General features: G+C 70.0%; 99 protein-coding genes, 11 tRNA genes, 1 other RNA gene and 1 pseudogene (2 of these 112 running past the window's edge). 75 read left to right on the top strand and 37 right to left on the bottom strand.

Features of this window, described 5'->3' with window-relative positions; all coding sequences use genetic code 11:
* From NKJ47_RS16855 to prpE, 6 genes are all read left to right on the top strand, one after another.
* Positions 1-135: the 3' portion of a LysR family transcriptional regulator gene (locus tag NKJ47_RS16855; protein ID WP_254458949.1), read on the top strand. 744 nt of this gene lie to the left of the window's left edge; only the last 135 of its 879 coding nucleotides appear in the window; its start codon lies off the left edge, out of view; the stop codon is at positions 133-135.
* A gap of 79 nt (positions 136-214) precedes the next feature.
* Positions 215-835: a glutathione transferase GstA gene (gene gstA, locus NKJ47_RS16850; RefSeq protein ID WP_254458948.1), complete on the top strand. Its 621-nt coding sequence runs from the start codon at positions 215-217 to the stop codon at positions 833-835.
* 98 nt (positions 836-933) lie between these two features.
* Positions 934-3444 carry a S9 family peptidase gene (locus NKJ47_RS16845; RefSeq protein ID WP_254458947.1) on the top strand — a complete coding sequence of 837 codons (2511 nt, stop codon included), beginning with the start codon at positions 934-936 and terminating at the stop codon, positions 3442-3444.
* A 22-nt stretch (positions 3445-3466) separates the two neighbouring features.
* Positions 3467-3775: a hypothetical protein gene (locus tag NKJ47_RS16840; protein WP_254458946.1), complete on the top strand. Its 309-nt coding sequence runs from the start codon at positions 3467-3469 to the stop codon at positions 3773-3775.
* A 193-nt stretch (positions 3776-3968) separates the two neighbouring features.
* Positions 3969-4505, top strand: coding sequence for a hypothetical protein (locus tag NKJ47_RS16835; protein WP_254458945.1), 537 nt, complete (start codon positions 3969-3971; stop codon positions 4503-4505).
* 146 nt (positions 4506-4651) lie between these two features.
* Positions 4652-6523, top strand: coding sequence for a propionate--CoA ligase (gene prpE / locus NKJ47_RS16830; RefSeq protein ID WP_254458944.1), 1872 nt, complete (start codon positions 4652-4654; stop codon positions 6521-6523).
* A gap of 48 nt (positions 6524-6571) precedes the next feature.
* On the opposite strand, the gene NKJ47_RS16825 is transcribed toward prpE, so the two are convergent.
* The 6 genes from NKJ47_RS16825 to NKJ47_RS16800 form a co-directional block, all read right to left on the bottom strand.
* The gene (locus NKJ47_RS16825; RefSeq protein WP_254458943.1) at positions 6572-7180 is read right to left on the bottom strand and encodes a glutathione S-transferase N-terminal domain-containing protein; all 609 of its coding nucleotides are present in this window, start codon (positions 7178-7180) and stop codon (positions 6572-6574) included.
* A 120-nt stretch (positions 7181-7300) separates the two neighbouring features.
* Positions 7301-7762 carry a cell wall hydrolase gene (locus NKJ47_RS16820; protein WP_019797714.1) on the bottom strand — a complete coding sequence of 154 codons (462 nt, stop codon included), beginning with the start codon at positions 7760-7762 and terminating at the stop codon, positions 7301-7303.
* Positions 7763-8060: 298 nt separating this feature from the next.
* Positions 8061-9551: a hypothetical protein gene (locus tag NKJ47_RS16815; RefSeq protein WP_254458942.1), complete on the bottom strand. Its 1491-nt coding sequence runs from the start codon at positions 9549-9551 to the stop codon at positions 8061-8063.
* 91 nt (positions 9552-9642) lie between these two features.
* Positions 9643-10797: a glycerophosphodiester phosphodiesterase family protein gene (locus NKJ47_RS16810; RefSeq protein ID WP_254458941.1), complete on the bottom strand. Its 1155-nt coding sequence runs from the start codon at positions 10795-10797 to the stop codon at positions 9643-9645.
* Between the two features lie 210 nt (positions 10798-11007).
* Positions 11008-11919, bottom strand: a complete 912-nt coding sequence (locus NKJ47_RS16805) for a glycerophosphodiester phosphodiesterase family protein (RefSeq protein ID WP_254458940.1) — start codon at positions 11917-11919, stop codon at positions 11008-11010.
* A gap of 2 nt (positions 11920-11921) precedes the next feature.
* On the bottom strand, positions 11922-14417 hold the full coding sequence (locus NKJ47_RS16800; RefSeq protein ID WP_254458939.1) for a TonB-dependent receptor: 2496 nt from the start codon (positions 14415-14417) through the stop codon (positions 11922-11924).
* 116 nt (positions 14418-14533) lie between these two features.
* Between NKJ47_RS16800 and NKJ47_RS16795 the strand changes: the two genes are divergently transcribed.
* On the top strand, positions 14534-15655 hold the full coding sequence (locus tag NKJ47_RS16795; protein ID WP_254458938.1) for an ROK family protein: 1122 nt from the start codon (positions 14534-14536) through the stop codon (positions 15653-15655).
* Between the two features lie 141 nt (positions 15656-15796).
* Here the strand turns inward: NKJ47_RS16795 and NKJ47_RS16790 are convergent, their stop codons facing one another.
* Complete coding sequence (locus NKJ47_RS16790) at positions 15797-17134, bottom strand: MFS transporter (protein WP_254458937.1); 1338 nt, start codon at positions 17132-17134, stop codon at positions 15797-15799.
* Between the two features lie 98 nt (positions 17135-17232).
* Here NKJ47_RS16790 and NKJ47_RS16785 point away from each other — a divergent pair, with 98 nt between their 5' ends.
* On the top strand, positions 17233-17643 hold the full coding sequence (locus NKJ47_RS16785; protein ID WP_254458936.1) for a Rap1a/Tai family immunity protein: 411 nt from the start codon (positions 17233-17235) through the stop codon (positions 17641-17643).
* 137 nt (positions 17644-17780) lie between these two features.
* On the opposite strand, the gene NKJ47_RS16780 is transcribed toward NKJ47_RS16785, so the two are convergent.
* From NKJ47_RS16780 to NKJ47_RS16760, 5 genes are all read right to left on the bottom strand, one after another.
* Positions 17781-19829, bottom strand: coding sequence for an NADPH-dependent 2,4-dienoyl-CoA reductase (locus NKJ47_RS16780; protein ID WP_254458935.1), 2049 nt, complete (start codon positions 19827-19829; stop codon positions 17781-17783).
* Between the two features lie 565 nt (positions 19830-20394).
* Positions 20395-21417, bottom strand: a complete 1023-nt coding sequence (locus tag NKJ47_RS16775; protein ID WP_254458934.1) for a zinc-binding alcohol dehydrogenase family protein — start codon at positions 21415-21417, stop codon at positions 20395-20397.
* Positions 21418-21459: 42 nt separating this feature from the next.
* Positions 21460-22494, bottom strand: coding sequence for an aldo/keto reductase (locus NKJ47_RS16770; protein WP_254458933.1), 1035 nt, complete (start codon positions 22492-22494; stop codon positions 21460-21462).
* A gap of 32 nt (positions 22495-22526) precedes the next feature.
* On the bottom strand, positions 22527-23804 hold the full coding sequence (locus NKJ47_RS16765; RefSeq protein WP_254458932.1) for an SGNH/GDSL hydrolase family protein: 1278 nt from the start codon (positions 23802-23804) through the stop codon (positions 22527-22529).
* Positions 23801-25057 carry an MFS transporter gene (locus NKJ47_RS16760; RefSeq protein ID WP_254458931.1) on the bottom strand — a complete coding sequence of 419 codons (1257 nt, stop codon included), beginning with the start codon at positions 25055-25057 and terminating at the stop codon, positions 23801-23803. The genes NKJ47_RS16765 and NKJ47_RS16760 overlap by 4 nt, the downstream gene beginning before the upstream one ends.
* 100 nt (positions 25058-25157) lie before the next feature.
* Between NKJ47_RS16760 and NKJ47_RS16755 the strand changes: the two genes are divergently transcribed.
* From NKJ47_RS16755 to NKJ47_RS16740, 4 genes are all read left to right on the top strand, one after another.
* Positions 25158-26069, top strand: coding sequence for a LysR family transcriptional regulator (locus NKJ47_RS16755; protein ID WP_254458930.1), 912 nt, complete (start codon positions 25158-25160; stop codon positions 26067-26069).
* 277 nt (positions 26070-26346) lie between these two features.
* Entirely contained in the window at positions 26347-27444 is a 1098-nt protein-coding gene (locus NKJ47_RS16750; RefSeq protein WP_254458929.1) for an OmpA family protein, read from the top strand.
* A gap of 319 nt (positions 27445-27763) precedes the next feature.
* Positions 27764-28252, top strand: coding sequence for a hypothetical protein (locus NKJ47_RS16745; RefSeq protein WP_254458928.1), 489 nt, complete (start codon positions 27764-27766; stop codon positions 28250-28252).
* A 40-nt stretch (positions 28253-28292) separates the two neighbouring features.
* Positions 28293-29132, top strand: a complete 840-nt coding sequence (locus NKJ47_RS16740) for a pseudouridine synthase (protein ID WP_429002447.1) — start codon at positions 28293-28295, stop codon at positions 29130-29132.
* A gap of 364 nt (positions 29133-29496) precedes the next feature.
* Here the strand turns inward: NKJ47_RS16740 and NKJ47_RS16730 are convergent.
* Both NKJ47_RS16730 and kbl read right to left on the bottom strand, forming a co-directional pair.
* Positions 29497-29739 (bottom strand): annotated as a pseudogene (locus tag NKJ47_RS16730) (HNH endonuclease); the annotation flags it as partial.
* A gap of 1 nt (position 29740) precedes the next feature.
* Complete coding sequence (gene kbl / locus NKJ47_RS16725) at positions 29741-30943, bottom strand: glycine C-acetyltransferase (RefSeq protein ID WP_254458927.1); 1203 nt, start codon at positions 30941-30943, stop codon at positions 29741-29743.
* 190 nt (positions 30944-31133) lie between these two features.
* Between kbl and NKJ47_RS16720 the strand changes: the two genes are divergently transcribed.
* The 5 genes from NKJ47_RS16720 to NKJ47_RS16700 all read left to right on the top strand — a co-directional run bounded on the left by NKJ47_RS16720 (position 31134) and on the right by NKJ47_RS16700 (position 36267).
* Positions 31134-32156, top strand: a complete 1023-nt coding sequence (locus NKJ47_RS16720) for a sulfate ABC transporter substrate-binding protein (protein WP_254458926.1) — start codon at positions 31134-31136, stop codon at positions 32154-32156.
* A gap of 4 nt (positions 32157-32160) precedes the next feature.
* Positions 32161-33261 carry an ABC transporter permease subunit gene (locus NKJ47_RS16715; protein ID WP_343237518.1) on the top strand — a complete coding sequence of 367 codons (1101 nt, stop codon included), beginning with the start codon at positions 32161-32163 and terminating at the stop codon, positions 33259-33261.
* Positions 33261-34217, top strand: coding sequence for a sulfate ABC transporter permease subunit CysW (cysW, locus tag NKJ47_RS16710; protein ID WP_254458925.1), 957 nt, complete (start codon positions 33261-33263; stop codon positions 34215-34217). The genes NKJ47_RS16715 and cysW overlap by 1 nt, the downstream gene beginning before the upstream one ends.
* Before the next feature lie 7 nt (positions 34218-34224).
* Complete coding sequence (locus NKJ47_RS16705) at positions 34225-35265, top strand: sulfate/molybdate ABC transporter ATP-binding protein (protein ID WP_254458924.1); 1041 nt, start codon at positions 34225-34227, stop codon at positions 35263-35265.
* Positions 35266-35568: 303 nt separating this feature from the next.
* The gene (locus tag NKJ47_RS16700) at positions 35569-36267 is read left to right on the top strand and encodes a TorF family putative porin (RefSeq protein WP_254458923.1); all 699 of its coding nucleotides are present in this window, start codon (positions 35569-35571) and stop codon (positions 36265-36267) included.
* Between the two features lie 86 nt (positions 36268-36353).
* Here NKJ47_RS16700 and tdh read toward each other — a convergent pair whose 3' ends face one another.
* Positions 36354-37385 (bottom strand): L-threonine 3-dehydrogenase, encoded by a 1032-nt coding sequence (tdh, locus tag NKJ47_RS16695; protein ID WP_254458922.1) that lies wholly within the window; start codon positions 37383-37385, stop codon positions 36354-36356.
* A 205-nt stretch (positions 37386-37590) separates the two neighbouring features.
* Between tdh and NKJ47_RS16690 the strand changes: the two genes are divergently transcribed.
* The 9 genes from NKJ47_RS16690 (at position 37591) to NKJ47_RS16650 (ending at position 48804) form a co-directional block, all read left to right on the top strand.
* The gene (locus NKJ47_RS16690) at positions 37591-39750 is read left to right on the top strand and encodes a S46 family peptidase (RefSeq protein WP_254458921.1); all 2160 of its coding nucleotides are present in this window, start codon (positions 37591-37593) and stop codon (positions 39748-39750) included.
* Positions 39751-39917: 167 nt separating this feature from the next.
* Entirely contained in the window at positions 39918-40562 is a 645-nt protein-coding gene (locus tag NKJ47_RS16685; RefSeq protein ID WP_254458920.1) for a histidine phosphatase family protein, read from the top strand.
* Between the two features lie 486 nt (positions 40563-41048).
* Positions 41049-42317 (top strand): bifunctional tetrahydrofolate synthase/dihydrofolate synthase, encoded by a 1269-nt coding sequence (gene folC / locus NKJ47_RS16680; RefSeq protein WP_254461452.1) that lies wholly within the window; start codon positions 41049-41051, stop codon positions 42315-42317.
* 69 nt (positions 42318-42386) lie between these two features.
* Positions 42387-43466, top strand: a complete 1080-nt coding sequence (locus NKJ47_RS16675) for an SPOR domain-containing protein (protein ID WP_254458919.1) — start codon at positions 42387-42389, stop codon at positions 43464-43466.
* Positions 43467-43562: 96 nt separating this feature from the next.
* Positions 43563-44324 carry a CvpA family protein gene (locus NKJ47_RS16670; protein ID WP_254458918.1) on the top strand — a complete coding sequence of 254 codons (762 nt, stop codon included), beginning with the start codon at positions 43563-43565 and terminating at the stop codon, positions 44322-44324.
* Between the two features lie 28 nt (positions 44325-44352).
* Positions 44353-45819, top strand: a complete 1467-nt coding sequence (purF, locus tag NKJ47_RS16665) for an amidophosphoribosyltransferase (RefSeq protein WP_254458917.1) — start codon at positions 44353-44355, stop codon at positions 45817-45819.
* 51 nt (positions 45820-45870) lie between these two features.
* Positions 45871-46677, top strand: a complete 807-nt coding sequence (locus NKJ47_RS16660) for a ferritin-like domain-containing protein (RefSeq protein ID WP_254458916.1) — start codon at positions 45871-45873, stop codon at positions 46675-46677.
* A gap of 237 nt (positions 46678-46914) precedes the next feature.
* A complete protein-coding gene (locus NKJ47_RS16655) occupies positions 46915-48159 on the top strand; it encodes a zinc-dependent metalloprotease (protein ID WP_254458915.1) in 1245 nt (414 codons plus the stop codon).
* A gap of 141 nt (positions 48160-48300) precedes the next feature.
* Complete coding sequence (locus tag NKJ47_RS16650; protein ID WP_254461451.1) at positions 48301-48804, top strand: hypothetical protein; 504 nt, start codon at positions 48301-48303, stop codon at positions 48802-48804.
* A 314-nt stretch (positions 48805-49118) separates the two neighbouring features.
* Here the strand turns inward: NKJ47_RS16650 and lpxH are convergent, their stop codons facing one another.
* The 8 genes from lpxH to NKJ47_RS16610 all read right to left on the bottom strand — a co-directional run bounded on the left by lpxH (position 49119) and on the right by NKJ47_RS16610 (position 59477).
* A complete protein-coding gene (gene lpxH, locus NKJ47_RS16645) occupies positions 49119-49856 on the bottom strand; it encodes a UDP-2,3-diacylglucosamine diphosphatase (protein WP_254458914.1) in 738 nt (245 codons plus the stop codon).
* Between the two features lie 270 nt (positions 49857-50126).
* Positions 50127-50651: a phosphatase PAP2 family protein gene (locus tag NKJ47_RS16640; RefSeq protein ID WP_254458913.1), complete on the bottom strand. Its 525-nt coding sequence runs from the start codon at positions 50649-50651 to the stop codon at positions 50127-50129.
* A complete protein-coding gene (locus tag NKJ47_RS16635; RefSeq protein ID WP_254458912.1) occupies positions 50635-51768 on the bottom strand; it encodes a glycosyltransferase family 4 protein in 1134 nt (377 codons plus the stop codon). Before NKJ47_RS16635 ends, NKJ47_RS16640 begins: the two co-directional genes overlap by 17 nt.
* A gap of 210 nt (positions 51769-51978) precedes the next feature.
* Entirely contained in the window at positions 51979-53505 is a 1527-nt protein-coding gene (gene ppx, locus NKJ47_RS16630; RefSeq protein ID WP_254458911.1) for an exopolyphosphatase, read from the bottom strand.
* A gap of 54 nt (positions 53506-53559) precedes the next feature.
* Entirely contained in the window at positions 53560-55659 is a 2100-nt protein-coding gene (gene ppk1 / locus NKJ47_RS16625) for a polyphosphate kinase 1 (protein ID WP_254458910.1), read from the bottom strand.
* 11 nt (positions 55660-55670) lie between these two features.
* Positions 55671-56996: a phosphate regulon sensor histidine kinase PhoR gene (phoR, locus tag NKJ47_RS16620; RefSeq protein WP_254458909.1), complete on the bottom strand. Its 1326-nt coding sequence runs from the start codon at positions 56994-56996 to the stop codon at positions 55671-55673.
* Between the two features lie 64 nt (positions 56997-57060).
* Positions 57061-57750, bottom strand: a complete 690-nt coding sequence (gene phoB, locus NKJ47_RS16615; protein ID WP_254458908.1) for a phosphate regulon transcriptional regulator PhoB — start codon at positions 57748-57750, stop codon at positions 57061-57063.
* A gap of 83 nt (positions 57751-57833) precedes the next feature.
* Positions 57834-59477, bottom strand: a complete 1644-nt coding sequence (locus NKJ47_RS16610) for a M48 family metalloprotease (RefSeq protein ID WP_254458907.1) — start codon at positions 59475-59477, stop codon at positions 57834-57836.
* Positions 59478-59626: 149 nt separating this feature from the next.
* Between NKJ47_RS16610 and grxC the strand changes: the two genes are divergently transcribed.
* From grxC to NKJ47_RS16595, 3 genes are all read left to right on the top strand, one after another.
* Complete coding sequence (grxC, locus tag NKJ47_RS16605) at positions 59627-59938, top strand: glutaredoxin 3 (RefSeq protein ID WP_254458906.1); 312 nt, start codon at positions 59627-59629, stop codon at positions 59936-59938.
* On the top strand, positions 59935-60348 hold the full coding sequence (locus tag NKJ47_RS16600; protein ID WP_254458905.1) for a carboxymuconolactone decarboxylase family protein: 414 nt from the start codon (positions 59935-59937) through the stop codon (positions 60346-60348). Before grxC ends, NKJ47_RS16600 begins: the two co-directional genes overlap by 4 nt.
* 298 nt (positions 60349-60646) lie before the next feature.
* Positions 60647-61654: an isocitrate dehydrogenase gene (locus tag NKJ47_RS16595; protein ID WP_254458904.1), complete on the top strand. Its 1008-nt coding sequence runs from the start codon at positions 60647-60649 to the stop codon at positions 61652-61654.
* Positions 61655-61796: 142 nt separating this feature from the next.
* On the opposite strand, the gene NKJ47_RS16590 is transcribed toward NKJ47_RS16595, so the two are convergent.
* Positions 61797-62597, bottom strand: coding sequence for a Bax inhibitor-1/YccA family protein (locus NKJ47_RS16590; protein WP_254458903.1), 801 nt, complete (start codon positions 62595-62597; stop codon positions 61797-61799).
* 153 nt (positions 62598-62750) lie between these two features.
* On the opposite strand from NKJ47_RS16590, the gene NKJ47_RS16585 reads away from it, so the two are divergent.
* The 14 genes from NKJ47_RS16585 (at position 62751) to NKJ47_RS16520 (ending at position 74155) form a co-directional block, all read left to right on the top strand.
* Positions 62751-62827, top strand: a tRNA-Pro gene (locus NKJ47_RS16585).
* 44 nt (positions 62828-62871) lie between these two features.
* Positions 62872-62948: transfer RNA gene (locus tag NKJ47_RS16580), tRNA-Arg, on the top strand.
* 36 nt (positions 62949-62984) lie between these two features.
* Positions 62985-63061, top strand: a tRNA-His gene (locus NKJ47_RS16575).
* 76 nt (positions 63062-63137) lie between these two features.
* Positions 63138-63213 (top strand) — tRNA-Lys (locus NKJ47_RS16570).
* Between the two features lie 1478 nt (positions 63214-64691).
* Positions 64692-64776: transfer RNA gene (locus tag NKJ47_RS16565), tRNA-Leu, on the top strand.
* Between the two features lie 189 nt (positions 64777-64965).
* Positions 64966-66261 (top strand): trigger factor, encoded by a 1296-nt coding sequence (tig, locus tag NKJ47_RS16560; RefSeq protein ID WP_254458902.1) that lies wholly within the window; start codon positions 64966-64968, stop codon positions 66259-66261.
* A 141-nt stretch (positions 66262-66402) separates the two neighbouring features.
* Complete coding sequence (gene clpP / locus NKJ47_RS16555; protein WP_017907831.1) at positions 66403-67029, top strand: ATP-dependent Clp endopeptidase proteolytic subunit ClpP; 627 nt, start codon at positions 66403-66405, stop codon at positions 67027-67029.
* A 128-nt stretch (positions 67030-67157) separates the two neighbouring features.
* Positions 67158-68444 carry an ATP-dependent Clp protease ATP-binding subunit ClpX gene (clpX, locus tag NKJ47_RS16550; RefSeq protein WP_254458901.1) on the top strand — a complete coding sequence of 429 codons (1287 nt, stop codon included), beginning with the start codon at positions 67158-67160 and terminating at the stop codon, positions 68442-68444.
* A 178-nt stretch (positions 68445-68622) separates the two neighbouring features.
* Positions 68623-71091: an endopeptidase La gene (gene lon / locus NKJ47_RS16545; protein WP_254458900.1), complete on the top strand. Its 2469-nt coding sequence runs from the start codon at positions 68623-68625 to the stop codon at positions 71089-71091.
* 141 nt (positions 71092-71232) lie between these two features.
* The gene (locus NKJ47_RS16540; protein WP_223875699.1) at positions 71233-71595 is read left to right on the top strand and encodes an HU family DNA-binding protein; all 363 of its coding nucleotides are present in this window, start codon (positions 71233-71235) and stop codon (positions 71593-71595) included.
* Between the two features lie 11 nt (positions 71596-71606).
* Positions 71607-71681, top strand: a tRNA-Val gene (locus NKJ47_RS16535).
* A gap of 27 nt (positions 71682-71708) precedes the next feature.
* A tRNA-Asp gene (locus NKJ47_RS16530) sits at positions 71709-71785 on the top strand.
* Positions 71786-71902: 117 nt separating this feature from the next.
* Positions 71903-71979: transfer RNA gene (locus NKJ47_RS16525), tRNA-Asp, on the top strand.
* A gap of 187 nt (positions 71980-72166) precedes the next feature.
* Positions 72167-74155 carry a peptidylprolyl isomerase gene (locus NKJ47_RS16520; protein WP_254458899.1) on the top strand — a complete coding sequence of 663 codons (1989 nt, stop codon included), beginning with the start codon at positions 72167-72169 and terminating at the stop codon, positions 74153-74155.
* A 442-nt stretch (positions 74156-74597) separates the two neighbouring features.
* Here NKJ47_RS16520 and NKJ47_RS16515 read toward each other — a convergent pair whose 3' ends face one another.
* Both NKJ47_RS16515 and gloB read right to left on the bottom strand, forming a co-directional pair.
* Complete coding sequence (locus NKJ47_RS16515) at positions 74598-75809, bottom strand: lytic transglycosylase domain-containing protein (protein WP_254458898.1); 1212 nt, start codon at positions 75807-75809, stop codon at positions 74598-74600.
* Positions 75806-76573, bottom strand: coding sequence for a hydroxyacylglutathione hydrolase (gloB, locus tag NKJ47_RS16510; RefSeq protein WP_254458897.1), 768 nt, complete (start codon positions 76571-76573; stop codon positions 75806-75808). Before gloB ends, NKJ47_RS16515 begins: the two co-directional genes overlap by 4 nt.
* Positions 76574-76585: 12 nt before the next feature.
* On the opposite strand from gloB, the gene NKJ47_RS16505 reads away from it, so the two are divergent.
* From NKJ47_RS16505 to dnaQ, 3 genes are read left to right on the top strand one after another with little or no spacing between them, the layout of a single operon-like run.
* A complete protein-coding gene (locus NKJ47_RS16505) occupies positions 76586-77245 on the top strand; it encodes a class I SAM-dependent methyltransferase (RefSeq protein ID WP_254458896.1) in 660 nt (219 codons plus the stop codon).
* Between the two features lie 13 nt (positions 77246-77258).
* Positions 77259-77717 carry a ribonuclease HI gene (rnhA, locus tag NKJ47_RS16500; RefSeq protein ID WP_254458895.1) on the top strand — a complete coding sequence of 153 codons (459 nt, stop codon included), beginning with the start codon at positions 77259-77261 and terminating at the stop codon, positions 77715-77717.
* Between the two features lie 29 nt (positions 77718-77746).
* On the top strand, positions 77747-78487 hold the full coding sequence (gene dnaQ / locus NKJ47_RS16495; RefSeq protein WP_254458894.1) for a DNA polymerase III subunit epsilon: 741 nt from the start codon (positions 77747-77749) through the stop codon (positions 78485-78487).
* A 199-nt stretch (positions 78488-78686) separates the two neighbouring features.
* Here dnaQ and NKJ47_RS16490 read toward each other — a convergent pair whose 3' ends face one another.
* Positions 78687-79391, bottom strand: coding sequence for a PP2C family protein-serine/threonine phosphatase (locus tag NKJ47_RS16490; RefSeq protein WP_254458893.1), 705 nt, complete (start codon positions 79389-79391; stop codon positions 78687-78689).
* Between the two features lie 210 nt (positions 79392-79601).
* Between NKJ47_RS16490 and NKJ47_RS16485 the strand changes: the two genes are divergently transcribed.
* Both NKJ47_RS16485 and NKJ47_RS16480 read left to right on the top strand, forming a co-directional pair.
* Positions 79602-79692 (top strand) — tRNA-Ser (locus tag NKJ47_RS16485).
* A 116-nt stretch (positions 79693-79808) separates the two neighbouring features.
* Positions 79809-80213, top strand: a complete 405-nt coding sequence (locus tag NKJ47_RS16480; protein WP_254458892.1) for a DUF6165 family protein — start codon at positions 79809-79811, stop codon at positions 80211-80213.
* 46 nt (positions 80214-80259) lie between these two features.
* Here NKJ47_RS16480 and NKJ47_RS16475 read toward each other — a convergent pair whose 3' ends face one another.
* The gene (locus NKJ47_RS16475; RefSeq protein WP_254458891.1) at positions 80260-80514 is read right to left on the bottom strand and encodes a DUF2798 domain-containing protein; all 255 of its coding nucleotides are present in this window, start codon (positions 80512-80514) and stop codon (positions 80260-80262) included.
* A 202-nt stretch (positions 80515-80716) separates the two neighbouring features.
* Positions 80717-81766, bottom strand: a complete 1050-nt coding sequence (locus tag NKJ47_RS16470; RefSeq protein WP_254458890.1) for a glycosyltransferase family 9 protein — start codon at positions 81764-81766, stop codon at positions 80717-80719.
* Positions 81767-81786: 20 nt separating this feature from the next.
* Between NKJ47_RS16470 and NKJ47_RS16465 the strand changes: the two genes are divergently transcribed.
* From NKJ47_RS16465 to NKJ47_RS16435, 7 genes are read left to right on the top strand one after another with little or no spacing between them, the layout of a single operon-like run.
* A complete protein-coding gene (locus NKJ47_RS16465; RefSeq protein WP_254458889.1) occupies positions 81787-82536 on the top strand; it encodes a 3-deoxy-D-manno-octulosonic acid kinase in 750 nt (249 codons plus the stop codon).
* Positions 82536-83294: an MBL fold metallo-hydrolase gene (locus tag NKJ47_RS16460; protein ID WP_254458888.1), complete on the top strand. Its 759-nt coding sequence runs from the start codon at positions 82536-82538 to the stop codon at positions 83292-83294. The genes NKJ47_RS16465 and NKJ47_RS16460 overlap by 1 nt, the downstream gene beginning before the upstream one ends.
* Entirely contained in the window at positions 83291-84325 is a 1035-nt protein-coding gene (gene moaA / locus NKJ47_RS16455) for a GTP 3',8-cyclase MoaA (protein WP_254458887.1), read from the top strand. The genes NKJ47_RS16460 and moaA overlap by 4 nt, the downstream gene beginning before the upstream one ends.
* 3 nt (positions 84326-84328) lie before the next feature.
* A complete protein-coding gene (locus tag NKJ47_RS16450; protein WP_254458886.1) occupies positions 84329-84703 on the top strand; it encodes a DUF4440 domain-containing protein in 375 nt (124 codons plus the stop codon).
* Between the two features lie 31 nt (positions 84704-84734).
* Positions 84735-85253: a cyclic pyranopterin monophosphate synthase MoaC gene (gene moaC, locus NKJ47_RS16445; RefSeq protein ID WP_254458885.1), complete on the top strand. Its 519-nt coding sequence runs from the start codon at positions 84735-84737 to the stop codon at positions 85251-85253.
* A complete protein-coding gene (locus NKJ47_RS16440; RefSeq protein WP_254458884.1) occupies positions 85250-85495 on the top strand; it encodes a MoaD/ThiS family protein in 246 nt (81 codons plus the stop codon). Before moaC ends, NKJ47_RS16440 begins: the two co-directional genes overlap by 4 nt.
* A 3-nt stretch (positions 85496-85498) precedes the next feature.
* Entirely contained in the window at positions 85499-85945 is a 447-nt protein-coding gene (locus tag NKJ47_RS16435) for a molybdenum cofactor biosynthesis protein MoaE (protein WP_254458883.1), read from the top strand.
* A 49-nt stretch (positions 85946-85994) separates the two neighbouring features.
* Here NKJ47_RS16435 and ffs read toward each other — a convergent pair.
* Both ffs and NKJ47_RS16425 read right to left on the bottom strand, forming a co-directional pair.
* Positions 85995-86091, bottom strand: an RNA gene (ffs, locus tag NKJ47_RS16430) — signal recognition particle sRNA small type.
* 100 nt (positions 86092-86191) lie between these two features.
* A tRNA-Ser gene (locus NKJ47_RS16425) sits at positions 86192-86284 on the bottom strand.
* 235 nt (positions 86285-86519) lie between these two features.
* On the opposite strand from NKJ47_RS16425, the gene dnaX reads away from it, so the two are divergent.
* From dnaX to NKJ47_RS16405, 4 genes are all read left to right on the top strand, one after another.
* Positions 86520-88391 (top strand): DNA polymerase III subunit gamma/tau, encoded by a 1872-nt coding sequence (gene dnaX, locus NKJ47_RS16420; protein WP_254458882.1) that lies wholly within the window; start codon positions 86520-86522, stop codon positions 88389-88391.
* Positions 88392-88397: 6 nt separating this feature from the next.
* Positions 88398-88718 carry a YbaB/EbfC family nucleoid-associated protein gene (locus tag NKJ47_RS16415; RefSeq protein ID WP_017909282.1) on the top strand — a complete coding sequence of 107 codons (321 nt, stop codon included), beginning with the start codon at positions 88398-88400 and terminating at the stop codon, positions 88716-88718.
* Between the two features lie 248 nt (positions 88719-88966).
* Positions 88967-89581, top strand: coding sequence for a recombination mediator RecR (recR, locus tag NKJ47_RS16410; protein ID WP_254458881.1), 615 nt, complete (start codon positions 88967-88969; stop codon positions 89579-89581).
* Between the two features lie 75 nt (positions 89582-89656).
* Positions 89657-90004: a histidine triad nucleotide-binding protein gene (locus NKJ47_RS16405; protein ID WP_010342491.1), complete on the top strand. Its 348-nt coding sequence runs from the start codon at positions 89657-89659 to the stop codon at positions 90002-90004.
* Positions 90005-90086: 82 nt separating this feature from the next.
* On the opposite strand, the gene NKJ47_RS16400 is transcribed toward NKJ47_RS16405, so the two are convergent.
* Genes NKJ47_RS16400 through NKJ47_RS16385 form a run of 4 tightly spaced genes read right to left on the bottom strand, consistent with a single transcriptional unit; the run spans position 90087 to position 94447 of the window.
* Positions 90087-90605: a Slp family lipoprotein gene (locus tag NKJ47_RS16400; protein WP_254458880.1), complete on the bottom strand. Its 519-nt coding sequence runs from the start codon at positions 90603-90605 to the stop codon at positions 90087-90089.
* Positions 90602-92551, bottom strand: coding sequence for a DUF3488 and transglutaminase-like domain-containing protein (locus NKJ47_RS16395; RefSeq protein ID WP_254458879.1), 1950 nt, complete (start codon positions 92549-92551; stop codon positions 90602-90604). The genes NKJ47_RS16400 and NKJ47_RS16395 overlap by 4 nt, the downstream gene beginning before the upstream one ends.
* A complete protein-coding gene (locus tag NKJ47_RS16390; RefSeq protein ID WP_254458878.1) occupies positions 92544-93488 on the bottom strand; it encodes a DUF58 domain-containing protein in 945 nt (314 codons plus the stop codon). The genes NKJ47_RS16395 and NKJ47_RS16390 overlap by 8 nt, the downstream gene beginning before the upstream one ends.
* Before the next feature lie 5 nt (positions 93489-93493).
* The gene (locus tag NKJ47_RS16385; RefSeq protein WP_254458877.1) at positions 93494-94447 is read right to left on the bottom strand and encodes an AAA family ATPase; all 954 of its coding nucleotides are present in this window, start codon (positions 94445-94447) and stop codon (positions 93494-93496) included.
* A gap of 36 nt (positions 94448-94483) precedes the next feature.
* On the opposite strand from NKJ47_RS16385, the gene NKJ47_RS16380 reads away from it, so the two are divergent.
* From NKJ47_RS16380 to NKJ47_RS16370, 3 genes are read left to right on the top strand one after another with little or no spacing between them, the layout of a single operon-like run.
* Positions 94484-96331 carry an ArnT family glycosyltransferase gene (locus NKJ47_RS16380; protein WP_254458876.1) on the top strand — a complete coding sequence of 616 codons (1848 nt, stop codon included), beginning with the start codon at positions 94484-94486 and terminating at the stop codon, positions 96329-96331.
* A 50-nt stretch (positions 96332-96381) separates the two neighbouring features.
* Positions 96382-97368: a glycosyltransferase family 2 protein gene (locus tag NKJ47_RS16375; RefSeq protein ID WP_254458875.1), complete on the top strand. Its 987-nt coding sequence runs from the start codon at positions 96382-96384 to the stop codon at positions 97366-97368.
* On the top strand, positions 97365-99212 hold the full coding sequence (locus tag NKJ47_RS16370) for a glycosyltransferase 87 family protein (protein ID WP_254458874.1): 1848 nt from the start codon (positions 97365-97367) through the stop codon (positions 99210-99212). Before NKJ47_RS16375 ends, NKJ47_RS16370 begins: the two co-directional genes overlap by 4 nt.
* 1 nt (position 99213) lies before the next feature.
* On the opposite strand, the gene NKJ47_RS16365 is transcribed toward NKJ47_RS16370, so the two are convergent.
* The gene (locus NKJ47_RS16365; RefSeq protein WP_254458873.1) at positions 99214-99786 is read right to left on the bottom strand and encodes a Maf family protein; all 573 of its coding nucleotides are present in this window, start codon (positions 99784-99786) and stop codon (positions 99214-99216) included.
* 133 nt (positions 99787-99919) lie between these two features.
* On the opposite strand from NKJ47_RS16365, the gene NKJ47_RS16360 reads away from it, so the two are divergent.
* The 13 genes from NKJ47_RS16360 to NKJ47_RS16300 all read left to right on the top strand — a co-directional run bounded on the left by NKJ47_RS16360 (position 99920) and on the right by NKJ47_RS16300 (position 110680).
* The gene (locus NKJ47_RS16360) at positions 99920-100429 is read left to right on the top strand and encodes a YceD family protein (protein WP_254461450.1); all 510 of its coding nucleotides are present in this window, start codon (positions 99920-99922) and stop codon (positions 100427-100429) included.
* A 101-nt stretch (positions 100430-100530) separates the two neighbouring features.
* The gene (gene rpmF, locus NKJ47_RS16355) at positions 100531-100725 is read left to right on the top strand and encodes a 50S ribosomal protein L32 (RefSeq protein ID WP_010342479.1); all 195 of its coding nucleotides are present in this window, start codon (positions 100531-100533) and stop codon (positions 100723-100725) included.
* Between the two features lie 97 nt (positions 100726-100822).
* Positions 100823-101806, top strand: a complete 984-nt coding sequence (locus tag NKJ47_RS16350; RefSeq protein ID WP_254458872.1) for a beta-ketoacyl-ACP synthase III — start codon at positions 100823-100825, stop codon at positions 101804-101806.
* A gap of 516 nt (positions 101807-102322) precedes the next feature.
* Positions 102323-103267, top strand: a complete 945-nt coding sequence (fabD, locus tag NKJ47_RS16345) for an ACP S-malonyltransferase (RefSeq protein WP_254458871.1) — start codon at positions 102323-102325, stop codon at positions 103265-103267.
* Between the two features lie 91 nt (positions 103268-103358).
* Positions 103359-104102 carry a 3-oxoacyl-ACP reductase FabG gene (gene fabG, locus NKJ47_RS16340; protein WP_254458870.1) on the top strand — a complete coding sequence of 248 codons (744 nt, stop codon included), beginning with the start codon at positions 103359-103361 and terminating at the stop codon, positions 104100-104102.
* Between the two features lie 154 nt (positions 104103-104256).
* Complete coding sequence (gene acpP, locus NKJ47_RS16335) at positions 104257-104496, top strand: acyl carrier protein (protein WP_010342475.1); 240 nt, start codon at positions 104257-104259, stop codon at positions 104494-104496.
* 129 nt (positions 104497-104625) lie between these two features.
* Complete coding sequence (gene fabF, locus NKJ47_RS16330; RefSeq protein WP_254458869.1) at positions 104626-105861, top strand: beta-ketoacyl-ACP synthase II; 1236 nt, start codon at positions 104626-104628, stop codon at positions 105859-105861.
* Between the two features lie 194 nt (positions 105862-106055).
* A complete protein-coding gene (locus NKJ47_RS16325; protein WP_254458868.1) occupies positions 106056-107405 on the top strand; it encodes an aminodeoxychorismate synthase component I in 1350 nt (449 codons plus the stop codon).
* Positions 107406-107479: 74 nt separating this feature from the next.
* Complete coding sequence (gene mltG, locus NKJ47_RS16320) at positions 107480-108541, top strand: endolytic transglycosylase MltG (RefSeq protein WP_429002446.1); 1062 nt, start codon at positions 107480-107482, stop codon at positions 108539-108541.
* A complete protein-coding gene (gene tmk / locus NKJ47_RS16315; protein WP_254458867.1) occupies positions 108538-109209 on the top strand; it encodes a dTMP kinase in 672 nt (223 codons plus the stop codon). The genes mltG and tmk overlap by 4 nt, the downstream gene beginning before the upstream one ends.
* Positions 109206-110168 (top strand): DNA polymerase III subunit delta', encoded by a 963-nt coding sequence (locus tag NKJ47_RS16310; RefSeq protein ID WP_254458866.1) that lies wholly within the window; start codon positions 109206-109208, stop codon positions 110166-110168. Before tmk ends, NKJ47_RS16310 begins: the two co-directional genes overlap by 4 nt.
* Positions 110165-110518: a PilZ domain-containing protein gene (locus tag NKJ47_RS16305; protein ID WP_254458865.1), complete on the top strand. Its 354-nt coding sequence runs from the start codon at positions 110165-110167 to the stop codon at positions 110516-110518. Before NKJ47_RS16310 ends, NKJ47_RS16305 begins: the two co-directional genes overlap by 4 nt.
* 87 nt (positions 110519-110605) lie before the next feature.
* Positions 110606-110680, top strand: a tRNA-Val gene (locus NKJ47_RS16300).
* A gap of 715 nt (positions 110681-111395) precedes the next feature.
* Here the strand turns inward: NKJ47_RS16300 and NKJ47_RS16295 are convergent.
* Positions 111396-111428, bottom strand: partial view of a hypothetical protein gene (locus NKJ47_RS16295; protein WP_254458864.1) — the end only. It continues 321 nt past the right edge of the window; the window shows 33 of its 354 coding nt (coding positions 322-354); its start codon lies off the right edge, out of view; the stop codon is at positions 111396-111398.

The following is a 111428-nucleotide window of genomic DNA, read 5'->3' as shown; positions in this document are numbered from 1 at the left end:
GTGCAGGTGCTGCCGTTGCAGCCGCGGCTGCAGCGCCGCTTCGCGCTGGTCGCCGCCGCGCAACCGGCGCCGGCCGCGTTGCAGCTGCGCGGGTTCCTGGACGCGGCCATCAGCTGCGCTACTGGCGCGCCCTGACATTCTTGTTTCTCCGCAGGCGCACGCCCCGCGCACACTGCCGGCGCCGACTGTCCGGTGTTCCTGCGAGACCATCCCGATGCACCTCTATGCCGTCCCCGGCGCCTGTTCCCTGGCGCCGCACATCGTGCTGCGCGAACTGCAACTGCCGTTCCGGCTGGTGCGCGTGGACAATCGCCACAAGCGCACCGAAGCGGGCGAGGATTTCCTCGCGATCAATCCCAAGGGCTACGTGGCCGCGCTGCAACTGGACGACGGGCAAGTGCTGACCGAGGGGCCGGCGATCCTGCTGTATCTGGCCGACCGCGACCCGCAGGCGGCGCTGGCGCCGACCGCGGACGCAGACGCCTTGCCGCGCTATCGCCTGTACGAGTGGCTGGCCTTCATCAACAGCGAACTGCATGCCGGCAGCGTGCCGCTGTTCGATGCCGGGCTGGCGCCGGAGCGGCGTACCGCGGTCGCCGCGCGGCTGCTGCAGCGCTATGCCCATGCCGAGACCGCGCTGCGCGCGCGACCGTACCTGCTCGGCGAGCGCTTCGGCGTGGCCGATGCCTATCTGTTCACCGTGCTCGGCTGGCTGCCGCGGTTCGGCCTGTCGCTGCACGCGCATCCGGCATTGGCCGCGTACGCCGCACGCATCGCGCAGCGTCCCAGCGTGGCGGCAGCGCTGGCCGCCGAGCGGGCGCTGGCCCCGGCCTGAGCCGGCGGCACCGGCCGGCCGGACAATGACCTTCGGCAGTCGGCCGCCGCTGGCGGCCGTGCTACGTTGCCGGCGCCATTCGAAAGGGGATTTCGACCATGTTCATGCCGTTCCGCTGGATCGGCGTGCTGGCGCTTGCCAGTGCGTTGCCTGTCGCCGCCGCCGCCGCCGCCGACGGCGGTTACCGGCAACCGCCCGAGCCGCTGCTGGGGGTGATGCGCGCCCCGCTCAATCCCTCGCCGCGGCTGGACCCGACCGGGCGCACCCTGCTGCTGGTGGAGCGCCAGGCCTACCCGCCGATCGCGCGCGTCGCCGAGCCGTACCTGAAGCTGGCCGGGGTGCGCGTGGAACCGCGTACCCACGCCCGCCACGACATGTCCAACGGCTACGGCATCCGCGCCTGCCTGGACGGCTTCAGCCTGGTCGACGTGGCCAGCGGCAAGCAGACCGCGGTGACCCTGCCGGCCGGCGCCTGCCCGGCGCAGCCGGTGTGGTCGCCGGACGGGCGCCGCTTCGCCTTCAACAACACCGCGGCCGACCGCGTCGAGCTGTGGCTGGGCGACGTCGCCACCGGCGCGGTGCGCCGCGTCGACGGCGTGCAGCTCAACCCGGTGCTGGGGGGCGAGATCCAGTGGCTGGGCGGCAGCGACACGCTGCTGGTGCGCGCGGTACCGCAGGACCTGGGCCCGGCACCGGTCAAGGCGGCGGTGCCGCCGGGGCCGGAGGTCAAGGAAGCGATCCGCGGCAAGGGCGAGAGCAGCACCTACGAGGCCCGCGACACCCTGTCCAGCCCCGAGGACGAGGCCCAGTTCACCTACTACGCCACCTCGCAGCTGGTCACCGTGGATGCCGCCAGCGGCAAACTGCGCACGGTCGGCAAGCCGGCGGTGTACTCGGTGGTCGACGGTGCGCCGGACGGCCGCCACGTGCGCGTGGAGCGCCTGCAGCGCCCGTACTCCTATGTCACCACCTACGGCCGCTTCGCCCACGACGTGGCGGTGCTGGACCTGGCCGACGGCAGCGAGCGGGTGCTGGCGAACCTGCCGGTGGCCGACCGGGTGCCGGTACACGGCGTGCCGACCGGGCCGCGCGCTTACAGCTGGCGCGCCAACCAGCCGGCGACCCTGGTCTGGGCCGAGGCCCTGGACGGTGGCGACTGGAAGACGAATGTGCCGGCGCGCGACAAGCTGCTGACCCTGTCGGCGCCGTTCACCGGCAAGCCGCGCGAACTGGCCAAGGTGACCCAGCGCTACGCCGGCCTGAACTGGTTCGCCCAGGGCGGGCAGGTGCTGCTGGACGAGTACGACGAGAACCGCCACTGGCGCCGCACCACGCTGCTCGACGCGGACCGCCCCGGCAGCGCCGGGCGGGTGCTGTTCGATCTGTCCACCGATGACCTGTACGCCGATCCCGGCACGCCCGAACTGCGTCGCCTGGCCAATGGCGAATACGTGCTGCGCGAGGACGACGGCGCGCTGTTCCTGAGCGGGCAGGGCGCCACCCCGAGCGGCGACCGGCCGTTCCTGGACCGCTACGCACTGGACAGCGGCAAGACCCAGCGCCTGTTCCGCAGCGACGCCACGGTGGACGAAGCCTTCGCCGGGTTCGCCGGCGACGACACCACCCGGCTGCTGACCTGGCGGCAGTCGCCGAGCGACCCGCCCAACGTCTACCTGCGCACGCTGGGCCAGCCGCAGCCGGACGCGGCGGCGGGCGAGGCGGTGGTCGCCTCCAGCCTGGCGCCGGTCACCCGCTTCCCCGACCCGACCCCGCTGGTGCGGCAGATCCAGAAGCGCCTGGTGACCTACAAGCGCAAGGACGGGGTGGAACTGTCCTTCACCCTGTACACGCCGCCCGGCTACAAGGAAGGCACGCGGGTGCCGGCGATCCTCTACGCCTATCCGCTGGACTACGCCGATGCGTCCAAGGCCGGCCAGGTCAGCGGCGCCAACGATCGCGACTTCACCCGCCTGCATTCCTACCAACTGTTGCTGCTGGCCGGCTACGCGATCATCGACGATGCCGCGTTCCCGATCGTCGGCGACCCCAAGACCGCCTACGACACCTACCTGCAGCAGCTGGTGGAGAACGCCCAGGCGGCGGTGGACAAGGCGGTGGCGCTGGGCGTGGTCGACCGCGACCGCATCGGCGTCACCGGCCACAGCCACGGCGCGTTGATGGCGGCCAACCTGCTGGCGCACACCGACCTGTTCCGCGCCGGCGTGGCCACCAGCGGCAGCTACAACAAGACCCTGACCCCGTTCGGCTTCCAGAACGAGCGGCGTTCGTTCTGGGCCGCGCCGGAGGTGTACGCGCAGGCCTCGGCGTTCTTCCACGCCGACAAGATCAACGAGCCGCTGCTGCTGGTGCACGGCATGGACGATGCCAACCCCGGCACCGAGACCACCCAGGCCCCGCGCATGTTCCAGGCCATCCGCGGCCTCGGCGGCACCGCGCGGCTGGTGCTGCTGCCGTTTGAACCGCACTGGTACACCGCGCGCGAGTCCAACGAGGACGTGGTGGCGGAAATGCTGGAGTGGTTCGACCGCTACGTGAAGCAGGCGCCGCCGCGTGCGGCGGCGGCGACCGCGGCGGCGCAGAAGCAGTAGCGCGAGGACCTGGGAGCGCACGATGAAATTGCGTTTTCTTTGCGCGCCAGTGCTGCTGGCGCTCACCGCATGCGGTGCAGTCGACACGGTGAAGAATGCCTACGCGCATTCGCAGGACGTGGCTGCCGACCTGGAGAAATCGGTCGGCAGCAAGCCCGCGGTCGGCTTCAACTGGGCGAACGGCTCGCTGGTCCAGGTCACGGTCAATTTCCAGGGCGTGCCGCACAAGCCGCTGGAGCAGATCGTGCAGCTCAGCAAGGATTCGGTGGCGACGCGCTTCGAGCAGGCGCCGGGGAATGTGGTGGTGATGTTTACGGTGCCGGGGAAGTAGGACGCGCGATAGCAGGTACCACTTGCGGTGGCGGCAAAAACGACGACGCAAGAGCAGTGCTTAGGTCAGATCAAGCTGAGGAAAGAGCTGATGGCAAAGCGAGAAGATCTTCAAGATTGGGTTGTTGCAGCACTGAAAGCACATGCGGGCTCAGCCAGCATCGTCCAAGTTGCGCAGCACATCTGGACGCATCATGAGAAAGAACTTCATGCATCTGGAGAGCTATTCTTTACATGGCAGTACGACATGCGGTGGGCATGCACTCGATTGCGTGAGCGCAAGATCGTTCAACCGGCTGAAGTTTCAAGGCGTGGTGAATGGCGCCTCGCAAGCTAACAATTCATCTAAGGGAAATGGCTTCGTAGGTGGATTAAATCAACCGTTGGGAGCGTCGAGCAATTCCATGCCATCCAAAGCCTTGGTTGTTGTCCTAGCTCTTGTTTGTGCTCTTCTTGGTCATCGTGTCCTTCGTCTAGAGTCAGAGGTGCATGAGCTTCAGCGCAATGCGGCAATTGCATTGCTTTCGGCCGAGATCGCAAACAAGAAGGTCGGGGCTTTTGCGCCTTACTTTGCCGAGGACAAGGAGGCATTTGCTAACGCTTGGCTAGATGGCGCCAATATGCCCAGTCCTGTATTTCCGGAGGACGTTCTGGTTCCTCTTCAGCGAGAGCTAGCTCGGCGTCGAGCGGAGCCGGTGTCGCAAAAGCTCAAGGCTGAAACCTTCCATTAGGTCAGTGCCACTTTCATGCTGCACGCTTCGTTGCATGGCACAAGTCAGGCGGTAGCTGCCCAGCCCCTTCGACCAAGGTCTGAACGACGCCCTCCCCGCCAAAGGACTATGCTCGGAGCCGGTGCACCGGCCTTGGGAGGGGCGGCATGGACTACGCGACGCTGTACCGACGTTCGATCGAGCGGCCCGAAGAGTTCTGGGCCGAGCAGGCCAAGGCGATCCACTGGGAGCGCCCGCCGCAGGCGATCCTGGAATACGACGCGCCGCCGTTCCGGAGCTGGTTCGTCGGCGGCCTGACCAACCTGTGTCACAACGCGGTGGACCGGCACCTGCCCGAGCGCGCCGCGCAGTTGGCGCTGGTCGCGGTGTCCAGCGAAACCGGGCAGACCCAGGAAATCACCTATGCGCAGCTGCATCGCGAGGTCAACGCCTTCGCCGCGGTGCTGCAGCGGCTGGATGTGCAGCGTGGCGACCGCGTGGTCATCTACATGCCGAACATGGCCGAGGCGGTGTACGCGATGCTGGCCTGCGCGCGCATCGGCGCGGTGCACTCGGTGGTGTTCGGCGGTTTCGCCGCGCACAACCTGGCGCTGCGCATCGACGATGCGCGGCCCAAGCTGCTGATCGCCGCCGATGCCGGCAGCCGCGGCGGCAAGCGCATCCCCTACAAGCCGCTGGTCGATGCGGCGTGCGCCGAAGCCAGCGCGCCGCCGCCGAAGGTGCTGATCGTCTCGCGCGGGCTGGATCCGGCGCAGCCGCGCGTGCCCAGGCGCGACGTCGACTATGCCGCGCTGCGTGCCGAGGTCGGCGACGCGCAGGTGCCGGTGGTGTGGCTGGAATCCAACGAGCCCAGCTACCTGCTGTACACCTCCGGCACCACCGGCAAGCCCAAGGGCGTGCAGCGCGACGTCGGCGGGCATGCGGTGGCGCTGGCGCTGTCGATGCGCACGGTGTTCGACTGCGGCCCCGGGCAGGCCATGTTCTCCACCTCCGACGTGGGCTGGGCGGTGGGGCATTCGTACAACGTGTACGGCCCGCTGATCGTCGGTGCGACCTCGCTGCTGTACGAAGGCCTGCCGGTGCAACCGGATCCGGGCGTGTGGTGGGCGCTGTGCGAGAAATACCGGGTACGCACGATGTTTTCTTCCCCCACTGCGATCCGCGTGCTGAAGAAGCATCCGGCGCGCTACCTGCGCGAGCGCGACCTCAGCGCGCTGCGCTATCTGTTCCTGGCCGGCGAGCCGCTGGACGAGCCCACCGCGCTATGGATCGCCGACGCGCTCGGCAAGCCGGTGATCGACAACTACTGGCAGACCGAGACCGGCTGGCCGGTGCTGACCCTGTTGCCGGGCGTCGAGCTGCGGCCGGTCAAGCCGGGGTCGCCGGGCTTTCCCAATCTCGGCTATCGCACGCGCATCGTCGACGAGCACGGGGGCGAGGTGCCGGCCGGACGCAAGGGCGTGCTGGTGATCGAGCCGCCATTGCCGCCGGGCTGCATGACCACGGTCTGGAACGACGACGCGCGCTTCCTGCGCAGCTACTTCAGCCATTTCGACACGCTGCTGTACAGCTCGCTGGACTGGGCGATCCGCGACGAAGACGGCTATACCTTCATCCTCGGCCGCACCGACGACGTGATCAACGTCGCCGGGCACCGCCTGGGTACGCGCGAGATCGAGGAAGCCATCGCCGGCCACGCCGATGTGGCCGAAGTGGCGGTGATCGGCATGCACGACGAACTGAAGGGGCAGGTGCCGGTGGTGTTCGCGACGCTGAGGCAGGCCGCGCCGGATGCGGCGGCGGTGATCGAGGAACTGCGCCAGTGCGTGGTGCAGCGGCTCGGCGCGGTGGCGCGGCCGGCGCAGGTGTATCTGGTGCAGGCATTGCCGAAGACGCGTTCGGGCAAGCTGTTGCGGCGCTCGCTGCAGGCGCTGGCCGAGCAGCGCGATCCGGGCGATCTGTCGACGCTGGACGATCCCGGCGCACTGGAGGAAATCCGCCGCGCATTGCGCGGTTGACCCAGCACCGATCACGCCGGCGCACACGCGCCGGCGTGCGCGCACCGCTCAGCCGAGGCCTTCGGCCTTCAGCGCCGCCTGCACCTGCGGATCGGCGGACATGCGTTCGAAATGCAACTGCAGGTTGGCGCCGAGCGGGAGCTGCTGCGCGCGCGCCCAGCGCAGGGTGACGAACAGGTAGGCGTCGGCGATGGAACGGCGCGCGCCGCCCAGCCAGGTTTGCTGTTCCAACGCAGCGTCCACGCGCGCGTACAGCGTGCGCAGGCGTTCGCGCGCATGCTCCTGGGTGCGCGCGATGGCCGCGGCGTCGTCGAGATAGCGGGTGCTGCCGAACAGCGGATGGAACGCCGGATGCAGATCGGCGTTGAGGAAGGCCAGCCAGCGCTGCACCTCTGCGCGGCTGCGCAAACTGCCGTCGCCGGCCAGCTGCGCATCGGGGACGAGATCGGCGATGTAGTTGAGGATCGCCGAGTTCTGGGTGAGCACCCAGTCGTCTTCCTGCAACGCGGGCACCGCGCCGGCCGGATTGATCGCCAGATACGCCGGCGCCTTCATCGCGGCGGCGTCCACTAGTTTCAGCTCGAACGGCAGGCCTGCCCAGCGCAGCACGATGTGATCGGCCAGCGAACAGGCGCCAGGCTTGGAATAGAGTTTCATGGCAGGGGTCCGCACGGTGTCAGGACGCCAGAGCGTACCGTTGCGCGGGGCGCTTGGCGATCACCGCGCCGTATACGACGCGCGCGGCCTGCATCAGGATGTGCCTGCGCGGCGGATGGATCAGGACGCGTTGCGCGGCCGCAGCTTCTGCACGCGATAGAACGTGTGGTCGCCGATGGTCGCGACCTGGTAGGCGTTGCGCCAGCTCGGGCTGGCGATGGCATGCGCGGCGAAGTGGCTGGCGCCAGGCACGATCTCCTTGCGCTGGCCCTGCGGCAGTGCCCAGTTGCGCTCGGCGGCGAAGGCGACCTTGACCGCGTCGGCCCAGGCGTCGTCGTTCTTCAGTTCGGTGCCCGGCTTCACCAGGCCCGGCGCGAACTGCTTGCGCGCAGTGACCACCTGGCACATCGAATCGCCCCACAGGCCGCTGTCCAGGCGGCGCAGTGCGACTTCGGCGACGGCCTGCTGTCCGCGTAAGGTCTGGTCGCGCGCTTCCAGGTACACGGTGGTGCTGAGGCACAGCGAATCGGCGGCGGGTTGCGGCAACAACTGCGAAAGCCAGAGAATCCAGGCCAGTTTCATCGTACTCCTTGCTCCGTATGGGCCGTCGTCGTGGCGCCGCGCCGGGATGGCGCGACAAGCGATGCGGCTTGGCGTCATGGGGAGGCGGCCTGTCACGGGCCGCCCGGGTGCCGGCAATCTGAAGTCCGGCGAATCCGCCAAGATGGGCGGATCGAGAAGAGGCGCGAACGATAGGGGCCGGTTCCCGAATCGCAACTGAACCCGGAGTATTGACAGAGTTCACATCTGGCTGTGCGGGGATGCCGCCGCGCCTGGCCGCGCGACGGCGTGGGCAGCGCCGCGATGCGGCGCGCGCGGCTCAGGGAAACTGCCCGCGTTGCATCAGCATGGCGTAGACCTTGACCACCGGGTCGGCGTGTCCGTTCAGTTGCGCCAGGCGTTTTTCGCGATCGGGCCAGCGTTGTGCCTGATCGGCGAGCACGCGCAGATCGCCGAACCAGGTGTCGTGGTCTTGCGCGTAATAAGGACCGCTCAGCAGCGTGGCGAGCAGCGCCATGCCGCGATCGCGCGCGGCGCCGGCCGGCGCGTACTCGAGATAGCGCAGCAGTTCGCGCAGGCGCGCGCGCTGCACACGGCCGCTGCCGTCGCTGGCCGCGGTCTGCTGCAGTACGCCGTGGTCGAGCTGGTCGAGAAACTCCATCGACGCCTGTTCCGTGGCGGCATCGCCGGCGCCGGCGGCGGGATCGAGCAATTGCGCGCGGATGTTGTAGCCGGCCTGGCGGATCAGCGAAATCGCATCCGCATCGAGCGTCAGCGCGGGGGCCGGCGGTGCCGGCACGATGCGTTCGGCCGGCAACTCGGCGACGAAGCGTTGCTCCAGCAACCAGTGCTCGCCGAGCACGCTGGACGCACAGCGGGTCTGCGCCAGATGCGCGGCGACATAGTCGCGGTAGGCGACATGCAGGCGCTCGCGCAGCGCAGCGTCGGACACTTGCTGCAGCAGCAGCGGCATGTCGCCGGCCACGCTCAGCTCGGTGGTGGTGAAGCCGGCATCGTCGCCGCGGATGCGCGCGAACATGCGCACCAGGCTGTCGACGAGCTGCGCCTGCCCGGCGCCGTCCAGCGGCGCCGCGGCAAGCGCCATCTTCAGCGCCGGAGCGGTGTCGGTTTCGTGGTGCGCCGCGTCCAGGCGTGCGGCGAGTGCGCTGGCGCGCGCCGCCGGCTGGGTCGGCTGCAATGCGCTGGCCAACGCATAGGTCGGACTGGGATCGTCGAGATCGTCCGCATCGCAACTGCCGGCATGCGGCGTCGGCAGCGCGGCGAACAGCGCCTGCGCCTGTGCCGGCGTGGCGCGCTGTGCGGCGCGGGTCTGCAGCGTGAGCTGGTCCAGGCCGGCGGTCCGCGATGCGCGCAATTCGTTGTCGCGCTCTTCGTCGATGCTGCCGACGCGGGCCAGGCCGGGCAGGCGCCGTTGCGCGCGCTCGGCCAAGGCCACGGCCTGTTGCGTCAGCCGTTGCGCGGCGGCGGCACGGTCGCCGTCGGCGGGCAGGTCGGCGGATGCGGCCAGGCGCAGCAGCACATCGGCCTGGAAGTCGGGCGGCAGCGCCTGCGCCGCGGCCAGCACCGCGCTTGCGGGCGGTCCGGGCATGGCGCTGCCGTTCACCGACGCGGCGTCGGTGGGCAGGGAGGTCTGCGCGCTTGCCGGGGCGGCATGCGGACGCGTTGCGAGGGAGGCCGGCGCCGCGGTCTGTGCGCCGTGCGCGGTCGCCGCGCGTTGCAGCAGCGGCACGCACGCGCCGGCGACCAGCAGCGCGAGAAGCAGATGGCGGGGACGTGGGGCGGAACGCATGGGGAACTCCTGAAGGCGTAGGGCATGCTGCACGGCGCGCGGGCGCCGTGCAGTGCCGGGGAACGGATTCCCCGGCGCGACCATGCGGTGGTCAGTTGTAGCGTGCGGTGTTGCGCGGCACGTTGGCGCCGATCACGCCGAGCGGATCGTCGGTGATGATGCTGGTGAAGCCGGCGGTGACCTGCGCGCGGAAGTTCGGACGGTCGTCGGCGGTCTCGTTGCCGAAGTACTTGGTCCGCGTCAGGTAGTCGTCCAGCGACGCACAGCAGGTGCCGTTGCTGCGCACGTAGTGCTGGCCGTCATGGCTGCTGAGGCGATACTCCGGCACCGGCGAGAACGCGCCGATCGCCTGCTTCTGCGCCTGGTTGTCGGCCAGCAGCTCGGCGGTCGGGTCGCCGCGACGGGGCTGCTTGTTGCCGATTTCCAGCCAGGCGAAGCCGTTCTGCCTGCGCACTTCGGTGATCCAGCCGCTGACGCGGCACAGCGGCGTGTTGGGCGCGGTGGAGCCGCACAGGCCGACGTAGTTGTCGGCGATCCTGTCCATGTCGCCGGCGTAGACGGTCGGTGCGAACGGCACGCCCTTGGTGAAGCGGGTGATGTCGCTCGGGGTCTTCGGCAGCAGCGAGGCGCTGAACTTCAGCACCACCTGGTTCTGCATCTTGAACGCATTGACTTGGTCGGCCGCGCGCGACACCGCGTCCAGCGACTTCAGGTCCAGCACCACCACCAAGTGGTTGGCGTAGTGGCTCACCGCGTCCAGTGCGACGCCCAGCGAGGCCGGATGGTCGTTGGTCTTGGCGAAGTTCTTGTCGCGCAGGTACAGGTTGATCAGATCATGGCTGCTCAGGGTCCGGATGTCCGGATTCCAGCCGGCCGGATTGCTTGCCGGCTGGAAGATGTTGAAGCCGGGGTTGTGGTCGATGACACGGCCGGCGTTCTGGTCGTGGAACAGCCAGAGCACGCCATCGGACGCCTGCTTGACGTCCAGTTCGATCGCTTCGATGTCGCGGTTGTAGGTGTCCAGGATCGAGCAGGTGGAGTTCTCGGCGCAGCCGCTGCCGACCAGGCCGCGATGCGAGATCACCACGACGTCGGCGTGATTGCCCTGGTAGGGATGCTTCATCACGTTGAGGATATGCGCCGGGTTCCAGTTGCTGGCGGCCGACGCCATGCCGGACAGCGCCGTCAGCGACGCGCAGGCCAGCGCCAGGGCGAGCGCCTTGGCGGGTTTCTTGGGCAGTTTCATGTGCTCTCTTCCGTTCGGGGGTTGATGGAATGAAGTGAAACAGGCGCAGCGCGCGGCAACCGCCGTGCCCGTGGGCGCGGTCGTCTGTAGCGCAGTGCTCGAAGTGACGGGCATCGTCCTGGCGTTGCATGCCGCCCGTCTGAAACTGGACTCCTGGCGACGCTGCGCGTGGCCATCGCGCGGCATCGCCACGATTGGGACCCAGACCGGCTACCGTGGCGTGTCCGCGCCGTGCAGGTAGCGTTGCAATGCCAACGGTTCGTCGGTCTGGATCATGCTGACGTCGTGCTGGCGCAATCGGCCCCAGACCGCGGCCGGATCGCGCAGCGCGCGCTGGTCGGTGTAGTCCGCCGACAGGCGCATCGGTTTGCCGCTGGCGATGTCGTTGGTCATGGTGTTGACGAACAGCCGCGTGTGCGGCGCCAGTACGCGTTGCGCGATGTCCAGCACCGCCGGGTCGTCGAACATCAGCTGCACCACCGCCGGCTGCAAGCTTGCGGCACGGCGCAAGGCCTGCTCGGGCGGCAGCGCCGAATCGCGCTGCAGGTACAGCGCCTGCACCGCGATGTCGGCGTTGCGCGCGCGCTGTAGCACTGCATCGGGTACGTCCAGCGGTACGTTGAGCAGCACGTCGCGTTGCGCACCGGCGGCCTCCACCGCGTCGATCACCTGCTCCAGCGCCGCCGCCTTGATGTCGAGGTTCACCAGCACCTTGCCGCGCGCCAGGGCCAGCGCCTGCGCCAGCGTCGGCGGGTGCCGCGCGGTGAGCGCGCTGCCGCCGCCGCCCTGGCTGCGCACGCGCAGCGCGGCGATCTGCGCGGCGTCCAGCTCGGCCACCGCGCCGTGTCCGTCGGTGGTGCGGTCCACGGTGGCGTCGTGCATCAGCACCAGCGCGCCGTCGCGGGTGGTGCGCACGTCGATCTCGACCATGTCCACGCCGCGGGCGATGCACGCGGCGATGCCGTCCAGGGTGTTCTCCGCGGTGAAGGTCCAGCAGGCGCGGTGCGACACCACCAGCGCCGGCCCGTGCGGATCGCGCAGGCGGTCGGGCAGGCTCGGCGCCGCCATGGCCAGCATCGGCAGCGACAGCGCCGCGCCCATCAGCAGTCTCCGGCAGCGCATGCTCACCATCTCCAGGTCAGCGAGGCGTTGTAGGTGCGGCCGAAGATCGGGCGCGCGTAGATCGCGTCGGCGGTGCCCTGTCCGGACAGCGTGTCCACGCGCGCATTGCCTTCGGTCAGGCCGAGCGCGTTGCTGATGTTGGCCGCGTGCAGTTGCAGTTCCAGGTGCTCGCTCAGCCGCGCGAACAGGCCCAGGTCGTAGGTGGTGTAGGCGGGCAGGGCGGTGGCGTTGGTGTAGTCGACGTAGCGCTGGCCCATGCGATAGGCGGTGGCCGACAGTTCCACCGGCCGGCCGTGGAGATCGAAGTACAGGGTCGGGCTGAGCGAGGCCATGAACTTGGGGATGCGCGAGATCTGCTTGCCGTCCAGGTCGCCGTAGCTGGCGCCGGTGGTCGCATTGCTCAGGCTGCGCGTCTGCGGATCCTGCAGCGTCGCCGAGCCGGTGATGCCGAACAGCGGCGACGGGCGCCAGGTGAACTCCGCTTCCAGGCCCAGGGTGCGGGTCTTGCCGACCAGCGCCAGGCTCTGCACCGCGCCGCTGCCGTCGAGCACGATGGCGTTGATCGACAGGTCGTTGAAGCGGCTCCAGAAGCCGACCGTGGAGAACGAGACGGTCTCGCCGAAGTTGCCGCGTAGGCCGGCTTCGGCCTGGTCGATGTCGGTGACGTCGGCGTTCTGGGTCTGGTAGACGTTCTGCAGCCGCGGCAGCCGTTGCGACTGGGTGTAACGGGCGAAGGTCTGCACCTGCGGGGTCAGCGCGAACTCGGCGCCGAGCGTCCACTGCGTGGCGTGGCGATGATCGGTGCGCGGACTGAATGCGCCGCTGAGGCCGCCGACGTTGTCGTCGGCCAGCGTGGTCGGATCGCCCAGGTTGCGCGTGGTGTTGGCGTACACGCCGCCGTTTGCGTTGTAGCGGGTGTAGCGCACGCCGGCATCCAGGCCGAGTCGGCCCAAGCGCACCGAATCCCACAGGTAGGGCGACAGGTAGGTGCCGTTGGCGAAGCCGCGGGTGACGCCGTTGCCGTAGCGCACGAAGCCGTTCTGCGTCACCGCGCCGACCACGTTGCCGGCGGCGTCGTAGGCCAGTACGTCCAGGCGCTGCGCGTGGTTCTGCAGCGTGGTCAGCACGGTGTTCTGCAGCCGGTCCTGGCGGTATTCGAAGTGCTGCACGTTGAGGCCGGCAGTGAGCGTGTGCTGGCCCAGCGCAGTGTCGTCGAAGGCCTTGCTCAGGCGCAGGTCGTCGGACAGCGTGCGCAGGTGGGTGCGCGCGTTCCACAGGCCGCTCTCCAGCACCAGGCCGTCGGCCGCGGCCGGATCGTAGGCGGCGCCGGTGCGGGTGACGACATAGCCAACCCCGGCCACGCCCGTGCCGAAGCCGCTGCGCGCGCGCCCGAGCTGGGTGGCGAGGTAGGCGTTGGCGTCGTAGGGCGCGGCGCCGGAGAACAGCGCGGTGTAGTCCACTTCCGCATCGACGAAGCGCATGCGGTTGTCGAGGGTCAGGCCGTCGCCCAGATCCCATTCCAGGTGCGTGCCGAGCTGCTTGACCTTGCTGTGGATGCCGTCGGCCAGGTCGAGGTTGCGCGCCAGCGGGCCGTTGCCGTCGAAGCTCAGCACGGTGGTGTGGCGCAGGTCGTCGGACAGCAGCGTGCCGTCCAGCGGATCGATCAGCGCCGACAGCGACTGCGACGGATTGCGCGGGTCGGCGAGCGGGATCGGATTGTAGAAGGCGGTGCGGTCGTTGAGGTATTTGGCGTCGACGTCGAGTACCGCATCGCCCATCAGGAAGGTCAGGTTGCCGCGCAACTGGCCGCCCTGATCGGCGGTGTAGCCGGTGCGGCGCAGACCGTCGTCGCTGCGGTGGTAGCCGCCGATGCTGTACAGCACGTTCTCGCTGAGCGGGCCGGCACTGTAGGCGTCCTCGCGGCGCAGGCCGTCGCTGCCCACGCTCATGCGCAGCGCGCCCTCGGGCGTGGCGGTGCCGTGGCGGGTGATGGCGTTGACCGTGCCGCCCGGCGCGTTGGTCGCGAACAACGGCGAGGTGCCGCCGCGCACCACTTCCAGGCGCTCGGTCATCATGTCCAGCGCGAACAGGGTATCGACGTTGAAGAAGCTTTCCTGCGGCTCGTCGAACAGGCTCAGCCCGTCTTCCTGGTACTGCACGTAGTACCAGCCGCCGGCCGGCAGGCCGCGCACGTACAGGTTCTGGCCGCCGCCCTGGCCGCCGGAGGGCTCGGCGGAGAAGCCGGGGACCGCGCGCAGCATGTCCACGCTGCTGGTTGGGGTGCTGCGCTCCAGGCGTTCCCTGGACACCACGCTGATCGCGAACGGCGCGTCCTTCTGCGACTGGCCCTGTGGCGTACCGGTGACCACGATCTGGTCCAGGGTAGTCGCGTCGGCCGATGGCGCCGGCGCGTCCTCGGCATGCACGGTGGCGGCACTGCCGAGGATGGACGCGAGTGCCAGCGCCAGCAGGCTCGGGTGCGGATGAACGGTACGCATGAAGGTCCCCACAAAATAATGTGGGATTAATACTATTTGTGATGTATGAAACTTCTATGTCCGCATGCTAGGTTGTAGCAGTCCGTGCATCCATCACGATTTCCATCCACCTGCCCATGCCGCATCCCGCTTTCCCGCCACGCGTCAGCGCCGGCGGCCGCCAGTTGCTCGACCGTGTGTTCAAGACCGGGGTGCAGACCCAGGCGGCGCTGAGCCGCGACCTGGACCTGTCGCAGCCCACCGTGGCGCGCCTGCTGCAGGGCTTCGTGCAGGACCGCATGGTCCAGCTCAGCGCCCGCGCCGCCGAGGGGCGCGGCAATCCCAGCGTCGACGTGCGGTTGGCGCCGGACTACGCCTATGCCTTCGGCATCGGCCTGATGGGCGACGTGGCGGCGCTGGCGCTGGTGGACTTCGCCGGCAACGTGCGCGGCCAGCGCCGCATCGGCCTGGCCGACATGCGCCGCGCGCCGGTGCTGGCGCAGTTGCAGCGCTTCCGTGACGAACTGCTGGTCGAGACCGGCGTGGACCCGGCGCGGGTGGTCGGCATCGGCATGGCGATCTCGGCGTTCTTCACCGGCCAGGGCCGGCAGATGGCCGGGCCGCCGACGCTGGAGGACTGGACCCAGGTGGACCTGGTGCCGATCGTGGAGGAGGCGCTGGGCGGTCCGGTCACGGTCGAAAACGACGGTGCCGCGGCCGCGGTGGCCGAGAGCCTGTACGGCGTCGGCCGCGAGTGCCGCGACTTCGTCTACCTGCATCTGACCAACGGTTTCGGCGGCGGCATCATCGCCGATGGCCGGCTGTTCCGCGGTTACCGCGGCAATGCCGGCGAGTTCGGCGGGATCTGGACCGTCGCCGGCATGGCCTATCCGAATCTGGACGCGTTGCTGTCGCTGGTGCGCGCCGCCGGCCAGGACTATGCCGGGGTCGAGCAGATGCTCGGCGCGATCGAGGCGCACACCCCGGGCGTGGAGGCCTGGCTGGACATGGCCGAGGCACCGTTCTCGCAGCTGTGCGCGTATCTGGCCTATGCGCTGGACCCGCAGGCGATCGTGATCGGTGGGCGCCTGCCGCCGGCGCTCGGCGCACGCCTGATCGAGCGCATCCGCATCCCGCGCGCACCCAACCGGCACGGCCTGGCACCGCCGTTGCCGCAGCTGTGCATCGCCCGTACCGTGGGCGACGCGGTGACCCTGGGCGCGGCGCTGATGCCGCTGCAACGGGCCTTCTTCGCTTAGGACAGGCGGGGGGCCGGGCGCGATGCGCCGTGCCCTGTGTGCACCGCGCCGATGCGATGCGGCCGACGATCCGCGTCAGAGAGGCCGCCTGCGTTGTGTCGCGGGCGGGTGCCGCGCGTGCGCCGGCCATGTCTCGACGCCTCACCCGCTGCTGGCGTTCGCCGCCATGCCGGCGCCGACCGGCAGCGATCGGCCGCGCCCGGTGAGCCGGGCCAGCAGCAGGCACAGCGCCCCGCACAGCAGCGGGCCGGCCGCCATCGCCCAGCACAGCAGCACGCAGTGCCCGTTGCGGTAGGCCAGCGCGTCCAGCAGCAGGCCGATCAGCACCACCCCGGCCGCCAGCGCGACCTGCGCGGCGGCGGTCAGCGCGGCGAAGCACAGCGCGTGCTCGGCGACCGCACGGGTCGCGGTGCACTGCGCATGCCAGGCCCACACCAGTTGCCCGCCGCTGCCGCCGATGGCGCCGATGCAGGCCGCCGCGGCCAGGCTCAGCAGCGGCTGCGCCGGCAGCGCCAGCGCGAACAGCGGCGCGCTCAGCAGCAGGGCGCTGCCGAGCCAGGCCAGGCGCTGCGGCGGCGTGCGCTGGCGGCCCCAGCGTGCGGCCAGCGGCTGTACCAGCACGGTGCCGAGCGCGTAGGCGATCAAGACCGCACTGCCCCAGCCGGGCGACAGCAGGCCGTAGGCGGCCACGTACGGGGCGAGCTTGGTGAACGCGGGCAGGGTCAGCGAGACCGCCGCGATCAGTACCAGCGGCTGCCAGGGAATCGCGCGCCAGGAGGGCGCCGCTTCGGCCACGGCCAGGTACCCGGTGGGGGTGCCGGCGGGGGCCGGGTGCGCCTCGGCGTGGCGGCACAGCACCCGCCGCAACCGCCAGGCGCACAGCATCGCCAGTGCCGCCAGCACCGCGCTGGCCTGCAACGCCAGGCCTGCGCCGTCGGCGCCGCGCGCCAGCACCGCGCCGACCACGCCGCTGATCAGCAGCGCCGCCGCGCCGCTGCCGACCAGGCGCAGCGCGCTGGCGCCGTCGTGGCCGCGCCAGGGCCACTGCGCCAGGCTCAGCAAGGTGTTCTGCGCCACGTCGCAGGCGGCGTAGGCCAGCCGGAACAGCAGGCTCACCACCAGCACAAAGCCCAGCCGCAACGGCGGCGGCAGCAACGGCGCGGCGAACACCAGCAGCAGCGCCAGCGCCGCGGCGGCCACGCCCTGCCATTGCAGGCGCCCGGCGCTGCCCACGTCGCGCAAGCGCCGGCGCAGGCCCCAGCCGGCGCCGAGGCCGATCGCGGCGCTGAGCAGCAGGCCCAGCGCCAGCACCAGCCCGGCGGCGAGCGCACGCAGGCCCGCATGCTCGGTCAGCGAGTAGATCAGCAGCAGCTCGCCGGCGTACCACAGCAGGCTCTTGCCGAAATGCGCCCCCGCATACGCCGCCAGGGCCGCTTGCGGCAGGCGGGGCAGCGTGGACGGGAGCGAGGGACGCGGCATGCCCAGGCTTATAGCCGCGCGATGCGACAGCACCAAGTCGGCTGCACCGGCTTGCTAGGATCGGGGCCGCTGATCCCGGCCGCCCAAGGAGTCCGCCGATGTCGCTGTCGCCGTCGTTGCCCCGGCTGCTGTGCCTGTGTCTTGCCGCCTGCAGTGCGCCTGCCGCCGCGTCGGTGGCCGCGCGTCCGCAGGCGGTCTACCAGCTCTCCGCTGCCGATCTGCTGCGCCTGCTGCGCGGCGATGCGCAGGCCGCGGCGCTGCCGCTGGCCGGCAGCGCCGCGCAACGCCGGGCGCAGGCGAACGCGATGGCGCGGCTGTACATCGCTGGCGTCGCCGATGCCACCGAGGGCCGGCAATGGTGCGCTGGCGAGCAGGGCGTACTGGCGCACGAACTGGTCGATCGCGTGTTCACCGCGCTCGCCGCGTTGCCGCCGGCACGGTTGCGGCAGCGCGCGGCGATTCCGGTCGGAGAGGCGCTGCACGCGGCGTTTCCCTGCGCGGCCCGTTGAGGCGCGCCGCGCGCGCGGCAACCGCGCCGGGATTGAGGACGACCGCCGTTCGCTGCACGACGTCGCGCCGTACGCGTCGGCGCGGCGGTGTGCCGCTGTTCGCCGACTGCCTGCCGACTGACCGCGCGCGACGCGCCCTACAGTTGCGCCGCCAACCGGCTGCCCTGGGCGATGGCGCGCTTGGCATCCAGTTCGGCGGCGACGTCGGCGCCGCCGATCAGGTGCGCGCTGCGGCCGGCGGCCTGCAGCGCCGCGTGCAGGTCGCGGCGCGGTTCCTGGCCGGCGCAGACCACCACGGTGCCGACCGGCAGCACCTGCTCGGCGCCGTCCACGCGGATGCGCAGGCCGGCATCGTCCACGCCCAGGTATTCGACGCCGCCGAGCATGGTCACGCCCTTGGCCTTGAGCGTGGCGCGATGGATCCAGCCGGTGGTCTTGCCCAGCCGCGCGCCGGGCCGGCCCGGGCTGCGCTGCAGCAGCCACACGCTGCGCGCCGGCGGCTCCGGGCGCGGCTTGCACAGCGCGCCGCGGCCTTCGAACTGCGGGTCCACGCCCCATTCGGCCATCCACCGTGCCGGGTCCAGCGCGGTCGATGCGCCGGCGTGCACCAGGAACTCGCCGACATCGAAGCCGATGCCGCCGGCGCCGATGATCGCCACCTTGTCCGCCGCCTGCGCCCGGCCCTGCAGCACGTCCAGATAGCTGACCACGCTGGGATGGTCGGCGCCGGGGAAGTCCACCGCGCGCGGCACGATGCCGGTGGCCAGTACCACCTCGTCGAAGTCGGCCAGCAGCGCCGCATCGGCGGTGGTCTGCAGGCGCAGGTCCACGCCGGTGGCCTCGAGCTGGTGGCGGAAGTAGCGCAGCGTCTCGTGGAATTCCTCCTTGCCGGGAATGCGCTTGGCCACGTTGAACTGGCCGCCGATCTCGCTGGCGCTGTCGAACAGGGTGACGCGGTGGCCGCGTTGCGCGGCCACGGTGGCGCAGGCCAGGCCGGCCGGGCCTGCGCCGACCACGGCGATGCGCTTCGGCGCACGGGTCGGCAGGTAGTTCAGTTCGGTCTCGGCGGCCGCGCGCGGATTGACCAGGCAACTGGCGGTCTTGTTCTCGAACACGTGGTCCAGGCACGCCTGGTTGCAGGCGATGCAGGTGTTGATCGCCTGCGCCTGGCCGCGTTGCGCCTTGTTCGCCCATTCTGGGTCGGCCAGCAGCGGCCGCGCCAGCGACACCATGTCGGCGCCGCCGCCGGCGAGGATGCGTTCGGCCACGTCGGGCATGTTGATGCGGTTGGTGGCGATCAGCGGCAGCCGCACGTGCGGCTTGAGCTTGGCGGTGACCGCGGCGAAGGCCGCGCGCGGCACCGAGGTGGCGATGGTCGGCACGCGCGCCTCGTGCCAGCCGATGCCGGAGTTGATCAGGGTTGCGCCGGCGGCCTCGATCGCCTGCGCCTGCGCCACGATCTCCTGCCAATCGCTGCCGTCCTCGACCAGGTCCACCAGCGACAGCCGGTAGACGATGATGAAGTCCGGTCCGCAGGCGGCGCGGATGCGGCGCACGATCTCCACCGCGAAGCGCATGCGCTTGGCCGCGTCGCCGCCCCAGGCATCGGTGCGGCGGTTGCTGCGCGGGGCCACGAACTCGTTGATCAGATAGCCTTCCGAGCCCATCACTTCGACGCCGTCGTAGCCGGCCTCGCGCGCCAGCTTCGCGGCGTGCGCGTAGGCGTCGATCTGGCGTTCGACGCCGCGCGCCGACAGCGCGCGCGGGGTGAACGGGTTGATCGGCGCCTTCAGCTTCGACGGCGCCACCGACAAGGGGTGGTAGGCGTAGCGCCCGGCGTGCAGCAGCTGCAGGCAGATCTTGGCGCCGTGCGCGTGCACCGCAGCGGTGACCTGCCGGTGTGGGCGCACCTCCCAGGGCCAGGACAGCTTGCCGCCGAACGGCTTCAGCCAGCCGACCACGTTCGGTGCGAAGCCGCCGGTGACGATCAGCCCGACGCCGCCGGCGGCGCGCTCGGCGAAGTACGCGGCCAGCTTGGGGAAGTCGCGCGCGCGGTCCTCCAGGCCGGTGTGCATGGAACCCATCAGGATGCGATTGCGCAACGTGGTGAAGCCCAGGTCCAGCGGGGCGAACAGGTGCGGATAGGCGGCGGGGGCGGATTCGGGCTGGCCGGAGGCGGGCGACATGGCGTGGATACGCAGGCGTACGGAAGGGCGCAGGGTGCCGTGAAACTTGGGTTACGGCAAGAGGGACATTGCCTTACGTGTCCTTGCGTGCCTTTACGGTGACGTCGAGGTTGCCTTCCTTCTGGCGCTGCGATTTGAAGCATGAAGCTTTGAATCAAGAGCAAAAGCTTCCGCTGGCGCGGGTCACTTTTCTTTGCTTGTGCAAAGAAAAGTAACCAAAAGAAGCGCTTCACCACAGCCGAAGGCTGGTCAAGCACACCCCGCAGCACGCCCTCCGCGCTGCGCGCTCCGGGTCCGCAGCCACGACGGGGATTCGCGGAAGGGGCATCCTGCCCCTGCCGCGAACGGCGCACATCCATGTGCGCCGCCCTTCGGGTTTTTCCCCGCCGCGTCTGCCGCGCTGAGGGGACCCGGTAGATCAAAAGCACAGCAAAGGCAGCAGCAACAAAAGCAGCAACAACAAAAGCAGCAACAGAAGCAGAGCTATCAGTCACGTTCGGGCGATGACCGCTAGGCGCGCAAAGCTGGGCGATCGCACCCGTGTTCCAGTCACAGCGTGGCCCACTCAGCCCCAGCCGACCAGCGCCAGTTTGCCGATGGTGCTGCCCGACTCCAGGCGCCGGTGCGCCTCGCGCAAGGTGGCGGCGTTGATCGGGCGCAGTGTCTCGGTCAGGGTGGTGCGCAGTTCGCCCGCGTCCACCAGGCTGGCGGTGCGCGCCAGGATGCGGTGTTGCTCGATCATGTCCGCGGTGCGGAAATGGGCGCGCGCGAACATCATTTCCCAGTGGATGCCGATGGACTTGGCCTTGTACGGGTCGCCGATGTGCAGCGGCCCGCTCGGCTCGACGATCAGCCCGACGTGGCCCTGCGGCGCCAGCAGCTCGCCCAGCGCCTGCCAGTAGCGGTCGGTGTCGGCCAGGTTCAGCGCCGCTTCCACCTGGTCGATGCCCAGCGCCTGCAACTGCGCTGCCAGCGGCTGGCGATGGTCGATCACGTGGTGCGCGCCGAGCTGCAGGCACCAGTCGCGGGTCTGCGGCCGCGAGGCGGTGGCGATCACCTCGAAGCCGGCATGCCGCGCCAGCTGGATCGCGATCGAGCCGACCCCGCCCGCACCGCCGATGATCAGCAGGCGGCGGCCGCGGTTGCGTTCGTCGTCGAAGTCGAACGGCATGCGCTGGAACAGCAGCTCCCAGGCGGTGAGGGTGGTCAGCGGCAGCGCCGCGGCCTGGGCGAAGTCCAGCGTGGCCGGCTTGCGCGCGACGATGCGCGCATCCACCAGCTGGTACTGCGCGTTGCTGCCGGCGCGGGTGACGTCGCCGGCGTAGTAGACCTCGTCGCCCGGCTCGAAGCCGTCGACGTCGGGTCCGACCGCCTCGACCACGCCGGCGGCGTCGTAGCCCAGCACCTTGGGCTGGCCGTCGGTCGCGGTCTTGGCGCGGACCTTGGTGTCCACCGGATTGACCGACACCGCCTCCACCCGCACCAGCAGGTCGTGGCCGCCGGGCGCGGGCGGCGTCGGCAGCTCGAGGTCGCGCAGCGACTGGGGATCGTCGATCGGCAGGGGGTGGAGAGTGGCGACCGCTTTCATGGAGGCTCCTGGATGTGAGGGAAAGGAGGGCGTGGCCACGGCTTAGACCGGCCGCGGGTTGCGCTCGGCGAAGCCGCGCTGGTGCCAGTAGGGATAGGCCGGTACCGCTGCGCTGGCCGCATCCAGTTGTTGCAGGTGGGCGGCATCGAGGGTCCAGCCGACCGCCCCCAGATTCTGCCGCAACTGCTCCTCGGTCCGTGCGCCGATGATCACGCTGCTGACCGTCGGCCGCTGCAGCAGCCAGTTCAGTGCGATCTGCGGCACGCTCTTGCCGGTCTCGGCGGCGATCGCCTCGAGTGCGTCGAGCACCCGGAACAGACGCGCTTCCTCCACCGGCGGGCCGGCTTCGGTGACGGTCTTGTCGTGCAGGCGGCTGCTGTCCGGCAGCGGCTGGCCGCGGCGCAGCTTGCCGGTCAGCCGGCCCCAGCCCAGCGGGCTCCACACCAGCGCGCCCACGCCCTGGTCCAGGCCCAGCGGCATCAGTTCCTCTTCGTAGTCGCGGCCGATTAGCGAGTAGTAGGCCTGGTGCGCGACATAGCGCGACCAGCCATGGCGGTCGGCCATCGCCAGCGACTTCATCAGGTGCCAGCCGGAGAAGTTGGACACGCCCAGGTAGCGGAGCTTGCCGGCGCGGACTAGGTCGTCGAGCGTGGACAGGGTTTCCTCCACCGGCGTGCGCGCGTCGAAGCCGTGCAGCTGGAACAGGTCGATGTAGTCGGTGCCCAGGCGCGCCAGCGCCGCGTCCACTGCGCGGATCAGATGGAAGCGCGAGGCGCCGACGCTGTTGGGGACGTCGCGGTCGAAGCGGAAGCCGGCCTTGGTCGAAATCAGCACCTGGTCGCGGCGGCCCTTGATCGCCGCGCCCAGCACCGATTCGGCGGCGCCGCCGGAGTAGATGTCGGCGCTGTCGAACAGGGTGACGCCGGCGTCCAGGCAGATGTCGATCAGCCGGCGCGCCTGCGCCACGTCGGTGTTGCCCCAGGCGGCGAAGAACGGATCGCTGCCGCCGAAGGTGCCGGTGCCGAAGCTGAGGACGGGAACCTGGAAGCCGGAGGCGCCGAGGTAACGGTATTCCATGGGAGAACTCCTGCGTGGGAAAGGGAGAGAGGTCAGCGCGCCGCGGCGGGGGCGGCGGCGTCGGGAAGCGCAGCGGGGGCTGCGCCGAGCAATTGCGCGGCGGCGTCGGCCATGGCCGCGTAGCCGGCATCGCCGGGATGCAGGTGATCGCCCGAGTCGAACGCCGCCCGCATCCGCGTCGGGTGCGCGGGGTCGCGCAGCACTGCATCGAAGTCGAGGATCGCGTCGAAGCCGTTATCGGCGCGTAGCCAGGCGTTGACCTGCTGGCGCACGGCTTCCTTCTGCGCGCTGTAGTAGCCGGGGATCGGCGCGTCCGGCAGCGCGCCTTCGAACGGGGTGAGGGTGGCGCCGATCACCCGCAGGCCGCGCGCCTGCGCGCGCTGCAGCAACTGCCGGTAGCCGGCAATCAGGTCCTCGGCCGGCACCGGCGCATCGTCCGGGGCGAACGGCGTGGCGTACCAACTGATGTCGTTGATGCCCATCAGCAGGATCAGGGTGTGCACACCGGGCTGCGCCAGCACGTCGCGGTCCAGCCGCGCCAGCGCGTTGCGGCCCATGCGGTCGCGCAGCACGCGGCCGCCGGAGATGCCGGCGTTGAGCACCGCCACCCGCTGCGCCGCCAGCCGCGTGGCCAACTGGTCCGGCCAGCGCCGGTCCTGCCCCGGCGTCGAGGCGGCGCCGTCGGTGATCGAATCGCCCAGCGCCACCACCGCACCGGCGGCGTCGGCGCGGCGCACCTGGATGCCGCTGACGAACAGTCGCACCGGCAGCGCGCTGGCGCCGGCCAGCGCGGCGTCGGCGGTGCGCTCGCCCTCGGCCAGCCAGGCGCTCTGCAGGCCTTCCCAGTGGAAGGTGGAGGGCGCGGTCGGCTGCGGCAGGTACAGGCTGATGCTGAGCCGGGCCAGGTCCGGCACGGCCAGCGCCACCGGGTCGCTGAGCACCGGCGCGCCCGGCGGCACGATGACGTCGGTCTTGCCGCCGAAGCGCAGCGGCCGCTGCGACCCGGGCCGGATCGCCGCGCCGTCGCCGGCCAGCGCCAGCGACGCGGCGCCGATGTGCAGCGGCGTGTCGCCATAGGCGTTGCTCAGCTCCACGCGTACCTCGCTGCCGCCGAGGCTGACCCGTGCCACCTGGCGTACGGTCTGCCGCCACAGGTGGAACGGCGTCTGCGTCGGGAACGGGAAGTCCGCGCTCCACAGCGGCTGCGGGCTGGCCTGCCAGGTCGCGATCCAGTCGCGCGGCGCCGCGTCGGCCGCGATCGCCAGCGTGCCCAGCAGCGCCGTCGCCAGCGCCGCCTGCGCCCGGCTCATGCCGCACCGCCGGCGGCGCAGCCCGCGCCGGCGCTGGTGCCGGCCGCGGGGGCGGCGGTGGCCGGCGACAGCCGCAGCGCGCCCAGCGCCACCGCCAGGCCGGCCAGGGTCAGCAGCGCCGCCACCCAGGGCAGTTGCGACAGGCTGCCGCCATGGCCGAGCACCAGGCCACCGAGCCAGGCGCCCAGCGCATTGCCCAGGTTGAACGCGCCGATGTTCAGGCTCGAGGCCAGATGCCGGCCGGCCTCGCCGGCCTTGCCCAGCACCCACACCTGCAGCGGCGCCACCGTGGCGAAGGCGGCCACGCCGAGCAGGCCGATGCCCAGCGTCATCGCTGGCGGCGACGGCAGGGCCAGGGTCAGCGCCGCCAGCACCACGGCCAGCACGCCCAGGCTCAGCGGCAGGGCCTGCCGCGGGCGGCGGTCGGCCAGGCGTCCGCCCAGCACGTTGCCGACGATCATGCCCACGCCGAACACCAGCAGCAGCGCCGACACCGCGCTGTCGGCCACCCCGGTGACCTGGGTCAGCAGCGGTTGCACATAGGTGTACACGGCGAACACGCCGGCATAGCCCAGCACCGTCGTCGCCAGGCCCAACAGCACCGGCGCACGACCGACCGCGCGCAGTTCCTCGCGCAGCGGCACGGCCGCCGGCGCGGCGCGGTCGGCCGGCACCAGCGCGGCGATCACCACGGTGGCCAGCGCGCCGATCGCCGCCACCGCCCAGAACGTGGCGCGCCAGCCGTAGTGCAGGCCCAGCCAGGCGCCGGCCGGCACCCCGAGCAGGGTGGCGACGGTGAGGCCGGTGAACATGGTCGAGATCGCCGAGGCCTTGCGCTGCGGCGGCACCAGCGTGGTGGCGACCACCGCGCCGACGCCGAAGAAGGTGCCGTGCGCCAGCGAGGTGACCACCCGCGCCGCCATCAGCGCCGCGTAGCTCGGCGCCAGCGCACAGGCCAGGTTGCCGGCGGTGAACACCAGCATCAGCGCCAGCAGCACGCGCTTGCGCGGCCAGCGCCGGCTGGCCACGGTCAGCAGCGGCGCGCCGAGGAACACGCCCAGCGCATAGCCGGAGATCAGCAGCCCCGCGGCGGGGACGCTGACCTGCAGGTCGGCGGCGACCTGCAGCAGCAGGCCCATGATCACGAATTCGGTGGTGCCGATGCCGAAGGCGCCGGCCGTCAGCGCGAACAGCGCGATCGGCGTGCGGCCGGCCGCGGGCGGGTGGGGAGGCGGGGCGAGCGAGGCGGCCATGCGGCGGCTCCGGAAGTGGCGGGGAGAACGGCAGCCTAGGCCTGCAGGATCTTAGTAAAAACAGTAAAAATATTGAACGACTTTCAATAGAATCCACACAATGGACCGGATCGGCGATATCGCCCTTTTCCTGCGCGTGCTCGACCTCGGCTCGATCAGCGCCGCCGCACGCAGCCTGGACCTGTCGGTGGCGGTCGCCAGCCAGCGGCTGCAACGACTGGAACGCACGCTCGGCGTGCGCCTGCTGCACCGGACCACGCGGCGCCTGCACCCGACCCCGGAAGGCCTGCACCTGGCCGAGCAGGGGCGCCCCCTGGTCGAGGACCTGGAATCGCTGGCCGGCGGCCTGCGCCAGGCCGGCGCCAGCGCCGCCGGCACCCTGCGGGTGACGATGTCGGCGGCGTTCGGGCGCCTGTACGTGTCGCCGCTGCTGCCGCGCTTCATGGCGCTGCACCCGCAGGTGCGGCTGAGCGTGCACCTGAGCGACAACGTGGTGGACCTGGTCAGCGAAGGCTTCGACCTGGCGATCCGGATCGGCACGCTGCGCGATTCCAGCCTGGTCGCGCGGCGCCTGGCCGGCAATCGGCGCATGCTCTGCGCCTCCCCCGACTACCTGCGCCGCCATGGCACCCCGGCCACGCCGGCCGACCTGGCCGCGCACGCGTGCCTGCTGCTGACCGGCAGCGACGGCCGCCAGGACACCTGGCGACTGCAGGGCCCCGACGGCGAGATCGCCGTCCGCGTGGCCGGGCCGCTGGAGACCAACTTCGGCGAGGTGCTGCGCGATGCCGCGATCAACGGGCAGGGCATCGCCCTGCATTCGGAATGGCACGTGGCCGAGGACCTGCGGCAGGGACGGCTGCGCCAGGTGCTGGCCGACTACCCGCTGGCCGAGACTGGCATCTATGCGGTGATGCCGCAGCGCCGGCTGGTGCCGCCGCGGGTGCGCGCCTTCGTCGAGTTCATGCAGGCCGAACTGGCCGACCCGCCGCCGTGGGCGCGGCCGCGGTGAGACCTGGGTCGCCGTGTGGGCGGTTGTCTACGACCGCAAACGGTCATCGCCCCGCCGCATTGCGGGATTTCATTAACCTGTATAGGGTGTATCCACGGCCTGGCAGGGGCTGGCGTCGACTTTCACATGTTACGTGCTCGTTAACGCCATCTTCACTATGCCGCGCATAATGTGCGCGGCGATGGCGTGCGGAAACGGCCGTCTGGATGTGACGAGACATCTGTACTGAACCATGCCTCTACCGGTTTCTATCTCCCCGAAACAAGGAGTTGTATTAATGAACAAGAAAATTCTCACCGCCGCGTTGCTGGGCGGTCTGGCCGTCGCCCAGGCAGCGTCCGCGCAGGAATTCGACGACCGCTGGTACCTGACCGGTTCGGCTGGTTTCAACTTCCAGGACAAGGACCGCACCACCAACGATGCGCCCTTCGTCACCCTGGGCCTGGGCAAGTTCATCAACCCGAACTGGTCGCTGGACGGTGAGCTGAACTATCAGAACCCGAACTTCGACAAGAACCAGGACCTGAACTGGAGCCAGTACGGCATCTCGTTCGACCTGCGTCGCCACTTCATCCAGGAAGGCCGCGGCTGGAACCCGTACCTGCTGTTCGGCCTGGGCTACCAGCGCTCGGAAGAAGAGTTCGACACCGGCGGTCCGGTCTCCCCGGGCCAGCGCAAGGACGGCAACTTTGCCGCCAAGGCCGGCGTCGGTCTGCAGACCACCTTCGACAAGCGCGTTGCCGTGCGTGCCGAAGTGGCCTACCGCGCTGACTTCGACGACCAGAGCGTTGCCGCTCCGTCGCAGAACTGGTTCGGCGACGTGCTGGCTTCGGTCGGCGTCGTGATCCCGCTGGGCCCGCCGCCGGCTGCCCCGGTCGCCCCGCCGCCGCCGCCGGCCGCTGCGCCGAGCTGCGCCGATCTGGACGACGACGGTGACGGCGTCAACAACTGCGACGACAAGTGCCCGAACTCCCAGCCTGGCCAGACCATCGGTCCGGATGGCTGCCCGGTGCCGGTGTCGATCGACCTGAAGGGCGTCAACTTCGACTTCAACAAGGCGAACCTGCGTCCGGACGCCGTGGCGATCCTGAACGAGGCCGTCGAGATCCTGAAGCGTTACCCGGATCTGCGCGTCGAAGTGGCGGGCAACACCGACTCCATCGGTACCCCGGCCTACAACCAGAAGCTGTCGGTGCGTCGTGCGGCCGTCGTGTATGACTTCCTGGTCAACAACGGCATCGACAAGTCGCGTCTGATCGGCCCGATCGGCTACGGCGCTACCCGCCCGATCGCTCCGAACACCCTGCCGGACGGCAAGGACAACCCGGAAGGTCGTGCGAAGAACCGTCGTACCGAGCTGAACGTCCAGAACTAATCGGACGCTTCCAGTCTCAAGCAAAGCCCGGCCTCGTGCCGGGCTTTGTTTTTGTGGGGTGGGTGTTGCATCGTCCGCCGCCGGCGGAGGAGCGGCTTCAGCCGCGACGGGTGTTCCCGTGAACGCCTGTCGCGGCTGAAGCCGCTCCTGCGTGGGGGCTCCTGCGTGTTGCTGGCGTCGATCGCTGCCCCGAGACCTGTCCAAGCTGAATTTTTTCAGCAATCCCAATTATTTAGCGCATGTAGTGCCGGTAACAGTTGAAAGCGCGCCGGGGCCTGCCTACACTCGCTCGTCGACTCGCCTGAATGGAAAAAAACCGATGCTGCGTATCGTGACGGCCAGCCTGCTCGCGCTCGCCCTGATTCCTGCGGCCCATGCCGCACCGGATTGCTCCGGTGACCTGCTGCCCAAGCCGCTGGCGCTGCCGGCCACGGTCGCCGCGCCGGTCGCTTCGGAACTGTTCAGCCGCAACGTGCAGCTGGGCATGCCCAGCGGCGTGCTGACCCAGTCCTACAGCAGCGACCAGTCGCTGGAGCGCGTGCTGCTGCGGCTGCGCGCCGACGGTTGCCAGAGCCTGGCCAACGCCACCCCGGGCGCGGTCAAGCCGAACGACCCGGCCGCCTACAAGCCGACCACCGCGTTCGACAACACGCCCTGGCGCTTCGACATGAGCCAGAACGGCAAGCGCATGACCGCCGAGGAGTTCGACGCCTGGATGAAGGCGCGCGGCGTGCGCGTGGTCAAGGCGCGTCCGGCACCGGCTGCCGCCGCCGAGGCGCCGGCACCGGTCGACGTCAACAAGCAGTAAGTCCGGCGCGCGGCCGCCTGCGGCCGCGCCCGTTCGCGCCGTGCGAGGGACCAAGCCGCCGCGTTCCCGCCGTCCGGCGTCGTCCCCGGCGGCGCCCGCGCGTCCGCGCCCGCCCGCGAGCGGCGGCGCACCGGCCGCGCCGCGGCACGGCCTGGCGCGGACCCTGTCCAAGCTGGGCCTGTGCTCGCGCACCGAGGCCGCGCGCTGGATCGCCGCCGGCCGCGTCGCCGTCGACGGGCGCATCGTCACCGATCCCGAATTCCCGATCCTGCCGGGCCGCCACCGGCTGGCCGTGGACGGCGCGCCGCTGGCCGATACCGCGCGCCGGTACCTGATGCTCAACAAGCCGCGCGGGCTGGTCACCAGCGCGCAGGACGAGCGCGGCCGCGACACCGTGTACCGCTGTTTCGACGGCGCCGGCCTGCCGTGGCTGGCGCCGGTTGGGCGCCTGGACAAGGCCAGCGAAGGCCTGCTGCTGTTCAGCAACGACCCGCAATGGGCGGCGCGGGTGACCGATCCGGGCAGCGGCCCGGACAAGACCTATCACGTGCAGGTGGACGCGGTGCCCGACGCGGCGCTGCTGGCGCGGATGTGTGCCGGCGTGGTCGCCGAGGGCGAACCGCTGCGCGCCAAACAGGTGCGCCTGCTGCGCCACGGCGAGCGCCATGCCTGGCTGGAGGTGGTGCTGGACGAAGGCCGCAACCGGCAGATCCGGCGGCTGCTCGCCGCGCTCGGCCTGGACGTGCTGCGGCTGGTACGGGTGGCGATCGGCGAGCTGGCATTGGGCGAGCTGGGCAAGGGCGCCTGGCGCGAACTCAGCGCCGCCGAAGTCACCGCGTTGGCGCCGGCGGCGGACGCGAGCGCGCCGGCCGCGCGCTGAGCAGGGCGGCGACCACCTCGCGGGCGCACCTCGCGGGCGCGCGCGTCCTGTGGCTCGCGCGCATCGTGGTGGCGGCCCTTGGCGTGATTGCAGCCGGCACAGGTCAGCGCTAGGGCGTGTCGCCCATCCCCGAGTATGCCGCGTTGGGCCTGGCAGGCGCGTGGCTGGTGTTGCGTGGCGCAGCGCCTGACTGGCCGTCAGGTCAAGCCGCGCGGCGCCTGCCAGGCGCAACCCGAAGGGCCGCGCTTGCGCGCGCATGGTCGCGTCATCGCTCGGGCGTGGACGGACGCCCGCTTCTTCGCGCTTCCTTGCCACAGGCGCGCGCAATCGCGGCGCGGCATGCTCGGGGATGGGTGACACGCCCTAGGTTGTGCGCATCGTTGGGGGCGCCGCCGCGCTGGGCGCACAGCGCCGCGGCGGCGCGGCGTCCGAATCAGGCCTGCGGCACCACGTGTTCGAGCGAGCAATGGCCCAGCCGCTCGCCGTCGCCACGCCCTAGGCGCCGCCGGCAATGCAGGCGGCGGCTATGCCAACCGCCGGCCGCCGGCTGCGCCTGGGCGTCGGTCTGCGCCGCCAGCACCAGCCGTTGGCGCAGCGCGTTGCGCATCTCAGGCGGCGAGCACGCCCAGTTCGCGGCCGATGCGGGTGAATGCGTCGATCGCCCGGTCCAGGTGCTCGCGGGTGTGCGCGGCGCTGATCTGGGTGCGGATCCGCGCCTGGCCCTTGGGCACCACCGGGAAGAAGAAACCGATGGCGTAGATGCCTTCCTCCAGCAGCCGTTCGGCGAAGCGCTGCGCCAGCGGCGCGTCGTACAGCATCACCGGGCAGATCGGATGGGTGCCGGGCTTGATGTCGAAGCCGGCGGCGGCCATGCGCTCGCGGAAGTAGGCGGTGTTCTCGACCAGGCGTGCGCGCAGGTCGTCGGCGGCGTCGAGCATCGCGAAGGCCTTGATCCCGGCGGCGACCACGTGCGGCGGCAGCGAGTTGGAGAACAGGTAGGGCCGCGAGCGCTGGCGCAGCAGTTCGATCACCTCGCAGCGGCCGGTGGTGAAGCCGCCCAGCGCGCCGCCCATGGCCTTGCCCAGGGTGCCGGTGAAGATGTCGATCTTGTCCAGCACGCCCTTGACCTCGGCCGAGCCGCGGCCGCTGGCGCCGAGGAAGCCGGTGGCATGGCATTCGTCGATGTGCACCAGCGCGTCGTACTTCTTCGCCAGCGCGGTGATCTCGTCCAGCGGGGCGATGAAGCCGTCCATCGAGAACACGCCATCGCTGGTGATCAGCTTGGTCTTGCAGCCGGCGGCGTCGGCCGCCTGCAGCTGCGCTTCCAGGTCGGCCATGTCGCAGTTGGCGTAGCGGAAGCGCTTGGCCTTGCAAAGGCGCACGCCGTCGATGATCGAGGCGTGGTTGAGCGCGTCGGAGATGATCGCGTCGTGCTCGCCCAGCAGCGGTTCGAACAGGCCGCCGTTGGCGTCGAAGCAGGCGGCGTAGAGGATGGTGTCCTCGGTGCCGAAGAACGCGGCGATCTGCGCTTCCAGCTGCTTGTGCAGGTCCTGGGTGCCGCAGATGAAGCGCACCGAGGCCATGCCGAAGCCGTGCGTGTCCAGCGCGTCCTTGGCGGCCTGGATCAGCGCCGGATGATCGGCCAGGCCCAGGTAGTTGTTGGCGCAGAAGTTGAGCACGCGGCGGCCGTCGGCGAGGACGATCTCCGCCGCCTGCGGGCCGACGATGATACGCTCGGACTTGAACAGGCCCTGGGCGCGGATCGCGTCCAGTTCCTCGGCGTAATGCTGGGTGAGGCGGGAGTCGGTCATGACGGGCACGCGCGGCGAAAGAGACGGCGATTTTACCGCGGCGCCCGCGCAGGCCGGGGTCGTCATGCGCAAATGGCATGAGCCGCTGCCCGGAAGTCATTTCACCCGCCGCCTGCCGCTGCGCAGCATGCGTCATGGTCCGCGGCGGGCATCGGCCGCGGCGTCGGCCTGTGTTTTCGGAGAACCGTCCATGTCCAGCCTTCCGCCGCGCCGTTGGCGCCCGCTGCTCGCACTCGCGCTGTGCGTGTTCGCCGGGGCCGCGGCCGCCGCCGAGACGCAACTGCTCAACGTCTCCTACGATCCCACCCGCGAGCTGTACCGGGACTACAACGCCGCCTTCGCCAAGCACTGGGCGCAGCTGCATCCCGGCGACACGGTCACGGTGGAGACCTCGCACGGCGGCTCCGGCAAGCAGGCGCGCGCGGTGATCGACGGGGTCGAGGCGGACGTGGTGACGCTGGCATTGGCCTACGACGTCGATGCGATCGCCGCCAAGAGCAAGCTGATCGATCCGAACTGGGCCACGCGCCTGCCCGACAACAGCGCGCCGTACACCTCGACCATCGTGTTCCTGGTGCGCAAGGGCAATCCGAAGGGGATCAAGGACTGGCCGGACCTGCTGCGCAACGGCGTGTCGGTGATCACCCCCAATCCCAAGACCTCCGGCGGCGCGCGCTGGAACTACCTGGCCGCCTGGGCCTACGCCGACCACATCTTCAAGGGCGACCGCGAGCGCATCCTCAACTACATGCGCGCCTTGTTCCGCAACGTGCCGGTGCTGGACACCGGCGCGCGCGGCGCCACCACCACCTTCGTCCAGCGCGGCATCGGCGACGTGCTGCTGGCCTGGGAGAACGAGGCGTTCCTGGCGCAGCAGGAACTGGGCCAGGACAAGTTCGAGATCGTGGTGCCGAAGCTGTCGATCCTGGCCGAGCCGTCGGTGGCGCTGGTCGACAAGAACGTGGACAAGCACGGCACCCGCGCGGTGGCCGAGGAATACCTGAAGTACCTGTACTCGCCGGAAGGGCAGAAGATCGCGGCCAGGCACTACTACCGGCCGCGCCATCCCGAATACGCCGACCGTGCCGACCTGGCGCGGCTGCCGAAGGTGCGGCTGGTCACCATCGATCAGGCGTTCGGCTCCTGGGCCAAGGCGCAGGCCACGCACTTCGACGACGGTGGCCTGTTCGACCAGATCCAGGCGAGCAAGTGACGCGATGGCCGTGACCGCCGCCGCCGTTCCCCGTGCACCGCGCCAGCGCCGGGTGATGCCGGGCCTGGGGCTGAGCCTGGGCATCACCCTGACCTGGCTCGGGCTGGTGGTGCTGATTCCCTTGCTCGCGGTGCTGCTCAAGAGCAGCGGGCTGGGCTGGGAAGGCGTGTGGCGGGTGTGGAGCGAGCCGCGGGTGCTGGCGGCGCTGCGCTTGAGCTTCGGCACCGCGCTGGTCGCGGCCGCGTTCAATGCGCTGATGGGCACCTGGGTGGCCTGGGTGTTCGTGCGTTATCGCTTTCCCGGCAAGCGCCTGTTCGACGCGATGATCGACCTGCCGTTCGCGCTGCCGACCGCGGTGGCCGGCATCGCCCTGACCGCGCTGTACGGCAGCAACGGCTGGATCGGGCGCTGGCTGGAGCAGCCGGCGCAGGCGCTGGCGGCCAGCCTGCCGACGCTGGCCTGGTGGTGGCCGCGGCTGGCGCTGCTGCTGGCGCTGTCGGCCACCGGTTACGCGCTGTTGCGATGCAGCCAGACGCTGCTGCCGGCACCGCTGCGCGCGCTGCAGCGCCTGCTCGGCACGGTCGCGGTGCTCAGCCTGGCCGCGCTGGGCGTCGGCGGCCTGCTGATCGGCTATGCCGGGCTGATGCAGAGCAGCGGTGCGGGCGGGATCAAGGTCGCCTACACGCCGCTGGGCATCGTCGTGGCGCTGGTGTTCGTGGGGCTGCCGTTCGTGGTGCGGATCGTGCAGCCGGTGCTGGCCGAGGCCGAGCGCGAACTGGAAGAGGCCGCGGCCACGCTTGGCGCCGGGCGCTGGCAGACGGTGCGCCGGGTGCTGCTGCCGACGCTGTGGCCGGCGGTGCTGACCGGGTTCGCGCTGGCCTTCGCGCGCGGCGTCGGCGAGTACGGCTCGGTGATCTTCATCGCCGGCAACCTGCCCAACGCCACCGAGATCGCGCCGTTGCTGATCACCATCCGCCTGGAAGAATTCGACTACGGCGGCGCCAGCGCGATCGCCGCGGCGATGCTGCTGCTGTCGCTGTTGTCGTTGCTGCTGGTCAACGCGGCGCAGGCCTGGTTCGCGCGGCGCGGCAGGGCGGTGGCGTGATGGCGTCCTTGGTCTCCGCGCTGGCCACGCGCGTGCCCGGGCAGGCCGGCGCGGCCGCCGTGCCGTTGCACGTGCAGGCCTCGGTGGTCGACGAGCCGCGCTGGGTGCGGCGGCTGCTAATCGGCGGTGCGCTGGGCTTCCTGCTGGCGTTCCTGCTGCTGCCCTTGCTGCTGGTGTTCGTCGAGGCGCTGCGCAGCGGCGCCGACGTGTTCTGGCGCGCGATCTCCGATCCGGATGCACTGGCGGCGATCCGCCTGACCCTGCTGGTCGCGGCGATCGTGGTGCCGTTGAACCTGGTGTTCGGCGTGGCCGCGGCCTGGGCGGTCAGCAAGCATCGCTTCCCCGGCAAGCGCCTGCTGGTGAGCCTGATCGATCTGCCGTTCTCGGTGTCGCCGGTGGTCGCCGGATTGCTGTTCATCCTGATCTTCGGCCGCAACGGCTGGGCCTGGCCGCTGATCGACGAGGGCGTGCGGCTGTCCCTGCCGCTGCTGGGCGAGGTGGTGCTGCGCCTGCCGCGCATCGTGTTCGCGCTGCCGGGCATCGTGCTGGCGACCACTTTCGTCACCTTCCCCTTCATCGCCCGCGAGCTGATGCCGCTGATGGAGCAGCAGGGCGACGACGAGGAACTGGCGGCGCTGAGCCTGGGCGCCAGCGGCTGGCAGACCTTCCGCCGGGTGACCTTGCCCAACATCCGCTGGGGCCTGCTGTACGGGGTGCTGTTGTGCAGTGCGCGGGCGATGGGCGAGTTCGGCGCGGTGTCGGTGGTGTCCGGGCACATCCGCGGGCGCACCAACACGCTGCCGCTGCATGTGGAGATCCTCTACAACGAATACGCCTACAGCGCCGCCTTCGCCTGCGCCAGCCTGCTGGCGCTGACCGCGCTGCTGACGCTGGCCGTGAAGTCCTGGCTGCACTGGCGCCACGGCGCGGCGCTGGCCGCCACTCACCGACACTGAGGTTGCAATGAGCATCCGCGTACAGCACCTGGACAAGCGCTTCGGCGATTTCGCCGCGCTCGACGACGTCGGCCTGGACATCCGCCAGGGCGAACTGCTGGCGCTGCTGGGGCCGTCCGGCTCCGGCAAGACCACGCTGCTGCGGGTGATCGCCGGGCTGGAACACGCCGATCGCGGACGCGTGCTGATCCACGGCGAGGACGCCACCGCGCTGTCGGTGCAGGCGCGCCGGGTCGGCTTCGTGTTCCAGCACTACGCCTTGTTCAAGCACATGACCGTGTACGAGAACATCGCCTTCGGCCTGCGCGTGCGCCGCGAGGCGCGCTGGACCGAGGCGCGCATCCGTGCGCGGGTGCAGGAACTGCTGGCGCTGGTGCAGTTGCACGAGCTGGAGCGGCGCTACCCGGCGCAACTGTCCGGCGGCCAGCGCCAGCGCGTGGCGCTGGCCCGCGCGCTGGCGATCGAGCCGCGCGTGCTGCTGCTCGACGAACCATTCGGCGCGCTCGACGCGCAGGTCCGCCGCGACCTGCGGCGCTGGCTGCGCGACCTGCACGAACGCACCGGTCTGACCACGGTGTTCGTCACCCACGACCAGGAAGAGGCGCTGGAGCTGGCCGATCGCGTGGCGATCCTCAACCGTGGCCGGATCGAGCAGATCGGCAGCCCGGCGCAGGTCTACGAGCAGCCGGCCTCGCCCTTCGTGTACGCCTTCGTGGGCGCGGTGAACCGGCTGCCGGCGCGCCTGCACGACGGCGCCGTGCAGATCGGCGGGCTGGCCTTGCCGGTACCGTCGACAGCGCTGTCCAGCGGCCCGGTCGAGCTGTACGTGCGGCCGGAAGACCTGGCGCCGGGCAGCGAGGGCTGGGCGGCGACGGTGCTGTCGATCCAGCGCAGCGGGCCGCGCCTGCGCCTGCGCGCGCAACTGGCGCACGGCCACGACGAGGTGGAGGTGGAACTGCCGGCGGGCGAGGGGGTGCCCGACTATGTACCGGGCCAGCCGCTGCACCTGCGCGCGCGTCGCTACGGGGTCTTTGCCCGGCCCGACTGAGGCGCCATCGCGCCACGCCGATGCGCACTGCCGTGCCTGCACGGCGGTGCCGCCAGCGGCTGCCCGAGCGGTCCTGGCCTGGCCGTCAGGACGCTGGCTGGGACCGCGCCTGGCGAAGCCGTGGCCGCAGTCGGCGCGCCGGCCATGTCCGTGCGTGACGTGATCCAGGGGCGTTGTGTCAGGGCATGGCATGCGCCTGGCGAAAAGTTGTTGCGCTGCACGATCAAAACAGTTAAAAAAGCGTGAAAGCGACATAAGCCCGTCGCTGCAACCCACCCCTCTTCAACCGCAGGAGACTGACCGGTGAACAAGACCACTCTCGCCCTGGCCCTCGCACTGGCCGCTTCGCCGCTCACCGTCCTGGCCCAGGACGAGCCCGCCTCGCCGATCACCGGCTCCTACGGCGTGGTCAGCGACTACGTGTTCCGTGGCGTCTCCCAGACCGACAAGGGCCCGGCGTTCCAGGCCGGTCTCACCTACACCTCGCCGTTCGGCCTGTACGTGGGCGCCTGGGGTTCCAACGTCGACTTCGGCGCCGGCGATCCGGATTGGGAAACGGACGGCTTCGTCGGCTACAACGTCGATTTCTCCCCGGACTGGAACTTCGATGTGATGGTCAACCGCTACGGCTATCCGGGCGCCGGCCGGTTGAACTACAACGAACTGATCACCAAGACCAAGTTCCTCAAGACCTACACCCTGACCGTGGCCTACACCGACAACGTGTACAACCTGGACAAGGACAGCTTCTACTACGCGCTGGACGGGAACTGGTCGCTGCCGCAGGGCTTCAGCGTCGGCGCGCACGTCGGCCGCACCACTTACGAAAGCGCGCTGACCGCCTACCAGGACTACACCGACTACAACGTCAGCGTGGGCAAGATGGTCGGCCCGCTGGCGCTGAGCGTGGGCTACTACGACACCGACAACAAGGGGCCGGAGAACTTCACCGAGCGCCTGGCCGGTCACCGCGTAGTGGTCTCGGGCACGATCGCGTTCTGATCGCATCGCTGCCATGAAACGACGAAGGGCGCCGCAAGGCGCCCTTCGTATTCTTCCGGGACCGCCGCGCTGCCGCGGCGGGCGCCTCACCAGCTCAGCACGACCTTGCCGGCCTTGCCTTCTTCCATCAGGTCGAAGCCCTTCTGGAACTCGTCGATGGTCAGCTGGTGGGTCAGCACCTTGCCCAGCGGGAAGCCGGACAGCACCAGCTGGGTCATCTTGTACCAGGTCTCGTACATCTTGCGGCCGTAGATGCCCTGCACGGTCAGTCCCTTGAAGATGATCTTGTCCCAGTCGGCGCCGGCGCCGCGCGGCATGATGCCGAGCATGGCGATCTTGCCGCCGTGGTACATGCAGTCGAGCATGTCGTTGAAGGCGCGCGGGTTGCCGCTCATCTCCAGGCCCACGTCGAAGCCTTCCATGTGCAGGTCGGCCATCACCTCCTTGAGCGAGGTGTTGGCGACGTTGACCACGCGCGTGGCGCCCATGTCCGCGGCCAGCTTCAGGCGGAAGTCGTTGACGTCGGTGACCACCACGTTGCGCGCGCCGATGTGCTTGCAGATGCCGGCGGCGATGATGCCGATCGGGCCGGCGCCGGTGATCAGCACGTCCTCGCCGATCACGTCGAACTCCAGCGCGCAGTGCGCGGCGTTGCCGTAGGGATCGAAGAACGCGGCCAGCTCGGAGGGGATCTGGTCGGGGATCGGCCACAGGTTCGAGGCCGGCATCACCATGTACTCGGCGAAGGCGCCGTTGACGTTGACGCCGATGCCGACGGTGTTCGGGCACAGGTGCGGGCGCCCGCCGCGGCAGTTGCGGCAGTGGCCGCAGACGATGTGGCCTTCGGCCGACACGCGCTGGCCGACCTCGTAGCCGGTGACCGCCGAGCCGAGCTGGGCGATGCGGCCGACGAATTCGTGGCCGATGGTCAGGCCGGGCTTGATGGTGCGCTGGCTCCACTCGTCCCACAGGTAGATGTGCAGGTCGGTGCCGCAGATCGCGGTCTTTTCCAGCTTGATCAGCACGTCGTTGGGGCCGGGGACCGGCACCGGCACCTGTTCCAGCCAGATGCCCTTGGCGGCGTCGCGCTTGACCAGCGCCTTCATTGTTTGCGCCATGTCGGTGCAGATTCGATGGGAAGAGGGCGCGCAGTATAAGCGCCCGGCCGGCGCGCCCATGTTGCGGCGCGGTCAGGGCGCGCCCGCCATGCCGTGTGCGGCGTACTCGGCGCCGGATGATCCGCCCCAGGGTGCCATTGGTCACGGTCCGGGCACTTGGTGACAGCCGTTACACTCTAACGTCTGTCATCAAGGAAACCGCTCGATGCGTTCGAATCCGTTGGCTGTCGCCATCGCCGTCGTGGCCGCCCTGTCCGCTGCCTCCGCCGCCCATGCCGGCGAGGGCATGTGGGTCCCGCAGCAGTTGCCGGACATCGCCGGGCCGTTGCAGCAGGCCGGCCTGAAGCTGTCGCCGCAGCAACTGGCCGATCTCACCGGCGACCCGATGGGCGCGGTGGTCTCGCTCGGCGGCTGCACCGCCAGCTTCGTCTCGCCGCAGGGCCTGGTGGTGACCAACCACCACTGCGCCTACGGCGCGATCCAGCTCAACTCGACCCCGCAGAAGAACCTGATCCGCGACGGTTTCAGCGCCGCTAGCCAGGGCGCGGAACTGAGCGCCGGTCCCAACGCGCGCATCTACGTGCTCGACCGCATCACCGACGTCACCGCCCAGGCCAAGGCGGCGATGGCCGCCGCCGGCAACGATGCGCTCAAGCGCACGCAGGCGCTGGAGGATTTCGACAAGGCCCAGGTCGCCGCCTGCGAAGCCGACGCCGGCTACCGCTGCGCGCTGTACAGCTTCTCCGGCGGCAACACCTACCGCCTGTTCCGCACGCTGGAAATCCGCGACGTGCGCCTGGCCTATGCGCCGCCGTCGGGCATCGGCAAGTTCGGCGGCGACGTCGACAACTGGATGTGGCCGCGCCACACCGGCGACTTCTCGTTCTACCGCGCCTATGTCGGCAAGGACGGCAAGCCGGCCGCCTATGCCAAGGACAACGTGCCGTACCAGCCCAAGCACTTCCTGAAGTTCGCCGACCAGCCGCTGGGCGCCGGCGATTTCGTCATGGTCGCCGGCTACCCGGGCCGCACCAACCGCTATGCGCTGGCCTCCGAATTCGACGCCACCGCCGACTGGGGCTATCCCACCGCCGCGCGCCAGTACCGCGACCTGATCGCCTTGGTCGAGCAGGCCGGCAAGCAGAACCCGGACATCCAGGTGAAGTACGCGGCGACCATGGCCAGCTGGAACAACGTCGCCAAGAACTACGAGGGCCAGCTGGAAGGCTTCAAGCGCATCGACGCGGCGGCCAAGAAGCATGCCGAGGAACGCGCGGTGCTGGACTGGCTCAAGCGCCAGGGCGGCGAGGGCAAGGCCGCGCTGCAGGCCCACGCGCAACTGCTGGCGCTGGGCGAGCAGGCCAAGGCGACGCGCGATCGCGACCTGGTGCTGCGGCAGATGCAGCGGACCGGGGCGCTCGGCAGCGCGGTCATGCTGTACCGGCTGTCGATCGAACGCGCCAAGCCGGATGCCGCGCGCGAGCCGGGCTACCAGGAGCGCGACCTGCCCGAGATCGAGGGCGCGATGAAGCAGATGGAGCGCCGCTACGTCGCGTCCATGGACAGCCAGTTGCAGCGCTACTGGTTCGACCAGTACCTGAAGCTGCCGCAGGCGCAGCGCCTGCCGGCGCTGGACCAGTGGTTGGCCGGTGCCGATGCGCAGGCCGCCGCGGCGCGCCTGGCCGGTACCCAGCTGGGCAGCACCGAGCAGCGCCTGAAGTGGCTGCACGCCGACCGCGCCGCGTTCGAGGCCAGCGACGACCCGGCGCTGCGCTACGCGGTGGCGCTGATGCCGACCCTGCTGCAGATCGAGCAGGACCAGAAGCGCCGCGAAGGCGAGGAGCTGCTGGCGCGTCCGCGCTACCTGCAGGCCGTGGCCGACTACAAGAAGAGCCAGGGCGAGTTCGTGTATCCGGACGCCAACTCCTCGTTGCGCATCACCTTCGGCAACGTCAAGGGCTATTCGCCCAAGGACGGCGTGGAATACACCCCGTTCACCACGCTGGAAGGCGTGGTCGCCAAGGACACCGGCGTGGAGCCGTTCGACTCGCCCAAGGCGCTGCTGGAGGCGGCCAGGGCCAAGCGCTACGGCGGGCTGGAGGACAAGCGGCTGGGCACGGTGCCGGTGAACTTCCTGTCCGACCTGGACATCACCGGCGGCAACTCCGGCTCGCCGGTGATGGACGCGCACGGCAAGCTGGTCGGCCTGGCCTTCGACGGCAACTGGGAGTCGGTGAGTTCGAACTGGGTGTTCGACCCGGCGATGACCCGGATGATCGCCGTCGACGCGCGCTATCTGCAGTGGATCATGCAGGAAGTGGCGCCGGCGCCGCGGCTGCTGAAGGAGCTGAACCTGGCCAAGTGAGCCAGGCCCGGCGGGCGGCGGTCGCGGCCGCCGCCCGCGTGTCCGCTACGCTGCGCCGCGGTGGCGCGCCACGGGGACGCCGCGCAGGGTTTCCGGCGACGGAGCGGGTATCATGCCGCTCCGTTTTCGTTTGCGAGACGGTCCCTTCCCCCCAAGGAATCCAGCGCATGCGCATTCTGCTCGCCCGTCATGGCGAAACCCCGTGGAACGCCGAAGGCCGCTACCAGGGCCAGATCGACATCCCGCTGTCGCCGGTCGGCGACGCCCAGGCGCAGGCGCTGGGTGCGCGCCTGCGCGAAGTGCCGCTGACCCGCGCCGTGGCCTCGCCGCTGGCGCGCGCGCAACGCACGGCGCGCTTCGCGCTGGGGCCTGAGCGCGAGGCGCTGCTGCAGACCGATCCGGACCTGCAGGAGATCGCCCATGGCGAGTGGGAAGGCCTGCTGGCCAGCGAGATCCACGAGAAGGATCCGGCGCGCCTGCGCGCCTGGCGCGAGGAGCCGGACACGGTGCTGATGCCGGGCGGCGAGTCGCTGCGGCAGGTGCTGGAGCGTTCCTGGCGCGGCCTGGCCCGCGCCGCCGAGGGGCTGGGCGAACACGACACCTTGCTGGTGGTGGCGCACGATGCGGTCAACCGGGTGATCCTGTGCCGGATACTGGGCCTGCCGATCGCGCGGCTGTGGAGTTTCCGCCAGGCGCCGACCACGCTGAACCTGCTGGAAGGGCCGGACGTGGAGCGTCTGGAGGTGGTGCGGCTGAACGATTGCGCGCACCACACGCCGTTCTTCGGCGAGGCGAAGCATCGGGCGCTGTAGCGCTTCTGCTGATTCGTTGCCAGGACGCGTTGAGTTGATGCAAAGGCAAGATCAAGTGCTTTCGCGCTTGGCGCGCGAGTCACTTTTCTTTGCTTGTGCAAAGAAGGCTTTACAGCAGCCGGAGGCTGATCAAAGTAACCCAAAGAAAGCACACCCGGGTGGCACGCCCTCCGCGCTGCGCGCTCCGGGTGCGCAAGCAGGCCGGACATTTTTCGGCGGCACTTGTCCGCTCCGCGGCCAAGCCCGGGGCAGGCGCCTCACGGCGCCAGCCCGTTCGCCGGGGCGAAGCACTGCTTCGCCTTTATCCGGCTCACCCATGTGCCGTCGAAAAACGGCGCGCTTCCTGCGCGCCGCCCCTGCGGGGTTTTTATCCGGCCTGCTTGCCGTGCCTCACGGGATCCGGAATAGCAACAGCCAAAGCCAAAGCAGCAGCAAAATGCGTCGCCGCTATGAGTGCGCGTGCTGGCGCCGTATCAATCGAGTTCAATCGCCTCCATGAACACCCTCCCCGAATGGCTCGCCTACATCGAGCGCCAACACCCCCAGGACATCGCCATGGGCCTGGAGCGGGTGCGCGCGGTGGCCGCGCGCATGCGCCTGACCCGGCCCGCCAGGCACGTCATCACCGTCGGCGGCACCAACGGCAAGGGCTCCACCGTGGCCTTCGTTGAGGCGATCGCGCGTGCCGCCGGCTGGCGCGTGGGCAGCTACACCTCGCCGCACCTGCTGCGCTACAACGAGCGCGTGCGCATCGACGGCGAAGAGGCCAGCGATGCCGACCTGGTGAGCGCCTTCGCCGCGGTGGAAGCCGCGCGTGGCGATACGGCGCTGACCTATTTCGAATACGGCACGCTGGCGGCGCTGTGGCTGTTCCAGCAGGCCAAGCTGGAACTGGCGGTGCTGGAAGTCGGCCTCGGCGGCCGCCTGGACGCGGTGAACCTGGTCGATGCCGACGTGGCGGTGATCACCACCGTGGACATCGACCACACCGACTGGCTCGGCAGCGACCGCGAGGCCATCGGCACGGAGAAGGCGGGCATCGCGCGGCCGTGGAAGCCGCTGGTGCTGGGTGAGATCGATCCGCCCTCCAGCGTGCTGCGCCGCGCCTACGCGATCGGCGCCAACGCGCTGCGCGCCGGCAGCGACTTCTTCCACGAGCCGATCGACGCCGAGCGCTGGCGCTGGCGCGACGTCGGTACCGAACTGCAGTTGCCGCTGCCGCAGCTGCGTGCGCCGGTGCAGCGCGCCAACGCCGCCACGGCCATCGCCGCCCTGCGCGCGCTGCGCCGGTCGCTGCCGCGCCACGCCTACGCCGAGGGCATCGCCGCCGCGCGCCTGCGTGGGCGCCTGCAGCCGTGCGTGCGCGACGGCGTGGAGGTGCTGGTCGACGTCGGCCACAATCCGCAGGCCGCCCGCGAACTGGCCGCCGCGCTGCAGGCGCAGCCGGTCGCCGGCCGCACCCATGCGGTGTTCGCGGCGCTGGCCGACAAAGACGCCGCCGGCGTGGTGGCCGCGCTGGCCGCGCAGGTCGACGCCTGGCATCTGGCCGGCTTGGGCGGCAGCCGCGGCCAGAGCGGTGCGCAGCTGCGCGCGCGGTTGGCGGACACGGCCGCCGCCGAGGCCGATCTCGCCGAGAGCGTGGCGCAGGCGCTGCAATCGGCGCTGGCGCAGGCGCGGCCGGGCGACCGGGTCCTGGTGTTCGGCTCGTTCCATACCGCTGGCGAGGCGCTGCACTGGCTGCATTCAGCCGGCTGATCCCGTCTCCGCGCGGGCCGACCTTATAATCGGGGCGGCACTCCGCCACGCCGCCCTCTCACCCTTTCCGTGGATACCGTCCTGAAACAGCGATTGATTGGCGCCCTCGTCCTGGTAGCGCTCGCCGTGATCTTCCTGCCGATGCTGGTGAAGGGGCCTGCGCCCGACAGCGGCGTGGCCAATGTGCCGCTGAAGGCGCCCGACGCGCCGGCCGATGGCCAGTTCGAGACCCGCGAGCTGCCGCTGGTGACCCCGGGCGACGCACCCAGCGGCGGGGCCGTGGGCATGGCCAAGGCCCCGGGCGCCACGCCCGCGGCGGCGGCCACGCCGGCGCCGGTCAAGGACAATCCCGATGCTGCCGACCTGGCCGATCCGGCCGCCGGCAGCGCCGCGCAGCCGTTGCCGCCGAGTACGGCCGCCGGCAACTACGCGGTGAATTTCGGCGCCTATGCCACCGCCGCCGATGCCGACGCGGTGATCGCGCGGCTCAAGCAGGCGCAGCTGCCCGGCTTCCGCGAGCAGGCCAGCATCGGCGGTCGCCAGGCCTGGCGGGTGCGGATCGGGCCGTATGCCGATCGCGCCCAGGCCGAATCGGTGCGCCTGCAGGCGGTCAAGGTCCGCAACGACGTCAACGCCCAGGTGGTGACCCTGGACGCGGCGCCGAGCAACGCCACCCCCACCAGCAATGTCGCCGCCGCCGCGGCTGCCGCCCCGGCCAAGACCGAGGCGCTGCCGGCGGAGCCGGCCAAGCCGGTGGCCACCGCCGCCAAGCCGGCGACGCCGCCGGTGCCCAAGCCGGAACCGGCCAAGCCGGCCACGCCCAAGCCCGAACCCGCCAAGCCGGCGCCCACCCCGGCCACCACGGCGGCGGCCAAGCCGGCGCCGAGCGTGCCCGCCGCGCCGGCCGCTGCCGGCACCGGCTTCGCCGTGCAACTGGGCGCCTTCGGCAAGGTCGAGGACGCCAATGCCCTGCGCGACAAGGCCCGCGCGGCCGGCTTCAGTGCTTTCGTCGAACAGGTGCGCACCGACAAGGGCCCGTTGAGCCGGGTGCGGGTCGGTCCGGTCGCCACCCGCGCCGATGCCGAGCAGTTGCGGGCCCAGGTCGCGGCCAAGGTCGGCATCAGCGGTATGGTACGTCCACATCCTTGATCGGGCTGCGGCCCATGGAGTAGTTGGCATGTCCCAGGGAAGGCAGGCGCGACGCGCGATCGGCGCGATGCAGCGGCTCGGCCGCGGGAGGCGCGCATGATCGACATGGTGCTGTTGACGGTGATCCTGGTCTCGGCCCTGCTCGGGGCGCTGCGCGGCTTCGTCGGCATCGTCGTCGGCACCCTGTCCTGGTTCCTGGCCGGCTGGGCGACCTTCCAGTTCGGCGGCAGCGCCGGGCAGTGGTTGGCCGAGGGGGCCCGGCCGAGCATGAGCTACTACCTGGGCGGCTACGCGCTGACCTTCGTGACGGTGATGGCAGTGGTCGCCATCGTCGGCATGGCGATCCGCACCGCGGTGCGTTCGACCGCACTGTCGGGCACCGATCGGGCGCTCGGCTTCGGCCTGGGCGCGGCGCGCGGCGGTTTGTTCGCCGCGGTGCTGGCGCTCCTGATGAGCTTCACGCCGCTGACCCGCGAGCCGGACTGGCAGCGCTCGGTGGTGCTGCCGGTGCTCAGCCCGGGCGTGGGCTGGATGCGCGCGCAACTGCCGGACTGGCGCATGCCGCAGATGCCGCAGCTGAACCTGTCGCAGATGCCGCAACTGAACGTGTCGCAGATGGATTTGGGCAACTTGCCCGCGGCAGGCGATAATGCCGCGTTGGGCAACGCCCTGCAGGCCAGCGGGCTGCAGGAGATGATGTCCAAGGCCCTGGGGCGTCCCGGGGTGCGGTCCGCGCAGCCCGGGGGCGATCCGTCGCAACCGATGCCCGCGAACATCGATCCGGCGCAGGCGCGTCCGGCGCAATCCGACCCGGCACGGGTCGAACCCAACGGCCAGGCACGGCCATCTTCCCAATAGCGGCGTCCCCGCCGCGGAGAGCGTTGACATGTGTGGCATCGTCGGAATCGTCGGCAACCAGAACGTGGCCGGGCAACTCTATGACGGCCTGGCCGTGCTGCAGCACCGCGGCCAGGACGCGGCGGGCATCGCCACCGCCGACGGCACCCGCCTGCGCGTGCAGAAGGCCAACGGCCTGGTCCGCGACGTCTTCGACGAGAAGCGCATGGCGGTGCTGGAAGGCCGTGTCGGCATCGCCCATTGCCGCTACCCGACCGCCGGGTCGGAAGGCATGGACGAGGCGCAGCCGTTCTACGTGAATTCGCCGTACGGCATCGCGCTGGCCCACAACGGCAACCTGATCAACACCGAGACCCTGCGCCAGCAGGTGTTCGAGGCCGACCGCCGCAACATCAACACCGATTCGGACAGCGAAGTGCTGCTGAACGTGTTCGCCTACGAACTGGACGCGCAGCGCATGCTGACCCCGGAGGCGGCGATCCGCGCCGTGGCCGGCGTGCACCGCCGCTGCAAGGGCGGCTACGCCGTGGTCAGCGTGGTGCTGGGGCTGGGCCTGGTCGCGTTCCGCGATCCGCACGGCATCCGCCCGCTGGTGCTGGGCAAGCGCGAGGGCGTGGAGGGCGACGAGTACATCGTCGCCTCCGAGTCCTCGGCGCTGGACATCCTCGGCTTCACCCGCGTGCGCGACGTGCGCCCCGGCGAGGCGCTGGTCATCACCGGCCGCGGCGAGCTGTTCTCCGAGGTGTGCGCCTCGCCCACCGACCACACCCCGTGCATCTTCGAGTACGTGTACTTCGCGCGCCCGGACTCGATGATCGACAACGTCTCGGTGCACAAGGCGCGCATGCGCATGGGCATGAAGCTGGGCGAGAAGATCCTGCGCCTGCGCCCGGACCACGACATCGACACCATCATCCCGATCCCGGACACCTCGCGCGACGCCGCGCTGGAGATCTCCAACGTGCTCGGGGTGAAGTACCGCGAGGGCTTCGTCAAGAACCGCTACGTGGGCCGTACCTTCATCATGCCGGGGCAGGGCGAGCGGGTGAAGTCGGTGCGCCGCAAGCTCAACCCGATCCACCTGGAGTTCCGCAACCGCGTGGTGCTGCTGGTCGACGATTCGATCGTGCGCGGCACCACCAGCCGGCAGATCGTGCAGATGGCGCGCGACGCCGGCGCGCGCAAGGTGTACCTGGCCAGCGCCGCGCCGCCGGTGCGCTACCCCAACATCTACGGCATCGACATGCCGGCCGCCGACGAACTGGTCGCGCACGGCCGCAGCGAGCAGGAGATCCAGGAGTTCCTGGGCTGCGACTGGCTGATCTACCAGGATCTGGAAGACCTGGAGACCGCGGTGCGCGAGGGCAACCCGGAACTGAAGACCTTCGACTCCTCGTGCTTCAACGGCCAGTACACCACCGGCATCGAACCCGGCTACTTCGAGCGGATCATGCAGCTGCGTTCGGACGAGGCCAAGCGCAAGCGCCGTGCCTGAGCCGCGCGGCGCCCGCACCCGGGCGTGGCCCCTGCGCGCGTCGGCGGTGCCGTGAACGGCGACCTGTACCAGGCCGCGCGCGCCTGCCTGGACGCGGCCGACCCCGACGAGAAGGTCGCGCTGACCCAGCGCCATGCCGCGGCCTGGCGCGAGGGCGCGCTGGCGCTGCCGGCCACCGCGCCGGCGCCCGAGCCGATCCGCATGCCGGGGCGGCCGCCGCGGCCGCTGCTGGTGCATCCGCGCGAGCTGCCGCGGCGCGGTCTCGGCAGTGCTGAGGGCCGCGCCGCCTTCATCCACGCCATCGCCCACATCGAACTCAACGCCATCGACCTGGCCTGGGACGCGGTCTACCGCTTCCGCGGCCTGCCGCCGGCGTTCTACGCCGACTGGGTGGCGGTGGCGGACGACGAGTCGCGCCATTTCGTGCTGCTGCGCGACCGCCTGCGCGCGCTGGGCCACGCCTACGGCGATTTCGCCGCGCACAACGGCCTGTGGGAAATGTGCGAGAAGACCGCGCACGACGGCCTGGCGCGGATGGCGCTGGTGCCGCGGGTGCTGGAGGCGCGCGGCCTGGACGTGACTCCGGGCATGATCGCCAAGCTGCGCGCGCTCGGCGACGATGCCACCGCCGACATCCTGGAGATCATCCTGCGCGAGGAAGTGGCGCACGTGGCCGCCGGCTCGCGCTGGTACCGCTGGTACTGCGCGCAGGCCGGGATCGAGCCGCGCGCCCGCTTCGCGGCCCTGCTGCGCGAGTACGCCGGCGGCTATCTGCACGGCCCGTTCAACCTGCAGGCGCGCCTGCTGGCCGGGTTCGACGAGGACGAATTGCTGGCCCTGCAGCAGCAGGCCGGCTGAGGCGGCACTGCCCCTCGGCAGGCGCTGCTCCTGCTGCGACAAAGCGCAGACATGGACGGAATTCCGGTTGCGCCATGCGCGTTCTGTGACGTCTATCTCCGACTGATGCCGCGATTGCATTTGTTGCTTGCGCTGAACGGTGGCTGAGCGGCTAATCGAACTCCCCCGCGCGGCCTCCCCCGTCTGCGGCCGCGCGCGGGGCGACGTTCGTCCCTACTCACCACCCAGGAGTCCGACATGAAGTCGATGTGCAGCCTGACCGCGATGCTTGCCCTGTGTGTCGCCGGTTCCGCCTCCGCCGCCGCGAAGCCCCTGTTCCAGAGCAGCCAGTACGTTTCCAAGTCCATTGCCGGCGAGCCGGCGCTGAACCGCCTGCTGGCCAATCCCGCCACCGGCGCGGTGCAGCGGGTCGGCGTGGATGCCGCCGCCGTCACCGCCGGGCAGGCCCAGCTGGAACTGGACCTGCTGGGCAAGCGCGTCACCGCCACGCAACTGAAGACCGAGCAGCTGGAAGGCGGCAACAGCATCTGGTACGGCAATCTCGGCAATGCCGCGGTGGCCCGGACCCGTGCGCGCTCCGGCCTGGATCCGTTGAACTCGGCGATCCTGGTGCGCAGCGGCGACACCATCACCGGCAGCATCCGCAGCAACGGCACGCTGTTCCACCTGCGTCCAATCGCCGGCGGCGGCCATGTGCTGGTGGAGGTCGACGAACGGCGCATGCCCGCCGAGCACCCGGCCGACTACGCGCTGCTGCCGACCGTGCAGATGCCGCAGTCGGTGATCGACGAGCGCATGACCGCCGCCGGCGCCTCGTCCGGCTCGCCCGCGACCATCCGCGTGCTGGTGGTGGCGACCAACAAGGCGGTGACCAGCTACGGCGGCAACATGCAGTCGCTGGTGCAACTGGCGGTGGCCGAGTCCAACCAGGGCTACAGCAACAGCAACGTCGGCATCACCATGCAGCTGGCCGGCTACGAGACCACCAACTACACCGAATCCGGCGACTTCAACACCGACCTGACCCGCTTCCGCGGCACCAGCGACGGCTACATGGACAGCATCCATACCTCGCGCAACAGCACCGCGGCCGACGTCGGCGTGCTGATCATCGACAATTCCGCCTACTGCGGCCTCGCGTCGGGCATCGGCTCCACCGCCGCCACCGCGTTCGCGGCGGTGTACTGGGATTGCGCCACCGGCTACTACAGCTTCGCCCACGAGATCGGCCATCTGCAGAGCGCGCGCCACGACGTGGCCACCGACTCCAGCACCTCGCCGTACGCCTACGGCCACGGCTATCGCTATGGCAACAGCTGGCGCACGATCATGGCCTACAACTGCAGCAGCAGTTGCCCGCGGCTGAACTACTGGTCCAACCCGAACGTGTCCTACAACGGCGTGCCGATGGGCAACGCCAGCACCGCCGACAACCAGCGCGTGCTGGTCAACACCAAGGCGACGGTGGCCGGCTTCCGTTGAGCCGGCACGCGGGTGGCGCAGGCCGCATGCCTGCGCCGCCCGCGGCGAAGACGGCCGCAGCGGGCGCGGCGGCGTCCGCTTCGGCTATGCTGGGAAGCGGCGCCGGCGCGGCCGGTGCCGACCGACTTCCTGGGATCGACGATGTTCAAGCGCATGCGACTGCCGGCCGCGCTGCTGCTGGCGATGCTGAGCGCGGGCTGCGGCCCCGCCCCCGAGCGGCAGACGGACGCACCGTCGCCGACCGCCAAGACCGACGCGCCGCGGGCGACCCCGCCGGCCGCACCGGCCGACACCTTCGACGCCCAGCGCGCGATGGACGTGTTGCAGGCGCGCCTGGCCGCCGATCATGCCTATCCCGACCTGCCGTGCCTGGGCTACGCCGTCGAGGACGCGAGCGAGGATCAGGCTCCGACCGATGCGGGGGCGACCGCCTCTGCGACCTCCGCGCCTGCGCCGGCTGCGATCGAGATCGCGGTGCGCGAGAAACACGGCGACGGCTGCCCGGGCGATCCGCAGACCGAGCCGGTCCGCGATCGTTTCCGCGTCGAGCGCTCGGGCGCGATCCGCTGGTACGACGTGGTCGATGGCGACTTCGTCGATTACGCGCAATGGCGGCAGCAGCATGCCGGCGGTGGCCTGCCCTGAGAGGTGGGCCTTCGCGCTGTGGCGGACGCATGCTTGCCGCGGTGCGCGGCGAGGAAATACCAGAGGGTGCAAATGCCCGCACGTGGGCGAGGGCGACGTCGCGCGCGGATTGTCCGGCCGATTGCGGCGTTCGCCGAGGGGGGCAGAGACGAGCTGGTGCGTCTCAATGCTGCGATCATCTGCCCTGCGGAATCCCGGGCCGAAGCGTAGTTCGGTGCCGTCCTGCAGTCGCGCCGCTGCTGGCAGGGGAATGCTGTGCAGCGGAGCGCCGAGTGCGCGTTGCCAGGCTGCGCGCGGCGGCGCGGACGCGTGCGCTAGAGCTGTTGCAGCCGGCAGCCCTGCGCGTCCACGCGCAGCACCGAGCCCTGTTCGTACCAGTCGCCAAGCACGATGCGGGTGCAGGCGCGGCCCTCCACGTCCAGCGCATGCACCGCCGGCCGATGGGTGTGGCCATGGATCATCCGCGCCACGCCGTAGCGGGAGAAGGTGGCGGCAACTTCGGCCGGCGCCACGTCGGTGACGGTCTCGAACTGCGCGCGATCGCCCTGCTTCAGGTCGGCCTGGCGCGCCTGGCTGGCGGCGCGCGCCTGTTGCGCGTAGGCGATGCGTGCGGCCAGCGGCTGCGCCAGGAACTGCTGCTGGAAGGCGGGGTCGCGGGTCTGCGCACGGAACGCTTGGTAGGCGGTGTCGTCGGTGCACAGCAGGTCGCCGTGCAGCAGCAGGGTCGGTTCGCCGTACAGGTCGATCACGCAGGGATCGGGCAGCAGGCGCAGGCCGGCGCGCCGCGCGTAGTCGGCGCCGAGCAGGAAGTCGCGATTGCCGTGCATGAAGAACGCCGGCACCCCGGCCTCGTGCAGCGCGTGCAACTCCAGCGCCACCGCATCGGCCGCCTCGGACGGCGTGTCGTCGCCGATCCAGGCCTCGAACAGGTCGCCGAGGATGTACAGCGCCTCGGCCTGGCGCGCCTCGCCACGCAGGAAATCGAGAAACAGCGCGGTGATCGCCGGCCGTGCCGGATCCAGGTGCAGGTCGGAGATGAACAGCGTGGTCATCCGGACATTGTAAGGCCGGGAGTGGGGAATCTGGATTGGGGAACGGTGAGTGTTCGCGAGCGCAGGCGTTGCTACGCTTTCGAAGGGCCGGGATTGGGATTCGGGAACGGGAATTAGGGATTCGGAGGGTGCGCTAACGTAGGCGTTGTTGCGCTTTCGTAGGAGCGGCTTCAGCCGCGACCTTGTCCGGAGCCAGGATTGAGGAGAGGGCATGGAGCCGGACGGCGCCGGCTGTTTCCATTCCCTATTCCCGGTTCCCCATTCCCAGCCTCATACCAACCACAGCGACACGCCGGCCAACACCGCGCCGATGCCGGTGGCGGCGAGCACGTCGCTGGGGTAGTGCAGGCCCAGCACCACCCGCGACAGCGCCACGCAGGCGATGAACGGCACCAGCAGCGGCGCCAGCCACGGGTAATAGGCGAGGGCGACGATGCCGAAGGACACCGCGTGCAGGGTGTGGCCGGAGGGGAAGCTGAACTCGTCCAGCGGTGCCACCCAGGCGCGGATGCGCATGTCGGCGGCGTAGGGCCGCGGACGCCGGGTCCAGCGCTTCAGGCCCTTGTACAGGCTCAGCGCGACCACGCCGGTGGCGGCCATGTGCGCCGAGGCGAACACGCCGTCCATGCCGTCGCACAGCACCAGCAGGGTCATCAGCGCGTACCAGAACACGCCGTCGCCGAGTCGGCTGATCGCCGAGAAGAAGCGCCGCACCGAGCGCCGCCGGCACCAGTGGTTGGCGCGCCGGCACCAGCGGGTCTCGTGCCCGCGCAGGATCTCAAGCCGCGTCGACATGCGTCCTCCGGGTTTCCGCCAGTTCGGTGAGCAGCGCATCGAAGTCGGCCACCACCCGCTCCGGGCGCAGTTGCTGCATCGACGCGCAGGCGGCCTCGCCCAGGCGCCGGCGCAGCGCGTCGTCGCTGCCCAGGCGCAGGGCGGCGGCGATGAAGGCCGCATCGTCGGCGACCGCCGCGCCGTTGAGGCCGTCGCGCAGGTATTCGCGCGCCGCGCCGTAGTCGAAGGCGACCGTGGCCACGCCGCTGGCCATCGCCTCCAGGGTCACGTTGCCGAAGGTCTCGCTGCGGCTGGGGAACAGGAACAGGTCGCCGCTGGCGAAGTGCCGCGCCAGCGCGTCGCCGCGCTGCACGCCGCAGAAAATGAAGTCCGGATTCTCCTGCGCCAGGCGCTCGCGCAGCGGGCCATCGCCGACCCAGACGAAGCGCGCCCGCGGGCGCAGCTGCTGCAGCTGGCGGAACGCGCGCACCGCCAGCGGCAGGTTCTTCTCCGAGGCGATGCGGCCCACGTACAGCACCGCGCAGTCGTCGTCCTGCAGGCCCCACTGCTGGCGCAACTGCGCATCGCGGCGCTGCGGCTCGAACTGCTTGCTGTCCACCGCGCGCGCCAGCAGGCGCACGCGCTCGAAGCCCTGGGTGGCGAGGAAGTCGTGCAGCTCGCGGGTCGGCACCAGGGTCGCCTGGGCCTGGTTGTGGAAGCGCCGCATCCAGCGCAGCGCGGTCGACTGCAGCCAGGCCGCGCCGTACTGCGGCAGGTATTCGTCGAAGCGGGTATGGAAGCCGGTGGCGATCGGAATGCCCAGGCGCCGCGCGCTGCGCAGCGCCGACCAGCCCAGCGGGCCCTCGGTGGCGATGTACACGGCATCCGGCGGCGCCGCCTGCCACAGCCGGGTCAGGCGCCGCGGCGCGGGCAGGCCGAACTTCAGTCCGGGGTAGCGCGGCAGCGCCGCACCGCGCACCAGCCGCAGATCGGCCGGGTCGGCATCGTCGGCCTGACGCGGACGCACCACGTCGACGGTATGGCCGCGCGCGCGCAGCCCCAGTTCCAGTCCCTGCACGGTCAGCGCGACGCCGTTGACCTCAGGGGGATACGTCTCGGTGACGATCGCGTAGCGCATGTCGGGGCTCCGGTTTGGCAAAGCCTCGCGCACCGCGGTGAAGCGAACATGTCCAGCGCATGTAGGAACGATGACGCCCCGCCAGGCATTCATCCGCGCTTGAACCACCGGGCGACCAGGCGCAGCGCGCAGGCGAGCGAAGCCTTCCCCGTACCGCTTCAGCTCAAGCGAACCACCCAATCCCCATTCCCGATTCCCCAACCCCGGCTTTCAAGCCACAAACGGCCGGAAATTGATCCCCAGTCCCGCCATGCCCTCGACCTCGCCGATCAGGTCGGCACGCTGCAGCGGCCGCGACTCGATCCACGGCTGCGACAGGATCAGGTGCAGGTTGGGGCCGTCGGCCTTCAGCTCCAGCGCCGGGATCGGGTCGGCCTCGTGCGCGCGGTGCAGCAGCACCGCCAGGCGCAGCAGCGCGGCCTTGCGTTTGGCGCCGAGCAGCAGGCGGTCGGGCAGCGCATCGAACGCGGCCTTGGGCACGTTGCGGCGGTGCGTGCGCACCAGCGTGGCCAGCACCTGCTGTTCCTGCCGCGAGAAGCCGGCGATGTCCGAATGCTCCAGCACGTAGGCGCCGTGCACGTGGTACTGGCTGTGCGCGATGGCCTGGCCGAGTTCGTGCAGGCGCGCGGCCCAGCTCAGCATGCGGCCGTCGTCGGCATCCAGCGCCCAGTCGCCGGCGACCTGTTCGAACAGCGCCATCGCGGTCTGCTCCACGCGCGCGGCCTGCGCCTCGTCGATGCCGTAGCGCCGGGTCAGCGCGGCGATCGCGCTTTCGCGCGGATCGTTCTGGCCGGCGCGGCCGAGCATGTCGTAGAGGATGCCTTCGCGCATGGCCGCCTTGCTCACCATCAGCCGTTGCAGGCCCAGCGCCTGAAACGCCGCCTCCAGCACCAGCACGCCGCCGGCGATGATCGGCCGGCGGTCGGCGGACAGGCCGGGCAGGTCGATGTCCTCGATGCGCTTGGCCAGCAGCAGGCGCTCGCGCAGTTGCGGCAGCGCCTCGGCGGTGATCGCGCCCTTGGTCAGCTTCATCGCCGCGCAGATCTCGCCGATCGCCTTGTGCGTGCCGGACGAGCCCAGCGCCTCGTGCCAGCCCAGCGCGCGATACTGCCCGGCGAACTGCTGGAACTCGGCGCCGATCTCGGTCAGCGCGTCCTTCCACTTCTTCTTGGACAGCTTGCCGCCGGGAAAGAAGCGCCGCGTGCTGGCGATGCAGCCGGCCTGCAGGCTCTCGCGCTCCAGGGTCTGGAAGCCGCTGCCGATGATGAACTCGGTGGAGCCGCCGCCGATGTCGATCACCAGGCGCCGCTGGTCCGGCTTGGGCGGCTGCGCGTGGGCCACGCCCAGGTAGATCAGGCGCGCTTCCTCGCGGCCGCTGACCACTTCGATCGGATGGCCGAGCGCGGTCTCGCCGGGAATCAGGAAGGTCTGCGGCGAACGCAGCTGGCGCACGGTGTTGGTGGCCAGCGCGCGCACCCGCAGCGAGGGCAGGTCGCGGATGCGCTGGCCGAAGCGCGCCAGGCATTCCAGCGCGCGCTGCCGCGCCTCGGCGGACAGCCCGCCCTTGTTGTCCAGGCCGTCGGCCATGCGCACGGTCTCGCGCAGGCGGTCCACCACCCGCAGCTGCCCGAGCTGGTAGCGGGCGATGACCATGTGGAAACTGTTGGAACCCAGGTCGACGGCGGCCAGCAGGTCGCCGTCGCACAGCGGCGGATGAGTGGGGGAGGTGACAGGCATGGCGGAATGGTAGCCGATGCGTGGCGCACGCCGTGGAGACGGCGCGCGCCGCGCTCAGAGCCCCTCGAGCAGGGCCATCTGCGCCGAATGCGGCGGCTGGTCCTGGCCCGGAGCGAGCTTGTGGTAGTTGCCGGTCGCGTCCAGTTCCCAGGCGTTGAGATTGTCGGCCAGGTAGTTCTGCAGCACCTCGCGGTGGATGCGCTTGACAAGGTCCGGATCGAGGATCGGGAAGCCGGTCTCCACGCGCCGCAGCAGGTTGCGCTCCAGCCAGTCGGCGCTGGCGCAGAACAGTTCCGGCGCGCCGTCGTTGCCGAACCAGTAGACGCGGCTGTGCTCTAGGAAACGGCCGACGATCGAACGCACCCGGATGTTGTCGGACACGCCCGGCACGCCGGGGCGCAGGGTGCAGGCACCGCGCACGATCAGGTCGATCTTCACGCCCGCCTGCGAGGCCGCGTACAGCGCGCGGATCACCTGCGGCTCGTTGAGCGCGTTCATCTTGGCGATGATGCGACCCGGGCGGCCGGCATGCGCCAGCTTGGTCTCGCGTTCGATCCGGTGCAGCACGCCCGGGTGCAGGGTGAAGGGCGATTGCAGCAGGCGCTTGAGACGGATCTTCGGCGCCAGGCCGGACAGCTGCTGGAACAGCAGGTGCACGTCGTTGCCGATGTCCACGTCGGCGGTGATCAGGCTCAGGTCGGTGTAGGCGCGCGCGGTGCCGCTGTGGTAGTTGCCGGTGCCCAGGTGCACGTAGCGGCGCAGCTTGCGGCCCTCGCGGCGCACGATCAGCAGCATCTTGGCGTGGGTTTTGTAGCCGACCACGCCGTACACCACCTGCACGCCGGCTTCCTGCAGGCGGTCGGCCAGGCCCAGGTTGGCCTCTTCGTCGAAGCGCGCGCGCAGTTCCACCACCACGGTGACGTCCTTGCCGTTGCGCGCGGCCAGCACCAGCGCATCGACGATCGCCGAGTCCTTGCCGGTGCGGTACAGGGTCTGCTTGATCGCCAGCACGTTGGGGTCGATCGCGGCCTGCTTGATCAGGTCCAGCACCGCGGTGAACGCGTCGAACGGGTGGTGCAGCAGCACGTCGCCGGCGGCGGCGATCTCGAAGATGCCTTCGCTGTCGCGCAGGGTGCGCGGGTTCATCGGCGGATACTTCAGGTCCGGGCGCTGCACCAGGTCGTAGACCTGGTTGACCCGGCTCAGGTTGACCGGGCCGTTGATCCGGTAGACCGCGTTTTCGGGCAGTTCGAAGTTCTGCAGCAGGGTGCGCACGATCGACTTCGGGCAGTCCTCGGCGATCTCCAGCCGCACCGCCGGCCGGTAGCCGCGGTTGACCAGTTCGTCGCGCAGCGCCAGCGCCAGGTTCTCCACTTCCTCCTCGTCCACCACCAGTTCGGAGTTGCGGGTGACGCGGAACTGGTAGGAGCCCATCACCTCCATGCCCGGGAACAGTTCGTCGACGAAGGTGGACAGCACCGAGGACAGGAACACGAAGCTCTGCCCGCCGTCGGCCAGGCTTTCCGGTAGCTGGATGATGCGCGGCAACGAGCGCGGCGCGCGCACGATCGCCAGGTGGCCGACGCGGCCGAACGCGTCCACGCCCTTGAGCACCACCACGATGTTCAGCGACTTGTTGAGGATCTTCGGGAACGGATGCGCCGGATCCAGGCCCAGCGGCGACAGCACCGGCATGATCTCGTTGCGGAAGTAGGCGCGCAGCCAGCGCTTCTGCCGCGCGTTCCAGGAATGCCGGCCGAGCACGCCGATGCCGGCGTCCTTCAGCGCCGGGCGCAGCACCTCGTTCCAGCAGCGGTACTGCTGGTCGACCAGTTGCGCGGCGCGGTCGTGGATGGAGGTGAGGATGGCGCTGGGGCTCATCCCGTCCGGCGCCGGCGGCAGCCCGAATTCCTGGGCGTGGCGCACGGTGGCGGCGCGGATCTCGAAGAATTCGTCCAGGTTGGTGCAGGAGATGCACAGGAAGCGCAGCCGCTCCAGCAACGGCACCTGCGGGTCCTGCGCCTGCGCCAGGACCCGGAAATTGAAGTCCAGTTGCGACAGTTCGCGGTTGATGTACAGCGCCGGATCGCGCAGCGGATCGCTGGGAATGTCTGGTGGCGGCGTGGGCGGCAGGGCGGGGACGCGGCGGGGCATGGCGGTACTCGTTAGACGGGGGTCAGGGTGGCATGGTCGTGCCGCGGATGCACGCGCCCGGCGCCGAAATGGCAGGAGAAGGTGCTGCCCTTGCCGACTTCGCTCTCGATCTCCAGCCGCGCCTGGTGCAGGCCGAGCACGTGCTTGACGATCGACAGGCCCAGGCCGGTCCCGCCGCTCTCGCGCGAGCGGCTGCTGGAGACGCGGTAGAAGCGCTCGGTGATCCGCGGCAGGTGGTGCGCGGGAATGCCGTAGCCGCTGTCGCGCACCGACAGCACCGCGCCGTCGCCCTCGCGGGCGAAGCTGATGCGGATGGTGCCGCCGGCCGCGGTGTAGCGCACCGCGTTGGTGACCAGGTTGGAGAAGGCGCTGTGCAGTTCCTTGTTCGATCCGACCAGATCGCAATCGGCGTCGTCGTGGACCTCGATGCGGTGCCGGTCCTGGCTGTGCGCCTCGGCCTCGCGGCGCAGCGTGGCCAGCATCGGCGCCATCGCGATCGACTCCTCGTTGGCGTGCTCCTGCGATTCCAGTCGCGACAGGGTCAGCAGGTCCTCGACCAGTTGGGTCATGCGCTGCGACTGCTTGCGCATCTCGGCGATCATCGGCCCCGAGTCCGGGAAATCCTCCGGATCGAGCATGTCCAGGTAGCCGTGGACCACGGTCAGCGGCGTGCGCAGTTCGTGCGAGACGTTGGCGACGAAGTCGCGGCGCACCTGCTCCAGTTGCAGCAGCTTGCTGACATCGCGCGCGACCAGCAGCCAGTGGTCCTCGGAGTAGGGAATCAGGCGCAGGTTCAGGCGCAGGCGGTCGTCGACCGGCGAGGGCATGTCCAGCATCGGCTCGGCGTTGCGCCCGCCGCTGAGCCAGTGCGCCAGCGGCATCGGCTGCAGCCGCTCGACCACCGGCGCGCCGAGATCGCCGGGATGGCGCAGGCCGAGCAGGGTGCCGGCGGCCTCGTTGAACCACTGGATGCGCTGGCTGTTGCGGTCCACCACCACCACCGCGTCCGGCAGCGCCGCGGCGGCGGCGCGGTAGGCGCGCAGCATGTCCAGCAGGCGCCGCTTGCGCACGCGCATTTCCGCCTGGCTGCGGTACAGCAACCGGTCCAGTTCGTTCCACACTCCGGTGCCGGCCGGTGGCTCCCAGCGCTGGCGCGCGGTCAGCCGCCGCAGCACCCGCCGCAGGCGCCAGTAATGCCAGCCCATCACCCCCAGCGACATCAGGGTCAGCGCCATCCACACGTGGCCGCCGATCCAGCCGATCAACAAGGCCAGCAACAGCAGGCCGGCGAGCGTGCCGAGGGTCTTCAACCAGGCGGAGCGGATGTGGCGGGGCATCGGGAACGCACTCTGTCGCAAAGGATCGTGATCCGTCCGCCGTTATAGCAGGCGAAGCCGGCGGTCAGATGGACGCAGAGAAGCGATAGCCGGAACCGCGGACGGTCTGCACCATGTTTTCCACCGCGAACGGCTCCAGCGTCTTGCGCAGGCGGCGGATGTGCACGTCGATGGTGCGCTCTTCCACGTAGACGCTGCCGCCCCAGACGTGGTCGAGCAACTGCGCGCGGCTGTACACGCGCTCGGGATGGGTCATGAAGAAGTGCAGCAGGCGGTACTCGGTCGGGCCGATCGGCACCGGCGCCTCGCCGGCGAACACCCGGTGCGCGGCGCCGTCGATGCGCAGGCTGCCGACCGAGACGCTGCCGTCCTCGTCGTCGTCGCGGGTGCGGCGCATCACCGCGCGGATCCGCGCCAGCAGCTCGCGCGCGGAGAACGGCTTGACCACGTAGTCGTCGACGCCGGCCTCCAGGCCGCCGACGCGGTCGTTCTCCTCGCCGCGGGCGGTGAGCATGATGATCGGCACTTCGCGGGTCATCGCATCCTTGCGCCAGCGCCGGGCCAGTTCCAGGCCGCTGGTGCCGGGCAGCATCCAGTCCAGCAGGATCAGGTCCGGGACCCGGTCGGCGATCGAGGTCTGCGCTTCGCGGGCGTCGCCGGCATGCACCGGCTCGAAGTCGCCCTTGCGCAGGGCGAAGGCGACCATGTCGCGGATGGCCGGCTCGTCGTCGACGATCAGGATGCGTTTCTGCACAACGGCACCGTGGAACTGGGGAGGAAGGTCGCCAGTAGACTACGGTTTTATTACGTTTAAGTGACGCCTGCCATGGGCGCGTTTCAGCGCCGTTGCATGTCCGGGTCCTGCACGCCCTGGCGGCGCAGTTCCAGCACCGTCGGCGTGATCGCGGCGATGCGCGCGTCGATGCGCGCGCGCGCCACGTAGTCCAGGTCGCTGCGCTTTTTCAGGTTGTTGAGCTGGATCAGGGCCTGCTCCGGGTGTCCGTTCAGGTAGGCCGCCTCGGCATAGGCCTCGCCGGCGCGGGTGTCGTCGCCGGCCAGTTCGCAGGCGCGGGCGAAGGTGCGCTGGAACACCGGATCCTCCGCCGCCGCCCCGAGCAGTGGCCGCAGCACCGCCTGGGCGCGCTGGCCGGCCTGGCGGCCGCCCTGTTCGTTGAGGGCGCCGGCATAGCTCAGCGCCACCGCGCGGTTGCTGGGCATGCGCTTGACCAGCGCCTCGAAGCGCTGGTCGGCGGCCTGGTTGTGGCCGGCCTTGGCCTCGGCCTCGGCCACCGCCACGGTCAGCCACCAGTTGTCCGGGTGCGCCTGCAGCAGGCCCTCCAGCGTCTGCGCGACGTCCTGCGCGCTGCCGCCGGCGCGCAGCCGGGCCAGCGCCAGGCCGTAGCGCTGGGCATCGCTCAGGCCCTGCTTGCTGCCCTGGCGCAGGCCTTCGTACTCGCGGATCGCATCGGCCGGGGTATTGGCGCTGAATACGCGCAGCCGCTCGCGGGCCCACTCGAACTGGCCGCTGGGGCCGCGCGCGTAGTTGGCGAACGGCAACTGCAGGCCGCCCGGCAGCAGCGGGTTGCTGGGCGCGCCCAGCGGCTGGCTCAGCGACACGTCGTTGGGATCGACCCGCTCCTGCAAGCTGCCGCCGGGCACGCTGGTGGTCAGGGTCAGGGTGTTCTTCTTCATCTGCTCGGCGCGCTCGCGCGCCTCGCTGATGCGGGTGGTGGTGACCGGGTGGGTCATCAGGAAATCCGGGGTGCTGTAGCCGCCCTGGTTGCCGCGCATCGCCAGCGACATGCGCTCGAAGAACCCGGCCATCGCATCCACGTCGTAGCCGCTGCGCGCCAGGGTGCGGATGCCCAGGCGGTCGGCTTCCGACTCGTTGGAGCGGGTGTAGTCGATCTGCCGCTGCTGCATCAGCCCCAGGCCGCTGGCGATCGCTGCCTGGGTGGCGTCGCCGCTGGAGCGCCCGCCGGCCTGTTGCGCCGCGACCACCGCGGCGAGCATGCCGAGCAGGATCGGGATCTGGTCGCGCTGCGCCCGCTCCACCCCGCGCAGCACGTGCTGCTGGGTGACGTGGGCGATCTCGTGCGACAGCACCGCGGCCACCTCGTCCTCGCGCTCGGCGGTCAGCACCAGGCCGGCGTTGACCGCGACGTAGCCGCCGAGGGTGGCGAAGGCGTTGATCTGGCGGTCGCGCAGCATGAAGAAGGTGAACTTCTGCTGCGGCTGGTCGCTGTTGGCGCCGAGCCGGGTGCCCATGGTCTGCAGCCAGTCGTCGATCAGCGGGTCCTCGAGCACGTAGCCGTAGCTGCGCAGCTCGGCCAGCATCATCTTGCCGTACTCGGCCTGGCGTGCCGGGGTCAGCAGCTCGCCGGCCGAAGAGCCGATGTCCGGCAGCTTGTTCTCCTGGGCCGGCGCCACGGCGCAGGCGGTGGCCAGGGTGATCGCGAAGGCGAGCGGCAGCAGGCGCAAGACGGGCTCCAGGAGGGCAGGCGGACGCCGGGGGGCGTCCGGGACGACGGTGAATCCGGAATGGTTCGCAGTGTTGCGGCAGCGGCCTCGAAAATCCACCCGGCCGCTACCATAGTCACTTGGACCCTCGACATCGCCCGGAGTTTCCCGTGGACAACCCAACTGCCGACACCGGCCACGCCGGCGGCGCGCCGATCACCCTCTATTCCACCGCGATCTGCCCGTATTGCGTGGCGGCCAAGAACTTCCTCAAGAGCAAGGGCCGTACCTGGAACGAGGTGCGGATCGACCTGGACCCGGCCGAGCGCGAGAAGATGGTCGCGCTGGCGCGGCGCACCAGCGTGCCGCAGATCTTCGTCGGCGACGTCCATGTGGGCGGCTACGACGACATGATGGCGCTGCACCGCGCCGGCAAGCTGGAGCCGCTGCTCGACGGCCGCGCCCCGGAGGCGCAGGCATGAGCGGCGCCGCGACGGGCGAGGGCGGCGCCTCCGGCCAGGACCGGGTGCGCGAGTTCACCGAGTTCCGCCAGCGCATGAACCAGCGCATCCTGGCCGAGCCGAACCAGGTGGTGCGGCGCTTCTTCGCGCTCGACACCCAGACCTATCAGGCCGGCGCGCTGGACGTGAAGACCAAGGAGCTGCTCGGCCTGGTCGCCTCGCTGGTGCTGCGCTGCGACGACTGCATCAGCTACCACGTGGCCCAGTGCAAGGAGGCCGGGGTCGGCCGCGAGGAGTTCTTCGAGACCTTCTCGGTCGGCCTGGTGGTCGGCGGCTCGATCGTGATCCCGCACCTGCGCCGTGCCGTGGACTTCCTCGACACGCTGGAGGCCGGCGAGGTCGCCGCCCCGGCGCAGCACGCGCACGACTGACGGACCCTCTGGCCACTCCGGGAGGCGTCCTGTGGGAGCGGCGTCAGCCGCGACGGGGCGTTCCCGGTCAAGCCTGTCGCAGCTGACGCCGCCCCTGCAGGGCAAGCTGGATCCGGCTTGCGTGTCGCCGAAGCGGGCGGTTCGAGGTGCCCTGCACCCGCCGCGGCCTGCCGCCGGCGGCCGCCCGGTTTTGGGCGCCTTCACCGGCTTCGGGCATAATTACCGCTGAAACCTCCTTGCGCCTGCAGCCCCGGTTCCCGGGTGGCGCTCCCCCCTCTTGTACGGAAACCGCAACCCTATGACGCAGACAATCACGGTCATCCGTGGCGATGGCATCGGCCCGGAGATCATGGACGCCACGCTGTTCGTGCTCGACGCGCTGAACGCCGGCCTCACCTACGAATACGCCGACGCGGGCCTGGTGGCGCTGGAGAAGCACGGCGACCTGCTGCCGGCCGCCACGCTGGAGTCGATCCGCAAGAACAAGGTGGCGCTGAAGAGCCCGCTGACCACGCCGGTGGGCGAGGGCTTCAGCTCGATCAACGTGGCCATGCGCCGCCAGTTCGACCTGTATGCCAACGTGCGTCCGGCCAAGTCGTTCCCGAACACCAAGTCGCGCTTCGGCGCCGGCGTGGACCTGATCACCGTGCGCGAGAACACCGAAGGTGCCTACCTGAGCGAAGGCCAGGAAGTGTCCGCCGACGGCGAGACCGCGGTGTCGATGGCCAAGGTGACCCGCAAGGGCTCAGAGCGCATCGTCCGCTACGCCTTCGACCTGGCCCGCGCGACCGGCCGCAAGAAGGTCACCGCGGTGCACAAGGCCAACATCATCAAGTCCACCTCGGGCCTGTTCCTGAAGGTGGCGCGCGAGGTGGCGGCGCATTACCCGGAAATCGAATTCCAGGAAATGATCGTCGACAACGCCTGCATGCAGCTGGTGATGCGTCCGGAGCAGTTCGACGTCATCGTCACCACCAACCTGTTCGGCGACATCCTGTCGGACCTGTGCGCCGGCCTGGTCGGCGGCCTGGGCCTGGCTCCGGGCGCCAATATCGGCGTGGACGCGGCGATCTTCGAAGCCGTGCACGGCTCGGCCCCGGACATTGCCGGCCAGGGCAAGGCCAATCCGTGCGCGCTGCTGCTGGGCGCGGCGCAGTTGCTGGACCACATCGGCCAGCCGCAGAACGCCGAGCGCCTGCGCAACGCCATCGTCGCCACCCTGGAAGCCAAGGACGGGCTGACCCCGGACCTGGGCGGCAGCGGCAACACCATGGGCTTTGCCAAGGCTATCGCCGGCCGCCTCTGAGCCCGCCGGAAGATCGCAGAATGAAGAAAGGGCGCCCTTGGCGCCCTTTCTTTTGCTCGGAACGTTGCCCGAAGCCACTTCCGCTCATCGATCGTGGGGCGCCGCTGTTGCGATTCCCCAATCCCGATTCCCGACTCCCGGCTCAGTTCCGCGACTGCAGCTTCGACAGCAGCCGCAAGAACTCCACATACAGCCACACCAGGGTCACCATCAGGCCGAACGCGCCGTACCACTCCATGTACTTGGGCGCGCCCTGTTCGACGCCGCTCTCGATGAAGTCGAAGTCCAGCACCAGGTTCAGCGCCGCCACCACCACCACGAACAGGCTGAACACGATGCCGACCGTGCCGGAAGCGTGGATGTAGGGGATCTGGATGTTGAACAGGCCCAGCACCATGGTCGCCAGGTACACCAGGGCGATGCCGCCGGTGGCCGCGAACACGCCCAGCTTGAAGTTCTCGGTGGCCTTGACCAGGCCGCTGCGGTAGGCGAACAGCATCGCGAACAGGGTGCCGAAGGTCAGCAGCACCGCCTGCAGCACGATGCCGTTGAAACGTTGCTCGTAGACCGCAGAGATCGACCCCAGGAAGAAGCCTTCCACCAGCGCGTACAGCGGGGCGGTGATCGGCGACCATTCCTTCTTGAAGATCGTGATCAGGGCCAGGATGAGGCCGCCGATGGCGCCGCCCAACGCGTAGCCGGCCACGCCCGGGGCAATCGTCGCGTTGCCCGCGGCGTCGACCGAGAGCGACTGGCTCCAGGCGAACACCGCGGTGAGCACGGTCAGCATCAGCAGGATGCCGGTCTTGTTGGCGGTACCGTTCAGTGTCATCGCGCCGCTGTCGCGCGCGGCGACCGCGCTGCTCCCGGGCGAGACCACGGTGCCGCTGCGCAGGTCGAGGAAGGTGGATTCCTTCAGGGCGGGATTGCCGCTGCGAAGCATGCTGTTTTCTCCTTCAAAATGGCGCTCGGCCGATGCCGATGGCAAGGCGTGAGCATAACGCAGGCGATGTTGCGGACATGCGACGTTGACAGCGGGCCGCAAGCTTCCCACAATAGCCGACCTTTCCGGCCTCGGCCGCGAGGGATGTTCCGCCGGGGTATAGCGCAGTCTGGTAGCGCGCCTGCTTTGGGAGCAGGATGTCGGGGGTTCGAATCCCTCTACCCCGACCAATCCGATGTCCAACGGCGGAAAGGAATGCGACAATCCAGCCAGGGCGCCCGTAGCTCAACTGGATAGAGCACCGGCCTTCTAAGCCGGCGGTTACAGGTTCGATTCCTGTCGGGCGCGCCAACACCGGCGCCAGGCGGGAGATGCAAGGTTTCAATGGTGGCTGTAGCTCAGTTGGTTAGAGTACTGGATTGTGATTCCAGATGTCGGGGGTTCGAGTCCCCTCAGCCACCCCATTGATCGCGTGACCCGATGCTTCGCGGGGTGTTGCAACGAAGCAAAAAAGCACATAGAATGTGCGACTCAGTTTCAGGGCCGTTAGCTCAGTTGGTAGAGCAGTTGACTCTTAATCAATAGGTCCAAGGTTCGAATCCTTGACGGCCCACCAAATAAAACAGCCACTTAGCGCAAGCCAAGTGGCTGTTTTTCTATGCGTCCGGAAAATTCCCGGGAAAAATACGCCGGGAACGCACTACTTGCGTATGGGGGCGGCACAAGCGGCAGGTCGTGGGCGTACCGGTTCGTCGTCTCCAGGTTCGCGTGTCCCGGGGCGTCTTGCTTGTGGTCCCGGTTGCCGGGAGGGGGTGCGGTGATGCCGCGATGCTTTAGGCCGTGCAGGCCGAACCGCGTTTCGGCGTCGATAATCTTCTCCTTGAGCCATGGCGATCATGCGCCGCCAGGCACTATCGAGCGGATTTCCGCAGCGGCGTTTCGGACTGGCTGACAGTGGCCGGCGCCGTCGGGCTCGCGCTTCACCGGCAGCCTGTCTGCTTCCATGACTTGGCGTGCGGCAGCTGGTCAGTCACCCCAGAGCGCGCGCAGCTCGTCGTTCCAAGGCGTGATGTTGTTGCGCGACCTATTACGGCTCTTGCTGCGTACCCTTTTCTCGTGGGCATGGACGTCCGTCAGGTCTGTGACCTCAATTCGCGCAGTCGCAGGTTGTGCGTGAGCCTCGTCACGGCGCGCAGTAGGGTGTCACGGTGCAGGTGAGGTGCGCCTTCCGCCGGTAGTGCTTTCAGTGAACGCCAGCGCGGCAGTGAACTGGGCGGTCGATTATCGGTTGGTCCTCGTCAGTTGGTGCAAATTGTCTACCTGATGCTCCGTGCCGGATTGACCGTGAACCTAGTATCCGTATGTCGGTATAGCCGTCCCAACACAATGTTCATAGGGCTGAAAAATGGAATTTCCACGCTGCTTCAAGGCTGTCGCTTTCGCACTGGCCGTGGCTGCAGGGAGCATGGCTGCAACTGCAAACGCTGACCAAACTACGACTACGACGACCAGGGTTGTCGAGGCCACTTACCTCCCGGGGTCGAAGGAAGCCAGGCAAGTCCAGCAGTGGTTGCTGCTGCACTCCGATCCAACAGGGAGAATGTCCGGCGATCCCTATCACCTAGGAACGGTCACAGTGAAGTACACCGAGGTGATCTCTTCGAAGGCATCTCCTGCCGATGCTGTGGTCGCACCCCCGCCACCAACCCCGCTTCCTGCCTCCGGCGTTCCAGGCAGCACCTACACGGTTGGTACTTGTGGTGGTGGCGTAAGCCAGTCTTGGGCGTACATGTGGGTTCAGTCTGGCAACAGCGGGACTTGGGTCGTCACGGAATACCACTCCTACCGCACAAAGTCGTGTGGTAGCAGTGGCGCCTAGACCTCGCCGTCCGCTGAGCCGTCTCTCAGCCGCCCTGCGGGCGGTTTTTGAGGGGTGGTGGCGCGGGTATTACCGCCCTCCTGGGGGCCTGCACAGGCCCCCAAAGGCCATGCCAATGGGGGGGGAGGGGCTGACATGTCGGCTCCGGCAGGTGCCTTTTTCTTTGCCGGCCGGCCTGCAACAATGTGCCGGCGGGCGCCTTCCGGCGCCGCAGCGCGAAAGTGGCGGAATTGGTAGACGCCCTGGTTTTAGGTACCAGTGCCGCAAGGCGTAGGGGTTCGAGTCCCCTCTTTCGCACCATCCAGCCCCCTGCGGCCCTGGCGCCGACGGTGGGCTCGGCGTCGCCACGGCGGCCGCCCGACCCTGCGCTGGCAGGCGCCGCGGGAATAGGCGAAACTATCCGGCTGCGGCGGCTGTCCCGTGCCCGCGCCAACCCGTACTTTTCTACATCGTGCCGAGAGCCGTGGGCTCCCGGTGGCAGGAGTCCACATGCAAGCTTCGATCGAAACCACCGGTACCCTGGAACGGCGTCTGACCTTCACCCTGCCGGAGGATCGCCTGGAAACCCACGTCGGCGGCCGCCTGCGCGAAGTCGCGCGCACCGCGCGGATCAAGGGCTTCCGTCCGGGCAAGATTCCGGCCAAGGTGATCGAGCAGCGCTTCGGGCCGCAGATCCGCGCCGAGGCGCTGGACGGCCTGCTGCGCGAGACCTTCGACTCGGCCGTGCGCGAGCACGAACTGCGCCTGGCCGGCAACCCGCGCATCGACCGCGCCGGCGACAACGAACTGCAGTTCGTGGCCACCTTCGAAGTGGTGCCGGACTTCGGCGACATCGACGTGTCCACGCTGCAGGTGATCCGCCACACCGCCGAGGTCACCGACGCCGACATCGAGCAGATGATCGAGAACCTGCGCCTGCAGCGCCGCACCTGGCAGCCTGCCGCGCGTCCGGCGCAGGAAGGCGACCTGGTGACCCTGGAGACCTGGTCGCAGGTCGGCGACGAGCGTCTGCCGGCCGAGGGCGTGGAGAAGGGCAGCAGCGTGATCGGCTCGGGCGTCATGTTCCCGGCGATCGAGCAGGGCCTGGTCGGCCTGTCCAAGGACGAGGAGAAGACGCTGACGGTCGACTTCCCGGCCGACTGGCGCGTGCCGCAGTTCGCCGGCAAGCAGGTCCAGGTCCACGTGAAGGCGGTCGACGTGGCCGCGCCGGTGCTGCCGGAGGTGGACAAGGAGTTCATCAAGAGCTTCGGCGTGAAGAGCGGCGACGCCGAGCAGTTCCGCAAGGACATCCGCATCAACCTGGAGCGCGAGCTGAAGGGCGCGCTGATGAACCGCCTGCGCCGCGAGGTCGGCGAGCAGCTGATCGCCGCCTACGCGGGGGTGGAAATGCCGCCGCGCCTGGTCGAGAACGAGGCGCGTGCCATGCTGGCGCAGCAGGTCGAGCAACTGCGCCGGTCCGGCCGCGACCCGGGCCAGGTGCCGGACGACGCCCATCAGGGCTTCCTGGACGCCGCGCGCAAGCGCGTGCTGGTCGGCCTGCTGGTCGGTGAGGTCGCCCGCCGCAACGAGCTGCGCCTGGACCCGAAGCGGGTCTCGGAGACGCTGCGCCTGATCGCCTCGACCTACGAAGAGCCGGAGCAGGTCATTGAGATGTACCGCAACGATCCCCAATTGATGGGAGGACTGCAGAGCCGTGTGATGGAAGAGCAGGTGATCGACTGGATCGCCGAGCGCGCCCAGCACACCGAACAGGCGATGTCGTTCCAGGACGCGATCCGTCAATAAAACGACGCGTCGCCGCCTCGCGCATCCCGGCATGCGCGCGGCGGATCCGGTTCCACCTCCCCGCGGCGGCGGGGCGCAACACGATGCCAAGCCCTGTACATCCCCGTACAGGCACGACCCCGAGCAGCAGGAGATCACCGCGTGGACAATGTGACCAAGGCCTTGAATCTGGTTCCGATGGTGGTCGAGCAGACCAGCCGCGGCGAGCGCGCCTACGACATCTATTCGCGCCTGTTGAAGGAGCGCCTGATCTTCCTGGTGGGCCCGATCGACGACCACATGGCCAATGTGATTGTGGCCCAGCTGCTGTTCCTGGAAGCGGACAATCCGGAAAAGGACATCAGCATCTACATCAATTCGCCGGGCGGCGTGGTCACCGCCGGCATGGCGATCTACGACACCATGCAGTACATCAAGCCGGACGTGAGCACCATCTGCGTCGGCCAGGCCGCCTCGATGGGCGCGCTGCTGCTGGCATCGGGCGCGGCCGGCAAGCGCTATGCGCTGCCGAACTCGCGGGTGATGATCCACCAGCCGCTGGGCGGCTTCCAGGGCCAGGCCACCGATATCGACATCCACGCCCGCGAGATCCTGACCCTGCGTGCGCGGCTGAACGAGATCCTGGCCAAGCACACCGGCCAGTCGCTGGAAACCATCGCCCGCGACACCGAGCGCGACAACTTCAAGAGCGCCGTCGACGCGCAGGCCTACGGCCTGGTCGACCAGGTGCTGGAGCGTCGCCCGGACGAGTCCATCCAGCCGGCATAAGGCTTGCATGTACTGCAAAACGCAGCGTATTCCGCAGGGCCGGGGTCGGGCTAGCGTCCTCCCGGCCCTGTGCTATTCTCGAAATCGAACCCCCGTTCATCGGGTGGGGTAACTGGGTAAGCGAAGCAATGAGCGAAGACCGGCAAGGCCGTTCCGGCGACAGCAACAAGATCCTGTACTGCTCGTTCTGCGGCAAGAGTCAACACGAGGTCCGTAAGCTGATCGCCGGGCCCAGCGTGTTCATCTGCGACGAATGCGTCGAGTTGTGCAACGACATCATCCGCGAGGAGCTTGAGGAGAAGGCGCAGTCGGCACGCAGCAGCCTGCCCAAGCCGCGCGAGATCCTGGAAGTGCTCGACCAGTACGTGATCGGCCAGCAGCGCGCCAAGCGCACGCTCGCCGTGGCCGTGTACAACCACTACAAGCGCATCGAGAGCCGGCAGAAGAACGACGAGGTCGAACTGGCCAAGTCCAACATCCTGCTGGTCGGTCCGACCGGTTCGGGCAAGACGCTGCTGGCCGAGACGCTGGCGCGCCTGCTCAACGTGCCGTTCACCATCGCTGACGCGACCACGCTGACCGAAGCCGGCTACGTCGGCGAGGACGTGGAAAACATCATCCAGAAGCTGCTGCAGAAGTGCGACTACGACGTCGACAAGGCGCAGCAGGGCATCGTCTATATCGACGAGATCGACAAGATCTCGCGCAAGAGCGAGAACCCGTCGATCACCCGCGACGTGTCCGGCGAAGGCGTGCAGCAGGCGCTGCTGAAGCTGATCGAAGGCACGGTCGCCTCGGTGCCGCCGCAGGGCGGACGCAAGCATCCGCAGCAGGAATTCCTGCAGGTGGACACCAAGAACATCCTGTTCATCTGCGGCGGCGCGTTCGCCGGCCTGGACAAGGTGATCCAGCAGCGCTCCAACGATGCCGGCGGCATCGGCTTCGGCGCCAAGGTCAAGAGCGCCGAGCGCAAGCGCGAGGTGGGCAAGATCCTGGCCGAGGTGGAGCCGGAAGACCTGATCAAGTTCGGCCTGATCCCCGAGTTCGTCGGCCGCCTGCCGGTGGTCGCCACGCTCGAGGAGCTGGACGAGCCGGCGCTGATCAAGATCCTCACCGAGCCCAAGAACGCCATCACCAAGCAGTTCAAGAAGCTGTTCGAGATGGAAGGCGTGGAGCTGGAGTTCCGCCAGGACGCGCTGCTGGCCATCGCCAAGAAGGCGCTCAAGCGCAAGACCGGCGCGCGTGGCCTGCGCACCATCGTCGAGTCGGTGCTGCTGGACACGATGTACGAGCTGCCGTCGCAGGAGAACGTCAGCAAGGTGGTGGTGGACGAGTCGGTGATCGAGCACAAGTCCGAGCCGTACCTGATCTACCAGACCCCGCCGGCGCCGCCCAAGGTCGCCTCCGCGGAGTGACCCCGGGCCGGCGGTGCGCGGCGCCCCTGTCGCGCGCCCCGTGCCTGCAGGTAAGTCGCTGAAACATAAAGGGGTTCTGCGCTCCCCTTGCATCGTCCAGCCGATGGCCCCATAACGGGGCCATCGGCGTTTTTATGGCCGCCCGCACTGCGTTCCCGCCTCCCAAATCGGAATCCTCATGGCCCAGTCCCAATCCGAAGTCCTCGACCTGCCGGTCCTGCCGTTGCGCGACGTCGTGGTCTTCCCGCACATGGTCATCCCGCTGTTCGTCGGTCGCGACAAATCCATGCGCGCGCTCGAGCACGCGATGGAGGCCGACAAGCGCATCCTCCTGGTCGCGCAGAAATCCGCCGAGACCGACGACCCGGCGGCGGCCGACCTCTACACCGTCGGCACGCTGGCGCAGGTGCTGCAACTGCTGAAACTGCCCGACGGCACCATCAAGGTGCTGGTCGAGGGCCTGTCGCGGGTCAGCGTCGACAAGGTCGCCGAGCGCGACGGCGCGCTGCAGGGCGAGGGTCGCGAGATCGACGCCGCCGAATCGCGCGAGGAGCGCGAGGTGGAGGCGATCGCGCGCTCGCTGATGTCGCTGTTCGAGCAGTACGTCAAGACCAACCGCAAGCTGCCGCCGGAACTGCTGCAGACCCTGTCCGGCATCGACGAGCCCGGCCGCCTGGCCGACACCATCGCCGCGCACATCGGCGTGCGCCTGGCCGACAAGCAGCGCCTGCTGGAAACCCTGGAAGTGGGCGAGCGCCTGGAGACGCTGGTCGGCCTGGTCGACGGCGAGATCGACGTGCAGCAGTTGGAGAAGCGCATCCGCGGCCGGGTCAAGTCGCAGATGGAGAAGAGCCAGCGCGAGTACTACCTCAACGAGCAGATGAAGGCGATCCAGAAGGAGCTGGGCGACCTCGACGACGCGCCGGGCGAGCTGGAGGAACTGGCGCGCAAGATCGCCGAGGCCGGCATGCCCAAGCCGGTGGAGACCAAGGCCAAGGCCGAACTCAACAAGCTCAAGCAGATGTCGCCGATGTCGGCCGAGGCGGCGGTGGTGCGCAACTACCTCGATTGGTTGCTGGGCGTGCCGTGGAAGAAGCGTAGCAAGGTGCGCAAGGACCTGAAGGTCGCGCAGGAAACCCTGGACGCCGATCACTACGGCCTGGAGAAGGTCAAGGACCGCATCCTCGAGTACCTGGCGGTGCAGTCGCGGGTGAAGCAGATGAAGGGGCCGATCCTGTGCCTGGTCGGGCCGCCGGGTGTGGGCAAGACCTCGCTGGGCCAGTCCATCGCCAAGGCGACCAACCGCAAGTTCGTGCGCATGTCGCTGGGCGGCGTGCGCGACGAGGCGGAGATCCGTGGCCATCGCCGGACCTACGTCGGTTCGATGCCCGGGCGCATCGTGCAGAACCTCAACAAGGTCGGCAGCAAGAACCCGCTGTTCGTGCTCGACGAGATCGACAAGATGTCGATGGACTTCCGTGGCGATCCGTCCTCGGCCTTGCTGGAAGTGCTCGACCCCGAGCAGAACAACGCCTTCAACGACCACTACCTGGAAGTGGACCTGGACTTGTCCGAAGTGATGTTCGTGGCGACCTCCAATTCGCTGAACATTCCCGGCCCGCTGCTGGACCGCATGGAAGTGATCCGCATCCCCGGCTACACCGAGGACGAGAAGCTCAACATCGCCACCCGCTACCTGCTGCCCAAGCAGCTCAAGGCCAATGGCCTGAAGCAGGACGAGCTGGAAATCACCGCCGATGCGATCCGCGACATCGTGCGCTACTACACGCGCGAATCCGGCGTGCGCAACCTCGAGCGCGAAGTCGCCAAGATCTGCCGCAAGGTGGTCAAGGAAATCGCGCTGGCCGGTCCGCAGCCGCCGGCGCCGGCGAAGAAGGCCGCGGCGAAGAAGAGCGCCGCGCGCAAGGACAAGGCGCGGGTCAGCGTCGGCTCGAAGAACCTGGACAAGTACCTGGGCGTGCGCCGCTACGACTTCGGTCGTGCCGAGGAGCAGAACGAGATCGGCCTGGTGACCGGCCTGGCCTGGACCGAGGTCGGCGGCGATCTGCTGCAGATCGAATCGACCCTGGTCCCGGGCAAGGGCGCGGTGATCCTGACCGGCCAGCTCGGCGACGTGATGAAGGAGTCCGCGTCGGCGGCGCTGTCGGTGGTGCGTTCGCGCGCCGAGCGGCTCGGCATCGAGGCGGACTTCCTGCAGAAGCACGACGTGCATTTGCACGTGCCCGATGGCGCCACGCCGAAGGACGGCCCCAGCGCCGGCATCGCGATGGTGACCTCGCTGGTGTCGATGCTGACCAAGGTGCCGGTGAAGGCGGACGTGGCGATGACCGGCGAAATCACCCTGCGCGGCCGCGTCTCGGCGATCGGCGGGCTCAAGGAGAAGCTGCTGGCCGCGCTGCGCGGCGGCATCCGCACCGTGCTGATCCCCGAGGAGAACCGCAAGGACCTGGCCGACATCCCGGACAACGTCACCCGCGACCTGAAGATCGTGCCGGTGAAGTGGATCGACGAAGTGCTGGATCTGGCACTGGAGCGTCCGCTCGCGCCCAAGCCCGCCGCCGACGCCGAACAGGCACCGTCGCGGCGCAAGCAGAAAGCATCCTCGAACGCGCGCGTCAAGCACTGACGCGCGCTGAACCGCACCCGCGCAAACGGCTCAAACCCGCGCCGTTGTTGGCTTTTCGGCTTGCGCGGGTATGGGCCCGCTGGTATAAATGCAGCGCTTGCGAGCACCGCGAACGGGCGTGCTTGGTAGAGTGCAAAACATATCCATCGGGGTCTCGCTCAAGCGAGGCAGGCCACGCCGACACCCGATCCTCAATCCGCGGTCTTCTGCCGCACATGGAGTCATCAAGAAATGAATAAAGCCGAACTGAACGACGCGATCGCCGCTGCCGCCGATATCTCCAAGGCCGAAGCCGGTCGTGCCATCGACGCCTTCGTGTCGGAAGTGACCAAGGCCCTGAAGAAGGGCGACAGCGTCACGCTCGTGGGCTTCGGCACCTTCCAGGTGCGCGACCGTGCCGAGCGCACCGGCCGCAACCCGAAGACCGGCGACTCCATCAAGATCGCCGCGTCGAAGAATCCGACGTTCAAGGCTGGTAAAGCGCTGAAGGATGCCGTAAACTAATCGACTCGCTAGGGTGCTTAGCTCAGCGGTAGAGCGTCTCCTTTACACGGAGAGGGTCGGGGGTTCGAAACCCTCAGCACCCACCAGAGCACCGAGCGACAGGTTTCAAAAGCGGAGTGGTAGTTCAGTCGGTTAGAATGCTGGCCTGTCACGCCGGAGGTCGCGGGTTCGAGTCCCGTCCACTCCGCCAGTTGTACCGAAGCCCCCGAGCGATCGGGGGTTTCGTTTCTCGCAGTCGCCGCCGCGCTATCGCGTCGGAATGGCGGCTCCGGGAAAGCGGGCCTCGCGCCCGCCTCCGTTCAAACGCGGAGTGGTAGTTCAGTCGGTTAGAATGCTGGCCTGTCACGCCGGAGGTCGCGGGTTCGAGTCCCGTCCACTCCGCCATTTGCACGCGAAACCCCCGAGCGATCGGGGGTTTCTTTTTTTCCGCTTTTCCCCGTTTTCGCCCCTGTTCTTGCCGCCGATGCGCCGCCGCGGCGCATGCGCGGCGCGGGCCGCGGGGCCGCCGGTTCTGCCGCAGGCCGTGAAGCGGGTTAAACTGCGCGGCTCGCCAATAGGCCGTCGGTTCCCAATGCTGCAGAAACTTCGCGAAAAGACCTCGGGCTGGATCGCCACCGCGATCATCGGCTTGTTGATGATTCCGTTCCTGTTCGTCATCGACAACAGCTACCTCGGTGGCGTCGGTGCCAACAATGTCGCCAAGGTGCAGGCGCCGCCGTCGTGGTGGTCCTCGGCGCCTTCGTGGTGGCCGGTGTCGCTGCTGTGGCAGCACCACGAAGTGAGCACGGAACAGTTCCGTACCCGCTTCGAGCAGGCGCGCATCCAGGCGCGCGAGCAGCAGGGCGAGGATTTCGATCCGCGCGCCTTCGAAAGCATCGACAACAAGCGCAAGGTGCTCGATCAGCTGATCGACGAGCAGGTGGTGAAGCTGTCGGCCGAACGCGCCGGCGTGGTCATCGGCGATGCCGCGGTGCGCGATTACATCAGCACCATTCCGGCCTTCCAGAACGACGGCAAGTTCGATCCGGAGCGTTACCGCCTGGCCCTGGCCTCGGGCACGCCGCCGCGCACGCCGACCATGTTCCAGCAGCTGGTGCGCGATGCGCTGCAGCAGTCGGTGATTCCGACCGGCCTGGCCGAATCGGCGTTCGCCACCAAGCAGGAAACCGACCGCCTGCTGAAGATGCTCGGCGAGACCCGCGACGTGGAGATGGTGCTGTTGCCGGAAGTGCCGGCCGACACCGCGCCGGTCAGCGACGCGCAGGTGCAGCAGTGGTACGACACGCACAAGTCCGACTTCAAGCAGCCGGAAACGGTGACGATCGAGTACGTCGACCTCAACGCGGCCAACCTGCCGCCAGCCAAGCCGGCTGACGAGGCCACGCTGCGCAAGCGCTACGACGACGAGAAGGCGCGCTTCGTCGAGCCCGACCAACGGTTGGCCTCGCACATCCTGATCAGCGCCGGCAAGGACGCCGCTTCGCAGAAGGCGGCCGAGGCCAAGGCGGCCAAGCTGGCGGCCGAAGCCAAGCAGCCCGGCGCCGATTTCGCCGCGCTGGCCCGCGCCAACTCCGACGATCCCGGCTCCAAGAACGCCGGCGGCGATCTGGGTTGGGTGGAGAAGGGCGTGATGGTGAAGCCGTTCGAGGACGCGCTGTTCGCGATGAAGCCCGGCGAGATCGTCGGGCCGGTGAAGAGCGAATTCGGTTACCACGTGATCCAGCTGCGCCAGGTCAAGGGTGGCGAGGGCAAGTCGTTCGAGCAGGTCCGCGATCAGCTCGCCAGCGAGCAACTGAAGGCCGACAACGAGAAGGCCTTCAGCGAACTGAGCGGCAAGCTGGTGGACCTGGTCTACAAGAACCCGACCGCGCTGGCCTCGGCGGCGAAGGAAGTGGGGCTGCCGGTGCAGACGCTGGGGCCGTTCTCGCGCGCCACCGCCAGCGGCATCGCCGCGCAGCCGGCGGTGCTGCGCGCCGCCTTCTCCGACACCCTGGTGCAGGACGGCACGGTCAGCGACCCGATCAACCTGGGGCCGAACCACAGCGTGCTGATCCGCGTGACCCAGCACCAGCCGGAGCAGATCCAGCCGCTGGCCAAGGTGCACGAGCAAGTGGTGGCCGCGGTGCACGCCGACCGTACCGCCAAGGCCGCTGCGGCCAAGGCCGACGCGCTGCTGGCGCGCCTGCGCAAGGGCGAGACCCTGCAGGCCCTGGCCGCGCAGGAGAAGCTGCAGATCAACCCGATGCCGGGGTTGCCGCGCAACGTGCCGATGCCGAGCGCGCAGGCCAGCCAGGCGATCTTCAGCGCGCCGCAGCCGGTCGACGGCAAGCCGTCGGTAGGCAAGGTCGAGCTGCCTGCGGCGCCGGGCACGGTGGGCAAGCGCTATGCGCTGTTCGCGGTCACCAAGGTGACGCCGGGCGACCTGAGCAAGGTGCCGGCCGAGCAGCGGACCATGTTCGAGCAGCAGCTGGCGCGGATCTATGGCGACGCCGATGCCAAGGCCTACGTCGATGCGATGCGCAAGCTTTACAAGATCAGCGTGCAGGAATCGCAGCTGTAACGGCGGCGCGTCCGCGCAGCGTCAAGCAACAGGCCCGGCATTGCCGGGCCTGTTGCGTTTCCGGAACCAGGAACATGTGCGCGCCGCTGCGGGCGTGATGCCTGCGGCGGCGGCACGCCTGCGCGTGAGGTGCGACGTCCGGAGCAGGGGGGGAGCGTGCTGGCCGACAGGAAGCAGCGCCGTGCGCCGGCGCGGGCAGCCGGCGTGTGCGTGCTCATGCAGCGTGCGCCCATACGCCCGCGGTCGCGCGTCGCTGCAGACGTGGTGCCTGTAGCGGCGGCGTGCGCGTGGTGCATGGAGCAGGACAAGAGCGTGCTGGCCGGCGGAGGGCAGCGCCGGCGATGGACACGGGCAGCCGGCATGTGTGCGCTCGCGCAGCGCGCGGCCGCACGACCCGTTGTCTTCGACCATGGATCACGCATTCCCGCCGTGGCGGGATGCGTCAGTCCTCGTAGCTCAGCACCATGCCGGGGCGCAGCACGCTGCGCGCGGACAGGCCGTTCTTCATCAACAGTGCCTGCACGGTGATGCCGTAGCGCTTGGCGATGTTCCAGGCGGTGTCGCCGTCGCGCACGGTGTGCGTGTGGCGGGAGCGGGCGCCGGTGCGCACGCTGCGGCTCGGTGCGGGGCTGTCGTCGGTGCTGGCCACGGTGGCGACGACCGGGGCGTCGTCCTGCACCGGCGGCGCGCTGTCCTGGGCCAGCACGGGGCCCCCCGCGCCGCGCGGCGCCAGCACCGGCAGCGCGCGCTTGGCGCTACGGCCACTGCCCAGCGCCGGATTCAGTCGCGCGAGCTCATTGCCCTGCAGCGCCTGGCGCCGTGCCCAGTCGTCCAGCGCCATCCCGGCGGGCAGGGTCTGCGCCTGCAGGATCGGCACGTCGCGGTCCAGCGAGGCCATCCATTCGTCGCGGGTCTGCGCCTGTTCCAGCACGCAGGCCAGCGCATGCAGCTTCTCGACGTAGGCGTAGGTGACCGAGGACAGCCCGGGCAGCTTGTCCGGCTGCGCGTTCTGCGCATTCATGCCGGCGCGGCGCATGGACTGCAGCACACGGTACTCGCCGGCGTTGTAGGCCATGATCGCCAGGCGCCAGTCGCCGCCGAACATGCCGTGCAGGGTCTTGAGGTAGCGTACCGCGGCGCGGGTGGAGTCCACCGCGGACAGGCGGCCGTCGTAGCCGTTCTCCAGCGGGACATCGTGGTTGCGCGCGGTGCCGGGGATGAATTGCCACAGGCCGGCCGGGCCGCCGCTGTTGCGCGCGGCCGGGCGGTAGCCGCTCTCCACGAACGGGATCAGCGCGAACTCGGTCGGCAGGTTGGCCGCGCGCAACTCGTCGACCACGTAGCCGAACAGCGGCAGCACGTCTTCGTCCTCGTCGGCCAGGCGCGACGGCGCGCGCGAGAACTGCTGCTGCCAGCGCGCATCGGTGGCGCCGGCATCGCAGCGCGCATCCGCCAGGCCCTCGCGGAAGCGGGCAAGGATGTCGTGGCCGTTACGCGTGGTCGGCGGCGGCAGCGCCGCCGCATCGGTCGGCAGGCCGTTGAGGCCGGCCACGGTCTGTTCCAGTGCCGCCGCGAGCGGGGTCGCGGCCGCCGCGGGGGGCGCCGCCGACGCCATCGCCAGCGTCAGCGCCGCCGTCAACGCCAGCGCCCTCATGCGCGGAAATCGTCTTTCCAGCGCCTCAGTTCGGCGAAGACTTCCACCTCGTCGGACACCCCCCGGCCGAGCCGGGCGCCGATCGCCTGCTGGATCGCCGCCGAGGCGGTGCGCAGGAACGGGTTGGTCGCCAGTTCGCTGGCGAGTGTGACGGGAACGGTGGGACGGGCAGCATGACGCATGGCCTGGGCTTCCTGATGGCGCTGCCGCAGGGCAGCGTTGGTGGGATCGACCGTGACGGCGAATGCCGCATTGGCCAAGGTGTATTCGTGTCCGCAGCACACCAGCGTCTGCCCCGGGAGGGCGGACAGGCGCTGCAGCGAACCCAACATCTGGGAGGGCGTACCTTCGAACATGCGCCCACAGCCCAGGCTGAACAGCGTATCCCCGCTGAACAGATGACCGTGGCCGACATAGGCCAGGTGCGAGCGGGTATGGCCGGGCACGGCCAGGGTATCGAACTGCCAGTCCAGCACCTTCACGACATCGCCGTCGCCGATCCGGTCGCACGCGAATCCGGCGATCCGCGGGTCGTCCGGCGCGTACACCGGCAGGTCGGGCCAGCGCTCGCGCAGCGCGGCGACGCCGCCGATATGGTCGTCGTGATGGTGGGTGAGCAGGATGGCGGCCGGCTGCAGGCCTTGCGCCGCCGCTTGCAGCACCGGCTCGGTCTGGCCGGGGTCGACCAGCAGCGCACGCCCGCCGTCCGTGGCGATCGCCCAGATGTAGTTATCCTGGAATGCGGGCAGGGCGATCAGTCGCATAGAATTGGCACCATGCCTGCCGTGTCGCTCCCTCGTCAAGCCAACGTCTCATCCTGGTTTGATACAGCCGGGGCGCAGGCGCTGCTCCAGGCCGAGCAGCCGTTGATCCTCGACGCCCTGCTCAAGCGTCCCGCGCAGCCCTGGCTGTGGCTGGCGCCGGTGCCGCTACCGCCGCCGGGACGCGAGCTGCCGGGGCGGGGCGTGCGTCTGCACCGCAGCGCCCGTGGCTATGCCGGCGACCTGGTGTGCACGCTGCCGCTGCCGCTGCCCTCCGAGAGCGTCAATGCCATCGTCCTGCAGCACGTGCTGGCCGCCGATGCGGCGATGCTGCTGGAGGAATGCGAGCGCATCCTGATGCCGGGCGGGCGCCTGTGGCTGTTCGCGCTCAATGCGATGAGCCCGTATCGGCTGCGCTGGCGCCGGCAGGGCCTGGTGGCGCGTCCGCCGGGCAGCTGGCGCGGCCTGCTGGAGCAGGTCGGCCTGCCGTGCATCGAGCAACTGCGCTATCTCGGGCCGGTGTGGCCGACCCGTGGCGGCGTCGGCCCGGCCAGCTCCACCGCACCGCTGCGCGCGGTGTGCCTGCTGCAGGCGGAAAAACGTACCGCTGCCGACATCGGCCCCATTCCGTTGCGCGCGCCGGTCCGCTGGCGCGGCTCGGTCGCTTCCATCTGATTCGCGGAGTTTCATGAAGACTGTCGATATCCATACCGATGGCGCCTGCCTCGGCAACCCCGGCCCCGGCGGCTGGGCCGCGCTGCTGCGCTACAAGGGACTGGAGCGCGAGGTGGCCGGCGCCGAGGCGCACACCACCAACAACCGCATGGAGCTGATGGCCGCGATCATGGCCCTGGAGACGCTCACCGAGCCGTGCCAGATCGTGCTGCACACCGATTCGCAGTACGTGCGCCAGGGCATCACCGAATGGATGCCCGGCTGGGTGCGGCGGCAGTGGAAGACCGCCGGCGGCGATCCGGTCAAGAACCGCGACCTGTGGGAACGGCTGCATGCCGCGGCGCAGCGGCATACGATCGACTGGCGCTGGGTCAAGGGCCACAACGGCGACCCGGACAACGAGCGGGTCGACCAGCTGGCGCGCAACCAGGCCCTGCACGTGCGCGCCGGCGGCGCCGCGGTCGCGTCCTGATGTCGTCTTCCTTTTCCGCTGCGAGTCCCATGCGCCAGATCATCCTCGATACCGAAACCACCGGCCTGGAATGGAAGAAGGGCAACCGCGTCGTCGAAATCGGCGCGGTGGAGCTGCTCGAACGCCGCCCCAGCGGGCGCAACTTCCACCGCTACCTGCGCCCGGACTGCGATTTCGAGCCCGGCGCGCAGGAAGTCACCGGCCTGACCCTGGAGTTCCTCGCCGACAAGCCGGAGTTCCACGAGGTCGTCGACGAATTCCTGGAGTTCATCGACGGCGCCGAGTTGATCATCCACAACGCCTCGTTCGACCTGGGCTTCCTGGACTACGAGCTGTCGCGGCTGGGCGAGTCCTACGGCCGCATCCTCGACCGCGCCACGGTGATCGACACCCTGCTGCTGGCGCGCGAGCGCTTCCCCGGCCAGCGCAATTCGCTGGACGCGCTGTGCAAGCGGCTGGGCGTGGACAATTCGCACCGGCAACTGCACGGCGCGTTGCTCGATGCGCAGATCCTCAGCGACGTGTACATCGCGCTGACCTCCGGCCAGGAGGAGATCGGCTTCGCCCTGGCCGAGGACGGCGCCGGGCATGCGGCGGCGCAGGGGCCGGCATTCGACATGACGATGCTGCTGCCGCGGCCGCGGGTCGTGGCGACCGCATCGGAGCTGGAGGCGCACCAGGCGCGGCTGGAAAAGCTGCGCAAGAAGGCCGGCCGCGCGCTGTGGGATGACGTCGAACCGGTCGTGGCGGAAGCGGTGGCCGCCGGCTGAAGGGCACCTCCAATAACGGCGCGACGGATGGCGTAGGAGCGGCTTCAGCCGCGAAGGGGACGTTCCCCGTAAGGCCCCGTCGCGGCTGAAGCCGCTCCCACAGGGCAACCTGGAGCCGGCTCGCGTGTGGCGAAACCGCTGATTCGAGGCGCCCTGAAGTCGTTTGCGCGGCCGCGGGCGGCGGCCCCGCCGCACCGCCCTAGTGGCAGCGCACCAGGATCGCGGTGATGTTGTCCGAGCCGCCCTCGTCGAGCGCGGCGGCGACCAGCATGTCCACGCACTCCTGCGCGCTGCAGTCGTCGTGGCTCAGCGCGTTGGCCAGGCCGGCGTCGTCCACTTCCTCGGTCAGCCCGTCGCTGCACAGCAGCAGGCGCATGCCCGGGCGCAGCTCGCCGGTCATCGTGGCCACGTTCAGATGCTGCGGATCGGTGACGCCCAATGCCTGGGTGACCACGTTGCGGTGCGGATGCGCGCGCGCCTGCTCGGCGGTGAGCGCGCCCTGCGCGATCAGTTCCTGCACGTAGCTGTGGTCCTGGCTGAGCTGGGCCAGCTTGCCGTCGCGCCACAGGTAGGCGCGGCTGTCGCCGACCCAGGCTACCTCGAAGCGGTTGCCCTGCACCCGCGCGGCCACCACCGTGGTGCCCATCGGCAGGGTGTCGTTGCGGCGCTGCGAGGCGCGGATGATCTCCTCGTCGGCGATGCGGATGGCCTGCGCCAGCGCGGTGCCGCCGCGCACTTCGCGCACGATGGCCTCGCGCGCCAGGGCGCTGGCGACTTCGCCGCAGGCGTGGCCGCCCATGCCGTCGGCGACCAGCCACAGCCCCAGCTCGTGGTCGCCGTAGTAGGTGTCCTCGTTGAGGTCGCGGCGCAGGCCGACGTGGGTGAGGTGTCCGAATTCGATCATTGCGCGCCTGCGGCCGGCCGGTGTCTTTCTGGGGTCGAAGGGCATCATCGCGGTCGCGCGCGGATCAGGCAATCGCCAGCCGCGGCGCGGCGCAGGCGGGGTTCATCGCCCAGCGCTGCCGGGCGCGCGCGGGGGCGCCGGCGGCGGGCCGCTTGTCCGCGCGCGGCGGGAACCGTATGATGCACGCCCCCGGTCCGCCGGGGACCACCCGGGAAGGTGGCAGAGTGGTTGAATGTACCTGACTCGAAATCAGGCAGGCGTTTATAGCGCCTCGGGGGTTCGAATCCCCCCCTTCCCGCCAGTTTCGCATCGGGCCCCGTCAGGGGCCTTTTGCTTTTCGGCGCTCGCGACAGCGTGCCGACGCCGGCTTAAGGCGTGGCCGTTACACTTTCCCTTCTCTCGTTTGTGGTGTCTGCCATGTCGGAAATCCTGGTGCCCGTGTCCTTCGGCGAACTGCTCGACAAGATCGCCATCCTGCAGATCAAGTCCGAGCGCATCGAGGATGCCGGCAAGCTGGCCAACGTGCGTGCCGAGCTGTCGGCGCTGGAAAAGACCTGGATGGCGCATCCGGCGGCCGGCGGCGACGTGGCGCGCCTGCGCGCGGACCTGAAGGCGGTCAACGAGCGCCTGTGGGTGATCGAGGATGAGATCCGGATCAAGGAGAAGGCGCAGGCCTTCGACGAGGAGTTCATCAAGCTGGCGCGCAGCGTGTACTACGAAAACGACGAGCGCGCGCGGCTCAAGAAGGAAATCAACCTGGCGCTGGGCTCCAGCTACGTGGAAGAGAAGTCCTACCAGGACTACCGCAACGCCTCGGCGTGAGGGCGGTGCCCGGGACGCGCAGTGCGCTCCCGGGCACCGGACGAACTCAGTCGCGCGCGACCAGCAGGCCGGTCAGGCGCCGCACCATCGGCAGTACCAGCAGCAGGGTAGGGAAGGCGACCAGCCAGGACAGCGCCCAGGCGCCGAGCCAGAGCGCGCCGACGCCAGGCGCAAGCCCGACGCTGCGCAGGGTGCTGATCATCGAGACGATGCAGGTCATCAGCACCGACAGCAGCAGCGGGCTCACCCAGGCGGCATGGCGCGGGGACAGCTTGCGGGAAAACAGCGGGGAACGTGACATTGCGGGACTCTCCGTAAGCCGGTCGATCGAAGGCGCCACCCACCGGCGGCCTGCCAGGCCTGGGCGGGAAACAGCCCCGGACGGATCCGGCGCAGTTGGCGCGTTGATTGACGTAAACGCTTACGGCGGCTCCTGCGGGCCGGGATCGGCGGCAGGACGCGCGGCGGATGGTAGGGCGGCGGCGCGCGCGGCGCAAGCGGCCTCAGTGGCCGTGGTCGGCGCGGTAGCGCTCGAAGGCGGTGATCGCGTCGTCCACGGCGATCAGTTCCATCACCCCGTCGAATTCGATCTTGCTGCCCCATTTCAGCTGCTCGGCCGGCTTGCCGAGGTACTTGCGCGCGGCGGCGTCGTACTTGTCCACGCAGTAGCGCAGGTCCGAGTACGGGCCGCTGCGGCGCGGGTTGCTGGCTGCGTGCAGGCCCAGCACCTTGGTCCCCATCGCGTTGGCGATATGCATGGGACCCGAGTCCGGAGTCAGTACCAGCGCCGCACGCTGCAGCAGCGCCGGCAGTTGCTTGAGCGTGTCACGGCCGACCAGGTCCAGCACCGGCGTGCGCGCCGCGGCGACGATGGCGTCGGCGGTACTACGCTCCAGATCGCTGCGGCCGCCGCACAGCACCACCCGCCAGCCCTGTGCGGCGGCATGGTCGGCCACCGCGGCGTAGCGCTCGGCGTACCAGTTGCGGCGCTGGTGGCTGGAGCAGGGCGAGATCAGCAGCGCCGGGCGGCCGTCGTCGGGCCATTGCGCGCGCGCCCAGGCGTGGGCCTTGTCGGGTACCGGCAGGTCCCAGCGCACCTCGGTCTGGCGCAGCCCCAGCGGCTCGCAGAAGCTGCCGATCGCATCCAGCACGTGGATGCCGGGGCGGTCGGGGATGCGTTCGTTGACGAACAGGCCGTGCAGATCCTTGGAGCGGCTGCGGTCGTAGCCGATGCGCCGGCGCGCCGGCACGAACGCCGACAGCACGTTGGCGCGCAACGCCACCTGCATCTGCAGCAGCGCGTCGAAGCCCTGCGCCGGCAGGTCACGGCGCACTGCGCGCATGCCGGCCAGGCCGCTGCGCTTGTCGTAGGTGTGGTACACCACGCCCGGCAGGCCTTCCAGCAGCTTGTGCCCGGCCTTGTCGATGATCCAGTGCAGCGCCGGCGCCTGCGGCCAGGCGCGCTGCAGGGTCCGCACCAGCGGCACCACGTGGGTCACGTCCCCCAGCGCCGACAGGCGCAACAGGCACAACGAAGGGAGCGTTGCCGGCATGGTGTTGTTAGACTCGCTGGATGGTTGCATTCGACGCCACCGAAGCGCTGACGCCGTACCGCGAGGGCCGCGGCTACGGCGCCATTCTGTTCGACCGCGAACGACTGCGGCAAGCCGAACCGACGCTGTTCTCCGCCGTCGCCTGGGGCGACCGCGCCCGCCCGGTGGATGCCGGCGGCCGCGGCGGCGCCTGGTTCGTCGAAGCGCCGTTCGGCAGTTGCGTGCTGCGCCAGTACCGCCGCGGCGGGCTGGTGGCCAGGCTGGTGCGCGACCGTTATCTGTGGACCGGCGCCGACCGCACCCGCAGCTTCGCCGAGTTCCGGCTGATGCGTGCGCTGATCGCGCGCAAGCTGCCGGTGCCGCGGCCGCTGGCGGCCTGCTATCTGCGCCAGGGACTGCGCTACCGCGCGGCGATCCTGATGGAGCGGCTGGAGGGCGTGCGCTCGCTGGCCGACCGCGCGCACCTGGCCGGGCGCGGCGCGCCGTGGGAGGAGGCGGGACGGCTGATCGCGCGCTTCCATCGCGCCGGCCTCGACCACGCCGACCTCAATGCGCACAACATCCTGTTCGACGGCAACGGCCGCGGCTGGCTGATCGACTTCGACCGCGGCGTGCTGCGCATTCCAGCTACCCGCTGGCGCGAGCGCAACCTCAAGCGGCTGCACCGTTCGCTGCTGAAGCTGCGCGGCGAGCGCAGCGTCGATGCGGTGGAGAAGGACTACGCGCGGCTGCGCCGCGCCTACGATCTGGCCTGGGAGCGCGGCTACTGATGACGGACTGGGCGCTGCGCTTCCAGGGCGTGGGCAACGCCTCGGCGGTGGCATTGGGTTCGCCGATGGCCACCATCGAGCGCGATGGGCGGCCGTGGCTGACCATCGACTGCGGCGGCGAGGGGTTGACCGCCTACCAGGCGCACTACGGCGCGATGCCGCAGGCGCTGTTCGTCACCCACGTGCATCTGGACCACGTCGCCGGCTTCGAGCGGCTGTTCGTGGACAGCTATTTCTCCGCGCGCCGCGGCAAGGTGCGGCTGTACGTGCCGGCGACGGTGCTGCCGCTGCTGCACCGCCGGGTAGCCGACTACCCGAATGTGCTGGCCGAGGGCGGCGCCAATTTCTGGGATGCCTTCCAGTTGATCGCCGTGGGCGATGCGTTCTGGCACGAGGGCGTGCGCCTGGAGGTGTTCCCGGTGCGCCACCACTGGCCGGAGACCGCCTACGGCCTGCGCCTGCAGGGCGCGCTGGTGTGGAGCGGGGACACCCGGCCGATCCCGGAAATGCTGAACCGGTATGCCGACGACGGCGAACTGGTGGCGCACGACTGCGGTCTTCACGGCAACCCGTCGCATACTGGGGTCGACGATCTGGAGCGGGAGTACCCCGCCGAACTGCTGCGACGGACCATGCTCTATCACTATGCCAGCGCCGAAGATGCCCAGGCCCTGCGCGCGCGCGGTCACCGCGTGGCGCGGCCGGGCGAGCGCGTGGCGCTGGCCGCGCCGCGCGCGCCGCAGGTGCCGACGGGATGAACGCGCTGCCGCGCCCGCCGCTCGCGTCGGCGACGCCGGCGGACCGGCGCGGGCGACCGTTGCGCGACCTGCGCCTGTCGGTGATCGAGGCCTGCAACTTCCGCTGCGGCTACTGCATGCCGGCCGACAAGGTGCCGGACGATTATGGCTTCGACGCCGCATCGCGGTTGTCGTTCGCGCAGCTCGAGACGATGGCCCGCGCCTTCGTCCGCAACGGCGTGAACAAGCTGCGCCTGACCGGCGGCGAACCGCTGCTGCGCCGCGACCTGCCCGAGCTGGTGCGGCGGCTGGCGCGCATCCCCGGCGTGGACGATCTGGCCATGACCACCAACGGCACGCTGCTGGCGCGGCATGCGCAAGCCTTGCGCGAGGCCGGCCTGCGCCGGGTCACGGTCAGCCTCGACGCGATCGAACCGGCCCTGTTCCGGCAGCTGTCCGGCGGACGCGGCGAGATCGCGCAGGTGCTGGAGGGCATCGAGGCGGCGGTCGCGGCCGGGCTGGGGCCGGTCAAGCTCAACTGCGTGGTCCAGCGCGGCATCAACGACGACCAGGTGTTGCCGTTGCTGGCGCATTTCCGCGGCAGCGGCCACGTGCTGCGCTTCATCGAGTACATGGACGTGGGCACCTGCAACGCCTGGCGTCGCGAGCGGGTGGTGCCTGCCGCCGAACTGCGCGACCGCATCGCCGCGCGCTGGCCGTTGCAGGCGCTGGCGCCGCACTACCCGGGCGAGGTCGCCGCGCGTTACGCCTTCGCCGACGGCGGCGGCGAGATCGGCTTCGTCACCTCGGTCAGCACGCCGTTCTGCGGCGATTGCCATCGCGCCCGGGTCTCGGCCGATGGCCATCTCTACACCTGCCTGTTCGCGGGCGAGGGCACCGATCTGCGCCCGGCGCTGGCCGGCGGCGAGGACGCGCTGGCCGAGCGCGTGCGTGCGCTGTGGCAGCGCCGCGACGATCGCTACAGCGAACTGCGCGGCGCGACGTCGGCCACGCGCGGCAAGCACGTCGAAATGTTCCTGATCGGCGGTTGAGCGATGGATGCCGCGTTGCAAGGCGCCCTGGTCGCGCTGGAGCTGGAATTGCTGGAGCCGGCGGTGCGCGCCTCGGCCGAGCGCGTGGCCGCGCTGCTCGACGACGGTTTCGTCGAGTTCGGCGCCTCCGGCCGCCGTTTCGACAAGCCGGCAGTGCTGCGGGCGCTGCCGGCCGAGTCGGGTGCCTTTCGTTATCGCGCCTTCGACATCCAGGTGCAGTCGCTGGCACCGGATCTTGCGCAGGTGCGCTATCGCAGCGAGCGCCGCGGTGGCGACGAACCGCCGCGGCAGGCGCTGCGCAGTTCGCTGTGGCAGCGCCGCGACGGCCGATGGCGCATGCTGTTCCATCAAGGCACGCCGATTCCCGGCAATGCCTGAACATCGCGCCGTGGGAGCGGCAGCGCAGTCCATGACCAAGAAAACCTCCGCCACGTCCGCGCGCTCAGCCGCGCCGGCGCTGACCCACCTGGATCCGCAGGGGCTGCCGACCATGGTCGACGTCTCCGCCAAGGCCGCCACCGCGCGTGTGGCGGTGGCGCAGGCGCAGGTGCGCTTTCCCGCGGCGGTGGCCGCGCAGTTGCGCGCCGATGCGTTGCGCAGCGCCAAGGGCGGCATCGTCGACACCGCGGTGATCGCCGGGACTATGGCGGTCAAGCGCACCCACGAACTGATCCCGTTCTGCCACCCGCTGCCGATCGACGGCTGCCGCTTCGCCATTGACTGGGCCTCGCCGCAGGTGCTGGGCATCGAATGCACGGTGCGCACCGTGCACCGCACCGGCGTGGAAATGGAGGCGCTGACCGGTGCCAGCGTCGCCGCGCTGACGGTCTACGACATGTGCAAGGCGCTGACCCACGCGATGACCATCGGCCCGGTGCGGCTGGTCGGCAAGCGCGGCGGCAAGCGCGACGTCGGGAGCGTGGCATGAGCGCCGCGGTGACCGTGCTGTATTTCGCCAGCCTGCGCGAGGCCGCGGGCATGGAGCGCGAACAGGTGCGCACCGCCGCGCCCGACCTGCGCGCCCTGTACGCCGAACTCGATGTCCGCCACGGCCTGCGCTGGCCGGCGCAGCGGCTGCGGGTGGCGGTGGACGGCGCTTTCGCCAGCTGGGACGACGCGGTGCGCGACGGCAGCGAAGTGGTGTTCATTCCGCCGGTCTCGGGAGGCTGAGCCATGTCTGCCGAACCGCGTTTCCGGCTGGCCGACCGGCCGCTCGACATCGCCACGCTGCGCGCCCCGCTGGCGCACGCCCAGGCCGGCGCCTATGCCAGCTTCGAAGGCTGGGTGCGCGACCACAACGACGGCCGTGCGGTCGACGGCCTGCACTACGAGGCCTATGCCGCACTGGCCGAGGCCGAGGGCCAGCGCATCGTCGACGAGGCCCTGGCCCGCTTCGCCATTCTCGACCTGCGCTGCGTGCACCGCATCGGCGAACTGGCGATCGGCGACCTGGCGGTGTGGGTCGGCGTGGTCGCCGCGCACCGCGACGCCGCCTTCGGCGCCTGCCGCTACGTCATCGACGAGGTCAAGGCGCGCGTGCCGATCTGGAAGCGCGAGCGCTACCGCGAGGGCGATGCGGGCTGGCTGCACCCGGAGACGCCAGCGCCGTCGCGCGAATAGCGGCGCGCACGCTCGGGCGTGATCGCGGTCTTCGTAGGGGAGGGTGGTAACCCCGCCGGCTGACCTCGGCGCCCGCGTCGATCGATACCGTTGCTGCCTTCCGGCCCTGGCGGGGTTTTCGACCTAGCGTCGCGAGGGGCCGACGGGGCCACCATAGAGACGAAACCGCGCCAGTGGCGCGGTCTTTCCCTTTGAGTTCTTGCGCCAGTGGCGAAGCGACTCTGCGAGGGAAGCGCAATTCGAATCTGGCGGAGAGAGGGGGATTCGAACCCCCGAAGCGCGGTTTAGACGCTTACACACTTTCCAGGCGTGCTCCTTCAACCACTCGGACACCTCTCCGGGTCTTGCGCGGGCCATGCGGTCCGGGCAAGGGCGGGAATTCTAGCCGTCATGGCCGCCGTTCACAAGGCGAGCCACCGCCGTTGCGTGAACTGCGCTCATCTTCGCCCTGTTCATCGTCGCAGGCAGCCCTGCGCCGAAGGCGGCGCGCGCGTGACGGCGGCTGACCGGATGACTGAACGATCGCGGTGGCCCGGCGTGGCACAATGGCGGTTCAGATGAAGACGGTCGCCTGATGTCCTATCTCGTTCTCGCCCGCAAGTGGCGCCCCAAGCGTTTCGCCGAGCTGGTGGGGCAGGAGCATGTGGTCCGCGCGCTCACCAACGCGCTGGACAGCGGCCGGGTGCACCACGCGTTCCTGTTCACCGGCACCCGCGGCGTCGGCAAGACCACCATCGCGCGCATCTTCGCCAAGTCGCTGAACTGCGAGCAGGGCACCAGTGCCGATCCGTGCGGCCAGTGCGCGGCCTGCCTGGACATCGACGCCGGCCGCTACATCGACCTGCTGGAGATCGACGCCGCGTCCAACACCGGCGTGGACGACGTGCGCGAGGTGATCGAGAACGCGCAGTACATGCCCTCGCGCGGCAAGTTCAAGGTCTACCTGATCGACGAAGTGCACATGCTCTCCAAGGCGGCGTTCAACGCGCTGCTGAAGACGCTGGAAGAGCCGCCGGAGCACGTGAAGTTCCTGCTCGCCACCACCGACCCGCAGAAGCTGCCGGTGACGGTGCTGTCGCGCTGCCTGCAGTTCAACCTCAAGCGCCTGGACGAGGAACAGATCCAGGGGCAGATGACCAAGATCCTGGCCGCCGAGCAGATCGAGGTGGATGCCTCGGCGATCGTGCAACTGGCCAAGGCCGCCGACGGCAGCCTGCGCGATGGCCTGTCGCTGCTCGACCAGGCCATCGCCTACGCCGGCGGCGCGCTGCGCGACGACGTGGTACGGACGATGCTGGGCACGGTCGACCGCACCCAGGTCGGGGCGATGCTGGAGGCGCTGGCCGATGCCGACGGGCAGCGGTTGCTGCAGGTGGTGGCCGGCCTGGCCGAGTTCTCGCCCGACTGGGGCGGGGTGCTGGAGGCGCTGGCCGAGGCCCTGCACCGCATCCAGGTGCGGCAGCTGGTGCCGGGCGCGGCCACGCCCGCGCTGGACGGACTGGATCCGGCGCCGTTGGCCGAGCGCCTGCGGCCGGAGATCGTGCAATTGTGGTACCAGATGGCGCTGAACGGGCGCCGCGATCTTTACCTGGCGCCGAGTCCGCGTGCCGGGTTCGAGATGGCGGTGTTGCGCATGCTGGCGTTCCGTCCGATGGGCGCTGCGGCGCTGCCGGCTGGCAGCGCGACCGGTGCGGCCACGCAGGGGCAGGGCAATGCCTCGGCGGCGGCCGCCAGTGCGCCCGCCGCGGCGATGGCCGCACCTGCCGCGGTCGCGCCCGCTGCCCCTGTCGCGCCCGTGGTCGCCGCGCCTGTGCCGGCGCCCGCCGCACCCGCGACGGCCGCGACGGCCTCGCCCAGTGCGGCGGCGGCCCCGTTGGATCCGCCCTGGGATCCGCCGGCACCGCCGGCGGCGCGTCCTGCGCCGTCCGTGTCGGTCGCGGCGGCGGCGCCCACGGTCGCACCGGCCGCGGCCGCCGAACCGGAAATGGCGATGGTGCCCCCGCTGGCGCAGACGCCGCGCACGCATGCCGCCGTGTCCGACCTGCCGCGCGCGCTGCACAGCGCCGAGGACTGGCTGGAACTGGTCGCCGATTGCGGCCTGACCGGCCCGTCGCGGCAGCTCGCGGCCAATGCCGCCTTCGTCAGCCATGCCGAGGGCGTGCTGCGCCTGTCGCTGTCGCCGGGCTTCGAGTACCTGCAGTCCGAGCGCTCGCTCGGCGAACTGGCCGGCGCCCTGGCCGAGGCGCTGGGCCAGCGTCCGAAGATCGTCATCGAAAGCGGCATCGCGGTCGATGCCGAAACCCTGCACGAGCGCTCGCACCGGCAACGCGGCGAGCGCCAGAACGCGGCCGAGGCCGCGTTCATGAACGACCCGGCGGTGCAGGCGCTGATCCAGCAGCAAGGCGCGCGGGTCGTTCCCGATTCCATCCGTCCCTACGATGAGTGAACCACGATGCGCGGCAATATCGCCCAATTGATGCAACAGGCGCAGAAGATGCAGGAAAACCTGCAGCGCGCCCAGGAAGAACTGGCCAAGCTGGAAGTCACCGGCAGCGCCGGCGGCGGCATGGTCAACGTGACCCTGACCGGCGCCAAGGAGTGCCGCAAGGTGCGGATCGATCCGAGCATCCTGGCCGACCAGGAAATGGCCGAGGACCTGATCGCCGCCGCCTTCAACGACGCCTCCAACAAGATCGACGCCGAATCCAAGGCGCGCATGGGCGCGGCCACCGCCGGCATGCCGATCCCGCCGGGCATGAAGCTGCCGTTCTGAGGGCTGGGATTCGGGATTTGGGAGTGGGGATTCGCGGTTTTCGCGCGTGCGCTGCCTCTCCTGCTTCGGTGCGTTTCCTGCGTAGGAGCGGCTTTAGCCGCGACGGGCATTACCGGTAACGCCCCTCGCGGCTGAAGCCGCTCCTACGGGATGTCCCACGTTTCCACGCGTTCGCTTGCTAACGATTTGGTCGCCGACCGCCTGTCGCCACCAGAATCCCCCACTCCCGGATCCCCAATCCCCAACCAATGAGTTCGCCGCTGCTCGAACAACTGATCGATGCGTTCCGCGTGCTGCCTGGCGTCGGCCAGAAGACCGCGCAGCGCATGGCCTACCACGTGCTCGAGCGCGAGCGCGAAGGCGGGCAGCGCCTGGCCGAGCGGTTGCACGAGGCGATTGAGCGCATCGGCCATTGTGCGCAGTGCCGCGATTTCAGCGAAACCGAGGTCTGTGCGATCTGCGCCAGTCCTGCCCGCGATCGCCAGCAACTGTGCGCGGTGGAATCGCCGGCCGACCGCCTGGCGATCGAGCACGCCACCGGCTACCGCGGCCTGTACTTCATCCTGCAGGGCCGGCTGTCGCCGCTGGACGGGATCGGTCCGCGCGAACTGGGCCTGGACCGGCTGGGCGCGCGGCTGGCGCAGGGCGAGGTGGCCGAACTGATCATCGCCACCAATTCCACGGTCGAAGGCGAGGCCACCGCGCACTATCTGGCGCAACTGGCGCGCCAGCACGGCGTGCGGCCGAGCCGGCTGGCGCAGGGCCTGCCGCTGGGCGGGGAGCTGGAGTACGTGGATCGCGGCACGCTGTCGCATGCCTTCGGCAGCCGCAGCGAAGTGCCGCGCGCCGGCAGCGGCGAGTAGCCGCCGCACGCGGCTGCGGGGCGACGCCGAATTGGGCTATAACGGCGGCCCCTTCTTTCGTTCCGGGCGCGCTCCATGGACACCATCTTCGGCAAGATCATCCGTCGCGAAATTCCGGCCAGCATCGTCTACGAGGACGACGCCGTGCTCGGCTTCAAGGACATCGCGCCGCAGGCGCCGGTGCATGTGCTCTTCATCCCCAAGCAGGTGGAGATTCCGACCCTGGACGACCTGGCGCCGGAGCAGGCGACCTTGGTCGGCCGGCTGGTGCTGGCCGCGGCCAGCTACGCGCGCGAGCAGGGCTTGGCCCAGGACGGCTACCGGGTGGTGATCAACTGCCGCGAGCACGCCGGGCAGACCGTGTTCCATCTGCACCTGCATCTGCTCGCCGGCGCGCCGCTGGGGCGCTTCGGCACGCCCTGACGCGATGGCGGTCGGCGCCGTGCAGCCATAAAAAAACGCCGCTGGATCAGCGGCGTTTTTCGTTGCGGCAAAACCGCAGGGCTTACCACCAGCCCCAGCGCGGGCCCCACGGACCCCAAGGGCCGCCCCACGGACCGTACGGGTAGGCCGGCACCACTTCGACCTGGCGCACCACCGGCCACAGGTAGACCACGTCCGCGTCCATCTTCGGCAGGCGGTAGTCGTAGTCGCCGATGCGGGTGTTGTCGTAGCCGGACACGTGGCCGATGAAGGTCACCTCGCGGCCGGGTTCGAACACCGCCGGGTCGTAGAAGCCGGCGCGGCAGGCGATGAAACGGCCATCGCTGGCGTCGGCCGAGTCGCTGTCCGGGCGGCCGCTGGCATTGAGCGGGCGCGACAGCATCTGGAAGCAGGTCTGGCCCTGGCCGGGCGTGGTCTTGATGATCTTGCCGCCCCAGCGCACCGGCGCGCCGGGCTGCTGGCCGGCGACCGAGTCGCGCGGGCTGACGGGTGCGAACTGGCCCTGCAGCGGCTTGGGGGCGGTGGCGCAGGCGCCGAGCGCCAACGCAGCGATCACGGGGAACAGCAGGCGAATCTTCATCGGGATGCTCCAGTGGGCGGACGGTGCCTGCGCAGGTCGCGCAACAGTGAAGCGCTGTCCGAATCCGCGCCAGCGTAGCGCGCATCGGCGAAACGCTGGCTGAGTGAAATCAGGCTCGCATCGCCGGTTTCCCGTTGCACGCGCGCCGCCCACGCCAGTGCCGGTTCGTGCGGTTCGCGGCCCTGGCCGCGCTTGGCGTAGCGCCGGCCCAGGCCGCGCCAGGCACGCAGCAACGGATCGCGCTCGCGCTCGCCACGGGCCAGCCACCACGCCATCGCGCCCAGCAGCAGCGCCGCGAATCCGGCGAACAGCGCCACCAGCTGGCCGGGGTCCAGCCGGGTGATGCCGAACTGGCTGAGCAGGCGCTGCTGGCGGTTGGCATCGAAGGACAGCACCAGGTCGTTCCAGCCGCGCCGCGCCCAGTCGGCGAGGTCGCGCCAGCGCCAGTCGGCGTCGCCGCCCTGTGCGCCGGCGCCGCTGCCCAGGCGGTCCTCCAGGGTGTCGTAGATGCGTTCCGGGGCCACCGCCGCGGTCGGGTCCACCCGCACCCAGCCGCGTTGCGGCAGCCACACCTCGGCCCAGGCGTGCGCGTCCATGCGCCGCACCACCCAGTAGTTGCCGAACGGATTGCGGGTGCCGCCGGCATAGCCGGTGACCACCCGCGCGGGAATGCCGGCACCGCGCATCAGCACCACGAACGCCGAGCTGAAGTGCTCGCAGAACCCGGCCTTCTGCTGGAACAGGAATTCGTCCACGCCGTCGCGGCCGGGCAGCGGCGTCTGCAGGGTGTAGGCGAAGTCGCGGCGGATCCATTGCAGGGCGCGGGCGACGATCGCCGCATCGTCGGCGCCGGCCTGTTGCCGCCACTGCCGGGCCAGCGCCAGGGTGCGCGGGTTGTAGCCCGGCGGCAGCGCCAACGCACGCTGCCGCTGCGCCGGGCCGAGATCGGCCTCGACTCGCTGCGGCGGTGCCGAGCGCAGCCGCCAGCGGGTCAGTGCGCTGAGCGTGCGCTCGGTCTGCAGCACCGCGTCGGCGCTGAGCCGGGTGCCGGCCGGTGCCTGCAGCGGCAGGTCCAGCGCGACCAGTTGCCGGCGGTCGGTCGGCTCCACTTCGAGTTGGTAGTCCCAGCCGCCCGGCGCGAACTGCACCGCCGGTGCCGGCGCCCAGGCGTTGCTGCGCAGTGCGCGCCAGGTGCGGCCGTCGAAATCCCACAGCACCGGGCCGCGCCAGTAGCGCTGCGCCGGTGCCGGCACCGGGCCGAAGAACTGCACGCGCAGCGCCGGGGTGTCGTCGGCCATCAGGTCCAGCCATTGCCCCGGGCTCATCGTGTCCGACAGGCCGGGGCGGCCCATGGCGCGTTCCGGCACGCCCCACAGCGGCGAGCCCAGCCGCGGGAACAGCCAGAACGCGGCCAGGGCCAGCGGCAGGCCCAGCGCCAGCAGGCGGCCGACGCCGCGCAGTTGCCCGCGCAAGGGACGGCGCATGCTGTGTCCTTCCTGGTCGGCCAGGCGCTGCATGCACAGCAGCGCCGCGATCACCGCGGCCAGCCCCAGCGCCATCGTCAGCGGCCCCTGGTCGAGCAGGAACGCGGCGAATGGCGCGAACAGGGCGAAGCCGAGCAGGCTGCGCGCATCGCGCAGGCTCTTCAGTTCCGAGGGCTTGATCGCCAGCATCGCCGCCAGCAGCGCACAGCCGGTATCGCGGCCGAAGCGCAGGCCGACCTGCCAGTACAGCGCCGCGAGCATCGCCGCGACCAGGGCCAGGCGCAGCAGCGCCGGCATCGGCCGCCACGCCGAACTGGCGCCGACCAGCAGCGCGGACAGCGCGATCAGCCAGGCCAGCGTGGTGGGCAACTGCAGCAGCAGCGGCAGCAACGCCAGCAGCGCCGCGCCCAGCGCCCAGGCGCGGCTGGCGGTGTGCAGCGCGGGCGAACGCGGCTCAGTCATGCGGCAGCAGCGCCAGCGCGCGCAGGCACAGATGCCGGTGCTGCGGGCCGCGGCCCGGCCCCAGCGCCGGCTGCCCCGGCAGCAGCAGGCGGTAGCGGCGGCCGTCGCGCTCGGCGTCCTCGACCCAGCGCGCCAGCCGCGCGATGCGGCGTTCGTGCGGCAACGCCGGCAGCGCGCGCCAGTCCAGCACCACGTCCACCCCGATCGGGCGTTCGTACTCGCGCACCAGCAAGGTGTCGCGGCGCGCCGAGTGCTTCCAGGCGATCGCCCGCGGCGCGTCGCCGGCGCGGTAGGGACGCAATTGGTGCAGTTCCTCGCCGAGCGCGTGCAGGCGGGTCTGGGTCGGGGTGCCGGCACCGGTCGGCAGCGGCGGGCCGTCGGCTTCCGGTTGCGGGTAGACCAGCAGCGGGGTGTCCGGCCAGAACCAGGCCCAGGCGCGCAGCAGTCCCAGCGGCTGGGTGGTGGAGACCTGCACGCGCTGCAGGTCGAGCCAGCCGCGGCGTTCGGTGGGCACCTCCAGGTCGGCCTCGTTGCGGTCGTCGCGGTGCAGGTCCAGGTAGGTGTGCGCGGCGCCGTGGCGCACGCGCAGGCCGCGCCGTCGGCGGCCGTCGGCGGTGGCCAGCGCCAACCGCAGGCGCAGCGGTTGTCCGGCCGGGACCGGCTCGGCCGACAGCGCCTCCAGGCGCAACCCGGACAACTGCAGGTGGGCGACGATGGCGCTGGCCATCGCCGCCGCGCCGAGCAGCATCGCCAGCAGCAGCGCCGGGTTGTTGTTGTAGTTCAGCGCGCCGAGCAGCATCGCCGCCAGCAGCAGCGCCAGGAAGCCGCCGAACGGAGTCGGCAGGATGTAGATGCGGCGCCGATCCAGATGGATCGGCAGCGCTTCCGGCGCGCGCGGCGCGGCGAGTTGCGCCAGTCGCTGCCGCCAGCCCGGCATGCGCGTCAGTCCACCGCGACGCTGTGCAGGATCGCCTTGGCCAGGGCCTGGCCGGAGGCCGATTCCTGTTCCGCCACCAGGCGGTGCTCGGCGACGGCGACGAACAGCGCCTGCACGTCGTCGGGCAGCACGTGGCCGCGGCCGAGCAGCAGCGCATGCGCCTTGGCCGCGCGCAGCAGGGCGATGCCGGCGCGCGGCGACAGGCCCACGCGCACGCCCGGATGCTGGCGGCTGCGCGCCAGCAGCGCCTGCACGTAGCCGACCAGCGCCGCGCTGGCATGAATCTGCTCCACGCTCTGGCGCAGTGTGGCCATGTCGGCCTCGCCGAGCAGCGGCTGCGCCTGCGCGATCAGGTCGTGGCGGTCGCTGCCGCTGAGCAGCGCGCGTTCGGCCTCGGCATTGGGATAGCCCAGCGCCAGGCGCAGCAGGAAGCGGTCCAGTTGCGAGTCGGGCAACGGGAAGGTGCCGGACAGGTCCACCGGATTCTGCGTGGCGATGACGAAGAACGGCGACGGCAGCGGATGGGTGGTGCCGTCGAGGGTGACCTGCTGCTCGGCCATCGCTTCCAGCAGTGCGCTCTGCGTGCGCGGCGGCGCGCGGTTGATCTCGTCGGCGAGCAGCACGTGGGTGAACACCGGGCCCGGATGGAATTGGAACTGGCGCGACTGCGCGTCGTACACCGATACGCCGAGCACATCCGCCGGCAGCAGATCGGAGGTGAACTGCACGCGCTGGAAGCCCAGCCCCAGGCTCGCCGCCAGCGCATGCGCCAGCGTGGTCTTGCCCAGGCCGGGCAGATCCTCGATCAGCAGATGTCCGCCGGACAGCAGGGCGACAAAGGCCATGCGCACCTGTTGCGGCTTGCCCAGCACCAGCGCGTTGACCTGCTGCTGGGCGCGCGTGAGCGCCTCGCGCAGGGGATCGGTTAGCATTTCCGGCAAGCGGGGCGGACTGGACATCGCATTCTCGCAACGGTTTCAGGGAGTTTACGGGCAATGCAAGGGGAACAACGTGCACGCAGCGTCTTCATCGTGCTGTGGACGCTCGTCACCGCCGCCAAACTGCTGGTCGCCGCGCGCCTGCCGTTGTTCGTCGACGAGGCATTCTATTGGCAGGAAGGCCAGCACCTGGCGCTGGCCTACTCGGATCTGCCCGGGCTGACCGCGTGGCTGGCGCGGCTGGGCGTGGCGCTGGGCGGCGATCACCTGCTGGCGCTGCGGGCGCCGTTCCTGCTGCTGGGCGCCGCGCTGCCCTGGTTGATCGCACGCATCGCCACGCGCTGGTTCGGTGCGGTAGCCGGCTGGCGCGCCGGCAGCCTGGCGTTGCTGATGCCGCTGTCCGGCACCCTGGGCATCCTGGCGCTGCCGGACGTGCCGATGGCGCTGGCCACGATCCTGTGCATCGACGCCACGGCGCGGCTGCTGCGCCAGACCGAGGCGCTGAGCGCGGTGGAACTGGCGTTGGGCCTGGTGATCGGCGCACTGAGCCATTACCGCTTCGTCGGCGTGATCGGCGTCGGCGCGATCGCGCTGCTGCTGATCCCGCAGGGCCGGCGCATGCTGCGCGATCCGCAGGTGTGGGTCGCGCTGGCGCTGGGCATGGTCGCCTGGCTGCCGCTGCTGGCCTGGAATGCGGACAACGGCGAGGCCGGGCTCAAGTTCCAGCTGGTCGATCGGCATCCCTGGAGTTTCCAGCCTGCCGGCATCGCCTTCGTGCTGATCCAGGTGGTGCTGGTCACGCCGCTGCTGGCGGTGGCGATGACCAAGGTGGCGCTGATGGCCACGCGCGTCGGCGGCAGCGGCGGCACCCGGGTGCAGTGGCGCTATTTCGGCCTGCTCGGCGGCGTGTCGACGCTGGGCATCTTCCTGCTCGGCTTCTTCACCGATGCCGAGCGGGTCAGTTTCCACTGGCCGCTGCCGGGCTATCTGGCGCTGCTGATCGCCACGCCGGTGATCCTCAACGGCTGGAGCAAGCCGCTGCGCCGCGCCACCTGGCTGCTGGCCGGGCTCGGCCTGATCGGTGCGTTCGGCTACTACCTGGCGGTGTCGGTGCCGGCGGTGCGCGAGCACACCGCTGGCGACAAGTACTACCCGCGCAACTTCGCCGGGTGGCGGCCGCTGGCGGCGGCGGTGCGCCGCGAACTGGCGACGCTGCCGGCCGGTACCCAGGTGCTGGCGGACAACTTCAAGGTCGGCGCCGAACTCGGCTTCGAACTGCGCGACCCGAACATCCAGGTGCTGCCGCATCCGTTGAACGACAAGCACGGGCGCAGCGCGCAGCTGCAGCAGTGGGGGTTGCTCAGCGACGGCCGCCGCGACGGTCCACGCCTGCTGGTGCTCTCGCCCAGCGACATGAAGTACCGCTTGCTGCTGCAGCGCTACCACGCGGTGTGCGACCTGGTCGGGCCGCTGCCGCCGCCGCGGGTGGTGTCCAGCGACCATGGCAGCCAGCGCTTCCTGCTGTTCGTGCTGCCGGCGCAGCGTGCCTCCGGTCCTTGCACCACGCCGGCGATGGCCTGGTTCAACACGCCGGACGTGGACGCCACCGTCGGCCGTCGCTTCGACGTCTCTGGCTGGGCGTTCAAGGACGGCGTGGGCCTGGACCGGGTCGAGGTGCTGCTCGACGGCAAGGTCGTGGCGCAGGCGCGCTACGGCGACGTCTACGACGTGACCAAGTTCTGGAAGATCTCCACCGACCCGCGGCATCCGAACATCGGCTTCCGCGCCACCGTCGACGCCAGTGGCCTGGCGCCGGGGACGCATTGGCTGGGCCTGCGCTTGCATGGCCGCGACGGCAGCGTCGAGGACTGGTGGGAACAACCGATCGTGCTGCGGCCGCAGTGAGCTAGGATGGCGCGCCCTTCCACGCCGTCGCGCAGGACCGCACGCCGCCCATGTCCAGTTCCCCTTTCGACCGTCCCGCCGCCGCGCCACGGATCGCGGTGCTGGTGCCCTGCCACAATGAGGCGGCCACCATCGGCCGGGTCGTGGCCGAGTTCGCCGCGCACCTGCCCGGCGCGCAGGTCCACGTGTTCGACAACAATTCCAGCGACGCCACCATCGCGCAGGCACGCGCGGCCGGCGCGTCGGTGCGCGAGGTCGCGCTGCAGGGCAAGGGCAACGTGGTGCGGCGCCTGTTCGCCGACGTCGAGGCCGACGTCTACGTGCTGGTGGACGGCGATGCGACCTACGATGCGGCGATGGCGCCGGCGCTGGTCGAGCGCCTGCTGCGCGACGGGCTGGACATGGTGGTCGGCGCGCGCCGCAGCGACGAGGCGGCGGCCTACCGCGCCGGGCACCGCACCGGCAACGTGTTGCTGACCCGCTGCGTGGGCTTCCTGTTCGGGCGCAGTTTCGACGACATGCTGTCCGGCTACCGGGTGTTCTCGCGGCGCTACGTGAAGTCGTTTCCCGCGCATGCGGCCGGTTTCGAGACCGAGACCGAACTGGCGGTGCACGCGCTGCAACTGCGCATGCCGGTGGCGGAGGTCGACACGGCCTATGGCGCGCGTCCGGAAGGGTCGCAGAGCAAGCTGCGCACCTGGCACGACGGCGCCCGCATCCTGTTGACCATCCTGCGCCTGTTCAAGACCGAGCGGCCGTTGCTGTTCTTCTCGCTGGGCTTCGGCGCCTGCGTGCTGCTGGCGCTGGCGCTGGCGGTGCCGTTGCTGCAGACCTACCTGCAGACCGGCCTGGTGCCGCGGTTTCCCACCGCGATCCTGTGCTCGGCGCTGGTCCTGCTCGGCGTGCTGTTGCTGGCCTGCGGGCTGATCCTGGACACGGTCACGCGCGGCCGCATCGAGGCCAAGCGCCTGGCCTACCTGGCGATCCCGGCCTGGCCTGCGCATGCGCAGGGTGCGCAGCGGGGTGACGCCGCATGAGCGCGACCATTTCTGCTGCTGCAGTGCCGCGTCCGACCCGCCGCCAGCGCCTGCTGGCCGCGCTGGATCGCCGCTTCGCCTTCCACAGCCGCGGCAACGTGGTCGCCGCCGGCGTGGCGGTCGCGGTGCTGGGCGGATTGTTGTCGCTGTGGCTGGGCCAGGACGCCAACTGGGACCTGCGCAACTACCACCTGTACAACGGCTACGCCGCGCTGCACGGCCGCCTCGGCGTGGACCTGGCGCCGGCGCAGATGCAGAGCTACTTCAATCCGCTGCTGGACGTGCTGCATTACGCGCTGTTCACCGGCTTGCCGGCACCGCTGGCAGGGTTCGCGATGGGCGTGCTGCATGCGCTGGCGTTCCTGCTGCTGGCCGGCATCCTCTGGCAGGTGCTGGACCCGCGACTGGACCGCGCGCGGCTGGTGCCGTGGCTGGCGCTGGCCGGGCTGTGCAGCGCCGCGTTCCTGTCCGAGTTCGCCGGCACCATGGCCGACAACACCAGCGCCCTGCCGGTGCTGGGCGCGCTGCTCGCCGCACTGCATGCGCAACGCCGCCAGCAGGCCGCGGGGCAGGGCGTGGCGCTGGGCTGGTGGACGCTGGCCGGCGCCCTGCTCGGGCTGGCGATGGCCTGCAAACTGACCAATGCCCTGTTCGCGCTGGCCCTGGGCGTGGCCGCGCTGGTTGCCGGCGGGCGTCCGCGGCAGCGCATCGGCGGTGCCGCGGTGCTGACCGCGGTGACGCTGCTCAGCTTCGCGCTGCTGGCCGGGCCGTGGTTGCTGCGGGTGTGGCAGACCTTCGGCAATCCGCTGTTCCCGCAGTTCAACAGCCACTTCCTGGCGCCGCTGGCGCAACCGGGGGCGCTCAGCGACACGCGCTGGTTGCCGAAGACGCTGTGGGAATGGCTGACCTGGCCGGTGCAGTTCTCGCTGGCGCCGAACCGGGTCAGCGAGGTGCGCCTGCGGCAACTGGTGTGGCCGCTGCTGTATCTGCTGGGCCTGGCCGCGCTGCTGCGCTGGGTACTGCGGCGTCCGCGCCCCTCCGCGCCGGCGGAGGTGGTCGCGCCGGCGTGGCGCGCGGTGCTGGTGTTCGTGCTGGTCGGCTTCCTCGCCTGGCAAGCGGTGTTCAGCATCCAGCGCTACCTGGTGATGCCGGAGCTGCTGGCGCCGCTGCTGCTGTGGGTGGGGCTGCGGCGGTTGCTGCCGGCGCGGATCGCCGCCCCGGCGGCGCGCTGGACCCTGATCGCCTGCGCGGCCTTCGCGCTGTACGGCTGGGGCGACTGGGGCCACGAGCGCTGGGCGCGCGAGGCGTTCCGGGTACAGGCGCCGCCGCTGCCGCAGCCCGAGCGCAGCCTGGTGCTGCTGGTCGGCGATGCGCCGGAGTCCTGGCGCATTCCGTTTCTGCCCGAGCAGGCGGCGTACGCGTCGGTCGCCTCCAATTTCCCGGAAACGCCGGCCTACGCCGCGCGGGTCCGCCAGATGCTGGCCGCGCGCGGGCAGGGCTATGCGCTGCTGCCGGCGGAGGTGGACCGCAATGTCGAGCGCCTGCAGCGGCTCAATGCGGTGGCCGCGCGCCTGGGCCTGGACCGAGGCCCCGACTGTGCGCTGATGCGGCGCCTGGCGCACCGCCCGGTGCGTGCGGGCGTGGACGTGGAGGCCGGTCGCTGCCGTTGGGTGCTGCTGCCGGAACGGGCCGTGGATGTCGCCGCCGCGGACCGCCAGACCCAGGCGCTGGCCGCGCAGCAACTGGCCCGCTACGGCCTGGCCCTGCAGCCGGGGTCCTGCCAGCTGTACCAGTCCTGGGTCGGGCAGGCGCGCTTCCCGTACCAGTGGTGCCGGTTGCAGTGAGTTAGGGCAGGGTGTAGCCGGCCTCGCGCAGCAGTTCGGACAGCGCGATCAACGGCAGGCCGATCAGCGCGGTCGGATCCTGGGTGTGGATCGCGCGGAACAGGCTGATGCCCAGGCCTTCGCACTTGAAACTGCCGGCGCAGTCCAGCGGCTGCTCGGCGGCGACGTAGCGGGCGATGGCGTCGGCGTGCAGGTCGCGGAACCGCACTTCGGTGAGGTCGCAGGCGTGCAGGGTGCGCGCGCCGCGTTGCAGGCACACCGCGGTGTGGAAGCGCACGCTGCGCCCGGACATGGCCGCCAGCTGCGCATGCGCCGCGGCGACATCGCCGGGCTTGCCCAACGGTTGGCCGTCCAGTTCGGCGACCTGGTCCGCGCCGATCACCCAGGCCTGCGCCGCGGCGGCCGCGACCGCCGCGGCCTTGGCCGCCGCCAGCCGTTGCGCCAGCGCCAGCGGCGCCTCGCCGGGCAGCGGGGTTTCGTCGACCTGCGGGCGCACGCACTCGAAGGGCAGGCGCAGCCGTTGCAGCAGGTCGCGGCGGTAGGCGGAGGTGGAAGCCAGGATCAGCGGCGGCATCGGCGGTGGGGCAGGGCGGCGGCGGGCCGGGGCCGGCAGTCTGCGGCGGCCGGCGCGGCCCGGCAAGCCGGCCCGGCGCCGGGCTGGGGGCGGTTTGACAGCGGCGCCGGCAGTCCTTAACATTCTGCGGCTTATGTCCGCGAACGTGCCCGAACTGTTGGATGCCTGGCGGATGGTCGCAGCGCGCAGGGTCTTCGAAGACCGCCTGCCGCTCTCGGCGATGACCCGTCTGCAAGGCAGCCTGGCCGACACCGAAGGCGAATGCCGCTACACGCTGGAATTCGGCCGCGACGCTGTACTGCAAGTGTCCTACGTCGAACTGAAGATCGAAACCGAGCTGCCGCTGATCTGTCAGCGCAGCCTGCAGCGCTTCCTGCTGCCGGTGTCGAGCGTGCAGCGGCTGGGGCTGATCCGCAGCGAGGAAGAAGAAGCCGCGTTGCCGCCGGATCACGAGGCCTTGCTGGTGCCGGACGACGGCATGCTGCGGCCGGCCGATCTGGTCGAGGACGAGTTGGTGCTGGCGGTGCCGCTGGTGCCGGTGGCGCCCGGAAGCGAGGCGGTCGATCGCGACTGGCCGGCGACCGAGGAAGAAACGAGCAAGGCCAGCCCGTTCGCGGCGCTGGCGGCGCTGAAGAAACAGTAGCGGTCGGTCCGCCTGCCGCTGCCTGAGGTTGTTGCCGGACGCGCGCGTCCTGCGCGACGTAATGACGACAGATGTAAACGAACCGAGTTTGGAGCAATCCCATGGCTGTGCAGAAATCCCGTGTCACCCCGTCCCGCCGCGGCCAGCGCCGTTCGCACGACGCCCTCAGCGCCAAGCAGTTGTCGACCGATCCGACCAGCGGCGAGATCCACCTGCGCCACCACGTCACCGCCGACGGTTACTACCGTGGCAAGAAGGTGATCGCCACCAAGACCGCGCAGGTCGAAGAAGATTGATCCGTGCCCGTTCGCCGCGCTGCGGCGGACGGAGTCACCCATCTTCACAGGCCGCGCCGCACCGGGGCGGCCTGCGTAACAGGCAACAGGAACCAGCATGAGCAAGCGGATCTATTCCAGGATCGCGGGCACCGGCAGCTATTTGCCTGAAAAGGTGTTGACCAACGACGATCTCGCGCAGATGGTCGACACCAGCGACGAATGGATCCGCAGCCGTACCGGCATCCGCGAGCGGCACATCGCCGCGCCCGGTCAGACCGCCGGCGACCTGGGCTACGAGGCCGCGCTGAAGGCGATCGAAGCCGCCGGCATCGAGGTCGCCGAGCTGGACATGATCGTGGTCGGCACCACCACGCCGGATCTGATCTTCCCGTCCACCGCCTGCCTGATCCAGGCGCGGCTGGGCGCGGTCGGCTGCCCGGCGATGGACGTCAACGCCGCCTGCTCGGGCTTCGTCTACGCGCTCAGCGTGGCCGACAAGTTCATCCGCAGCGGCGACGCCAAGACCGTGCTGGTGATCGGCGCCGAAACCCTCAGCCGCATCGTCGACTGGACCGAGCGCACCACCTGCGTGCTGTTCGGCGATGGTGCCGGCGCGGTAGTCCTGCGCGCCGACACCGACACCGGCATCCTCAGCACCCATCTGCATGCCGACGGCAGCAAGAAGGAGTTGCTGTGGAACCCGGTCGGCATCTCCACCGGGCTGGGCGACGGCACCGGCGACCCGGCCGTCGGCGGCATCCAGATGAAGGGCAGCGAGGTGTTCAAGTACGCGGTCAAGGCGCTGGACGCGGTGGTCGACGAGACCCTGGACGCCAATGGCCTGGACAAGCACGACCTGGACTGGCTGATCCCGCACCAGGCCAACCTGCGCATCATCGAAGCCACCGCCAAGCGCCTGGACCTGCCGATGGAGCAGGTGGTGGTGACGGTGGACATCCACGGCAACACCTCCTCCGCCTCGGTGCCGATGGCGCTGGACGTGGCGGTGCGCTCGGGCCGCGTGCAGCGCGGCCACCTGCTGCTGCTGGAAGCCTTCGGCGGCGGCTTCACCTGGGGCTCGGCGCTGCTGCGCTACTGAGCCTGTTGCCGGTGCCTGCGCGGTAGGTGTCTTCGCGACACGCTGCGCTGGCCGACCGCAGCCTGCATGCCACCAGCGCGTCCGCCGCACTTGCGACGGCGCGTTGTCGCGTGCCTGCTCGGGTGCGGCCTGTGCGCTGCCTGGACATCGGCATTCGCGCGCTGCCATCTCCCGTCGGCGAGCACGCCCGAACGCGAGCCGCGGTTCGACCCGGGCGGCCGCTGGTGCACGCGCGCGTGGCGCTGCCAGATCCGAGCCGATCCCGTCTCCTTCGCGCTGCAGTGCCGCCGGCCTGCGCCATCTCCGCATCGCCCCGCCGTGCCCCAGTGGCATCGCCTTCCGTCGTGTGCGTGTGGCCCGCCAGCCATGCTGCCGGCGTGACGTCGGGCGTGGCGGAGCGGGGGGTGTTGCGGGTGCCGCGCGGCGCGCCAGCCGCCATGTCACATACGCCCGGGTACAGACGCCCGACCGGTTTCGCCCGTATCATCGCCGCTCGATTTTCGCAGGGCCAACCGCGTGACCGATTCCACACTCGCCTTCGTCTTCCCCGGCCAGGGTTCGCAATCGCTGGGCATGCTGGCCGAACTGGCCGAGTTGCATCCGCAACTGCGCGACAGCTTCGCCGAAGCCTCCGACGGCGCCGGCGTGGACCTGTGGGCGCTGAGCCAGGGCGGCCCGGAAGAGATGCTCAACCGCACCGAGTACACCCAGCCGGCGCTGCTGGCCGCGAGCGTGGCGCTGTGGCGGCTGTGGCTGGCCGAGGGCGGGGCGCGTCCGGCGCAGCTGGCCGGGCACAGCCTGGGCGAATACAGCGCGCTGGTCGCCGCCGGCGCCCTGTCGCTGCACGACGGCGCGCACCTGGTGCGGCTGCGCGGGCAGCTGATGCAGGACGCCGCGCCGGCCGGCGTGGGCGCGATGGCCGCCGTGCTCGGCGCCGAGGACGCGCTGGTCGAAAAGGTCTGCGCGCAGGCCGCCGGCAGCCAGGTGGTGGTGCCGGCCAACTACAACTCGCCGGGGCAGGTGGTGATCGGCGGCGATGCCGCGGCGGTCGACCGCGCGCTGGCGTTGCTGGCCGAGCGCGGCGTGCGCAAGGCGGTGAAGCTGGCGGTCAGCGTGCCCTCGCACACCCCGCTGATGCGCGATGCGGCCAACCGCCTGGCCGAGGCGATGCGCGGGCTGGCCTGGCACGCGCCGCAGCTGCCGGTGGTGCAGAACGCCGATGCGCAGGTGCACAAGGGTGTGGAGGCGATCCGCCAGGCGCTGGTCGAACAGTTGTACCTGCCGGTGCGCTGGACCGGCTGCGTGCAGGCGCTGGCCGCTGGCGGCGCCACCCGCCTGGCCGAGTGCGGCCCGGGCAAGGTGCTGACCGGGCTGGTCAAGCGCATCGACAAGTCGCTGGACGGCCGTGCCCTGGGCACGCCCGCCGAGTTCGCCGGCGCGCGCGAGGCCTGGGCCTTCTGATCGCCGGCCGCCGCGCGGTGCGTGCCGCGTCCGCGCCGGCCTCCCTCCTTCCCCACGGTGCCATGCGCCGTCCGTTTCCAAGGAAAAGCAGATGAGCAAGCCATTGCAGGGCGAGATCGCGCTGGTCACCGGCGCCAGCCGCGGGATCGGCGCGGCCATCGCCGACATGCTGGCCGCGCAGGGCGCGACCGTGATCGGCACCGCCACCTCCGACACCGGCGCGCAGGCGATCGGTGCGCGCCTGGCCGACCATGGTGGCCATGGCCGCGCGCTGGACGTCACCGACGCCGCCGCGGTCGAGGCGCTGGTCGAGGCGATCGCCAAGGAATTCGGTGCGGTCTCGATCCTGGTCAACAACGCCGGCATCACCCGCGACAACCTGCTGATGCGGATGAAGGACGACGATTGGCAGGCGATCATCGACACCAACCTGACCAGCGTGTTCCGCACCTCCAAGGCGGTGCTGCGCGGCATGATGAAGGCGCGCAAGGGCCGCATCGTCAACATCGCCTCGGTGGTCGGCGTGACCGGCAACCCGGGCCAGACCAACTACGCCGCGGCCAAGGCCGGCATCATCGCCTTCTCCAAGTCGATGGCCAAGGAGATCGGATCGCGCGGCATCACCGTCAACGTGGTGGCGCCCGGTTTCATCGATACCGACATGACCAAGACGCTGCCGGAGGCGCAGCGCGCAGCGCTGATGCAACAGATCGCGCTCGGCCAGTTCGGCCAGCCGTCGGACATCGCCAATGCCGTTGCGTTCCTGGCCGGCCCCGGCGCCGGCTACATCACCGGCGAAACCCTGCACGTGAACGGCGGGATGTACATGCCGTGAGCCTGTGGCGCAGCGGACGCGCCTAAGTGGCTGATCGGCCGGCATTTGTGCAGCGCTGCAAGGGCCAGCCGGTTTCCACTACACTATCCAACGCGGCCATCGCAGCCCGATGGCGTTTTTGAACCACCACTACTCCATCTGGAGCGATATCCCAATGAGCACCATCGAAGAACGCGTCAAGAAAATCGTCGTCGAACAGCTCGGCGTCAAGGAAGAAGAAGTCACCAACAACGCATCGTTCGTCGATGACCTGGGTGCCGACTCGCTGGACACCGTCGAGCTGGTGATGGCCCTGGAAGAAGAGTTCGAGTGCGAGATTCCGGACGAAGAAGCCGAGAAGATCACCTCGGTGCAGCAGGCCATCGACTACGTCAAGGCGCACGTCAAGAGCTGATGCGGCGTTCTCGATCGCCATCGGCGCCTGCGTGGGCACGATGCGCGTGACAATCCCATGGGGCCGCGCATGCGGCCCTGTGTTTTTACAGCGTCAAGGCCGCGCGTATCGCGGTGAGGAGATTTCGCAATGAGCCGTCGTGTCGTCGTAACCGGCATGGGCCTGGTGTCGCCGTTGGGCAATGACCTGGCCAGCAGTTGGGAAGGGATCGTCAACGGACGCTCCGGCATCGGCCCGATCACCCAGATCGATGCGTCTCAGTTCACCACCAAGATCGCCGGCGAGATCAAGGATTTCGATCCGACCAAGTTCATTTCGTCCAAGGACGCGCGCAAGATGGATTCGTTCATCCATTACGGCGTCGGCGCCTCGTTCATGGCGCTGGACGATTCCGGCCTGGAGATCACCGAGGCCAATGCCGAACGCATCGGCGCGATCCTCGGCTCCGGCATCGGCGGCCTGCTCGGCATCGAGGAGCAGACCATCAAATTCCACGAGGGCGGCGCGCGCAAGATCTCGCCGTTCTACGTGCCCAGCACCATCATCAACATGCTGCCGGGCCAGGTGAGCCTGATCAAAGGGCTGAAGGGGCCGACCTTCTCCGCGGTTTCGGCCTGCGCCACTTCCAACCATTCCATCGGCACCGCGATGCGCATGATCCAGCACGGCGACGCCGACGTGATGCTGGCCGGCGGCGCCGAGCGCGGTTCGTCGCCGACCTCGGTGGGCGGCTTCTGCTCGATGAAGGCGATGTCCACCCGCAACGACGATCCCGCCGCGGCCTCGCGGCCGTGGGACAAGGAGCGCGACGGCTTCGTGCTGGGCGACGGCGCCGGCGTGCTGGTGCTGGAAGAGTACGAACACGCCAAGGCGCGCGGTGCGCGCATCTATGCCGAGCTGGTCGGTTTCGGCGCCAGCTCCGACGCCTTCCACATGACCGCTCCGAGCGAGGACGGCGAAGGCGCCGCGCGCAGCATGGTGGCGGCGATGAAGGACGCCAAGCTCAATCCGGACCAGGTCGATTACCTCAACGCGCACGGCACCTCCACGCCGCTGGGCGATCTGGCCGAGACCCTGGCGATGAAGCGCGCGCTCGGCGATCACGCCTACAAGACCATGGTCAGCTCCACCAAGTCGATGACCGGTCACCTGCTCGGCGCCGCCGGCGGTGCCGAGGCGATCTTCTCGGTGATGGCGATCCACGCCGGCATCATCCCGCCGACCATCAACCTGCACGAACCGGGCGAAGGGTGCGATCTGGACTACGTGCCGAACGTGGCGCGCGAGAAGAAGATCGACGTGGCCATGTCCAATGGGTTCGGCTTCGGCGGGACCAATGGCACGCTGCTGTTCAAGCGGGTCTAGGAGCCGGGATTCGGGAATCGGGAATCGGGAATCGTCACAGCCGGCGCCTCACTCCCGTCGCGCGCGTCCATCCATCGAGCGGAGATCGAGCGGCGCGCGTGAGGTCCGCGCGCGTTGCTGCGGTGTCGCTTAGAGCGCGTCTGGCGACGCCTCCCGTTCCCTGACGTTTCTTTCAATCTTCCAGCGGATCTTCGATGCTGCGTACCGTTCCCTTGCCGGCCGAGGTCGATCTGCTGGCGCTGCATCGCCTGGCGCCGCAGCGGTATCCGGTGTTGCTGGAATCGGCGGCCTCGGGCACCGCGCAGGGGCGCTGGGATCTGTTGCTGGTCGCCGACGGGCAGGGCCTGCGGCTGGATCGCGATGGCGTCACCCGCGAGCTGGAGGGTGCGGCGGTCGCCGGGGATTTCCTGAGCGCGCTGGACGCGCGCTGGCAGGCCGAACGCTGCGAACGCGACGAACCGCGCTGGCCGTTCCGCGGCGGCTGGGCGCTGCTGCTGGACTACGAACTGGCCGCGCAGGTGGAGCCGGTGCTGCAGTTGCCGCAGTCCGCCGCGGCCACGCCAACGGCACTGGCCCTGCGCTGCCCTGCAGCGCTGCTGCGCGACCATGTCAGCGGCGACTGCGTGGCGCTGGCCGAGCCCGCGCATGCGGCATTGCTGGACAGTGTGCTCGCCGATCTGCAGGCGCTGCCTGCCGCGGCGCCGGCGCCGGCCTGGCAGGCGCCGACGGCGATCGAGGAAGACCCGCCGCAGCGCTTCGTCGACGGCGTGCGCCGCATCCTCGACTACCTGCGCGCCGGCGACGTGTTCCAGGTCAACCTGTCGCGGCGCTGGTCGGCGCGCTTCGCCGCGCCGCTGGCGCCAGCGGCGCTGTACGCGCAGCTGCGCCGCGCCAACCCGGCGCCGTTCGCCGGCCTGTTCGTCGGCCACGGCCGCGCCGTGGTCAGTTCCTCGCCGGAACGGCTGGTATCGGTGCGCGGCGACGTGGTCGAGACCCGGCCGATCGCCGGCACCCGCGCGCGCGCGCCGGGCGACGACGAGGCCGCGCGCATCCGCGAACTGGTCGGGCACCCCAAGGAGCGCGCCGAGCACGTGATGCTGATCGACCTGGAGCGCAACGACCTGGGGCGGATCTGCGCGCCGGGCAGCGTCGAGGTCGACGAGTTGATGACGGTGGAGAGCTACGCCCACGTGCACCACATCGTCAGCAACGTGCGCGGCCGGCTGCGCGCCGGCACCACCCCCGGCGAGACGATCCGCGCCACCTTCCCCGGCGGCACCATCACCGGCTGCCCCAAGGTGCGCTGCATGCAGATCATCGCCGAGCTGGAGCAGACGCCGCGCGGCGCCTACACCGGCGCGTTCGGCTGGCTCAACCGCGACGGCGACATGGACCTGAACATCCTCATCCGCACCGCCGAGGTGGAGGGCGCGCAGGTGCAGTTCCGCACCGGCGCCGGCATCGTGTTCGACTCCGACCCGGAGCGCGAACTCGACGAGACCCGGGCCAAGGCGCGCGGGCTGCTGCGCGCGCTGGAGCCATGAGCCAGCCGCGCCGATACCGGGCGATGCCGGCCGCGCGGTATCCTGCATGCCATTGAATTCGCTTCGAGGTGGCCGTGGCTTGGGCTAAACGCGGGTGTCTGACCCTGCTGGCGATCGTGCTGATGCTGGCGCTGCTGTTGGCCGCGGCAGGCGCCTGGTGGTGGCACGGGTATCGCGCCTTCGCCGAGCAGCCGCTGCAGGCGACCCAGCCCAGCGTGGAGGTGGCGCGCGGCGCCTCGCTCAATGGCGTGCTGCGCAAGCTGCGCGCCGCCGGCGTCACCCAGGGCAGCGACCTGCAATGGCAGGTGCTGGCACGCGAGCTGGGCGTGGCCGGCAAGCTCAAGTTCGGCGAGTACGCCCTGCAGCCGGCGCTGAGTCCGCGCGAGCTGCTGCTGCGCATGCGCAAGGGCCAGGTGATCCAGTACCGCTTCACCATCGTCGAAGGCTGGAACGTGCGCCAGTTGCGCAGTGCCCTGAACGCGGCCACGCCGCTGGTGCACACCACCACCGACCTCAGCGACAGCGAACTGATGGCCAAGCTCGGCCAGCCCGGCCAGCACCCGGAAGGCCGCTTCCTGCCCGAGACCTACCTCTACCAGCGCGGCGATACCGACCTGCAGCTGCTGCGCCGCGCGCATGCGGCGATGGACAAGGCGCTGGCCGAGGCCTGGGACACGCGTGCCAGCGACCTGCCGCTGCAGTCGCCGGAGCAGGCGCTGACCCTGGCCTCGATCGTGGAGAAGGAGACCGGGCTGGCCGCCGAGCGCCCGCAGATCGCCGGCGTGTTCGTGCGCCGCCTCCAGCTAGGCATGAAACTGCAGACCGACCCGAGCGTGATCTACGGCATCGGCAGCGCCTACGACGGCAACATCCGCAAACGCGACCTGGAGACCGATACGCCGTACAACACCTACACCCGCACCGGCCTGACCCCGACCCCGATCGCCATGCCCGGGCGCGACGCGCTGCGCGCGGCCACCCATCCGGCGCCGGGCGACAGCCTGTACTTCGTGGCCATCGGCGACGGCAGCGGCGCGCATGCGTTCTCCTCCAGCTACGCCGAGCACACCGCCGCGGTGGCGCGCTACCTGCAGCGCCTGCGCCAGGCACGCAGCGACGCGGCGGTGACGCCATGAGCGAGGCCGTGCTGCGCCACCATCGCTTGGTCAGCCTGGAAGGCGGCGAGGGCGCCGGCAAGACCACCGCGATCAACGCGATCCGCGACTGGCTGCAGGCGCAGGGCCACGAAGTGGTACTCACCCGCGAGCCGGGTGGCACGCCGCTGGCCGAGCGCATCCGCGCGCTACTGCTGGACAGGACGCCCGGCGAGGTTGCCGAGCCGCTGGCCGCCGAGACCGAACTGCTGCTGGTGTTCGCCGCGCGTGCCCAGCACGTGCGCGAGGTGATCCGCCCGGCGCTGCAGCGCGGCGCCTACGTGGTCAGTGACCGCTTCACCGATTCCAGCTATGCCTATCAGGGCGAGGGCCGCGGCCTGGACCGCGCCTGGATCGCCGACCTGGAGCGGCGCGCGGTCGGCCTGCAGCCGGGGCTGACCCTGCTGCTGGACCTGGACGTGCAGATCGGCCGCGCCCGCACCAGCGGCCGCGACCTGTGGCCGGACCGGATCGAGAGCGAACAGGACGATTTCTTCCAGCGCGTGCGTGCCGGCTTCCGCCAGCGCGCCGCGCAGGATCCGCAGCGCTTCCGCGTCATCGACGCCAGCCAGCCGCCGCAGGCGGTGGCGCAGGCGGTCGCCGCCGCGCTGGCGGCGTGGGTGCAGCAGCAACAGGAGCCGACCCCATGAGCGATCTGCCGTTTTCGCCGTGGCAGCAGCGCGCCTACGACCAGACCGTGGCCGCGCTCGATGCCGGCCGCCTCGGCCATGGCCTGCTGATCTGCGGGCCGGAAGGCCTGGGCAAGCGCGCGGTGGCGCTGAAGCTGGCCGCGCACGTGCTGGGCCAGGGCGAACCGGCCGCGGCCCTGCGCAGCGCACAGCTGATCGCCGCCGGCACCCATCCCGACCTGCAGTTGATCTCGTTCATTCCCAACCGTACCGGCGACAAGCTGCGCACCGAGATCGTCATCGAGCAGGTGCGCGAGATCTCGCAGAAGCTGGCGCTGACCCCGCAGTACGGCGTGGCCCAGGTGGTGGTGGTGGACCCGGCCGACGCGATCAACCGCGCCGCCTGCAACGCGCTGCTGAAGACCCTGGAGGAGCCGCAGCCCGGCCGCTACCTGTGGCTGATCAGCGCGCAGCCGGCGCGGCTGCCGGCGACCATCCGCAGCCGCTGCCAGCGCCTGGAATTCAAGCTGCCGCCGGCCGAGGAAGCGATCGCCTGGCTGCTGGCCCAGGACTTCCCGGAGAAGACCGCGCGCGAAGCGCTGGACGCCGCGCGCGGCCATCCCGGCCTGGCCGCGCAGTGGCTGCGCGAGGACGGATTGAAGCTGCGCCGGCAGGTGGCCGCCGACCTGGAGCAGGTCGCCGCCGGCAAGCTCGGCACGCTGGAGGCCGCGCAACGCTGGAGCGGCGACGCCCTCGCCGAGCAGCGCCTGGGTCATGCCGCCGACCTGGCGCTGGCGCAGGCCTCGCAGGCCGGCTTGACCGACCCGGCGCGATTGCACAAGCTGGCCGCGTGGTTCGACGCCGCCAATCGCACCCGCGACCTGCTGCGGACCACCGTGCGCGCCGACCTGGCGATCGCGGAACTGTTGCTGGCCTGGCGCGATGGCGATCGCCCGGCCCGGAGAGGGGCACAACGATGAGCGCGATGAGCGGACGCCAGGGCATCCTGTCGCTGGCGGTGAAGGACAAGGCGGTGCTGTACAACGCCTACATGCCGTTCGTGAAGAACGGCGGCATCTTCGTGCCCACGCCCAAGCGCTACTTCCTCGGCGACGAGGTGTTCCTGCTGCTGACCCTGCCCGATTCCAGCGAGCGCCTGCCGGTGGCCGGCAAGGTGATCTGGGTGACCCCGGTCGGCGCCCAGGGCAACCGCGCCGCCGGCATCGGCGTGCAGCTGCCCGACAACAGTGAAGGCGAGACCATCCGCACCAAGATCGAGACCCAGCTGGCCGGCATCCTCAACGCCGACAAGCCCACCCAGACCATGTAGTGGCCGCGTGGCGGCGTCGCGCCAGGGACCTCGCAAGGACCCATTGACGCCGCGCGCCACAGCCCTATAATGTGCGGCTCGCGACACGGGCGGTTAGCTCAGCGGTAGAGCATTGCCTTCACACGGCAAGGGTCGCAGGTTCGAACCCTGCACCGCCCACCACGAATTTGAGCGTCAACGAAAAAGCCGGCCTAGTGCCGGCTTTTTCGTAACTGCACGTACAGCAGCTTCCTGGTCGCCGCTTAGCGATCACTGCTGCAATCTCGCTCAGGGATGCTTGCCGCCATCCAAGCACCTATCTCCGATTCGACTCAGATGGCCGTTCTGCCGATCGACATGGGCTTAGTGAATTCGCCGTCCCGAACCATTCGATAGAGTATGGACATGCGCACGCGCGCAAGCACGTCCGGTAGTCGGGGGAAGCGCAGCGGGAGCTGATCTGATGCAAGGCCAGAGCTGGGTTCGCTGTTCATTGGATGGGTCGCCGATCTGCTGAGGCGCTGGCAGCATGATGCTGTCCGATCTTGTCACCCTTGCTACGTACGATCTGTCACCTCCAATTCGAGGTGCTTGTGATGCTGTTGATGAACGGTGGTGGCGTGGAGGTCGAAGTACTTCGCCGAGGGATCTGCGCCGACCGATTTGACTGTCCGACGCTGGCTGCAGGCGGGCTCGTTGCCCGGCATGAAGATCGGGGGAACCTGGTACATCGACGAGCACGCCTGGCTCGCCGGCGGCAACGAATTGGTGCTGCGTGTTCTGATGAATGGCTGAGAGTTTTCGCGCTGGCGTAGCCAGGCAAGTTGCGGCACTCGTTTAAGCAGTCCAACACAAGCATCGGGCAAAGAAAACCCCGCCGGAGCGGGGTCTCAGGAACTCACGCCATCCGGCGCTCGCGTTCAAGGAATTG

Source organism: Xanthomonas sacchari (assembly GCF_024266585.1).
Classification (GTDB): Bacteria; Pseudomonadota; Gammaproteobacteria; order Xanthomonadales; family Xanthomonadaceae; genus Xanthomonas_A; species Xanthomonas_A sacchari_C.
This window is presented reverse-complemented; position numbering and strand designations above follow the sequence as displayed.

Excerpts from the sequence above, each read along its gene's own strand:
- gstA (WP_254458948.1), top strand. The coding sequence starts at position 215 with ATGCACCTCTATGCCGTCCCCGGCGCCTGTTCCCTGGCGCCGCACATC.
- NKJ47_RS16845 (WP_254458947.1), top strand. The coding sequence starts at position 934 with ATGTTCATGCCGTTCCGCTGGATCGGCGTGCTGGCGCTTGCCAGTGCG.
- NKJ47_RS16840 (WP_254458946.1), top strand. The coding sequence starts at position 3,467 with ATGAAATTGCGTTTTCTTTGCGCGCCAGTGCTGCTGGCGCTCACCGCA.
- NKJ47_RS16835 (WP_254458945.1), top strand. The coding sequence starts at position 3,969 with ATGAGAAAGAACTTCATGCATCTGGAGAGCTATTCTTTACATGGCAGT.
- prpE (WP_254458944.1), top strand. The coding sequence starts at position 4,652 with ATGGACTACGCGACGCTGTACCGACGTTCGATCGAGCGGCCCGAAGAG.
- NKJ47_RS16825 (WP_254458943.1), bottom strand. The coding sequence starts at position 7,180 with ATGAAACTCTATTCCAAGCCTGGCGCCTGTTCGCTGGCCGATCACATC.
- NKJ47_RS16820 (WP_019797714.1), bottom strand. The coding sequence starts at position 7,762 with ATGAAACTGGCCTGGATTCTCTGGCTTTCGCAGTTGTTGCCGCAACCC.
- NKJ47_RS16815 (WP_254458942.1), bottom strand. The coding sequence starts at position 9,551 with ATGCGTTCCGCCCCACGTCCCCGCCATCTGCTTCTCGCGCTGCTGGTC.
- NKJ47_RS16810 (WP_254458941.1), bottom strand. The coding sequence starts at position 10,797 with ATGAAACTGCCCAAGAAACCCGCCAAGGCGCTCGCCCTGGCGCTGGCC.
- NKJ47_RS16805 (WP_254458940.1), bottom strand. The coding sequence starts at position 11,919 with ATGCGCTGCCGGAGACTGCTGATGGGCGCGGCGCTGTCGCTGCCGATG.
- NKJ47_RS16800 (WP_254458939.1), bottom strand. The coding sequence starts at position 14,417 with ATGCGTACCGTTCATCCGCACCCGAGCCTGCTGGCGCTGGCACTCGCG.
- NKJ47_RS16795 (WP_254458938.1), top strand. The coding sequence starts at position 14,534 with ATGCCGCATCCCGCTTTCCCGCCACGCGTCAGCGCCGGCGGCCGCCAG.
- NKJ47_RS16790 (WP_254458937.1), bottom strand. The coding sequence starts at position 17,134 with ATGCCGCGTCCCTCGCTCCCGTCCACGCTGCCCCGCCTGCCGCAAGCG.
- NKJ47_RS16785 (WP_254458936.1), top strand. The coding sequence starts at position 17,233 with ATGTCGCTGTCGCCGTCGTTGCCCCGGCTGCTGTGCCTGTGTCTTGCC.
- NKJ47_RS16780 (WP_254458935.1), bottom strand. The coding sequence starts at position 19,829 with ATGTCGCCCGCCTCCGGCCAGCCCGAATCCGCCCCCGCCGCCTATCCG.
- NKJ47_RS16775 (WP_254458934.1), bottom strand. The coding sequence starts at position 21,417 with ATGAAAGCGGTCGCCACTCTCCACCCCCTGCCGATCGACGATCCCCAG.
- NKJ47_RS16770 (WP_254458933.1), bottom strand. The coding sequence starts at position 22,494 with ATGGAATACCGTTACCTCGGCGCCTCCGGCTTCCAGGTTCCCGTCCTC.
- NKJ47_RS16765 (WP_254458932.1), bottom strand. The coding sequence starts at position 23,804 with ATGAGCCGGGCGCAGGCGGCGCTGGCGACGGCGCTGCTGGGCACGCTG.
- NKJ47_RS16760 (WP_254458931.1), bottom strand. The coding sequence starts at position 25,057 with ATGGCCGCCTCGCTCGCCCCGCCTCCCCACCCGCCCGCGGCCGGCCGC.
- NKJ47_RS16755 (WP_254458930.1), top strand. The coding sequence starts at position 25,158 with ATGGACCGGATCGGCGATATCGCCCTTTTCCTGCGCGTGCTCGACCTC.
- NKJ47_RS16750 (WP_254458929.1), top strand. The coding sequence starts at position 26,347 with ATGAACAAGAAAATTCTCACCGCCGCGTTGCTGGGCGGTCTGGCCGTC.
- NKJ47_RS16745 (WP_254458928.1), top strand. The coding sequence starts at position 27,764 with ATGCTGCGTATCGTGACGGCCAGCCTGCTCGCGCTCGCCCTGATTCCT.
- kbl (WP_254458927.1), bottom strand. The coding sequence starts at position 30,943 with ATGACCGACTCCCGCCTCACCCAGCATTACGCCGAGGAACTGGACGCG.
- NKJ47_RS16720 (WP_254458926.1), top strand. The coding sequence starts at position 31,134 with ATGTCCAGCCTTCCGCCGCGCCGTTGGCGCCCGCTGCTCGCACTCGCG.
- NKJ47_RS16715 (WP_343237518.1), top strand. The coding sequence starts at position 32,161 with ATGGCCGTGACCGCCGCCGCCGTTCCCCGTGCACCGCGCCAGCGCCGG.
- cysW (WP_254458925.1), top strand. The coding sequence starts at position 33,261 with ATGGCGTCCTTGGTCTCCGCGCTGGCCACGCGCGTGCCCGGGCAGGCC.
- NKJ47_RS16705 (WP_254458924.1), top strand. The coding sequence starts at position 34,225 with ATGAGCATCCGCGTACAGCACCTGGACAAGCGCTTCGGCGATTTCGCC.
- tdh (WP_254458922.1), bottom strand. The coding sequence starts at position 37,385 with ATGGCGCAAACAATGAAGGCGCTGGTCAAGCGCGACGCCGCCAAGGGC.
- NKJ47_RS16690 (WP_254458921.1), top strand. The coding sequence starts at position 37,591 with ATGCGTTCGAATCCGTTGGCTGTCGCCATCGCCGTCGTGGCCGCCCTG.
- NKJ47_RS16685 (WP_254458920.1), top strand. The coding sequence starts at position 39,918 with ATGCGCATTCTGCTCGCCCGTCATGGCGAAACCCCGTGGAACGCCGAA.
- NKJ47_RS16670 (WP_254458918.1), top strand. The coding sequence starts at position 43,563 with ATGATCGACATGGTGCTGTTGACGGTGATCCTGGTCTCGGCCCTGCTC.
- purF (WP_254458917.1), top strand. The coding sequence starts at position 44,353 with ATGTGTGGCATCGTCGGAATCGTCGGCAACCAGAACGTGGCCGGGCAA.
- NKJ47_RS16655 (WP_254458915.1), top strand. The coding sequence starts at position 46,915 with ATGAAGTCGATGTGCAGCCTGACCGCGATGCTTGCCCTGTGTGTCGCC.
- NKJ47_RS16650 (WP_254461451.1), top strand. The coding sequence starts at position 48,301 with ATGTTCAAGCGCATGCGACTGCCGGCCGCGCTGCTGCTGGCGATGCTG.
- lpxH (WP_254458914.1), bottom strand. The coding sequence starts at position 49,856 with ATGACCACGCTGTTCATCTCCGACCTGCACCTGGATCCGGCACGGCCG.
- NKJ47_RS16640 (WP_254458913.1), bottom strand. The coding sequence starts at position 50,651 with ATGTCGACGCGGCTTGAGATCCTGCGCGGGCACGAGACCCGCTGGTGC.
- NKJ47_RS16635 (WP_254458912.1), bottom strand. The coding sequence starts at position 51,768 with ATGCGCTACGCGATCGTCACCGAGACGTATCCCCCTGAGGTCAACGGC.
- ppx (WP_254458911.1), bottom strand. The coding sequence starts at position 53,505 with ATGCCTGTCACCTCCCCCACTCATCCGCCGCTGTGCGACGGCGACCTG.
- ppk1 (WP_254458910.1), bottom strand. The coding sequence starts at position 55,659 with ATGCCCCGCCGCGTCCCCGCCCTGCCGCCCACGCCGCCACCAGACATT.
- phoR (WP_254458909.1), bottom strand. The coding sequence starts at position 56,996 with ATGCCCCGCCACATCCGCTCCGCCTGGTTGAAGACCCTCGGCACGCTC.
- NKJ47_RS16600 (WP_254458905.1), top strand. The coding sequence starts at position 59,935 with ATGAGCGGCGCCGCGACGGGCGAGGGCGGCGCCTCCGGCCAGGACCGG.
- NKJ47_RS16595 (WP_254458904.1), top strand. The coding sequence starts at position 60,647 with ATGACGCAGACAATCACGGTCATCCGTGGCGATGGCATCGGCCCGGAG.
- NKJ47_RS16590 (WP_254458903.1), bottom strand. The coding sequence starts at position 62,597 with ATGCTTCGCAGCGGCAATCCCGCCCTGAAGGAATCCACCTTCCTCGAC.
- tig (WP_254458902.1), top strand. The coding sequence starts at position 64,966 with ATGCAAGCTTCGATCGAAACCACCGGTACCCTGGAACGGCGTCTGACC.
- clpX (WP_254458901.1), top strand. The coding sequence starts at position 67,158 with ATGAGCGAAGACCGGCAAGGCCGTTCCGGCGACAGCAACAAGATCCTG.
- lon (WP_254458900.1), top strand. The coding sequence starts at position 68,623 with ATGGCCCAGTCCCAATCCGAAGTCCTCGACCTGCCGGTCCTGCCGTTG.
- NKJ47_RS16520 (WP_254458899.1), top strand. The coding sequence starts at position 72,167 with ATGCTGCAGAAACTTCGCGAAAAGACCTCGGGCTGGATCGCCACCGCG.
- NKJ47_RS16515 (WP_254458898.1), bottom strand. The coding sequence starts at position 75,809 with ATGAGGGCGCTGGCGTTGACGGCGGCGCTGACGCTGGCGATGGCGTCG.
- gloB (WP_254458897.1), bottom strand. The coding sequence starts at position 76,573 with ATGCGACTGATCGCCCTGCCCGCATTCCAGGATAACTACATCTGGGCG.
- NKJ47_RS16505 (WP_254458896.1), top strand. The coding sequence starts at position 76,586 with ATGCCTGCCGTGTCGCTCCCTCGTCAAGCCAACGTCTCATCCTGGTTT.
- rnhA (WP_254458895.1), top strand. The coding sequence starts at position 77,259 with ATGAAGACTGTCGATATCCATACCGATGGCGCCTGCCTCGGCAACCCC.
- dnaQ (WP_254458894.1), top strand. The coding sequence starts at position 77,747 with ATGCGCCAGATCATCCTCGATACCGAAACCACCGGCCTGGAATGGAAG.
- NKJ47_RS16490 (WP_254458893.1), bottom strand. The coding sequence starts at position 79,391 with ATGATCGAATTCGGACACCTCACCCACGTCGGCCTGCGCCGCGACCTC.
- NKJ47_RS16480 (WP_254458892.1), top strand. The coding sequence starts at position 79,809 with ATGTCGGAAATCCTGGTGCCCGTGTCCTTCGGCGAACTGCTCGACAAG.
- NKJ47_RS16475 (WP_254458891.1), bottom strand. The coding sequence starts at position 80,514 with ATGTCACGTTCCCCGCTGTTTTCCCGCAAGCTGTCCCCGCGCCATGCC.
- NKJ47_RS16470 (WP_254458890.1), bottom strand. The coding sequence starts at position 81,766 with ATGCCGGCAACGCTCCCTTCGTTGTGCCTGTTGCGCCTGTCGGCGCTG.
- NKJ47_RS16465 (WP_254458889.1), top strand. The coding sequence starts at position 81,787 with ATGGTTGCATTCGACGCCACCGAAGCGCTGACGCCGTACCGCGAGGGC.
- NKJ47_RS16460 (WP_254458888.1), top strand. The coding sequence starts at position 82,536 with ATGACGGACTGGGCGCTGCGCTTCCAGGGCGTGGGCAACGCCTCGGCG.
- moaA (WP_254458887.1), top strand. The coding sequence starts at position 83,291 with ATGAACGCGCTGCCGCGCCCGCCGCTCGCGTCGGCGACGCCGGCGGAC.
- NKJ47_RS16450 (WP_254458886.1), top strand. The coding sequence starts at position 84,329 with ATGGATGCCGCGTTGCAAGGCGCCCTGGTCGCGCTGGAGCTGGAATTG.
- moaC (WP_254458885.1), top strand. The coding sequence starts at position 84,735 with ATGACCAAGAAAACCTCCGCCACGTCCGCGCGCTCAGCCGCGCCGGCG.
- NKJ47_RS16440 (WP_254458884.1), top strand. The coding sequence starts at position 85,250 with ATGAGCGCCGCGGTGACCGTGCTGTATTTCGCCAGCCTGCGCGAGGCC.
- NKJ47_RS16435 (WP_254458883.1), top strand. The coding sequence starts at position 85,499 with ATGTCTGCCGAACCGCGTTTCCGGCTGGCCGACCGGCCGCTCGACATC.
- dnaX (WP_254458882.1), top strand. The coding sequence starts at position 86,520 with ATGTCCTATCTCGTTCTCGCCCGCAAGTGGCGCCCCAAGCGTTTCGCC.
- NKJ47_RS16415 (WP_017909282.1), top strand. The coding sequence starts at position 88,398 with ATGCGCGGCAATATCGCCCAATTGATGCAACAGGCGCAGAAGATGCAG.
- recR (WP_254458881.1), top strand. The coding sequence starts at position 88,967 with ATGAGTTCGCCGCTGCTCGAACAACTGATCGATGCGTTCCGCGTGCTG.
- NKJ47_RS16405 (WP_010342491.1), top strand. The coding sequence starts at position 89,657 with ATGGACACCATCTTCGGCAAGATCATCCGTCGCGAAATTCCGGCCAGC.
- NKJ47_RS16400 (WP_254458880.1), bottom strand. The coding sequence starts at position 90,605 with ATGAAGATTCGCCTGCTGTTCCCCGTGATCGCTGCGTTGGCGCTCGGC.
- NKJ47_RS16395 (WP_254458879.1), bottom strand. The coding sequence starts at position 92,551 with ATGACTGAGCCGCGTTCGCCCGCGCTGCACACCGCCAGCCGCGCCTGG.
- NKJ47_RS16390 (WP_254458878.1), bottom strand. The coding sequence starts at position 93,488 with ATGCCGGGCTGGCGGCAGCGACTGGCGCAACTCGCCGCGCCGCGCGCG.
- NKJ47_RS16385 (WP_254458877.1), bottom strand. The coding sequence starts at position 94,447 with ATGTCCAGTCCGCCCCGCTTGCCGGAAATGCTAACCGATCCCCTGCGC.
- NKJ47_RS16380 (WP_254458876.1), top strand. The coding sequence starts at position 94,484 with ATGCAAGGGGAACAACGTGCACGCAGCGTCTTCATCGTGCTGTGGACG.
- NKJ47_RS16375 (WP_254458875.1), top strand. The coding sequence starts at position 96,382 with ATGTCCAGTTCCCCTTTCGACCGTCCCGCCGCCGCGCCACGGATCGCG.
- NKJ47_RS16370 (WP_254458874.1), top strand. The coding sequence starts at position 97,365 with ATGAGCGCGACCATTTCTGCTGCTGCAGTGCCGCGTCCGACCCGCCGC.
- NKJ47_RS16365 (WP_254458873.1), bottom strand. The coding sequence starts at position 99,786 with ATGCCGCCGCTGATCCTGGCTTCCACCTCCGCCTACCGCCGCGACCTG.
- NKJ47_RS16360 (WP_254461450.1), top strand. The coding sequence starts at position 99,920 with ATGTCCGCGAACGTGCCCGAACTGTTGGATGCCTGGCGGATGGTCGCA.
- rpmF (WP_010342479.1), top strand. The coding sequence starts at position 100,531 with ATGGCTGTGCAGAAATCCCGTGTCACCCCGTCCCGCCGCGGCCAGCGC.
- NKJ47_RS16350 (WP_254458872.1), top strand. The coding sequence starts at position 100,823 with ATGAGCAAGCGGATCTATTCCAGGATCGCGGGCACCGGCAGCTATTTG.
- fabG (WP_254458870.1), top strand. The coding sequence starts at position 103,359 with ATGAGCAAGCCATTGCAGGGCGAGATCGCGCTGGTCACCGGCGCCAGC.
- acpP (WP_010342475.1), top strand. The coding sequence starts at position 104,257 with ATGAGCACCATCGAAGAACGCGTCAAGAAAATCGTCGTCGAACAGCTC.
- fabF (WP_254458869.1), top strand. The coding sequence starts at position 104,626 with ATGAGCCGTCGTGTCGTCGTAACCGGCATGGGCCTGGTGTCGCCGTTG.
- NKJ47_RS16325 (WP_254458868.1), top strand. The coding sequence starts at position 106,056 with ATGCTGCGTACCGTTCCCTTGCCGGCCGAGGTCGATCTGCTGGCGCTG.
- tmk (WP_254458867.1), top strand. The coding sequence starts at position 108,538 with ATGAGCGAGGCCGTGCTGCGCCACCATCGCTTGGTCAGCCTGGAAGGC.
- NKJ47_RS16310 (WP_254458866.1), top strand. The coding sequence starts at position 109,206 with ATGAGCGATCTGCCGTTTTCGCCGTGGCAGCAGCGCGCCTACGACCAG.
- NKJ47_RS16305 (WP_254458865.1), top strand. The coding sequence starts at position 110,165 with ATGAGCGCGATGAGCGGACGCCAGGGCATCCTGTCGCTGGCGGTGAAG.